The sequence below is a fragment of the Janthinobacterium tructae genome (genome assembly GCF_006517255.1).
GTDB classification, from domain to species: Bacteria; Pseudomonadota; Gammaproteobacteria; order Burkholderiales; family Burkholderiaceae_D; genus Janthinobacterium; species Janthinobacterium tructae.
Genome location: NZ_CP041185.1, coordinates 4,292,880 through 4,406,944 on the forward strand (window position 1 = coordinate 4,292,880; position 114,065 = coordinate 4,406,944).

The 114,065-nt window shown below is 62.8% G+C and carries 103 protein-coding genes and 2 tRNA genes (2 of these 105 cut by a window edge); 60 read left to right on the forward strand and 45 right to left on the reverse strand.

The features are described 5' to 3' along the window. Window positions 1-793: the final stretch of an FAD-dependent oxidoreductase gene (locus FJQ89_RS18775; protein ID WP_141171269.1), read on the forward strand. The gene continues 842 nt to the left of window position 1, outside the view; the window shows 793 of its 1,635 coding nt (coding positions 843-1,635); its start codon lies beyond the left edge, outside the window; it ends in the stop codon at window positions 791-793. 181 nt (window positions 794-974) lie between these two features. On the opposite strand, the gene mmsB is transcribed toward FJQ89_RS18775, so the two are convergent. The 4 genes from mmsB to FJQ89_RS18795 all read right to left on the reverse strand — a co-directional run bounded on the left by mmsB (window position 975) and on the right by FJQ89_RS18795 (window position 5,200). After that, window positions 975-2,201, reverse strand: coding sequence for a multiple monosaccharide ABC transporter permease (gene mmsB, locus FJQ89_RS18780; protein ID WP_141171270.1), 1,227 nt, complete (start codon window positions 2,199-2,201; stop codon window positions 975-977). Further along, window positions 2,191-3,732, reverse strand: a complete 1,542-nt coding sequence (gene mmsA / locus FJQ89_RS18785) for a multiple monosaccharide ABC transporter ATP-binding protein (protein WP_071079996.1) — start codon at window positions 3,730-3,732, stop codon at window positions 2,191-2,193. Before mmsA ends, mmsB begins: the two co-directional genes overlap by 11 nt. A gap of 113 nt (window positions 3,733-3,845) precedes the next feature. After that, complete coding sequence (chvE, locus tag FJQ89_RS18790; protein ID WP_226939565.1) at window positions 3,846-4,868, reverse strand: multiple monosaccharide ABC transporter substrate-binding protein; 1,023 nt, start codon at window positions 4,866-4,868, stop codon at window positions 3,846-3,848. 50 nt (window positions 4,869-4,918) lie between these two features. Beyond that, a complete protein-coding gene (locus FJQ89_RS18795) occupies window positions 4,919-5,200 on the reverse strand; it encodes a hypothetical protein (protein WP_141171271.1) in 282 nt (93 codons plus the stop codon). A gap of 98 nt (window positions 5,201-5,298) precedes the next feature. Here FJQ89_RS18795 and FJQ89_RS18800 point away from each other — a divergent pair, with 98 nt between their 5' ends. From FJQ89_RS18800 to gabD, 15 genes are all read left to right on the forward strand, one after another. Continuing rightward, window positions 5,299-6,459, forward strand: a complete 1,161-nt coding sequence (locus FJQ89_RS18800) for a fumarylacetoacetate hydrolase family protein (protein ID WP_141171272.1) — start codon at window positions 5,299-5,301, stop codon at window positions 6,457-6,459. A gap of 26 nt (window positions 6,460-6,485) precedes the next feature. Then, window positions 6,486-7,253: a D-xylose 1-dehydrogenase gene (xylB, locus tag FJQ89_RS18805; RefSeq protein ID WP_141171273.1), complete on the forward strand. Its 768-nt coding sequence runs from the start codon at window positions 6,486-6,488 to the stop codon at window positions 7,251-7,253. Then, window positions 7,250-9,046: an IlvD/Edd family dehydratase gene (locus FJQ89_RS18810; protein ID WP_141171274.1), complete on the forward strand. Its 1,797-nt coding sequence runs from the start codon at window positions 7,250-7,252 to the stop codon at window positions 9,044-9,046. Before xylB ends, FJQ89_RS18810 begins: the two co-directional genes overlap by 4 nt. A 152-nt stretch (window positions 9,047-9,198) precedes the next feature. Then, on the forward strand, window positions 9,199-10,173 hold the full coding sequence (gene xylF, locus FJQ89_RS18815) for a D-xylose ABC transporter substrate-binding protein (protein WP_099764341.1): 975 nt from the start codon (window positions 9,199-9,201) through the stop codon (window positions 10,171-10,173). Between the two features lie 165 nt (window positions 10,174-10,338). Continuing rightward, window positions 10,339-11,910, forward strand: coding sequence for a D-xylose ABC transporter ATP-binding protein (gene xylG / locus FJQ89_RS18820; RefSeq protein WP_141171275.1), 1,572 nt, complete (start codon window positions 10,339-10,341; stop codon window positions 11,908-11,910). Further along, on the forward strand, window positions 11,907-13,049 hold the full coding sequence (locus FJQ89_RS18825) for a sugar ABC transporter permease (RefSeq protein WP_141171276.1): 1,143 nt from the start codon (window positions 11,907-11,909) through the stop codon (window positions 13,047-13,049). Before xylG ends, FJQ89_RS18825 begins: the two co-directional genes overlap by 4 nt. Window positions 13,050-13,206: 157 nt before the next feature. After that, a complete protein-coding gene (locus FJQ89_RS18830; RefSeq protein ID WP_141171277.1) occupies window positions 13,207-14,388 on the forward strand; it encodes a XylR family transcriptional regulator in 1,182 nt (393 codons plus the stop codon). Beyond that, entirely contained in the window at window positions 14,385-15,161 is a 777-nt protein-coding gene (locus tag FJQ89_RS18835; protein WP_141171278.1) for an aldose epimerase family protein, read from the forward strand. The genes FJQ89_RS18830 and FJQ89_RS18835 overlap by 4 nt, the downstream gene beginning before the upstream one ends. A gap of 84 nt (window positions 15,162-15,245) precedes the next feature. Beyond that, complete coding sequence (locus FJQ89_RS18840) at window positions 15,246-16,259, forward strand: 2-dehydro-3-deoxygalactonokinase (protein WP_141171279.1); 1,014 nt, start codon at window positions 15,246-15,248, stop codon at window positions 16,257-16,259. Beyond that, on the forward strand, window positions 16,256-17,986 hold the full coding sequence (araD, locus tag FJQ89_RS18845; protein ID WP_141171280.1) for an L-arabinonate dehydratase: 1,731 nt from the start codon (window positions 16,256-16,258) through the stop codon (window positions 17,984-17,986). Before FJQ89_RS18840 ends, araD begins: the two co-directional genes overlap by 4 nt. A gap of 14 nt (window positions 17,987-18,000) precedes the next feature. After that, window positions 18,001-18,894, forward strand: a complete 894-nt coding sequence (locus tag FJQ89_RS18850) for an SMP-30/gluconolactonase/LRE family protein (RefSeq protein WP_141171281.1) — start codon at window positions 18,001-18,003, stop codon at window positions 18,892-18,894. Window positions 18,895-18,907: 13 nt separating this feature from the next. Beyond that, a complete protein-coding gene (locus FJQ89_RS18855; RefSeq protein ID WP_141171282.1) occupies window positions 18,908-19,561 on the forward strand; it encodes a bifunctional 2-keto-4-hydroxyglutarate aldolase/2-keto-3-deoxy-6-phosphogluconate aldolase in 654 nt (217 codons plus the stop codon). 137 nt (window positions 19,562-19,698) lie between these two features. Further along, complete coding sequence (locus FJQ89_RS18860) at window positions 19,699-20,121, forward strand: CoA-binding protein (protein ID WP_141171283.1); 423 nt, start codon at window positions 19,699-19,701, stop codon at window positions 20,119-20,121. Beyond that, window positions 20,118-20,960 carry a PPK2 family polyphosphate kinase gene (locus tag FJQ89_RS18865; RefSeq protein ID WP_141171284.1) on the forward strand — a complete coding sequence of 281 codons (843 nt, stop codon included), beginning with the start codon at window positions 20,118-20,120 and terminating at the stop codon, window positions 20,958-20,960. Before FJQ89_RS18860 ends, FJQ89_RS18865 begins: the two co-directional genes overlap by 4 nt. A gap of 92 nt (window positions 20,961-21,052) precedes the next feature. Continuing rightward, window positions 21,053-22,507 (forward strand): NADP-dependent succinate-semialdehyde dehydrogenase, encoded by a 1,455-nt coding sequence (gene gabD, locus FJQ89_RS18870; protein ID WP_099761128.1) that lies wholly within the window; start codon window positions 21,053-21,055, stop codon window positions 22,505-22,507. A gap of 6 nt (window positions 22,508-22,513) precedes the next feature. Here the strand turns inward: gabD and FJQ89_RS18875 are convergent, their stop codons facing one another. After that, complete coding sequence (locus FJQ89_RS18875; protein WP_141171285.1) at window positions 22,514-23,638, reverse strand: extracellular catalytic domain type 2 short-chain-length polyhydroxyalkanoate depolymerase; 1,125 nt, start codon at window positions 23,636-23,638, stop codon at window positions 22,514-22,516. Window positions 23,639-23,813: 175 nt separating this feature from the next. Here FJQ89_RS18875 and FJQ89_RS18880 point away from each other — a divergent pair, with 175 nt between their 5' ends. Next, complete coding sequence (locus FJQ89_RS18880) at window positions 23,814-24,407, forward strand: glutathione peroxidase (RefSeq protein ID WP_141171286.1); 594 nt, start codon at window positions 23,814-23,816, stop codon at window positions 24,405-24,407. A 115-nt stretch (window positions 24,408-24,522) separates the two neighbouring features. Next, on the forward strand, window positions 24,523-24,885 hold the full coding sequence (locus FJQ89_RS18885; RefSeq protein WP_141171287.1) for a DUF1428 domain-containing protein: 363 nt from the start codon (window positions 24,523-24,525) through the stop codon (window positions 24,883-24,885). Here FJQ89_RS18885 and pabB read toward each other — a convergent pair. The 3 genes from pabB to FJQ89_RS18900 form a co-directional block, all read right to left on the reverse strand. Continuing rightward, a complete protein-coding gene (pabB, locus tag FJQ89_RS18890) occupies window positions 24,878-26,710 on the reverse strand; it encodes an aminodeoxychorismate synthase component I (protein WP_141171288.1) in 1,833 nt (610 codons plus the stop codon). The two genes, FJQ89_RS18885 and pabB, sit on opposite strands and share 8 nt — an antisense overlap. Before the next feature lie 21 nt (window positions 26,711-26,731). Beyond that, complete coding sequence (slmA, locus tag FJQ89_RS18895) at window positions 26,732-27,307, reverse strand: nucleoid occlusion factor SlmA (RefSeq protein ID WP_141171289.1); 576 nt, start codon at window positions 27,305-27,307, stop codon at window positions 26,732-26,734. 101 nt (window positions 27,308-27,408) lie between these two features. Then, window positions 27,409-28,143: a pyrimidine 5'-nucleotidase gene (locus FJQ89_RS18900; protein WP_141171290.1), complete on the reverse strand. Its 735-nt coding sequence runs from the start codon at window positions 28,141-28,143 to the stop codon at window positions 27,409-27,411. 95 nt (window positions 28,144-28,238) lie between these two features. Here FJQ89_RS18900 and FJQ89_RS18905 point away from each other — a divergent pair, with 95 nt between their 5' ends. Then, on the forward strand, window positions 28,239-29,108 hold the full coding sequence (locus FJQ89_RS18905; RefSeq protein WP_243136125.1) for a TraB/GumN family protein: 870 nt from the start codon (window positions 28,239-28,241) through the stop codon (window positions 29,106-29,108). Between the two features lie 143 nt (window positions 29,109-29,251). Here the strand turns inward: FJQ89_RS18905 and FJQ89_RS18910 are convergent. Both FJQ89_RS18910 and argB read right to left on the reverse strand, forming a co-directional pair. After that, window positions 29,252-29,326: transfer RNA gene (locus FJQ89_RS18910), tRNA-Thr, on the reverse strand. 40 nt (window positions 29,327-29,366) lie between these two features. Beyond that, window positions 29,367-30,260 carry an acetylglutamate kinase gene (gene argB, locus FJQ89_RS18915; protein WP_010393729.1) on the reverse strand — a complete coding sequence of 298 codons (894 nt, stop codon included), beginning with the start codon at window positions 30,258-30,260 and terminating at the stop codon, window positions 29,367-29,369. A gap of 231 nt (window positions 30,261-30,491) precedes the next feature. On the opposite strand from argB, the gene FJQ89_RS18920 reads away from it, so the two are divergent. The 3 genes from FJQ89_RS18920 (at window position 30,492) to FJQ89_RS18930 (ending at window position 35,006) form a co-directional block, all read left to right on the forward strand. After that, window positions 30,492-30,689, forward strand: coding sequence for a cysteine-rich CWC family protein (locus tag FJQ89_RS18920; RefSeq protein ID WP_141171292.1), 198 nt, complete (start codon window positions 30,492-30,494; stop codon window positions 30,687-30,689). Between the two features lie 95 nt (window positions 30,690-30,784). Beyond that, on the forward strand, window positions 30,785-33,823 hold the full coding sequence (locus FJQ89_RS18925; protein ID WP_141171293.1) for a response regulator: 3,039 nt from the start codon (window positions 30,785-30,787) through the stop codon (window positions 33,821-33,823). A 31-nt stretch (window positions 33,824-33,854) separates the two neighbouring features. Next, the gene (locus FJQ89_RS18930; RefSeq protein ID WP_141171294.1) at window positions 33,855-35,006 is read left to right on the forward strand and encodes a response regulator; all 1,152 of its coding nucleotides are present in this window, start codon (window positions 33,855-33,857) and stop codon (window positions 35,004-35,006) included. Window positions 35,007-35,138: 132 nt separating this feature from the next. On the opposite strand, the gene FJQ89_RS18935 is transcribed toward FJQ89_RS18930, so the two are convergent. Both FJQ89_RS18935 and FJQ89_RS18940 read right to left on the reverse strand, forming a co-directional pair. Continuing rightward, on the reverse strand, window positions 35,139-36,410 hold the full coding sequence (locus tag FJQ89_RS18935; RefSeq protein ID WP_243136127.1) for an extracellular catalytic domain type 1 short-chain-length polyhydroxyalkanoate depolymerase: 1,272 nt from the start codon (window positions 36,408-36,410) through the stop codon (window positions 35,139-35,141). A gap of 54 nt (window positions 36,411-36,464) precedes the next feature. Continuing rightward, window positions 36,465-36,878 carry a CopG family transcriptional regulator gene (locus FJQ89_RS18940; RefSeq protein ID WP_034783786.1) on the reverse strand — a complete coding sequence of 138 codons (414 nt, stop codon included), beginning with the start codon at window positions 36,876-36,878 and terminating at the stop codon, window positions 36,465-36,467. A 277-nt stretch (window positions 36,879-37,155) separates the two neighbouring features. On the opposite strand from FJQ89_RS18940, the gene FJQ89_RS18945 reads away from it, so the two are divergent. From FJQ89_RS18945 to FJQ89_RS18955, 3 genes are all read left to right on the forward strand, one after another. Continuing rightward, window positions 37,156-37,389 carry a DUF1289 domain-containing protein gene (locus FJQ89_RS18945; RefSeq protein ID WP_070304433.1) on the forward strand — a complete coding sequence of 78 codons (234 nt, stop codon included), beginning with the start codon at window positions 37,156-37,158 and terminating at the stop codon, window positions 37,387-37,389. Between the two features lie 8 nt (window positions 37,390-37,397). Then, complete coding sequence (locus FJQ89_RS18950) at window positions 37,398-38,321, forward strand: MBL fold metallo-hydrolase (protein ID WP_141171295.1); 924 nt, start codon at window positions 37,398-37,400, stop codon at window positions 38,319-38,321. 99 nt (window positions 38,322-38,420) lie between these two features. After that, entirely contained in the window at window positions 38,421-39,374 is a 954-nt protein-coding gene (locus FJQ89_RS18955) for an NAD(P)H-dependent flavin oxidoreductase (RefSeq protein WP_141171296.1), read from the forward strand. A gap of 119 nt (window positions 39,375-39,493) precedes the next feature. Here the strand turns inward: FJQ89_RS18955 and FJQ89_RS18960 are convergent, their stop codons facing one another. From FJQ89_RS18960 to FJQ89_RS19000, 9 genes are all read right to left on the reverse strand, one after another. Beyond that, window positions 39,494-40,075, reverse strand: coding sequence for a hypoxanthine-guanine phosphoribosyltransferase (locus tag FJQ89_RS18960; RefSeq protein ID WP_141171297.1), 582 nt, complete (start codon window positions 40,073-40,075; stop codon window positions 39,494-39,496). 63 nt (window positions 40,076-40,138) lie between these two features. Then, window positions 40,139-41,395 carry a phenylacetate--CoA ligase family protein gene (locus tag FJQ89_RS18965; RefSeq protein ID WP_141171298.1) on the reverse strand — a complete coding sequence of 419 codons (1,257 nt, stop codon included), beginning with the start codon at window positions 41,393-41,395 and terminating at the stop codon, window positions 40,139-40,141. Continuing rightward, the gene (locus FJQ89_RS18970; protein WP_141171299.1) at window positions 41,392-41,751 is read right to left on the reverse strand and encodes an MmcQ/YjbR family DNA-binding protein; all 360 of its coding nucleotides are present in this window, start codon (window positions 41,749-41,751) and stop codon (window positions 41,392-41,394) included. The genes FJQ89_RS18965 and FJQ89_RS18970 overlap by 4 nt, the downstream gene beginning before the upstream one ends. A gap of 16 nt (window positions 41,752-41,767) precedes the next feature. Continuing rightward, window positions 41,768-42,604, reverse strand: coding sequence for an ABC transporter ATP-binding protein (locus tag FJQ89_RS18975; protein ID WP_141171300.1), 837 nt, complete (start codon window positions 42,602-42,604; stop codon window positions 41,768-41,770). A gap of 124 nt (window positions 42,605-42,728) precedes the next feature. After that, window positions 42,729-44,048 (reverse strand): ABC transporter substrate-binding protein, encoded by a 1,320-nt coding sequence (locus FJQ89_RS18980; RefSeq protein ID WP_141171301.1) that lies wholly within the window; start codon window positions 44,046-44,048, stop codon window positions 42,729-42,731. A 65-nt stretch (window positions 44,049-44,113) separates the two neighbouring features. After that, window positions 44,114-45,172, reverse strand: coding sequence for a branched-chain amino acid ABC transporter permease (locus FJQ89_RS18985; protein WP_034752817.1), 1,059 nt, complete (start codon window positions 45,170-45,172; stop codon window positions 44,114-44,116). Between the two features lie 78 nt (window positions 45,173-45,250). After that, window positions 45,251-46,147 carry a branched-chain amino acid ABC transporter permease gene (locus FJQ89_RS18990; RefSeq protein WP_170840586.1) on the reverse strand — a complete coding sequence of 299 codons (897 nt, stop codon included), beginning with the start codon at window positions 46,145-46,147 and terminating at the stop codon, window positions 45,251-45,253. Between the two features lie 23 nt (window positions 46,148-46,170). Then, complete coding sequence (locus FJQ89_RS18995) at window positions 46,171-46,986, reverse strand: ABC transporter ATP-binding protein (protein ID WP_029496076.1); 816 nt, start codon at window positions 46,984-46,986, stop codon at window positions 46,171-46,173. Between the two features lie 14 nt (window positions 46,987-47,000). Next, window positions 47,001-48,932 carry an AMP-binding protein gene (locus tag FJQ89_RS19000; RefSeq protein WP_141171302.1) on the reverse strand — a complete coding sequence of 644 codons (1,932 nt, stop codon included), beginning with the start codon at window positions 48,930-48,932 and terminating at the stop codon, window positions 47,001-47,003. A gap of 179 nt (window positions 48,933-49,111) precedes the next feature. Here FJQ89_RS19000 and FJQ89_RS19005 point away from each other — a divergent pair, with 179 nt between their 5' ends. Genes FJQ89_RS19005 through FJQ89_RS19035 form a run of 7 tightly spaced genes read left to right on the forward strand, consistent with a single transcriptional unit; the run spans window position 49,112 to window position 54,789 of the window. Next, the gene (locus FJQ89_RS19005) at window positions 49,112-49,810 is read left to right on the forward strand and encodes a Crp/Fnr family transcriptional regulator (RefSeq protein WP_071079960.1); all 699 of its coding nucleotides are present in this window, start codon (window positions 49,112-49,114) and stop codon (window positions 49,808-49,810) included. Then, entirely contained in the window at window positions 49,797-50,516 is a 720-nt protein-coding gene (locus tag FJQ89_RS19010; protein WP_141171303.1) for a hypothetical protein, read from the forward strand. The genes FJQ89_RS19005 and FJQ89_RS19010 overlap by 14 nt, the downstream gene beginning before the upstream one ends. Window positions 50,517-50,546: 30 nt before the next feature. Continuing rightward, window positions 50,547-52,370, forward strand: coding sequence for an aminopeptidase P family protein (locus tag FJQ89_RS19015; protein WP_141171304.1), 1,824 nt, complete (start codon window positions 50,547-50,549; stop codon window positions 52,368-52,370). Further along, complete coding sequence (locus tag FJQ89_RS19020; RefSeq protein ID WP_141171305.1) at window positions 52,370-52,618, forward strand: hypothetical protein; 249 nt, start codon at window positions 52,370-52,372, stop codon at window positions 52,616-52,618. Before FJQ89_RS19015 ends, FJQ89_RS19020 begins: the two co-directional genes overlap by 1 nt. After that, complete coding sequence (locus FJQ89_RS19025; protein ID WP_071079956.1) at window positions 52,619-53,359, forward strand: MgtC/SapB family protein; 741 nt, start codon at window positions 52,619-52,621, stop codon at window positions 53,357-53,359. Between the two features lie 5 nt (window positions 53,360-53,364). Then, the gene (locus FJQ89_RS19030) at window positions 53,365-53,952 is read left to right on the forward strand and encodes a DUF924 family protein (RefSeq protein WP_141171306.1); all 588 of its coding nucleotides are present in this window, start codon (window positions 53,365-53,367) and stop codon (window positions 53,950-53,952) included. A 9-nt stretch (window positions 53,953-53,961) separates the two neighbouring features. Beyond that, window positions 53,962-54,789, forward strand: a complete 828-nt coding sequence (locus FJQ89_RS19035; protein ID WP_141171307.1) for a Rossmann-like and DUF2520 domain-containing protein — start codon at window positions 53,962-53,964, stop codon at window positions 54,787-54,789. A gap of 1 nt (window position 54,790) precedes the next feature. Here FJQ89_RS19035 and FJQ89_RS19040 read toward each other — a convergent pair whose 3' ends face one another. Next, window positions 54,791-56,245, reverse strand: a complete 1,455-nt coding sequence (locus FJQ89_RS19040; RefSeq protein WP_141171308.1) for a sensor domain-containing diguanylate cyclase — start codon at window positions 56,243-56,245, stop codon at window positions 54,791-54,793. Between the two features lie 265 nt (window positions 56,246-56,510). Here FJQ89_RS19040 and FJQ89_RS19045 point away from each other — a divergent pair, with 265 nt between their 5' ends. Continuing rightward, window positions 56,511-56,873 (forward strand): hypothetical protein, encoded by a 363-nt coding sequence (locus FJQ89_RS19045; RefSeq protein ID WP_141171309.1) that lies wholly within the window; start codon window positions 56,511-56,513, stop codon window positions 56,871-56,873. Between the two features lie 129 nt (window positions 56,874-57,002). Here FJQ89_RS19045 and FJQ89_RS19050 read toward each other — a convergent pair whose 3' ends face one another. Next, window positions 57,003-57,584 carry a molybdopterin-dependent oxidoreductase gene (locus tag FJQ89_RS19050; RefSeq protein WP_141171310.1) on the reverse strand — a complete coding sequence of 194 codons (582 nt, stop codon included), beginning with the start codon at window positions 57,582-57,584 and terminating at the stop codon, window positions 57,003-57,005. A 234-nt stretch (window positions 57,585-57,818) separates the two neighbouring features. Between FJQ89_RS19050 and FJQ89_RS19055 the strand changes: the two genes are divergently transcribed. Continuing rightward, window positions 57,819-58,400 carry a porin family protein gene (locus tag FJQ89_RS19055; protein ID WP_141171311.1) on the forward strand — a complete coding sequence of 194 codons (582 nt, stop codon included), beginning with the start codon at window positions 57,819-57,821 and terminating at the stop codon, window positions 58,398-58,400. A gap of 72 nt (window positions 58,401-58,472) precedes the next feature. Here the strand turns inward: FJQ89_RS19055 and ettA are convergent, their stop codons facing one another. Continuing rightward, a complete protein-coding gene (gene ettA, locus FJQ89_RS19060) occupies window positions 58,473-60,143 on the reverse strand; it encodes an energy-dependent translational throttle protein EttA (RefSeq protein WP_071079949.1) in 1,671 nt (556 codons plus the stop codon). Between the two features lie 96 nt (window positions 60,144-60,239). Next, window positions 60,240-61,124 (reverse strand): EamA family transporter RarD, encoded by an 885-nt coding sequence (gene rarD, locus FJQ89_RS19065; protein WP_141171312.1) that lies wholly within the window; start codon window positions 61,122-61,124, stop codon window positions 60,240-60,242. A 238-nt stretch (window positions 61,125-61,362) separates the two neighbouring features. Here rarD and FJQ89_RS19070 point away from each other — a divergent pair, with 238 nt between their 5' ends. Together FJQ89_RS19070 and FJQ89_RS19075 are read left to right on the forward strand one after the other, a co-directional pair. Beyond that, window positions 61,363-63,240 (forward strand): potassium transporter Kup, encoded by a 1,878-nt coding sequence (locus FJQ89_RS19070; protein WP_141171313.1) that lies wholly within the window; start codon window positions 61,363-61,365, stop codon window positions 63,238-63,240. A 156-nt stretch (window positions 63,241-63,396) separates the two neighbouring features. Next, a complete protein-coding gene (locus tag FJQ89_RS19075) occupies window positions 63,397-63,858 on the forward strand; it encodes an FKBP-type peptidyl-prolyl cis-trans isomerase (RefSeq protein ID WP_141171314.1) in 462 nt (153 codons plus the stop codon). A 73-nt stretch (window positions 63,859-63,931) separates the two neighbouring features. Here the strand turns inward: FJQ89_RS19075 and FJQ89_RS19080 are convergent, their stop codons facing one another. The 3 genes from FJQ89_RS19080 to FJQ89_RS19090 all read right to left on the reverse strand — a co-directional run bounded on the left by FJQ89_RS19080 (window position 63,932) and on the right by FJQ89_RS19090 (window position 65,616). Next, window positions 63,932-64,603 (reverse strand): Dph6-related ATP pyrophosphatase, encoded by a 672-nt coding sequence (locus FJQ89_RS19080; RefSeq protein WP_141171315.1) that lies wholly within the window; start codon window positions 64,601-64,603, stop codon window positions 63,932-63,934. Continuing rightward, window positions 64,600-65,070 (reverse strand): GNAT family N-acetyltransferase, encoded by a 471-nt coding sequence (locus FJQ89_RS19085; RefSeq protein ID WP_141171316.1) that lies wholly within the window; start codon window positions 65,068-65,070, stop codon window positions 64,600-64,602. The genes FJQ89_RS19080 and FJQ89_RS19085 overlap by 4 nt, the downstream gene beginning before the upstream one ends. Window positions 65,071-65,190: 120 nt before the next feature. Further along, window positions 65,191-65,616, reverse strand: coding sequence for an organic hydroperoxide resistance protein (locus FJQ89_RS19090; RefSeq protein ID WP_035823589.1), 426 nt, complete (start codon window positions 65,614-65,616; stop codon window positions 65,191-65,193). Between the two features lie 285 nt (window positions 65,617-65,901). Between FJQ89_RS19090 and FJQ89_RS19095 the strand changes: the two genes are divergently transcribed. Then, window positions 65,902-67,167 (forward strand): histidine kinase, encoded by a 1,266-nt coding sequence (locus FJQ89_RS19095; RefSeq protein WP_141171317.1) that lies wholly within the window; start codon window positions 65,902-65,904, stop codon window positions 67,165-67,167. Beyond that, entirely contained in the window at window positions 67,154-67,936 is a 783-nt protein-coding gene (locus FJQ89_RS19100) for a LytR/AlgR family response regulator transcription factor (protein WP_141171318.1), read from the forward strand. Before FJQ89_RS19095 ends, FJQ89_RS19100 begins: the two co-directional genes overlap by 14 nt. 57 nt (window positions 67,937-67,993) lie before the next feature. Here FJQ89_RS19100 and FJQ89_RS19105 read toward each other — a convergent pair whose 3' ends face one another. From FJQ89_RS19105 to FJQ89_RS19135, 7 genes are all read right to left on the reverse strand, one after another. Then, window positions 67,994-69,037, reverse strand: a complete 1,044-nt coding sequence (locus FJQ89_RS19105) for a histone deacetylase family protein (protein WP_141171319.1) — start codon at window positions 69,035-69,037, stop codon at window positions 67,994-67,996. A 19-nt stretch (window positions 69,038-69,056) separates the two neighbouring features. Continuing rightward, window positions 69,057-70,658, reverse strand: coding sequence for a glutamate--cysteine ligase (gshA, locus tag FJQ89_RS19110; protein WP_141171320.1), 1,602 nt, complete (start codon window positions 70,656-70,658; stop codon window positions 69,057-69,059). 214 nt (window positions 70,659-70,872) lie between these two features. Beyond that, window positions 70,873-71,703, reverse strand: coding sequence for a peptide chain release factor N(5)-glutamine methyltransferase (gene prmC, locus FJQ89_RS19115; protein ID WP_141171321.1), 831 nt, complete (start codon window positions 71,701-71,703; stop codon window positions 70,873-70,875). An 11-nt stretch (window positions 71,704-71,714) separates the two neighbouring features. Further along, a complete protein-coding gene (locus FJQ89_RS19120) occupies window positions 71,715-72,185 on the reverse strand; it encodes a disulfide bond formation protein B (RefSeq protein ID WP_141171322.1) in 471 nt (156 codons plus the stop codon). Window positions 72,186-72,379: 194 nt separating this feature from the next. After that, window positions 72,380-73,456: a peptide chain release factor 1 gene (gene prfA / locus FJQ89_RS19125; RefSeq protein ID WP_141171323.1), complete on the reverse strand. Its 1,077-nt coding sequence runs from the start codon at window positions 73,454-73,456 to the stop codon at window positions 72,380-72,382. Between the two features lie 96 nt (window positions 73,457-73,552). After that, the gene (gene hemA / locus FJQ89_RS19130) at window positions 73,553-74,827 is read right to left on the reverse strand and encodes a glutamyl-tRNA reductase (RefSeq protein WP_116742911.1); all 1,275 of its coding nucleotides are present in this window, start codon (window positions 74,825-74,827) and stop codon (window positions 73,553-73,555) included. 92 nt (window positions 74,828-74,919) lie between these two features. After that, window positions 74,920-75,609, reverse strand: coding sequence for a response regulator transcription factor (locus FJQ89_RS19135; RefSeq protein WP_071079937.1), 690 nt, complete (start codon window positions 75,607-75,609; stop codon window positions 74,920-74,922). A gap of 169 nt (window positions 75,610-75,778) precedes the next feature. Between FJQ89_RS19135 and FJQ89_RS19140 the strand changes: the two genes are divergently transcribed. Further along, a complete protein-coding gene (locus tag FJQ89_RS19140; RefSeq protein ID WP_141171324.1) occupies window positions 75,779-76,282 on the forward strand; it encodes a hypothetical protein in 504 nt (167 codons plus the stop codon). Window positions 76,283-76,287: 5 nt separating this feature from the next. Here FJQ89_RS19140 and minE read toward each other — a convergent pair whose 3' ends face one another. From minE to metE, 4 genes are all read right to left on the reverse strand, one after another. Further along, window positions 76,288-76,539 carry a cell division topological specificity factor MinE gene (minE, locus tag FJQ89_RS19145; protein ID WP_071079935.1) on the reverse strand — a complete coding sequence of 84 codons (252 nt, stop codon included), beginning with the start codon at window positions 76,537-76,539 and terminating at the stop codon, window positions 76,288-76,290. 1 nt (window position 76,540) lies between these two features. After that, entirely contained in the window at window positions 76,541-77,356 is an 816-nt protein-coding gene (gene minD / locus FJQ89_RS19150; RefSeq protein WP_071079934.1) for a septum site-determining protein MinD, read from the reverse strand. A gap of 37 nt (window positions 77,357-77,393) precedes the next feature. Further along, a complete protein-coding gene (gene minC / locus FJQ89_RS19155) occupies window positions 77,394-78,131 on the reverse strand; it encodes a septum site-determining protein MinC (protein ID WP_099761089.1) in 738 nt (245 codons plus the stop codon). A gap of 224 nt (window positions 78,132-78,355) precedes the next feature. After that, window positions 78,356-80,671 carry a 5-methyltetrahydropteroyltriglutamate--homocysteine S-methyltransferase gene (metE, locus tag FJQ89_RS19160; RefSeq protein WP_141171325.1) on the reverse strand — a complete coding sequence of 772 codons (2,316 nt, stop codon included), beginning with the start codon at window positions 80,669-80,671 and terminating at the stop codon, window positions 78,356-78,358. A 118-nt stretch (window positions 80,672-80,789) separates the two neighbouring features. On the opposite strand from metE, the gene FJQ89_RS19165 reads away from it, so the two are divergent. From FJQ89_RS19165 to FJQ89_RS19185, 5 genes are all read left to right on the forward strand, one after another. Beyond that, complete coding sequence (locus FJQ89_RS19165) at window positions 80,790-81,698, forward strand: LysR family transcriptional regulator (RefSeq protein ID WP_116742914.1); 909 nt, start codon at window positions 80,790-80,792, stop codon at window positions 81,696-81,698. 129 nt (window positions 81,699-81,827) lie between these two features. Then, complete coding sequence (locus FJQ89_RS19170; RefSeq protein WP_141171326.1) at window positions 81,828-82,313, forward strand: phasin family protein; 486 nt, start codon at window positions 81,828-81,830, stop codon at window positions 82,311-82,313. A 212-nt stretch (window positions 82,314-82,525) separates the two neighbouring features. After that, a complete protein-coding gene (locus FJQ89_RS19175) occupies window positions 82,526-83,704 on the forward strand; it encodes an acetyl-CoA C-acetyltransferase (RefSeq protein ID WP_141171327.1) in 1,179 nt (392 codons plus the stop codon). A 212-nt stretch (window positions 83,705-83,916) separates the two neighbouring features. Further along, on the forward strand, window positions 83,917-84,657 hold the full coding sequence (gene phbB / locus FJQ89_RS19180; RefSeq protein ID WP_096233088.1) for an acetoacetyl-CoA reductase: 741 nt from the start codon (window positions 83,917-83,919) through the stop codon (window positions 84,655-84,657). Window positions 84,658-84,775: 118 nt separating this feature from the next. Further along, window positions 84,776-86,212: a tetratricopeptide repeat protein gene (locus FJQ89_RS19185; protein ID WP_141171328.1), complete on the forward strand. Its 1,437-nt coding sequence runs from the start codon at window positions 84,776-84,778 to the stop codon at window positions 86,210-86,212. Here the strand turns inward: FJQ89_RS19185 and FJQ89_RS19190 are convergent. Further along, window positions 86,149-86,769, reverse strand: a complete 621-nt coding sequence (locus tag FJQ89_RS19190) for a LysE family translocator (protein WP_243136129.1) — start codon at window positions 86,767-86,769, stop codon at window positions 86,149-86,151. The two genes, FJQ89_RS19185 and FJQ89_RS19190, sit on opposite strands and share 64 nt — an antisense overlap. A gap of 165 nt (window positions 86,770-86,934) precedes the next feature. Between FJQ89_RS19190 and FJQ89_RS19195 the strand changes: the two genes are divergently transcribed. The 4 genes from FJQ89_RS19195 to FJQ89_RS19210 all read left to right on the forward strand — a co-directional run bounded on the left by FJQ89_RS19195 (window position 86,935) and on the right by FJQ89_RS19210 (window position 89,501). Next, window positions 86,935-87,417 (forward strand): Lrp/AsnC family transcriptional regulator, encoded by a 483-nt coding sequence (locus FJQ89_RS19195; protein WP_034752896.1) that lies wholly within the window; start codon window positions 86,935-86,937, stop codon window positions 87,415-87,417. 76 nt (window positions 87,418-87,493) lie between these two features. Next, window positions 87,494-88,450 (forward strand): prolyl aminopeptidase, encoded by a 957-nt coding sequence (pip, locus tag FJQ89_RS19200; protein ID WP_141171329.1) that lies wholly within the window; start codon window positions 87,494-87,496, stop codon window positions 88,448-88,450. Window positions 88,451-88,562: 112 nt separating this feature from the next. Then, entirely contained in the window at window positions 88,563-89,003 is a 441-nt protein-coding gene (locus tag FJQ89_RS19205) for a DUF2721 domain-containing protein (protein ID WP_071079926.1), read from the forward strand. Window positions 89,004-89,045: 42 nt separating this feature from the next. Next, window positions 89,046-89,501 (forward strand): hypothetical protein, encoded by a 456-nt coding sequence (locus FJQ89_RS19210; protein ID WP_071079925.1) that lies wholly within the window; start codon window positions 89,046-89,048, stop codon window positions 89,499-89,501. Between the two features lies 1 nt (window position 89,502). Here the strand turns inward: FJQ89_RS19210 and FJQ89_RS19215 are convergent, their stop codons facing one another. Further along, on the reverse strand, window positions 89,503-90,084 hold the full coding sequence (locus FJQ89_RS19215) for an SRPBCC family protein (protein ID WP_243136131.1): 582 nt from the start codon (window positions 90,082-90,084) through the stop codon (window positions 89,503-89,505). Window positions 90,085-90,243: 159 nt separating this feature from the next. Between FJQ89_RS19215 and FJQ89_RS19220 the strand changes: the two genes are divergently transcribed. After that, window positions 90,244-92,289, forward strand: a complete 2,046-nt coding sequence (locus FJQ89_RS19220) for an NADPH-dependent 2,4-dienoyl-CoA reductase (RefSeq protein WP_141171330.1) — start codon at window positions 90,244-90,246, stop codon at window positions 92,287-92,289. Between the two features lie 62 nt (window positions 92,290-92,351). Here FJQ89_RS19220 and FJQ89_RS19225 read toward each other — a convergent pair whose 3' ends face one another. From FJQ89_RS19225 to FJQ89_RS19235, 3 genes are all read right to left on the reverse strand, one after another. Continuing rightward, on the reverse strand, window positions 92,352-94,064 hold the full coding sequence (locus tag FJQ89_RS19225) for a cation:proton antiporter domain-containing protein (RefSeq protein WP_141171331.1): 1,713 nt from the start codon (window positions 94,062-94,064) through the stop codon (window positions 92,352-92,354). 210 nt (window positions 94,065-94,274) lie between these two features. Next, entirely contained in the window at window positions 94,275-95,396 is a 1,122-nt protein-coding gene (locus FJQ89_RS19230; RefSeq protein ID WP_141171332.1) for a beta-ketoacyl-ACP synthase III, read from the reverse strand. Window positions 95,397-95,585: 189 nt separating this feature from the next. Beyond that, a complete protein-coding gene (locus FJQ89_RS19235; RefSeq protein ID WP_141171333.1) occupies window positions 95,586-97,040 on the reverse strand; it encodes a S41 family peptidase in 1,455 nt (484 codons plus the stop codon). Between the two features lie 369 nt (window positions 97,041-97,409). Here FJQ89_RS19235 and FJQ89_RS19240 point away from each other — a divergent pair, with 369 nt between their 5' ends. From FJQ89_RS19240 to FJQ89_RS19255, 4 genes are all read left to right on the forward strand, one after another. Continuing rightward, window positions 97,410-97,631, forward strand: coding sequence for a hypothetical protein (locus FJQ89_RS19240; RefSeq protein ID WP_141171334.1), 222 nt, complete (start codon window positions 97,410-97,412; stop codon window positions 97,629-97,631). Between the two features lie 219 nt (window positions 97,632-97,850). Beyond that, on the forward strand, window positions 97,851-99,944 hold the full coding sequence (locus FJQ89_RS19245) for a M13 family metallopeptidase (RefSeq protein WP_141171335.1): 2,094 nt from the start codon (window positions 97,851-97,853) through the stop codon (window positions 99,942-99,944). A gap of 282 nt (window positions 99,945-100,226) precedes the next feature. Beyond that, a complete protein-coding gene (locus FJQ89_RS19250) occupies window positions 100,227-102,302 on the forward strand; it encodes a M13 family metallopeptidase (protein ID WP_141171336.1) in 2,076 nt (691 codons plus the stop codon). A gap of 228 nt (window positions 102,303-102,530) precedes the next feature. Continuing rightward, window positions 102,531-104,435, forward strand: coding sequence for a methyl-accepting chemotaxis protein (locus tag FJQ89_RS19255; protein WP_141172891.1), 1,905 nt, complete (start codon window positions 102,531-102,533; stop codon window positions 104,433-104,435). Between the two features lie 114 nt (window positions 104,436-104,549). On the opposite strand, the gene FJQ89_RS19260 is transcribed toward FJQ89_RS19255, so the two are convergent. Then, window positions 104,550-105,113, reverse strand: a complete 564-nt coding sequence (locus FJQ89_RS19260) for a c-type cytochrome (RefSeq protein ID WP_141171337.1) — start codon at window positions 105,111-105,113, stop codon at window positions 104,550-104,552. Between the two features lie 199 nt (window positions 105,114-105,312). Between FJQ89_RS19260 and FJQ89_RS19265 the strand changes: the two genes are divergently transcribed. The 7 genes from FJQ89_RS19265 to araD1 all read left to right on the forward strand — a co-directional run. Next, a tRNA-Arg gene (locus tag FJQ89_RS19265) sits at window positions 105,313-105,388 on the forward strand. Between the two features lie 333 nt (window positions 105,389-105,721). Further along, window positions 105,722-108,379, forward strand: a complete 2,658-nt coding sequence (locus FJQ89_RS19270; RefSeq protein WP_141171338.1) for a TonB-dependent receptor — start codon at window positions 105,722-105,724, stop codon at window positions 108,377-108,379. 113 nt (window positions 108,380-108,492) lie between these two features. Next, the gene (locus FJQ89_RS19275; RefSeq protein WP_141171339.1) at window positions 108,493-109,845 is read left to right on the forward strand and encodes an MFS transporter; all 1,353 of its coding nucleotides are present in this window, start codon (window positions 108,493-108,495) and stop codon (window positions 109,843-109,845) included. A gap of 24 nt (window positions 109,846-109,869) precedes the next feature. Next, window positions 109,870-110,817: a glycoside hydrolase family 43 protein gene (locus FJQ89_RS19280; protein WP_141171340.1), complete on the forward strand. Its 948-nt coding sequence runs from the start codon at window positions 109,870-109,872 to the stop codon at window positions 110,815-110,817. Between the two features lie 18 nt (window positions 110,818-110,835). Continuing rightward, complete coding sequence (locus FJQ89_RS19285; RefSeq protein WP_141171341.1) at window positions 110,836-111,906, forward strand: aldose epimerase family protein; 1,071 nt, start codon at window positions 110,836-110,838, stop codon at window positions 111,904-111,906. A gap of 196 nt (window positions 111,907-112,102) precedes the next feature. Beyond that, the gene (locus FJQ89_RS19290; RefSeq protein ID WP_116742930.1) at window positions 112,103-113,845 is read left to right on the forward strand and encodes an IlvD/Edd family dehydratase; all 1,743 of its coding nucleotides are present in this window, start codon (window positions 112,103-112,105) and stop codon (window positions 113,843-113,845) included. A 12-nt stretch (window positions 113,846-113,857) separates the two neighbouring features. Beyond that, on the forward strand, window positions 113,858-114,065 hold the 5' portion of the coding sequence (gene araD1, locus FJQ89_RS19295) for an AraD1 family protein (RefSeq protein WP_141171342.1). 785 nt of this gene lie beyond the right edge of the window; 208 of the gene's 993 nt are visible here — the first part of the coding sequence; the start codon lies at window positions 113,858-113,860; its stop codon lies off the right edge, out of view.

Genomic DNA, 114,065 nt, shown 5'->3' on the forward strand with positions numbered 1-114,065 from the left:
GGCGGCGAATGCGGGCAATGGCGCCTGGCTGACCTGGCCCGGCGGCATGCAGCCAGTCGCCACGGCCATGGAGCAGGCCTCAGGCGTCAAACGTCATGCGGGCACGGTGGTTTCCGTGCAGACGACAGACCAGGGCGTGGAAGCGCTGTGCCTGGAACTGGTCGACGGCCAGCCACGCACCTACCTGGTCAAGGCACGCAAGGCCATCTGCGCCATGCCCTTGTATGTGGCGGCGCGCGTGGTGCCGGACATTGCCAGCTACGGCTTTGACGCGAAGCGCGATACGCCCGCGTATGCGCCATGGATGGTGGCGAACTTTTTACTGAAACGCTTTCCCGACGAACTGCCGCATGCACCACTGTGCTGGGATAACGTGGTGTACCAGGAACCGGGCCTCGGCTATGTCGTCTCGACCCACCAGGATATCCGCGTGCGTCCGCCCGAGAAAACCGTCTTCAGCGCCTACGTGGCGCTGTCCGACCGCACGCCGCAGCAAGCGCGCAAATGGCTCGATACGGCCACGCCCGAAGAATTGCTGGCGCTGGCCAGCGTCGACCTGAAAACGGCGTATGGACGCGATTTCGCCAGCTGCGTCGAGCGCGTCGACATTACCGTGCGCGGCCACGCCATGGCCGCACCGTTACCGGGATTTCGCAGCAATGCGGGCTTGAAGGCCTTGCGTGAACATGACGGTGCCATCCTGTTCGCGCATGCCGATCTGTCGGGCTTTTCCGTGTTCGAGGAAGCGGCGTGGTGGGGGGATAGGGCAGCGCGATTGGCGGCTAACGTCTGACATAAGCTACTGCGCGTCGCAATTTGCGGCCTGCGATGCTCACTGCCTCGGCGGCCCCATGCTAAAGCACAGCTGCGCTTCTTAGCCCCAACTTGCTGCCGCTCGCTACGCTTTTGTCCGACGTTATATATAAAAAGGCCGGCGCGAACGCCGGCCTGAGCCCCCTAAGGCTCGAACCGGTCTACTTGTTCTTGTTGATCACGTCGATGAACACGGCCGCCAGCAGCACCAGGCCCTTGATCACCTGCTGGTAATCGATGCCGATGCCCATGATGGACATGCCGTTGTTCATCACGCCCATGATGAAGGCGCCGATCACGGCTCCCATCACCTTGCCCACGCCGCCCGAGGCCGAGGCGCCGCCGATGAAGCAGGCGGCGATCACGTCCAGCTCGAAACCCGTGCCCGCCTTTGGCGTGGCCGTGTTCAGGCGCGCCGCGAAAATCAGGCCGGCCAGCGCGGCCAGCATGCCCATGTTGACGAAGGTGTAGAAACTGACCCGTTCCGTCTTGATGCCGGACAGGCGCGCCGCCTTCTCGTTGCCGCCGACGGCATACACGCGGCGGCCCAGCACGGTGCGGTTGGTGATGAAGGTGTAGGCGACGATCAGCAGCGACATCACGGCCAGCACGTTGGGAAAACCGCGGTACGACGCCAGCAGGTAGCTGAAATACACCATCACGGCGGCGAAGATGGCGTTTTTCAGCAGGAAGAAGGCGCGCGGCTCGTTTTCCATGCCGTGTTTCAGTTGCTTGGCGCGGCTGCGCAGCGAGGTGATGATCAGCGCCGCGGCGGCGATCACGCCCAGCAGCAGCGACAAGCCGCGCAGATTCTCTCCGCCGAACGGATCGGGCAGGAAGCCCGAGCTGAGCATCTGGAAGCCTTCCGGGAAGGGGCCAACCGACTGGCCTGCCAGCAGCGCCAGGGTCAGGCCCTTGAACACCAGCATGCCGGCCAGCGTGACGATAAACGACGGGATCTTGAAGAAGGCGACAAAATAGCCTTGCGCGCCGCCGATGACGGCGCCGGCCAGCAGGCAGACGATGCTGGCCGCGACAAAGTTCATCTGGTAGTTGACGATCAGGACGGCCGCCAGCGCGCCGACGAAGCCGACCACGGAGCCGACGGACAAATCGATATGGCCGGCCACGATGACCATCAGCATGCCCAGCGCCATGATGACGATGTAGCTGTTTTGCAGCACCAGGTTCGTCAGGTTCAGCGGCTGCATCAGGGTGCCATCGGTCATGTACTGGAAAAAGCCCATGATGACGATCAGGGAGAGCAGCATGCCGTAGTCGCGCATATTGTTCTTCAAGAAGCCGGCATAGCTTTTCGCTTGCGGCGCGGCCGCTGGCGCTGCTGCTGCTGCTGCTGCCGGCGCGCCCGCTGTCAATTTATTGTCCATTGTTTTCTCCGTGTGTAACGATCGCGCGCATGATGCGCTCCTGCGATGCTTCTGCCGCGCTCAGTTCTGCCGCGAAGCGGCCTTCGTTCATGACATAGATCCGGTCGCACATGCCCAGCAATTCCGGCATTTCCGAGGAAATCATGATGATGCATTTGCCTTCGGCGGCCAGCTCGCTGATGATGCTGTAGATCTCGTACTTGGCGCCCACGTCGATGCCGCGGCTCGGTTCATCGAGGATCAGGATGTCGGGGCGCGAAAACAGCCACTTCGCCAGCACCACTTTCTGCTGGTTGCCGCCGGACAGATTGACTACCTTCTGCGCCACGCTCGAGCAACGGGTCTTGAGCTTGCGGCGGAACTCCTCGGCCACGCCGAATTCACGCTGCTCGTCGATCACCATGTGCTTCGAAATCGCATCCAGGTTGGCCAGGCTGGTGTTCTTCTGGATGTCTTCCTCGAGGATCAGGCCCAGCCCCTTGCGGTCTTCCGTGACATACGCGAGGCCGTGGGCGATCGCCTTGCCGATGGTGCTGACGTCGATTTCCTGGCCATTCTTGAGCACCGTGCCGCTGATGCGCTGGCCGTAGGCGCGTCCGAAAATGCTCATCGCCAGTTCCGTGCGCCCGGAGCCCATCAAGCCGGCGATGCCGATGATTTCGCCTTTTTTGGCGTGCAGGTTGATGCCCTTGATGACGGGGCGGTCGGCATGTTCGGGATGGAAGACGCGCCAATCGCGCACCTCGAAAATGGTCGCGCCGATGCTGGGCGTACGCGGCGGATAGCGGTCGGCCATCTCGCGCCCGACCATTTTTTCGATGATGCGGTCTTCGCTGACGGGCTCGATGCGGCAGTCGAAACTGTCGACCGTGTTCCCATCGCGCAGCACCGTGATGGCATCGGCGACTCTTGAAATTTCATTGAGCTTGTGCGAGATCAGGATCGACGCGATGCCCTGGGCTTTCAGGCCCAGCAGCAGGTCGAGCAGGGCCGCGCTGTCGCTTTCGTTCAGGCTGGCCGTTGGCTCGTCGAGGATCAGCAGCTTGACGTCCTTGCACAGCGCCTTGGCGATTTCGATCAGCTGCTGCTTGCCTACGCCCAGGTTGGTGATCAGGGTGTCCGGGGACTCTTTCAGGCCGACTTTGTGCAGCAGTTCGCGCGTCTTCGTTTGCGCGTATTCCCAGTCGATGACGCCCATATGGGCAGGTTCGTTGCCGAGGAAGATATTCTCGGCGATCGACAGCTGGGGCACCAGCGCCAGTTCCTGGTGGATGATGATGATGCCGATTTCTTCGCTGTCCTTGATGCCGCGGAAGTGCCGCGTCTGGCCCAGGTAATCGATGTCGCCCGTATAGCTGCCATGGCCGTAGACACCGCTCAGCACTTTCATCAGGGTCGATTTGCCGGCGCCGTTTTCGCCGACGATGGCGTGGATCTCGCCGCTGCGTACCCGCAGGTTGACATTGTCGAGCGCCACGACGCCCGGGAATGTTTTGCGTATCCCGCGCATTTCCAGGATAGTGTTCGTCATATAACCTCTCTGGCACGGCCGCGCTGGTCGGCGCCGGTCGTGCGGCAGTCTTGTTCTTGATCGTGCATGAAGCGAAAGGCCCGGCAGCGCCGGGCCTTCAGTACCGTCGATGCTTATTTCACTTGCGCTTCCGTGTAGTAGCCGCTGCCGGTGACGAGCACCTGCTTCCAGTTCGCCTTGTCGACGGTGACGGGTTTGAGCAGATAGGACGGCACGACTTTTACGCCGTTGTTGTAGGTCTTGGTATCGTTGACGGTCGGTACCTTGCCCGACATCATGGCGTCGACCATGTTCGCCGTCACCTTGGCCAGTTCGCGCGTGTCCTTGAACACGGTCGACGCCTGTTCGCCGCGGATGATCGATTTCACCGACGGGATCTCCGCATCCTGGCCCGTGACGACGGGGAACGGTTGTTTCGGCGTGCCGTAGCCGACGCCCTTGAGCGAGGACAGGATGCCGATGCTCAAGCCGTCATACGGCGACAGCACGGCGTCGACACGCGCATTGCCGTAGTAGGCGCTGAGCAGGTTGTCCATGCGCGCCTGGGCCACGGCGCCATCCCAGCGCAGGGTGGCTACCTTTTCCATGCCCATCTGCTTCGAGCGCACCACCAGCTTGCCGCTGTCGATGTACGGTTTCAGCACCGACAGCGCGCCGTTGTAGAAGAAGTGCGCGTTGTTGTCGTCGGCCGAGCCACCGAACAGTTCGATATTGAACGGACCCTTGCCTTCCTTGAGTTTCAGCGCCGATTCGATATAGCCCGCTTGCAGCACGCCGACCTGGAAGTTGTCGAAGGTGGCGTAGTAATCGATGTTTTTCGTGCCGCGGATCAGACGGTCATACGAGATGACCTTGATGCCCTTGTCGGCCGCCTTTTGCAGCACGTTCGACAAGGTGGTGCCGTCGATGGCGGCGATCACCAGCACCTTGGCGCCCTTGGTGATCATGTTTTCCACCTGCGCCAGCTGGTTCGGGATATCGTCGTCGGCAAACTGCAAGTCCGTCTTGTAGCCGCGCTCCTTGAATACCTTGACCATGTTGTCGCCATCGGCGATCCAGCGCATGGACGACTTGGTCGGCATCGAGATGCCGATCGCGCCCTTGTCGGCGGCACTAGCCACAGGCATTACCGCCATGCCGGAGATGGCCAGCGCCAGGCTCGCGGTCAGCATTTTCATTGTTGTTTTCATTTCAGGTCTCCACCGTCTTCGATAGTTGAATGTGCCAGGGCCGTCGTCCCAGTGGGCGGGCTCCGTGCGGATGGCCGATTGCAGGCCACGGCTGATACTAGTTTGTCCATCCATCCCTCACCAATCACTTTTTTCGCATAGGCGATATCCAAAACGGTATCGATCAGCCAATTGATGCAATGCGCCATTGCGCCCGTTTCCGCCTGCTGACAGGGCGGAAACGGGGGCCGGGCGGCGGCTTTTTTTGGTGCGCTGCAATACCAATAATCATCATTCAATTTGGTGATTTTCGTAATTGCGGCGACACAGGGCGGCGCGCAGAATCGGTCCGGACTTGAAGACCGGCCATCCCGTCACGACCTTTTGAAAGCTTGCCATGCAGCCGATTTCCCCCGCTTCCCTGTTGCCCGCCGACCTGGCGCAGGCCCTCCTTATCGGCCGCATCTGGCGTGACGGACCCTGCGTCGTCGCCGTGCGCGGCGGCGAAGTGGTCGACCTCACGCAGACGGTAGCGACGGTGGCCGAGCTGTTCGAGCGCAGCGATGCGCTCGATATCGCCCGCCATGCGCCCGGTATCGCGCTCGGCTCCGTGCAGGCGCTACTGGCGCAGGCGCTGGCCGCACCGGCAGGTGAGCCGCTGCTGCTGGCGCCGTGCGACCTGCAGGCCGTCAAGGCCTGTGGCGTGACCTTCGCCGTCAGCCTGCTCGAACGGGTGATCGAAGAGCAGGCGGGCGGCGACGCGGCACGCGCCGCGAGCCTGCGCACTGCGCTGCAAACGACCCTGGGCGGCGACTTGTCGGCCCTGAAACCGGGCTCGGAGGCGGCGCAGCGCCTGAAACAGCAGCTGCAGCAGCGCGGCGCTTGGTCGCAATACATGGAAGTGGGCATTGGCCCCGATGCGGAAGTGTTTACCAAGGCGCAGCCGATGTCGTCGGTGGGCTGCGGCGCGCAGGTGGGCTTGCTGCCATCGTCCGCCTGGAACAACCCGGAGCCGGAGATCGTCCTGGCCGTCAACAGCCGCGGCGAGGTGCTGGGGGCGACCCTGGGCAACGACGTCAACCTGCGCGATATCGAAGGGCGCAGCGCCCTGTTGCTGGGCAAGGCCAAGGACAACAACGGCTCCTGCGCCATCGGCCCCTTCATCCGCCTGTTCGATGAACACTTCACGCTCGACTCCGTGCGCCAGGCCGAAGTGTCGCTGTTGATCGAAGGCGCGGACGACGGCTTTGTGCTCGAAGGCGCCAGCTTCATGCGCGAGATCAGCCGCGACCCGCTCGACCTGGTGCGCCAGACGGCGGGCCAGTACCACCAGTATCCGGACGGTTTCATGCTGTTCCTGGGCACCATGTTCTCACCCGTGAAGGACCGTGGCGCACAGGGCGGCGGCTTCACGCACCATCTGGGCGACCGCGTGACGATTGCCAGCGCCGCGCTGGGCGCGCTGGTCAACGACGTGCAGCGCTGCGATGCGATCCCTCCCTGGACGTTCGGCGTGCGCGCGCTGTACCGGAACCTGGCCCGTCGCGGTTTGCTTTGATTCCAATTTTTTAAAAGAGAGACACCATGCAGCATGCAACTTACCCCAGCCTGGCAGGTCAGCGCGTCATCATCACGGGCGGCGGCACCGGCATCGGCGTGGCCATCGTCGAGGCGTTCGCGCGCCAGGGCGCCCACGTCACCTTTCTCGACATCGCCCGCGAGGCGTCGCTGGTGCTGCAGGACAAGCTGGCGCACCTGCCGCAGCCACCCGTTTTCCGCTATTGCGACCTGACGGACCTGGCAGCCCTGGCCGCCACCTTCGCCGATATTGAACACAGCGCGGGCGCCACGGATATCCTTGTCAACAACGCCGCCAATGACGACCGCCACCAGTTGCAGGACGTCACGCCCGCGTACTGGGACGAGCGCATCGCCGTCAACCTGCGCCACCAGTATTTCTGCGCCCAGGCAGTGGCGCCGGCCATGCGGGCCAAGGGCAGCGGCGTGATCCTCAACCTGGGCTCGATTTCCTGGCACCTGGCGCAGGCGAACCTGTCGATCTACATGACGGCGAAAGCCGGCATCGAGGGTCTCACGCGCGGCCTGGCGCGCGACCTGGGCGTCGACGGCATCCGCGTCAACTGCATCATTCCCGGCGCCGTGCGTACGCCGCGCCAGGAGCGGCTGTGGCATACGCCGGAAGCGGAAGCGCTGATCCTGCAGGGACAATGCCTGCAGACGCGCGTGGAGCCGGAAGACGTGGCGGCGCTGGCGCTGTTCCTGGCGTCGGACAATGCGGCCAAGTGCGCCGGCCGCGAATACTATGTCGACGCAGGCTGGTACGGCGCATGAGCGACCTGAAAATTCCGCCATCGACCGCACCGCGCCGCTTCCGCTCGCAGGACTGGTTCGACAATCCCGAGCACATCGACATGACGGCGCTGTACCTCGAGCGCTTCATGAACTACGGCATTACGGCCGAGGAGCTGCGTTCAGGGCGGCCCATCATCGGCATTGCGCAAAGCGGCAGCGATATCAGTCCCTGCAACCGCATCCACCTGGAATTGGCGCAGCGCGTGCGCGACGGCATCCGCGACGCGGGCGGGATCCCGATGGAGTTCCCGCTGCACCCGATCTTCGAGAACTGCCGCCGTCCCACGGCCGCGCTGGACCGCAACCTCGCGTATCTGGGCCTGGTGGAAATCCTGCATGGCTACCCGATCGACGCCGTGGTGCTGACCACGGGCTGCGACAAGACCACGCCGGCCCAGCTGATGGCCGCCGCCACGGTGGACATTCCCGCCATCGTGCTGTCGGGCGGTCCCATGCTCGATGGCTGGATGGACGGCGAACTGGTCGGTTCCGGCGCGGCCATCTGGAAGGGCCGCCGCCAGCTGTCCGCCGGCTTGATCGACAACGACAAATTCCTGCAGATCGCCGCCGCCTCTGCGCCGTCGGCCGGCCACTGCAACACCATGGGCACGGCATCGACCATGAATGCGCTGGCCGAGGTGCTGGGCATGTCCCTGACGGGCTGTTCGGCCATCCCCGCGCCGTACCGCGAGCGGGGCCAGATCGCCTATGCCACGGGGCGCCGCATCGTCGAGCTGGCGCATGACGACGTGCGCCCGTCGAGCATCCTCACGCGCGAGGCCTTCCTGGACGCCATCATCGTCAACGCGGCCATCGGCGGCTCGACCAACGCGCAGCCGCATTTGATGGCCATGGCGCGTCACGCGGGCGTGGCATTGCACTCGAGCGACTGGATGGAACACGGTTACGACGTGCCGCTGCTGTTGAACATGCAGCCGGCCGGGAAGTATCTGGGCGAGCGCTTCCACCGCGCCGGCGGCGTGCCCGCCGTGATGTGGGAGCTGCAGCAGGCGGGCCTGCTGCATGCCGAGCGGCCCACCGTCACGGGCCAGAGCATGGCGCTAAACCTGGCGGGCCGTGAAAGCGCGGACCGCGAGATGATCCGCCCGTTTGCCGCGCCGCTGAAGGAAAAGGCCGGTTTCATGGCCTTGCAGGGCAATCTGTTCGACTTCGCCATCATGAAGACCAGCGTGATCTCGCCCGCTTTCCGCGAGCGCTACCTGTCGCGTCCCGGCAGCGAAGGCGTGTTCGAGGCGCGCGCCATCGTCTTTGACGGGTCAAACGACTACCACGCGCGCATCAACGACCCGGCCCTGGCGATCGACGACAGCTGCATGCTGGTCATGCGCGGCGCCGGCCCCGTGGGCTGGCCCGGTTCGGCCGAAGTGGTCAACATGCAGCCGCCCGATGCGCTGCTCAAGGCCGGCATTTTGAACCTGCCGACCCTGGGCGACGGGCGCCAGTCGGGCACCTCGGACAGCCCCTCGATCCTGAACGCGTCGCCGGAAAGCGCCGTGGGCGGCGGCCTGGCGCTGCTGCGCACGGGCGACATCATCCGCGTGGACTTGAACGCGGGCCGTTGCGACATGCTGGTCGAGGCACAGGAGCTGGCGCGCCGCGCGCAAGAACTGCCGCCGCCCGTCAACGACAGCGCCACGCCGTGGCAAGAGATCTACCGCGCCAGCGTGGGCCAGCTGGAAACGGGCGCCTGCATGGAGCTGGCGCTGAAATACCGCGCCGTGGGCCAGACCCTGCCACGCCATAACCATTAGCAGGCAGGTCGGGGTAGGTCGGGTTAGCGCTCTGCGCGTAACCCGACACCACCACAGACATAAAATTTTTCAGCAGCACCCGTAGTGAAAAAACGTTGTTAATAAAATCCACAAGGAGACACACAATGAACAAGATCATCAGTGCAGCCATCATGACCGCCATGCTGGCATTGAGCAGCAGCGCCGCCCTGGCTGATGCGAAAAACCCGAAGATCGGCTTTTCCATCGACGATTTGCGCGTGGAACGCTGGACGCGCGACCGCGATTTCTTCATCGCCGCCGCCGAAAAACAGGGCGCCAAGGTCTTCGTGCAGTCGGCCGACGCCAGCGAGCAGCGCCAGATTTCGCAGATCGAAAACCTGATTTCGCGCGGCGTGGACGTGCTGGTGATCGTGCCGTTCAATGCGACTGTGCTCAACAACACCGTCAAGGAGGCGAAAAAGGCCGGCATCAAGGTGCTGTCGTATGACCGATTGATCCTGAATGCCGATATCGACGCGTATATCTCGTTCGACAACGAGAAAGTGGGCGAGATGCAGGCCGAAGGCGTGACCAAGCTGCAGCCAAAGGGCAATTACTACCTGCTGGGCGGCTCGCCGACCGACAACAATGCCAAGATGCTGCGCGAAGGCCAGATGAAAGTACTCAAACCGTTCATCGACAAGGGCGACATCAAGATCGTCGGCCAGCAGTGGGTGAAGGACTGGAGCGCCACCGAAGCGCTGTCCATCGTGGAAAACGCGTTGACGGCCAACGGCAACAAGATCGACGCCATCGTCGCCTCGAACGACGGCACGGCCGGCGGCGCCATCCAGGCCCTGGCTGCGCAAAAGCTCGCTGGCAAGGTGCCCGTCTCGGGCCAGGATGCCGACCTGGCGGCGGTGAAACGGGTGATCGCCGGCACGCAGTCGATGACCGTCTACAAGCCGTTGAAAACCATCGCTTCGGAAGCGGCCAAGCTGGCCATCCAGCTGGCGCGCAATGAAAAGCCGGCCTACAACTCCAGCTATGACAACGGCCTGAAAAAGGTCAGCACGGTGCTGCTGAAACCAACGCCCCTGACCAAGGCGAATGTGAACATTCTCGTCGATGACGGCTTCTATACCAAGGCGCAGCTGGGTAATTAAGTCCCTCGAGAATATTGGACGTAGGTCGGATTAGCGTAGCGTAATCCGACATCCGCCGGCTCCGGAAAACGCTGGTGGTGGTGTCGGCTTACGCGCTGCGCGCTAAGCCGACCTACGCCGGTCTTCCAGCCTGTGGTTTTCCCTGTATCCGCAACGAGAGTGAGCATGTCCGACTATCTGCTTGAAATGAAAGGCATCGTCAAACAGTTTGGCGGTGTCCGCGCGCTTGACGGCATCGACCTGCAGGTGCGGGCCGGCGAGTGCATCGGCTTGTGCGGCGAGAATGGCGCCGGCAAGTCGACCCTGATGAAGGTGCTGTCCGGCGTCTATCCGCATGGCACCTGGGATGGCGAGATCCTGTGGGAGGGCCAGCCCCTGCGCGCGCAATCGATCCGCGACACGGAAGACGCGGGCATCATCATCATCCACCAGGAACTGATGCTGGTGCCGCAGCTGTCCGTGGCCGAGAATATCTTCATGGGACGCGAGCTCACCCTGCCCGGCGGGCGCATGCATTACGCGGCCATGTACAAGCGCGCCGACGAGCTGCTGCGCGAACTGAAAATTCCCGAACTGAACGTGGCGCAGCCCGTGATGAATTACGGCGGCGGCCACCAGCAGCTGGTGGAAATCGCCAAGGCGCTCAACAAGAATGCGCGCCTGCTGATTCTCGACGAACCGTCGTCGTCGCTGACGGCGTCGGAAATCGCCGTGCTGCTCGATATCCTGCGCGCCCTGAAAGCCAAGGGCGTCACCTGCATCTACATTTCGCACAAGCTCGATGAAGTGGCGGCCATCTGCGACACCATCGTCGTCATCCGCGACGGCAAGCATATCGCCACCACACCGATGGCGCAGATGAACGTCGAGCGCATCATCGCGCAGATGGTGGGCCGCGAAATGAGCCAGCTGTACCCGCAACGCGCGCAGCCGGCACCTATCGGCGAAGTGCTGTTCGAGGCGCGCCACGTGAGCTGCATCGATGCCGACAACCCGCAGCGCAAGCGCGTCGACGACGTGTCATTCAGCCTGCGCCGTGGCGAGATCCTCGGCATCGCCGGCCTGGTGGGGGCGGGGCGCACGGAGCTCGTCTCGGCGCTGTTCGGCGCCTACCAGGGGCCGTGCCAGGCCGAAGTGTGGCTTGATGGCCGCCGCATCGATACCAGCTCTCCGCAAAAGGCGATTGCCATGGGCCTGGCCATGGTGCCGGAAGACCGCAAGCATCACGGCATCGTGCCGGACCTGGACGTGGGGCAGAACATCACCCTGGCCGTGCTGGAGACATTCGCGCGCGCCACGCGCATCGATGGCGAGGCGGAATTGACGGCCGTGCGCGGCGAGATCGCCCAGCTGGAACTGAAGGCGGCCAGCCCGTCGCTGCCCATCACGAGCCTGTCGGGCGGCAACCAGCAAAAGGCCGTGCTGGCGAAGATGCTGCTGACGCGCCCGCGCGTGCTGATCCTCGACGAGCCCACGCGCGGCGTCGATGTGGGCGCCAAATATGAAATCTACAAATTGATGCTGGCGCTGGCCGACCGGGGCGTGGCCATCATCATGGTCTCGTCGGAACTGGCCGAAGTGCTGGGCGTGTCGGACCGCGTGCTGGTGATGGGCGAAGGCCGGTTGCGCGGCGACTTTATCAACGATGGCCTGAGCCAGGAAACCGTGCTGGCGGCGGCGCTGGACCAGCGTCCGGCGCCCGCCACCAACACCGCTAACAAGGAACCCGCAGCATGAAACCGCACAGTATCAAACAGCTGTTCACCCAATACAAGATGCTGGCCCTGCTGATCGCCGTAGCGCTGATCTGGGCCTTCTTTTCGTGGAAGACGCAGGGCAGTTTCCTCACGCCGCGCAACCTGTCGAACCTGCTGCGCCAGATGTCCGTCACCGGCATCCTCGCCTGCGGCATGGTGCTGGTGATTATCGCCGGCGAGATCGACCTGTCGATCGGCTCCCTGCTGGGGCTATTGGGCGGCATCGCCGCCGTGCTGGACGTGACGCAGCACTGGCCGCTGGCGCTGAACCTGGCGGCCGTACTCGGCTGCGGCCTGGTGATCGGCCTCTTGAATGGCTACCTGACGGCGTACCGGGGCATTCCGTCCTTCATCGTCGGCCTGGGCGGCATGCTTGCGTATCGCGGCGTCCTGCTGGGCATCACGGGCGGCATCACGATCGCGCCCGTCTCCGAGCCGATGGTCTACCTGGGGCAGGGTTACCTGCCCGCGGTGCCCGGCATCGTGCTGGGCGTCGGCCTGTTCCTGCTGGCCGCCTTCCTGACGTGGCGCGCGCGCGCCAGCCGCGCGCAGCATGGCTTGCCGCAGACGGCGCCCTGGGCCGACGGCTTGCGCCTGGCCGTCATCGGCGCCGTGCTGTACGCCTTCGTGCAAACCCTGAACGGCTATGAAGGCATCCCGCTGCCCGTGCTGTTGCTGCTGGCCTTGCTGGGACTGTTCAGCTACATCACCAGCCAGACCGTGTTCGGCCGCCGCATCTACGCCGTCGGCAGCAATATGGAGGCGACGCGTTTGTCCGGCATCAACGTGAAAGCCGTCAAGCTGTGGATCTTCGGTATCATGGGCCTGATGTGCGCGCTGGCGGGCCTGATCAACACGGGCCGCCTGGCGGCCGGTTCGCCCTCGGCCGGCACCTTCAGCGAACTCGATGCCATCGCCGCCTGCTTCATCGGCGGCACTTCGATGCGCGGCGGCTCGGGCACCGTGTACGGCGCCCTGATCGGCGCGCTGGTCATGGCCAGCCTCGATAACGGCATGTCCATGCTGGACGTGGACACTTACTGGCAGATGATCGTGAAAGGCAGTATCCTCACTCTCGCCGTGTGGGTCGATGTTAGCACGCGCGCGGGGCGTAGATAGCGGGGAACCTCGATAAACCTACTGCGCGTCCCACTATCGCCTCTGCGTTGCTCAGCGTACCTTCGTACGCTTGCGCTACTCAAGGCGATATTGGACCGCTCGCTACGGTTTTTCGAGGCCCCGAAAGGCCTAGCCGCCACATGGAGGAGACACCAGCATGAAGTTACCGACCGCGCACCGGATCGCGCTGCTGTTTAACGGCAATAAAATCTACGACCGCGACATCATCGCGGGCATCGCCGCCTACCTGAACACCACGCGCGTGTCGTGGGACCTGTTCCTGGAAGAGGATTTTCGCTGCCGCCTGCCCGGCATCGAGCGCTGGCAGGGCGACGGCATCATCGCCGATTTCGACGATCCCGCCGTCTGCGCGGCGCTGGCGCACAGCCGCCTGCCCGTGGTGGCCGTGGGCGGCTCGTATGCGCGCGCCGAGGATTACCCGGCTGGCATCCCGTACGTGGCGACCGATAATTTCAAGATCGTCAAGCTGGCCTACGAACACCTGGTGGAAGCGGGATTGAGCCGCTTTGCCTGTTTCAGCCTGCCCGAGGCCGATGTCAACCGCTGGGCGCAGGAGCGCGAAACGGCGTTTTGCGCGCTGATGGAGCGCGACCACATGCGCGCCGACGTGTATCGGGGCGTCGCCACCAGCGCGCCCTCGTGGGATGAAGCGGTGGAGCAGCAGATCGCCTGGCTCAACAGCCTGGAAAAACCCGTCGGCATCATCGCCGTCAGCGACGCGCGCGCGCGCCAGCTGCTGCAAGCCTGCATGCATGCGGGCATCGCCGTGCCGGAGCAAGTGGCCCTGATCGGCATCGACAACGACCCGCTGGCGCGCATGCTCACGCGCATTCCATTGAGTTCCGTGATCCAGGGCACCGAGGAAATGGGCCGCACCGCGGCGCATTTGCTGCACCAGATGTTGAATGGCGCGCGCCTGTCCGGCACGCGCATCCTGGTGCCGCCGGCCGGCCTGAACGTGCTTGCTTCCACGCGCCACCAGCCCTTCCAGCACCCGCAGGTGATGCAGGCGCGCCATTTCATCCGTCAGTACGCCTGCCAGGGCATCAAGACGGAGCAGGTAGCCGATTACGTGGGCGTGTCGCGTTCCTCGCTCGAAGCGCACTTCCGCCAGGAACTGGGGCGCAGCGTGCACGATGAAATCCTGCATTTCAAGCTCGATGCGGCCAAGACCCTGCTGGCGCGTGGGCCGGGGCAGGTGGCCGAGGTGGCAGTGCGTTGCGGCTTTACCACGGTGCAGTACATGCACGCCGTCTTCAAGCGCGAACTCGGCTGCACGCCGCGCGAATTCCAGCAGCGCAGCGGGCCACCGCCATGACGATTTTTACCTTGCACAATACGCGCGGCATGCGCGTGGCCATCGACGCGCACGATGCCAGCGTGCGGGCCTGGTGGGCACCCGACCGCTATGGCCGCCTGGCCGATGTGCTGGGCGCTGCGCCCCCTGCTGCGCGGTTGTCCACGGGTTGGCGGTGCGCGCCACCGGAGGACGGCCACTTGCTGCTGCACCTGGCGCACGACGGCCTGTCGGTGCGCCTGGCCTACCGGCTTGACGACGATGGCAGCTTGCACCTCGACTGCGCCGCCACGGCCGATACCATTTCCCGTTTCGCGCTTGCCGCGCCGCGCTTCAATTTGCAGGGAAGGGGGGCTGCCGTGGCCGACCATGTGCTGCGCCTGGCCGCCGACCATTATTGGCCTTGGCCAGGCCGCTGCGCCAGCGATGCTCTGCTCGATGTGGCGGGCAGCGCGTTTGACTTTCGCCAGCCGGCGCCGCTCGCATCGCGCCTGGCCTGGCCCGCGCTGGTGAACTTGCCGGGATTTGGGCATGACTTTTACTGGACCGGCAGCGGCCAGCTGCGCGAGGTGGCGCGGGTTGCCGATCCCGCGTCTGGCCGGGTCTTGCGTTTTTCCAGTAGCCAGGACAGCTGCCATCTGTCTTCCGATGCACGCTGTTTTTCCCTGCTGGCGCGGGGCGTGCAATTGCAGCCGGGACAGCTGATGCGCTTCACGCTAGCCTACCGTTTGGGCGTGCAGGATCTCGACGCGTTTGACATATCCGAACCGGTATCAATGATGTCAAATAAGTGATTGGTCAGATATGCGGGGCAGTTCTACCATGGGGTAGTTTTCCCCTCATTTATTTTTGTCCTGACCGACGCTGCGAACCTGCCCATGAACATACTCACCATCGATGCCGGCACCACCAATACGCGTACCTTGCTGTGGCGCGCAGGCGCTGTCGTCGCCCAGGCGCAGCTGGAAACGGGCGTGCGCAATACCGCCATCGATGGCCATAACGGCGCGCTGAAACAGGCGCTGCGCGACACCATCGCCAGCGTGCTGGCCAGTGCGGGCATCGCGCCATCCGAGGTGGACCTGGCGCTGGCCTCGGGCATGATCAGCTCGCCCATGGGGGTGCAGGAAGTGGCGCATGTGCCGGCGCCCGCCGGCCTGGCCCAGCTGGCGCAAGGCATGCAGGCGGTGGACTTGCCCGATGTGCTGGCGCAGCCCCTGTGGCTGATCCCCGGCGTGCGCAACCAGCATGGCGCCGTCGGCCTGCATAACGTCGAGGCGATGGACATGATGCGCGGCGAAGAGACGGAAGTCGTCGCGCTGCTCGAGCGCTTGCAATTGCGCGGTGCCGCGACCTTGATCATGCCCGGTTCGCATACCAAACTGATCAGCGTGGACGAGCAGCGCCGCATCCTCGGCTGCAGCACCACCATCGCGGGCGAGCTGCTGCAGGCGATCACGCAGCACACCCTGATCAAGCAATCGGTCGATGGCGGTTTTGCGCAAACCCTGGTGCCGAAAATGCTGCTGGCCGGCGCGGCCGCGGCGCAAAAAACGGGGCTGGCGCGCGCCTGCTTCAGCGTGCGCACCTTGGGCCAGTTCAGCGCTGTCGAATGCAATGAGCGGGCCAATTTCCTGATGGGGGCCGTCCTCAGCGGCGACTTGCTGGCGCTGCGCAACAGCACCGCCATCCAGATGCGGCCCGATACGCCGCTCGTCATTACCGGCAAGCCCATGCTGCGCCAGGCGCTCGGCTTGCTGATCGAAGAACACGGATTTTTTTATGGCAAGCGCATCATCGTCGACGACCAGCAGCAGGCAAATCTGGCCGGTCACGGTGCGCTGCTGATCGCCGCCGCGCGCGGCTTGATTTCCCGGCAGGAGACGGTATGAGTGACAACAAGAACAAGCGTCCCTTGCGTTCGCAAGCGTGGTTTGGCGGCGACGACAAGGACAGTTTTATTCACCGCAGCTGGATGAAGAACCAGGGCTATCCCGGTGACGCCTTCGATGGCCGTCCCGTCATCGGCATCTGCAATACCTGGTCCGAGCTGACGCCTTGCAATGGCCATTTCCGCGACCTGGCCGAGATGGTCAAGCGCGGCGTGCTCGAAGCGGGCGGCTTTCCCGTCGAATTTCCCGTCATGTCGCTGGGCGAGACGAATCTGCGGCCGACGGCCATGCTGTTCCGTAACCTGGCCAGCATGGATGTCGAGGAATCGATCCGCGCCAACCCGATCGATGGCGTGGTGCTGCTGACGGGCTGCGACAAGACCACCCCGGCGCTGCTGATGGGCGCGGCCAGCGTGGACTTGCCCACCATCGTGCTGTCGGGCGGCCCCATGCTGAACGGGAATTACCGCGGCAAACCGATCGGCTCGGGCACCGATGTGTGGAAGTTTTCCGAAGATGTGCGCGCCGGGCGCATGAGCTCAAACGAATTCAAGCAGGCCGAAGCGTGCATGTCGCGCTCCGCCGGCCACTGCATGACCATGGGCACGGCTTCCACCATGGCCAGCATGGTCGAGGCGCTGGGCGTGACCTTGCCCGGCAACGCCGCCATTCCCGCCGTCGATGCGCGCCGCAAGCTGCAGGCGCAACTGACGGGCCGGCGCATCGTCGACATGGTGCATGAAGACCTGAAACTGTCGCAGATCCTCACGCGCGACGCATTTGAAAACGCCATCATGGTCAACGGCGCCATCGGCGGCTCGACCAATGCCGTGATCCACCTGCTGGCAATCGCCGGGCGCATCGGCGTGGACATGCGCCTGGCCGACTGGGATCGCCTGGGCCGCGACATTCCCTGCCTGCTGAACCTGATGCCGTCGGGCCAGTACCTGATGGAGGATTTTTACTATGCGGGCGGCCTGCCCGTGATCATCCGCGACCTGCTGGGCAAATTGCATGGCGAAGCGCTCACCGTCACGGGTGCCAGCATGGCCGTCAACGTGGCCGAAGCGGAAAATTTCAATCCCGAGGTGATCACGCCGCTGGCGCAACCATTCAAGGACGAGGGCGGCATCGCCGTCCTGCAGGGCAACCTGGCCCCGCGCGGCGCCGTCATCAAGCCTTCGGCCGCTTCGCCGCAGCTGATGCAGCACCGTGGCCGTGCCGTCGTCTTCAACAGTATCGAGCACTATAAAAAAAGAATCGACGATCCCGCGCTTGATATCGATGCCAGTTGCGTGATGGTGCTGCAAAATTGCGGCCCGCAGGGCTATCCTGGCATGGCGGAAGTGGGCAATATGGGGCTGCCGAAAAAACTGCTGGAGCAGGGCGTGCGCGACATGGTGCGCATCTCGGATGCGCGCATGAGCGGCACGGCCTACGGCACGGTGGTGCTGCACGTGGCGCCGGAGGCGGCCGTGGGCGGGCCGCTGGCACTGGTGCGCGATGGCGACATGATTGAACTCGACGTGGCGGGACGGCGCTTGCACCTGGATGTCGACGAGGCCGAGCTGGCACGCCGGCGCGCAGAGTGGCGCGCACCCGAGCCGGCCATGAAGGGCGGCTACCAGTCCATGTACATCAGGCACGTGACGCAGGCCGACGAAGGCGCGGACCTGGACTTCCTCGTCGGTTGCCGTGGCTCGGCAGTACCACGCGAATCTCACTGAAAGAAGGAACAGACATGGGAACACGGGCCCAATTACTGGTCGATGCGCAGAATTTCCTGGGCGAGGGCGTGCGCTGGTGCGAACGCAGCGGCCGCGTTTTCTGGACGAATATCGAAGGCTGCCAGCTGCATGCGCTGGTGCTGGCGACGGGCGAACGCCAGAGCTGGGCCATGCCCGAGCGCCTGGCCTGCTTTGCGCTGACGCACAGCGACGACGTGCTGCTGTTGGGACTGGCCTCGCGCCTGGCGTGGTTTGACGCGCGTAGCGGGGCCGTCACGCCCTTGCACACGGTGGAGGGCGACTTGCCCATGACGCGCCTGAACGATGGCCGCTGCGACCGCCAGGGGCGCTTTGTCTTTGGCACGCTCGATGAGCGCCCCTGCCGCGATGCGATCGCCAGCTTTTACCGCCTCAACCTGGACTTGAGCCTGGAGCGCCTGCCGCTGCCGCCCATCGCCATCTCGAACAGTATCTGCTTCAGCATCGATGGCACGGCCATGTATTTTTGCGATTCGATGAAGAAGGCGATCTACCGCTGGGACGATTACCTGGGGGGCGACGCCAGCCGGGTGCGCGTGTTTGCCGTGCTCGATCCCGGCCCCGGCGCCGCCGACGGCGCGACCATCGATGCGCACGACCACTTGTGGAGCGCGCAATGGGGCGCGGGACGCGTATTGCGCTTCGCGCCGGATGGCGGCGTCGAGCGCGCGATCACCTTGCCCGTCTCGCAGCCCAGCTGCGTGAGCCTGGGTGGGCCGCACTACGACGAATTGTTCGTCACCACCGCTCAGGAGAGTTTGACACCGGCCCAGCTGGCGGGCGAACCGCTGGCCGGGGGATTGTTTCATGCGCGCCAGGTGGACGTGCGCGGTTTGCCGGAAGTGCGCTTTGGCGCCCTGCCGGCCTGACAGGAGAGAGCATATGCAAAAACATACGATTTTCGAGGGTATCCTTGCTCGGGGCATGGTCGGCATCGTGCGCGCCGGCTCGCCCGATGCGGCGCTGCAGATCGCCGAGGCGTGCATCGCCGGCGGCATCACGGCGCTGGAAGTGGCCTTCACCACGCCCGATACCCTGGGCGTACTGCGCACCCTGCGCGAACGCCATGGAGACGACGTGCTGCTGGGCGCGGGTACGGTGCTCGATACGGAGACGGCGCGCGCCGCCATCCTGGCCGGCGCCCAGTTCATCATTTCGCCCGGCGTGAACGTGGAAACGATCGCGCTGTGCCAGCGCTACCAGGTGCTGGCCATGCCGGGCGCGATGACGCCGACGGAGATCGTCACGGCCCTGCAGGCGGGCGCCGACATCGTCAAGGTCTTCCCCGCCGAGATGTTCGGCCCCGCCTACATCAAGGCCCTGCGCGCCCCCTTGCCGCAAGCGCCGTTGATGCCGACGGGCGGCGTGACGGTGGAGAACTTGCATGCATGGTTTGCCAGCGGCGCCGTGGCCGTGGGCATCGGCGGCAGCCTGAGTGGCCCGGGCGCCACGGGAGATTACGCGGCCGTGACGGCGCGTGCGCAGGCGTTCGTGGCGAAGATGGCGGCCGTGCGTTCTCAGAGTAAAAAACCGTAGCGAGCGGCAGTGAGTTGTGGCTGAGAAGCGGAGCTGTGCGAATGCACAGTGAGCATCGGAGGCCGCAAATCGCGTCGCGCAGTAGGTTTTTTCTGCTACGCTAGGCGTGCAATGTCGCACGCCCAACTACAGAAACCATGTCCAACATCGCCCGCATCTTGCAAGACAGCCGCATCATCGCCATCGTCGGCATGTCCGACAAGCCCGAACGCGCCAGCCATGAAGTGGCAGATTACCTGCTGCAGCATGGCTACCGCGTGTTGCCCGTCAATCCGGCCCTCGCCGGCAAGGAAGTGCTGGGCCAGCGCGCCTATGCCACCCTGACGCAGGCTGCCGCTGCCGTGGCGCCGGCGCGCATCGACATCGTCGACTGCTTCCGCAAGTCCGAGGATATCCTGCCCATCGCCGAGGAAACCATCGCCGTCAAGGCAGGCTGCTTGTGGCTGCAGCTCGATATCATCAACGAGCAGGCGGCGCAGCTGGCGCGGGCGGCTGGCCTGGACGTGGTGATGGACCACTGCACAAAAATTGAGCACCGCAAGCTGGCGGTGGCAGCATGAAGGCGCGCACGCAATTTCGCGCTGGCCAGGGCTTCGAGCTGAGCGAGGAATTCGCCGGCAAGCGCCTGCTGGGCGCCGCCACCAAGGCGGCCAACAAGAAGCTCACGCCTGCCCAGTGCAAGGCCCTGGACCGCGAGGAAACCGTGGCCCTGACGGCGCAGATCGCCGAGTGCCAGAGCATGCTGTATGCGCAGCACAAGAAAAAAGTGCTGCTGGTCCTGCAGGGCATGGATACCTCGGGCAAGGATGGCACTGTCAAGGCCATTTTCAGCAATATCAACCCGATGGGCATCCGCGCCGTGGCGTTCAAGGGCCCCACCGATATCGAACTGGCGCACGATTACCTGTGGCGCGTGCACCAGCACGTGCCCGTCAAGGGCGAGATCGCCATCTTCAACCGCAGCCACTACGAAGATGTGCTGATCACGCGCGTGCAGGACATGATCGACAAGGCCGAATGCCAGCGCCGCTACGCGCAGATCCGCGATTTCGAGCGCATGCTGAGCGAAACGGGCACCGTCATCCTGAAAGTCTTCCTGCATATCTCGAAGGACGAGCAACGTGGAAGGCTGCAGGAGCGGCTTGACGATCCCGACCGCCAGTGGAAGTTCGATCCCAACGATATCGCCCAGCGCAAGAAGTGGGATGGCTACCAGCGCGCCTATGAAACGGCGATCCGCGAGACCGATGCCGATCACGCGCCGTGGTACGTGGTGCCATCGAACTCCAAGACGCAGCGCAACCTGGTGGTCGCCTCGCTGCTGCTGGAAACGCTGCAGGGCATGAAGCTGGAGTACCCGGCGCCGGACCCGAAACTGTCGTCTTTCAAGGTCGAGTAGAGGCGAGGGCAATTCAGCGCTGCGCCTGCGGAATCGGCCGCGCTGTGGCATAGTATCCCTCGTCGATAATTCAAACCAGACCGGAGATCCATATGCTGCAGTTGAAAGATCCTACCTTGTTGCGTCACCAGGCTTACGTGAATGGAGCCTGGGCGGATGCCGATGGTGGCCAGACGATTAATGTGAGCAATCCCGCCACCGGCGAGCATATCGGCACGGTGCCACTGATGGGTGCAGCCGAGACGCGCCGCGCCATCGAGGCGGCCAATGCCGCCTGGCCTGCCTGGCGCAAGAAGACGGCCAAGGAACGCGCGGCCGTGCTGCGCCGCTGGCATGACCTGATCCTGGAAAACGCCGACGACCTGGCGCTGATCATGACCACCGAGCAGGGCAAGCCCTTGCCGGAAGCGAAGGGCGAAGTGCAGTTCGGCGCCTCGTTCATCGAGTGGTTTGCCGAAGAAGGCAAGCGCGTGGCGGGCGATACCCTGCAATCGCCGTGGCCGGACCGCCGCCTGGTCATCACCAAGGAGCCGATCGGCGTGTGCGCCGCCATCACGCCGTGGAACTTCCCCGCCGCCATGATCACGCGCAAAGTCGGCCCGGCCCTGGCCGCCGGCTGCCCGATGGTCTTGAAACCGGCCGAAGCGACGCCGTTTTCCGCGCTGGCGCTGGCCGTGCTGGCCGAGCGCGCGGGCGTGCCTGCGGGCGTGTTCAGCATCGTCACCGGTGCGCCGAAAGACATCGGCGGCGAAATGACCTCGAACCCCATCGTGCGCAAGCTGACGTTTACGGGCTCGACCCAGGTGGGCCGTTTGCTGGCCGAGCAATGCGCGCCGACGATCAAGAAACTCTCGCTGGAACTGGGCGGCAATGCGCCATTCATCGTCTTCGACGACGCCGACCTGGATGCGGCCGTGGAAGGCGCCATCGCCTCGAAATACCGCAACGCGGGCCAGACTTGCGTGTGCGCCAACCGCCTGTACGTGCAGGACAGCGTGTATGACGCGTTCGCCGAAAAACTGGTGGCCGCCGTGGCCAAGCTGAAGGTGGGCAATGGCATCGAGGCGGGCGTCACGCAAGGCCCGCTGATTGACGCCAAGGCCGTGGCCAAGGTGGAAGAGCATGTGGCCGATGCATTGGCCAAGGGCGGTCGCCTGCTGGCCGGCGGCAAGCGCCATGCGCTGGGCAATGGCTTCTTCGAGCCGACCATCATCGCCGACGTGACGAACGACATGCGCGTGGCCACCGAAGAAACCTTCGGCCCGCTGGCGCCGCTGTTCCGCTTCAAGACCGATGATGAAGTCATCGCCCTCGCGAACAACACGGAATTCGGCCTGGCCGCCTACTTCTATTCGCGCGACATCGGCCGCATCTGGCGCGTGGCCGAAGGCCTGGAAACGGGCATGGTCGGCGTCAATACGGGCCTGATCTCGAACGAGATCGCGCCCTTCGGCGGCGTCAAGCAATCGGGCTTGGGCCGTGAAGGGTCGACCTATGGTATCGAAGATTATTTAGTCATCAAGTACATCTGCATGGGCGGTATCTAAGGCAGCTTAACGTGAGCCGCGGCGCGCGGCAAGGCGGTCCAGCATGCCCTTGACCGCTTGCATCTGCGTGCCGCTCTTGCGGTAGAAATCCGGGTCGATCGGATTGATGCTGGTGTAGCCCCAGAAATCCCAGCAGCCTTTCGGGTTGTACGGGTAGACGGGGCTCGGTTCGGCTTGCGGATACAGCACGATGATCTTGTTGGCATCCGCCACCTGGTTGTAGCCGGTGCTGGTATAGAAGCGGTCGCCGATCGCCTGCGTCGTTTGCAAACAGCCGTGGAACACCACGTGCACGCGGCAGCTCTCGCTGTCGCAGGCTTTCGGGATGTAGGCGTAGCCCGTATTGTTCATGCTGGAGTACGCGCTCTGGATGAAGCTGCGCTGGTTGAATGCGATCAGCTTGCCCGTCAGGGTGGTCGACGACGGTTGCAGGTCCGGGTACAGGTGCTGCAGGATGTCGCGCGCCTGCACGAAGTCGCAGTCGTTGATGAAGGGGGACGCCGTCACGTCGCAGGCCTTGTCCTGGTTGTTGTCGGTGATGATGGCATGGCCCGCGCCGACCGTATCGACGAAGCGGATCTGCGCCGCCGGCGTGCCCGCCAGTTGATAGAATTTTCCCACCTGCTCCACCACCGGCCGCGTCACGGTCTGGTCTTTCGTTCCGCTGAACAGATATACGCGCTGGCGTTTCAGGTTGGCCGTGTCGTCGATGAGACGGGCGCGCGCAAAATCGTTCGCCGCGCGCAGCAATTCGCTGGCCACGGGCGGCGCCACCTGTGCACTGCCCGGATTCATGCAGGTGGTCAGGGCATTTGTCAGGTAGGGAATGTAGGGAAAGCGGCCCGGCTGGCCCGAGCAGAAATACGGGCCGCCGGCGATGATGCCGGCGCCGGCCACCGTGGCCGAGTAGGCGACGGCAAATTGCGCCGCCATGAAGCCGCCCGAGGACAGGCCCGATACGGTGGTCTGGCTCAGGTCAGCCTGGTAGGCGGGCAGGGCGGCGGCATCCTTGCTCGCGGCGGGCTTGACGGCTTTGGCGGCCGTGGCGGCGTGCGCGCCGCCAGGCGCCAGGATGAGCAGGCTGGCGGCCAGCAGGGTGGTGGTGAATGCGGTCAGGTGCGGGAAGGGCATGGTGACTCCACAAGGCAAGGGCAGGAAGGCCGAGCATAGGTAAAAAAACTGTGCGTTGGGCAAGTACTGCACTGTCGTTGATGTCGCTCAAGCTATCGCTGTTGTTGTGGCCCGCATGCGCGTGCGCGGCGTTTGACATAGAATGGTTTTTTTCCGTTCAACCATGGTGCCCCTCATGTCCAAGACCCTTGCCCAGCTGTTTGCACTGACTACCCTTGCCGCCGGCGCCAGCCTGGCCATGCCGGCCCATGCCGCCGACACCGCACCAGCTGCCGCCGCGCCAGCGGCCTGTCCCGCCATCCTCAAGCAGACCTTCAACCGCCTGCAGGATGAAGCGCCGCAAAACCTGTGCCAGTACGCGGGCAAGGTCGTGCTGGTGGTGAATACGGCCAGTTATTGTGGTTTTACCAATCAATATGAAGGTCTCGAAGCGCTGTACGCCAAGTACGGCAGCAAGGGCCTGGTGGTGCTGGGCTTTCCATCGAATGATTTCGGCAAGCAGGAGCCGGGCAACAGCAAGGAAATCGCCGATTTTTGCTATAACACCTATGGCGTGAAGTTCCCCATGTTCGCCAAATCGGTGGTTTCCGGTCCCTCGCCGAATCCGCTGTACGTGGACCTGATCAAGCAGACGGGCAAGACGCCGGCCTGGAATTTCCATAAATACCTGATCGATCGCCACGGTAAAGTGGTGGAAAGCTTCCCCAGCAAGGTGACGCCGGACGACAAGAAACTCGTTGGCGCGGTGGAAAAAGCGCTGGCGCTGTAAGTTGCCGACACACAAGCAGGCTTGATCGCCTGCTTTTTTTTAATGCTGCGCTTGTCGTCTTGGCATCATTGTCCTAAGCTGGTTGTTCGCGTTTGTCACAACAAAGGAGAACATCATGGCGTATGTCGATGGATTTGTGGTGCCCGTACCGAAAGCCAAGCTCGATGCCTACCTGGCCATGTCGCGTGCCTGCGGCGCCGTCTGGCGCGAATATGGCGCGCAGGAATTTCGCGAATGCGTGGGCGACGATGTCAAGCCAGGCAAGCTGACCTCGTTCCCGCAGGCCGTGGACTTGCAGGATGGCGAAGTGGTGGTGTTTTCCTGGATCGTGTTCGAATCGCGCGCCAAACGCGATGAAATCAACGACAAGGTCATGCAAGACCCGCGCCTGGCCGAGATGATGGATCCGGCCAAGCTGCCGTTCGATGGCAAGCGGATGATATACGGCGGCTACGAGATGCAAGTTGACATCAAGTAATCAGTTTTGCTGCCAACGCCCCGCGCAGCGCATTGCACACCACGATGGCTTCCGCTTGCGCCAGCATGGGACGCGTGATGACGGTTTCCTGCGCGTCCCAGGCGGGGTCGGCCAGCATGGCCGCGCGCTGCACGCCGGGCAGCAGGCCGCAGGACAGGGGCGGCGTGTGCCAGCGGTCATCCAGCTTCACGAAGACATTGCTGCGTCCACCCTCGGTCAGCTCGCCCCGTTCGTTAAAGAACAGCATGTCGAAGCCGCCTTGCGCCTCGGCCGCGCGCCAGGCTGCGTCGTAGCGCGCGCGCACGCTGCTCTTGTGGCGCAGGAACAGGTCGTCCGCTGTGGTGGCGTCGGGCGCCAGCATGACTGTTACGGTGTCCGGCAAGGTGCTGAGCGCACCGCTTTGCACTGTGAACCGGCCATCCTGGCGCAGCGCCAGGCGCAGGCGGAAGGGCGCATCGTCGGGGTGCGCCGCGCAGGCCGCCTGCAGTGCGGCGCGGGCGGCCTGCGCATCCCAGATAAAACCGAAGTAGGCGCAGGAGGCGGCCAGGCGCGCCAGATGGCGCTCCTGCTGGCGGCAGCCATCGTTGCGGCTGGCGTGCAGGGTTTCGAACAGTTCGAAGTCGTTCGTGAGGCCCGTGAGGAAGCGGGCCTTGAGCTGGCACTCCGCAAATTCATCGTGCGGGTCGCTGTCGAGCACGATGCCGGCGCCCACGCCCATTTCGCCGCGTCGCATGCCGCCAGGGCCAGCCGCTTGCAGGGCCAAGGTGCGGATCGGTACGGACATGCAGAAGTCGCCCACGGCGTGAGCGGCGCCGGCGGCTGGTGGATCGAACCAGCCGATGGCGCCCGTATAGATGCCGCGTGGTGCGGGTTCCAGTTCGGCGATGATTTCCATGGTGCGCCGTTTCGGCGCGCCCGTGATCGAGCCGCAGGGATACAAGGCCTGGAAGATGTCGGCCAGGCTGGCGTCGTCGCGCAGGCGCGCCTGCACGGTGGAGGTCATTTGCAGCACGCTGCTGTAGCGCGTCACCTGGAACAGGGCCGGTACCTTGACGGAGCCCGTGGCGGCGATGCGGCCGATGTCGTTGCGCAGCAGGTCGACGATCATTAGGTTTTCCGCGCGATTCTTCGGATCATTGGCCAGCGCCCTGGCGCGGTGCGCATTTTCTTCCACCTGTTCGGCAGGAGCGGCCGGCGCCGTGCCTTTCATGGGACGCGCCGTCAGCTCGCCTTGCGCATGGCGCACGAACAGCTCCGGCGACAGCGACAGCAGGGCGCCGCCATCGGGCAGCATCAGCAGCGCGCCATACGGCACGGGCTGACGCGCGCGCAGCCGCGCATACAGGGCCAGGGGCGAACCGAAGGCGTCGAAGCGCAAACGATAGGTGTAGTTGACCTGGTAGGTGTCGCCGGCAACGATGTAGTCGTGGATGCGCTGCAGCGCGCGTGTGAATTCGGCTTGATCCACATTTGCGTGGATAGCGGCCACGCCGGACGGCGCGGTATCCACGCGTGCGTCCAGCCACTGCTGCACCTCGTCTTGCGACAGCTGCGTGCAATGCTCAAAGACGAGCACTTGCGCCAGCGGCGGCGCGCCGGGGCCGGCCGCGCGCGGCGGCATGGCCAGCAAGTGCGCGCCCAACTCGTAGCTGCACACGCTGACGGCGTACTGGCCGCGTTCCAAGGCCCCTTGCAGCCCTTCGAGCAGGGCCGGCCACTGCTCCCCCTCGGTGCACCGCAAGACCGCCGCCAGGCCCGTGTACAGGCGCGAACCGGCGCCGGGTGTGCTGGCGTCGTCGAGCAGGGCGAAACAGTCGGTATGCATGGGGACAGCCGCGGTGGTGACTTACCCCAGCAGCATGGCGATTTGCAGCGCCGCGTCCTGGGATGGATTGATCTTGAAGCCGCTCTTGGCGTAGCGGTGCCAGCGTCCGATGACGAAGCCGACGATCAGGGTGGCGCGCGCTGCCACTTCGCTTTCCTTGCCATGGCCTTCGGCGGCAGCCACGCGCAAGGCCTGCTTGAGCGCCAGTTCCACGCGGTCGTAGAACTGGTTCATGCGCACTTGCAGGCGCTCGTCCTCATTCACCAGCGCATCGCCGATCAGCACGCGCGTCATGCCCGGATTGCTGATGGCGAAATTGAGCAGCATGCCGACGATGTCGCGCGTCTGCGTCATGCCGTCGCTGTGCTTTTCCGCGATCTGGTTGATCAGGCCGAAAACGCTCGACTCGATGAATTCGATCAGTCCTTCGAACATTTGCGCCTTGCTGGCGAAATGGCGGTACAGGGCCGCTTCCGACACGGCCAGTCTGGCCGCCAGTGCGGCAGTGGTGATCTTTTCGCCTTTCGGCTGCTCCAGCATTGCGGCGAGGGCCTGAAGAATTTGTAGCCTGCGTTGGCCCGGCGGTGTGCTTGCCATATTTTCTCTTGTCGTTAAAAAAAAGCTGTCTTGATGGGGCGTTCCGTCACCGCCGCTAGCGGTGTGGCTTCCGGCGTCAACCGGAAGCCCAGGAGTCCCCTTCAGCGCAGACGGTGAAGGCGGCGTGCCAAATGCCGGACAGATTTTACTTTGACATCGACGTAAGCGGGGCGATTTAACGCTCTGGGCAGCTTTGCCACGCCGATCGGATCGGCCATTTTCAGGTATTGCGTGACCCAGGCCGTGCGCAAGCCCAGTCTTTTTGCGCCCTTCAGGTTGGCCAGGGTGTCTTCCACCAGGATGCAGCGGCCAGGGCGGATCTGATGCTTGCGCATCAGTTTGCGCAGCATCAGGGTCGATGGCTTGGGCCGCAGCTGGCGGTGCACATGCATCGCCTCGATGGCGATATGCTGCGCAAAGTGCCGGTGCAGGCCCAGATGGCGCATCACGTCGCTCGAGTAGCGCAGCGGCGCGTTGGTGAGTAAAATTTTACGGCCAGGCAGGCGTTTTAGTAAAGCCCCCAGCCCCCGCTCGGCGCGTATCATGGCGCGCAAATCGTCGAACGCGTGCGTCTCGTGGAGGAAGTGCGCTGCCTGCACCTGATGATGCTTGACCATGCCCAGCAAGGTGGCGCCATAGCGGCGCCAGTAGGCCGCGCGCGCCGCATTGACGATGGCGTCGTCGGCCGGCGTCACACCGTCGCCCAGTACGCGGGCAATATACGTGTTCATATTGGCCGTGATGGTGGGGAAGATGGCGTGCGAGGCATTGTGCAGCGTGTTGTCGAGGTCAAACAGCCAGACCGGCGACGAGCGGTTAAGATGGGACACAGGCACAGGAGTCTTTAGGCAAGATGATAAGCAAGATGAAAAATTCAACAATCAGGAAAACCATGCGACGCCAGATTATAGTGATGTTTTGCGGATTATTCTTGCTGCCGTTGCCAGCGGCCTTCGCCGAAGTGCCGCCCGTGGCGCAAAACCGGGGCGCCCTGTTCAAGATCCAGGACGGGGGCCACTCCCTGTATTTGTTCGGCACGATCCACGTTGGCGCACCCGACTTTTATCCGCTCGAGCCGACGGTGACGCAGGCATTGGAAGGCGCCGGGGCACTGGCGCTGGAGATCGATCCCGGCGCCGACCCGCGCGCCGCCTTGGGCGCCGTGCTGAAATACGGCATGGAGGCGCCGGGCAGCCAAGTGCCGGCCGATTGCCGCCAGACCCTGGCGCCGCGTCTGGCGCCGTTGTTGAAAAAATACGGTATAGCGCCCGAAGCGGTGGCGCCGATGAAACCGTGGATGCTGGCCAGCATGCTGGCCATCGGCGAGTTTTCCACACTCGGCTACCGCTCCGACCTGGCGGTCGACAATTATCTGTCGCAGCAGGCCAGGGCGCGCAAGATCCCTGTGGTGGAACTCGAATCGATGGAAGGCCAGCTGGCGCTGTTTGGCGCCATGACGCCGCTCGACCAATGCCGCTTCCTGGAAGATGGCGTGGCCTCGATCGAGGACCAGGAACAAAGCCAGGAAGCGCGCGAGATCGCCAACGCCTGGCGCACGGCCGACGCGGCAGCCTTCGACAAGCTGGCCGCCAAAGCGGCGACAGACCCGTCGTTTTCCGCGCAGTTCGTGCAAAAAGTGCTGCTCGACGGCCGCAACCCGGCCCTGGCCGACGGCATCGCCAAACTGCTGGCGCGCGAAAAGCACAGCCTGGCCGCCATCGGCGTGCTGCACCTGGTCGGAACGAAAAGCGTGCCGGATTTATTGCGTCAAAGGGGCTTGAAGGTCGTGCGGGTGTATTGAAACGCGCAGTAGATGCGGGCTACAGATAGCAGAGCAGATGGAAAAGTGTTCAGGGCAAGGCGTCCTGACGAAGACAGTACGAATGTACGGCGAGGAAGGACAACGCCGCCATGGACATTTTTTCAGCTGCGGGGAGATATAGTTGGTGCCCTTGACGTGGATCGAACACGTGGCCTCTCCCTTACCAAGGGAGTGCTCTACCACTGAGCTACAAGGGCATAAAAAATCGGCGCTGGGTGAATTGCGCCGAATTATTTTTTAGTGCGAACGGATCATAGTACCAAAAGCCTGCTCGGTCAACACTTCCAGCAATAATGAGTGTTCGATGCGGCCATCGATGATGTGCACCGTGTTCACGCCCGACTTGGCGGCGTCGAGCGCGGACGAGATCTTCGGCAGCATGCCGCCCGAGATCGTGCCATCGGCGAACATCTCGTCGATTTCACGCGCGGACAGGTCGGTCACCAGGTTGCCCTGCTTGTCCTGGACGCCAGCGATGTTGGTCATCATGATCAGCTTTTCCGCTTTCAGGATTTCCGCGATCTTGCCGGCTACCACGTCGGCGTTGATGTTGTAAGCCTGGCCATCCTGGCCAAAACCGATAGGCGAAATGATGGGAATGAAGGCATCGTCCTGCAGTGCCTTGACGACGGCCGGGTTGATCGCATCGATCTCGCCGACAAAGCCGATGTCGAGGAATTCGCCCGGATGTTCGCGGTCCGGCATCTGCATCTTGCGCGCGCGGATCAAGCCGCCATCCTTGCCCGTCAGGCCGACAGCCTGGCCGCCGTAATGGTTGATCAGCATGACGATATCCTGCTGCACTTCGCCGCCCAGCACCCACTCCACCACTTCCATGGTTTCTTCATCGGTGATACGCATGCCTTGCACGAAGGTGCCTTGCTTGCCGATTTTTTTCAGCGCGTTGTCGATCTGCGGTCCGCCGCCGTGCACCACCACCGGGTTCATGCCGACCAGCTTGAGCAGGATGACGTCGCGCGCGAAGCCGTGCTTCAGGCGTTCGTCCGTCATGGCATTGCCACCGTATTTGATGACGATGGTCTTGCCATGGAAATTGCGAATGTAGGGAAGGGCCTCGGCCAGAATCTGCGCCTTGATTTGCGGCGACACCGCCGTCAAGTCGTCATTCATGTCCAGGTTCAAGTTAGCTAGTTGATTCATGGCGAGTCCGGAAAATAGATTTGTGCGATTTTACAGGGAAGAAGAAAATCCTGGAGGCATTATAGGGTGATCTTGTTGTATTTTCCCTGATGATCCTATAGTCTGGCCCGATATGTCCCCCAGCCAGCCTTTTTACTGCCAGTTACATCTGCGTCGCACCCCGGTGCAGCATGACACACACTTGCCAATTCAAACACAGCCATGAGCGTATGCACTCTCTGTGGCGCCACCTTCCAGTGTGGCCAGACTGACCCGCAGGCCAGCGGACCATGCTGGTGCGTGGCCCTGCCGCCGGCCATGCCCGTGCCCGGTAGCGTCGCCGTGGGCTGCTGGTGTCCCGCCTGCCTGCAACAGCGCATCGCCGCCGTGACGCCCCCGGCGGCAACGCCGGCCAGATAAACGCATCGGCGCGCTTTTTCCTTTGCAAAAGACCTTGCATATTGTAGGGGAATACGGTCAGACTTCGATTTTTAAGAATTTCTTATAGGAAAGTTATGCGCTTCAGGGATATCCGCATCGGCGTGCGCATTAATGCCGGTTATGCCATTTTGATCGTGCTGATGCTGGTCGTCATCGTCCTGGCCGGTAGCCGCATCTATGCCATCCGCGCCGAGACCGACGATATCCTGCAGCGCGACTGGGTCGCCGCCAAGGCCACCAGCAAGATCCATGGACTGGCGCGCGAGGCGGCCACGCGCATCGGCAGCTTGCCGAACCAGCATGAATTGGCACGGCGCCAGGCGAACCAGGCACGTCTGGAAGCGATCAAGCAAGGCATCGATGAACAGGTGCGCATCCTCGATGGTCTCGATGCGCGGCCGGAAGAACGGCGCCTGCTGGAACGGATGCATCTGGCACGCGCCGATTACTATGTTTCGCTCAAGACGATCTTCGAACTGGTCGAGCGCGGCGAGGATGCTGCCGCGGAGCTGGCCATGCAGACACAGACCCTGCCGGTGCTGGAAAAAGTGCTGCTGTATGTGGGCCAGCTCGATGACTTGCAACAGCAACTGATACGCGACAGCGCGGCCAGGATACGCAACGATATCGATACGTCGCTGATCCTGATGGGCGGTATCGGGCTGGCAGCCCTGTTGATCGGCCTGGCCTTTGCCTGGTCGGCGCGCTCGATCACGCGTCCGCTGGGCGAGGCGGTGGCGATCGCTACGCGCGTGGCCAAAGGCGACTTCAGTTCTGTCATCGAAGTGACGTCGCGCGATGAGACGGGCGAATTGCTGCAGGCGCTGAAAAACATGAGTACCAACCTGGCCGTCGAGCAGGATCTGCGCCATGCCGTCGAAGTGGCCGAGGATGCGACCAAGATGAAGTCGGACTTCCTGGCCAATATGTCGCATGAGATTCGCACGCCGATGAACGGCATCATCGGCATGACCCACCTGGCGCTGCAGACGGAGCTCACCTCGACCCAGCGCAATTACCTGGAAAAGGTAGAGTCGGCGTCGAAGAACCTGCTGGCCATCATCGACGACATCCTCGATTTCTCGAAGATCGAAGCGGGCAAGATGGCCTTTGAAAAAGTCGATTTTTTCCTTGAGGACGTGCTGGCGCAGATCGCCGACCTGTCCGTGATGCGTGCCCAGGACAAGGGGCTCGAACTGCTGTTCGACATCGCCCCCGACGTGCCGAACGCCTTGCAGGGCGATCCGCTGCGCCTGGGCCAGGTGCTGATCAACCTGACCAACAATGCCATCAAATTTACGGACAAGGGCGAGATCGTCGTCAGCATCCGCTTGCAGCAGCTGGAAGAACATGCGGCGGTGCTGCGTGTCGACGTGCGCGATACGGGCATCGGCCTGACGCCGCCCCAGCGCAGCAAATTGTTCCAGGCATTTACCCAGGCCGACACCTCCACCACGCGCCACCACGGCGGCACCGGCCTGGGGCTGACCATCAGCAAGCGCCTGGTGGAAATGATGGAAGGCGAAATTGACCTGGTCAGCGAAGCGGGCGTGGGCAGCACCTTTTTCTTCACGGCCCGCTTCGGCCTGGCCGCCGTGCCGCGCGACAGCCTGCCAGTGCCGCCGCAGTTCCAGGGCCTGCGCGTGCTGGTGGTCGATGATAACCCCAGCGCGCGTGAAATTTTCGTCAGCATGCTGACGGCGCTCGGTTTCGATGCGCGTGCCGTGTTTGGCGGCGTGCTGGCCATCGGCGCCGTGGCGCAGGCGCGCACCGAGGGGCGCCCTTACGGGCTGGTGCTGATGGACTGGAAAATGCCGGGCATGAACGGCCTCGATACGCTGGCCGGCATCCGTGCCGATGCCGCCGGCATCGATGTGGCGCCGGCCTGTATCATGGTCACGGCCTTCCATCGGGAAGCACTGCTGGAGGCGGCGCGCCAGCGGGAATTGCCGCTCGATGGCGTATTGAACAAGCCGGTCAGCGCCTCGACCCTGCTCGACCAGATATCGTTCGTGTTTGGCGGCGTGACAGGGCAGAGTCGCAAGACGCAGCGCCAGAGCAGCTACCGCGACGACGAACGCGCCCTGCGCGGCGCCTGGCTGCTGCTGGTGGAGGATAACGAGGTGAATCAGGAAGTGGCGCAGCATATTCTCAACGATGCCGGCATCCGTGTCGACATCGCGAGCAATGGCGCCATCGCGCTGGCGAAGATCGAGGAAAACGCCTATGACGGCGTGCTGATGGATTGCCAGATGCCGGTAATGGATGGCTACCAGGCCACGCGCAAGCTGCGCCAGGATCCCCGTTATTCGGATTTGCCCGTGATCGCCATGACGGCCAATGCCATGGTCGGCGACAAGGAAAAATGCCTGGACGCCGGCATGAACGATTTCATCGCCAAGCCGATCGACGTGGCGCAGCTGTTCGGTACCCTGGCGCGCTGGATCGCGCCGGCTGCGCCGCAGGAAATGACGGTGGTGGTGGCGCAGCCGGAAGCGGAGCTGCCCGTGATCGCCGGCCTGAAAATGGCGGAGGCCATGCGGCGCGTGGGCGGCAATGCCACTTTGATGCGAAAATTGCTGGATCGTTTTGTGGAAACCCAGTTCGATGCCATGCAGCGCATCGTCGCCGCCATCGAGAACAACCAGCTCGAGACGGCAATCCGGGAAGCGCATACCCTGAAGGGCCTGGCCGGCAATATCGGCGCCGGTGGCCTGGCCGACAGCGCGGCGCGGGTCGAGCATTTGCTCAGCCTGGGATCGCATGACGGCTTGCCGCAGGCGCTGGCGGCCTGCACCCTGGCGCTCGACGAACTGGTGCCGAAGATCGTGCTGGCCATGCAGTCGCGCAGCAATGTGCCCGAGCCGGGCAACGCCGTGGCGGCACCGGTGGACCGGGCATACCTGGAGGCGGGCTTGCGCGAACTGTCGCAACTGCTGCAGCAGGACGATGCGCAAGCCGTCAAGCATCTCGATGGCATCGGTCCCGTGCTGGTCGCGGCCGGGCAGGCGGAACATGCGCGCCAGCTGAAGCGCATGCTGGGACAATACGATTTCGAAGGTGCGCTGGCGCAGCTGGGCGAGGTGGCCGATGCGCTGGAGCTGACACTGTGACAAGGATAACTATGCAGAGCGAAGGACGGGCATGAGAGCGTCAGCAAGCAAGCCAACCATCCTGGTAGTCGACGACACGCCAGACAATATCGATCTGCTGCGCGCGGTGCTGGAAGACGATTACCGCACCAAGATCGCCGTCAATGGCGAGCGCGCCCTGAAGATCGCCGCCGGCGGCGACCAGCCCGATCTGATCCTGCTCGACATCATGATGCCGGGCATGAGTGGCTACGATGTGTGCCGCGCGCTGAAGGCCGATCCCGCCACGGCCGGCATCCCCGTGATTTTTGTGACCGCCATGAGCGAAGTGGCCGACGAGCAGCTGGGCCTGGCCCTGGGCGCCGTCGATTACATCACCAAGCCGATTTCGGCGCCCATCGTGCTGGCCCGTATCAAGACGCAGCTGGCGATGAAGCAGATGCAGGATTTTTTGCGCGACCAGAATCATTACCTGGAAACGGAAGTGGAGCGCCGGGTGCAGGAAGTGGCGGCGCTGCAGGACGTCACGATACACGCCATGGCTTCGCTGGCCGAGACGCGCGACAGCGAGACGGGCAACCATATCCGCCGCACCTCGCACTACCTGAAGGCGCTGGCCGAGAAAGTGCGCGACCTGCCGCGTTTCCGCGATTTTTTGACGGACAAGAATATCGAACTGCTGTTCAAGACGGCGCCGCTGCACGATATCGGCAAGGTGGGCATCCCCGACCATATTTTGCTCAAGCCGGGGCGTTTCGAGCCGCACGAAATGGCCATCATGAAGACGCACACCACCCTGGGGCGCGACGCCATCCTGGCGGCCGAGCACGAGCTGGGCATCGAGGTCGATTTCCTCAAGTACGCGAAAGAGATCGCCTACAGCCACCATGAAAAATGGGATGGCAGCGGTTACCCGCAAGGGCTGGCTGGCGAAGACATCCCGATTTCGGCGCGCCTGATGGCGCTGGCCGACGTGTATGACGCCCTGATCAGCCGACGCATCTACAAGCAGGGCATGGAGCATGCACAGGCCGTGCAGATTATCATCGAGGGGCGCGGTTCGCACTTTGACGCCGAGATCGTCGACGCCTTCCTGCAGATCCAGGACCAGTTCATCGCCATCTCCAGCCGCTATGCCGATGGCGTGTGCGAGATCGCCGACAAACAGCGGCAGATCGCGCCATACACCGAAAACATCAGCTGACGGTCTTGAAGAAGCGCAGCTGCTTTTTGCGACCGGCGGCTGGCGTCCGGGCCTTTACCGTCGGTCGCATGACTGTCGCTGCCGCCGGACCAGGCATGGCCGGCGCCGTGCATGCCACGTCCAGATCGGTGCTTAGCTGACGGTCTTGAAGAAGCGCAGCATCTCCCGGCTGGCGTCCGGGCCTTTTCCGTCCGTGTAACTGCCATTATTGCTGCCGCCGGACCAGGCATGGCCGGCGCCGTGGACGACCCAGTGTTCTCCCAACGGCGAGCCATCGGCCTGGCTGTGCGTGGTGCGCGTGTAGCGGTGGCCATTTGGCACGCTGCCGTCGATGGAAGCAGCCTTGGCCGCCTGGCCGCCCGCCTGGCTGCGCACACCCTGGGCAATCAGTTCATCGCCATTGCGCGGGTTGACGGTGGTGTCGCGGTCGCCATGGAAAACGATGATGGGTACGCCGCCGGCCGGTGCCTTGCGCTGGCCATTGGGCATGGCGCCGCCCTTCATGGCGGCCAGCGCCGACGGCAAGTCCTGCGCCGAGGCGAAGGGCAGGCCCGAATGCACGCCCACGGCGGCAAACAGGTCGGGGTACAAGGTGCCGACGATGACGGCCATGGCGCCACCTGCCGACAGGCCGGCGACGAACACTTCGCGTTCATTCACCGGGTAGTCGTCGATGACTTGCCGCGCGATGCCGGCGATCAGCGACGGTTCGCCCTGGTCGCGTTGCTGGTCGATGGCATTGAACCAGTTCCAGCAGCGCGAACTGTTGGCACCCTGCGTCTGCGCCGGATAGACGACAAAACATTCCTTTTCTTCGGCCAGCGCATTCATCTGCGTGCCGGCGGCGAAATCGTCGGGATTTTGCGTGCAGCCGTGCAGCATCACGATCAGCGGCATGGCCTGGCCGTGATAGCTGCTGGGGATATACAGTTTGTAGGAGCGCGTGCCCGCATGGTTGCGGTACACGCCGTCGATGAACTGCGCGCCAGCCGGCATCTGCGTCGGCGCGGCGGCCGGCGCGTTGAAACCGGGCGGATGAAAATTCGGCATCTCGAAACTGGGCATGTCGAAGCTGTGCTGGCCCAGGCCGGCGGGCACGCCCAGGCGCGCCATGAAATCCTGCGCGAATTCCTGCGCCGCCTGCGCGGGCGTGGGCGGCACCGCGTCAGCTTGCGGCGCCTCGGCCCGGGCCTGCGCAGGCGGTGGCGCCGGTGGTGGCGCCGGTGGTGGATTAATATCGCGCATCGGCTGCGCTGGCGGCGCTTGCGTGGCTGCCGCCGGCGGCGTCAGGCCGGCGGCAGACAGCGCCTGCTGGATCGCTTCGGTGGCGGCGGCGGGGCCGCTGCCCATCAGATTACGGGTCGCTGCGCGCATCTGCGCCAGCATGTTGAGAGGTAGTTTCATGACCATCCTTAACGGTGCCGCGCATCGGCCGGGTCATCGCCGCGAACCAATACGCTAGTGAATTCGCCCTGCGAGCGCCGTCTTGACGACGGTGCTGGCGTGCAGGGCACCTAATACGAAAATCGACTCGATGGTGGCCAGTGCCAGTTCCACGGAGACGTCGCTGGCGATGCTGGCCAGTCCCAGCACCTGGATTTGCAGGCGCTGGCCGGCTGCCTGGATCGCTTCCAGGTCGGCGCGCGAATAATGCTGCATGCCCAATACCAGGCTTTTACGGGCGACGGTTTGCTTCACCACGTCGGCGTGGATACCCAGCTGGTTGCGGATGGCAGTACGGATCAGATCCGTGCGGTTGGAATAAAATCCTTCCTGAACCAGCAAATCGATCTGCCCCAGGTCGATCAAGCCGAGGTTGATCGTGATTTTCTCGGATTCCCCAATTTTGGGCTTGCTGTCTTGCTTGGCCATATCTCTCCAAAAACTCCACGTGGCATCCAATTGCCATCTGTATGGATGGTAGTATAGTTGTGTAGTATCGCAAGTCAAGCAGGATCTGGCCTGATCGTGTTGTAGGACGGGCACCCGCAGAGTGAGAATGGCTGCAAAATAAATTTCCGGAAGATGCATTTTTGATCATGCTTTCACTTAAAAATATATTCACAAAAACATTGCATGCCGAGGCCATCGCCTCGCCAGCGCGGTTTCGCGGCATAATGCAAGCCTCCACGTTCACCGATGCCGCTCCATGATGGTCGCTACCCCACCTCCGCCAGCCGTTCCACTTCCCTTGCCGTCACCGGTGCCGTCGCCCTGTGTCAGCCTGTGCAAGATGAACCGCAACAGCGGCTTGTGCGAAGGCTGTTTGCGCACGCTCGACGAGATCATCGCCTGGAGCAAGGCTGACGACGATTTCAAGCGCGCCGTGTGGGCCGAATTGCCGGGACGCGAATCCCTGCTCGATTTCGAGCCCGACTACTGAGGAAGCCCATGCCGCGATCGCCAGCGCTGTTCCCCGATTCCATGCAGGTGTTCGAACGCGGCTGGCTGTCGTCGAACAACATCCTGTTCCAAGGCAAGGACGACACGGCCCTGATCGACAGCGGCTATGTCACGCATGCGCCGCAAACCCTGGCCTTGCTGCGCCATAGCTTGCAAGGGCGACCGCTGCACCGCTTGTTCAACACCCATCTGCACTCCGACCATTGCGGCGGCAACGCGCTGCTGCAAGCCGAATACGGCTGCCGTACGGCCATTCCCGTGTCGGAGGCGGACAAGGTGCGAGTATGGGATGTCGATGCCCTCAGCTACCAGGCCACGGGCCAGCAATGCCCGCGCTTCGGCTTTGACGCCACCGTCTCGCCCGGCGACACGTTGACCTTGGCCGACATGGCCTGGCAGGCGCTGGGCGCACCGGGACACGACCCGCACTCGCTGATTTTTTACTGTGCCGACGAGGGCATCCTCATTTCCGCCGACGCCCTGTGGGAAAACGGCTTTGGCGTGATCTTCCCGGAACTCGATGGCGGCTCCGGTTTTCTGGAAGCGCGCGCCACGCTGGACCTGATCGCCAGCCTGGACGTGCGCGTGGTGATTCCCGGCCACGGGCGGCCGTTCCAGGACGCTGCCGGCGCCCTGCAGCGCGCCTATTCGCGTCTCGACTACCTGTCGTCCGACCCCGTGCGCAATGCGCAGAATGCGGTGAAAGTGCTGCTGAAATTTTTGCTGCTGGAGCGTCAGCGCATCGCGCTCGCCGCAATACCGGCCTTGCTGCGCGGCATGCCCATCTTCGAAGAGGCCAACCGGCGCTTCCTGCGCCTGGAGGCGGCCGCGCTGGCCGAGTGGGCTGTGTCGCAGCTGGTGAGGGCTGCAGCGGCACGCGTCGAGGGTGAGTACTTGCTTAACGAGGGCTGAAACGGTCGGGTGATAAATTCAGCACGATCGTACTTTTTCTGCACTATAATCAACGTTCAGTGTGTTCCTCATCCCGATCAACTTTCCAGCGAGTCCGCCATGGCATTGCCTGTTGCGTTGCAAAACCTCTCCTTACCCGTTATCGCCTCGCCGATGTTCATCGCCAGCGGCCCGGCCCTCGTCGCGGCGCAGTGCAAGGCCGGCATCGTCGGTTCCTTCCCGGCCCTGAACGCGCGTCCCGCTGAATTGCTTGATACCTGGCTCACGGAGCTGCAGGCCGAACTGGCCGCCTTCCAGGCCGCCAATCCCGATAAAAAAGTGGGACCGATCGCCGTCAACCAGATCGTGCACCAGTCGAACGACCGCCTGGCGCATGATGTGGAAGTGTGCGTGAAACACCGCATTCCCATCATCATTTCCTCGCTACGCGCGCCACCCAAGGAAATGCTCGACGCTATCCACAGCTATGGCGGCATCGTGCTGCACGATGTGATCTCGATCCGCCACGCGAAAAAGGCGCTGGAGGCGGGCGTCGATGGCCTGATCCTGGTGGCCAGCGGCGCCGGCGGCCATGCGGGCACCCTGTCGCCGTTCGCGCTGGTGGGTGAAGTGCGCAAATTCTTTGACGGTCCGCTGGCGCTGTCCGGCTCCATCGCCACGGGCGACGCCGTGCTGGCCGCACAGGCCATGGGCGCCGACTTTGCCTATATCGGCTCGCGCTGGCTGGCGACCAAGGAATCGAACGTCAGCGACGGCTATCGCGATGCCATCGTGGATTCAAGCGCGGCGGACATCGTCTACACGAACCTGTTTACTGGCGTGCACGGCAATTATCTGAAAAAATCGATCGTCGCGGCCGGACTCGATCCGGAAGCCTTGCCCGAAGCGGACAAGAGTTCGATGAATTTTGGCTCCGGCAGCGCCAAGGCCTGGCGCGACATCTGGGGCGCGGGCCAAGGCGTGGGCTTGATGGATGATGTGCCAAGCGTGGAAGAGATGGTGGCGCGCCTGAAGGCCGAATACGATGCGGCGCGCGCGCGCCTGAAGCTGTAACGCTGGTGCTGCGGTGGTGGTGTCGGATTACGCTGCGCTAATCCGACCTACGTCCGACCTGCCGCGTCAACCATGGGTAGGTCGGATTAGCGCGCCGCGCGTAATCCGACAACACCACATCACTCCTGCTTCAAATCCTCGGGCTTGATGGCCCACAGCCCTGGCAGGTTGCGCCAGTAGCCGTACGCATCCATGCCGAAGCCGACGACGAAGCGGTTCGGGATCACCAGGCCGACGATGTCGGCCTGTACGGGCTTTTTCTTGCCGATGGCTTTGTCGGCAAACACAGCCAGGATGACTTCCGAGGCGCCCATGTCCAGCAAACGCTGCTTGACGTGCGCCAGGGTTTCGCCTTCGTCGAGAATATCGTCGAGCACGATGACGGTGCGGCCCGCCACGTTCGAACGGGGGATGACTTTCCACACCACTTCGCCACCCTTGTCGTCGTCGCCGTAGCGGCTCACATGGATGTAGTCGAATTCGAGCGGGAAGCTCAGTTGCGGCAGCAGGTTGCCCGTAAACACGACGGCGCCGCCCATCACGCCCAGCACCAGCGGGAACTCTTTCGAGTCCTCGGCGTTGAAGCGCGTGTTGAGCACATCGGCCATGCGCGTGATCGACGACTGCACGGTATCTTGGTCGAACAGCAGTTCCGCGTTCTTGATCAGGTCACGGGCACGGTTGTGATGAAATTCTTGCATGGACTCTTGCATGGCGATGAATGGGGCTGATGGTCAATGCGGGTATTATCCCGCAAATCGGCCTTATTTGTAATCGCGCATGTCGTCGATGACCTTGCCATCCTGCGCCAGGCTGCCCACGGCCACCAGCACCACGTCGCCGCGCAGCTTGGTCAGTTCGCGGATCGAGCCGATGATGGCTTCCACGCCGCTGGCGTCCGCCGGATCTTCGACTTCGCAATGCAAAGCCATCTCGTCGTTGGCCATGCGCCCGGACACCACCAGCCGCGCCTTCCTGATTTGCGGATGGCGGCGCGCGATGTCATGCACCTGCGACGGATGCACGAACATGGCGCGCACCTTGGTGGTCTGGTCCGCGCGCCCCATCCAGCCTTTGATGCGCGTATTCGTGCGGCCGCACGGCGAATCCTGCGCATTGACCAGTACGGCCGACAGGTCGCCCGTGGCGAAGCGGATCAGCGGATAGTCGGCATTGAAGACGGTGACGACGACTTCACCCACTTCGCCCGGTGCGACGGGAATGCCGCTGCCCGGATGGACGATTTCAAGCAGGACGTTTTCATCGACGACCATGCCCGGATTGAGCTTGCCATTGCTGGCCGTTTCATAGGCGATGCTGCCGATATCGGCCGAGGCATAGGTCTGGAACACGTGCGGCACGCCGTTCTCGGCAAACCAGCTGCGCAGGGATTCGGGCAAGGCTTCCGCGCCCATCAAGGCCTTGGTGACGCTGCTGATGTCGGCGCCCATTTCGCGCGCCTTCTCGATGATCAGTTTTAAAAATGACGGCGTGCCGATATACGTGTCGGGCTTCAGGTCGACCATCGCCTGCACCTGCATTTCCGTCTGCCCGATGCCAGCCGGGATGACGGTGCAGCCGATGCGTGCGGCGCCCCCTTCGACCATGAAGGCGGCCGGCGTGAAGTGATACGAAAAGCAGTTCTGCAGCAAGCCGCCGGCGCGCACGCCGGCCGCATACATGGGCCGCGCGAAGCGCCACCAGTCCGGGCCGCGGCCTTCCGGATCGAAGATGGGGCCGGGCGAGACAAAGACGCGCGACAGGGCGTTTTTCGGCGTCGTGTTCAAGCCGCCGAACGGCAGCGCGCCGTGCTGCAATTGCTTGAGGTCGGACTTGCGCGTCACGGGCAGCTGCGCCAGCGCGGCGCGGCTGGTGATGTCGGCCGCGTTGACGCCATCGAGAATGCGGGCCCAGCCCGGCGCCTGTTGCGCGCGCGCGATCAGCTGCGGCAGGCCGGCCATCAATTCGCGTTCGCGCGCTTCGGGGGCGCGTGCTTCCAGACTATCGAGCGTATCGGTCATGTTGCTGATTCTCCAATGTCACGTTGCATTTTTTTCGTCAGCCCCGCAACAATCAGGCTGTATGAGCGCTGCAGCAGGGCGGCCATTTCGTCATCGTCCAGCGCGTCGGGGCTGGCGACCAGCACCCATCTGGCCCGCGCCAGGTAGGGCGCCGGGCGAAAACCGGGACGGTCCGTCAATTCCAGGAAGCGCTCCGCATCGACCTTGAAGCTGATGCCGCGCGGGCTGTGGTCTTCCGCGCCGCACAGGGCGAACAGCTTGCCGCCGACGCAAAACGCCAGCACGTTGCTCCACTTGATGTCTTCTGTCGCGCCGGGAAAGCCGCGGCACACTTGCTTCGCCCGTTCCAGGTCCATGACGGCTGCTCCCGTGTCAGGCCAGCCAGCGCTTGCGGCGGCGGTAGAACTTCATGTCGCGGAAGCTCTTGCGCCCGGCGCTGGAGACGCCCAGATAAAACTCTTTGACGTCTTCATTGCTGGCCAGTTCCTGCGCTTGTCCTTCCATCACGACGCGGCCGTTTTCCAGGATGTAGCCGAAGTCGGCGTAGCGCAGCGCCACGTTGGTGTTCTGTTCGGCCAGCAGGAACGACACGTTTTCCTTGTGGTTCAGGTCCTTGACGATGCCGAAGATCTCTTCGACGATCTGCGGCGCGATGCCCATCGACGGTTCGTCCAGTAAAATCATCGATGGCTTGGCCATCAGCGCGCGGCCGATGGCGCACATCTGCTGCTCGCCGCCCGAGGTATAGCCAGCCTGGCTGCTGCGCCGCGTTTTCAGGCGCGGAAAGTAGTGGTAGACCTTCTCCAGCGCGTCTTTCAGTTCGCCGCGTGACAGGCTGCGCGTGTAGGCACCCGTCAGCAGGTTTTCCTCGATGGTGAGGTGGCCGAAACAGTGGCGCCCTTCCATCACTTGCGACAGGCCCCGCTTGACCAGCTCATTCGGCGTCAATTGATCCACGCGCTCGCCCTTGAACTGGACTTCGCCCTTGGTGACGTCGCCGCGTTCGCCGCGCAGCAGGGTCGAGATGGTTTTCAGGGTGGTCGACTTGCCGGCGCCGTTGGCGCCCAGCAGCGCCACGATCTTGCCCTGCGGCACTTGCAGCGACACGCCCTTCAGGACCAGGATCACGTGGTCGTAGATGACTTCGATATTGTTCACCGACAGGTAGGGCGGTGGGGTGTCTGGTGTTGGCGTGGCAGTGGGTGTCATGGCTGCTTCGTTTTCATGTGATGTTGGTGCTTGTCGGATTACGCTGCGCTAATCCGACCTACGATGTATCCAGGTAGGTCGGATTAGCGCAACGCGCGTAATCCGACACCACTTTGAGAGCCGCTTACTTCATGCACGCCGGCGTGATCTTCTTCTCTTCGGCGTACTTGCCGGACGATTCCTCGACGAGTTTACGCACCAGGGCCTTGTCGCCGACGATCCATTTCGGCGTGATGGCGGTCCACTTCTTGCCATCCCACTGCTGTACCTTCACGGCGCCCGAACCTTCATGGTCGTCGCAGCTGGTCTTCACTGTGGGGAACATGCCCAGCGCGCCGACGGCCTTCTGGCGCGCGTCGTCGACGTTCAGGTTTTCCAGGCCCCAGCGCATCTGCTCGCCCGTGACAGGCTTGCCCTTGCCGAATTTTTCCTGCGCCACGCGGATCGCTTCCACCCACAGGATGCCGGCGGTCACGCCGCGCATGTGGTAGACGGAGCCGACGCGCGACTGGTCGGACAGGTTACCCTTGCCGGACGCGTAGAGTTTCTTGCGGATGTCGTCCAGCACGGGGTAGTTGCCCGGCGTATTGAACGTCATCGCCGTGTAGCCCTTGGCCGCGTCGCCCGATGGAATCGTGTCTTCCTCGGAGCCGGCCCACCAGACGCCCAGCATTTTGTCGCGCGGGAAGCCGTTGCGCTGCGCCGTCTTGATGGCAACGGAGTTCATCACGCCCCAGCCCCACAGGATCACGTGGTCCGGCTTGGCCTGGCGGATTTGCAGCCATTGCGATTGCTGTTCGCTGCCTGGCGGCGCGACGGGAATTTTCACCAGTTCAAAGCCGTACTGTTTCGACAGCGCTTCGAGCACGGGCAGCGGCTCCTTGCCGAAGGCCGAATCGTGGTACAGGTGGACGATCTTTTTGCCTTTCAGCTTGTCCATGCCACCATCCTTGTCGCCCAGGTATTTGATCATGGCGGCGGCCTGGCTCCAGTAGCTGGAGATCAGCGGATACACATACGGGAAGACCTTGCCGTTGGCGGCGTCCGAGCGGCCGTAGCCGATCATCGTCATGGGGATCTTGTCCTGCGCCACGCGGTCCAGAATGCCGTAGGCGACGCCGGTGGAGAGGGTTTCGACCAGGGTGGCGCCGCCCTGCTTGGTTTTCAGGCGCTCATAGCATTCGACGCCGCGCGATGGGTTGTATTCGGTTTCGCATTCTTCCCAGCTGATCTTGACGCCATTCACGCCGCCGGCCTGGTTGACCAGGTTGAAGTAGTCGATGGCGCCGCCGTAGAAACCGGAGCCGCCGGCCGCGTAGGGACCCACGCGGTAGGACGGCAGGGCGATGTACTGTTCCTTGTCCTGGGCCTGGGCGCTGCCGGCCATGGTGAGTGCGGCACTGGCGATGGCGGCGGCCAGCATGAGCGATTTGATGTGTTTCATTGTGTGTCTCCTCTTGTTTTATTTGATTTCAAGTCAACCGACATCAGACTGCAAGGTACAAATTTCTAGTGCGGGAAAGGCCACAGGCGCAGTTTCTCTTTCGCGATTTGCCACAGTCTGGCCAGGCCGTGTGGTTCGACGATCAGGAAGAAGATGATCAGCGCGCCGAACACCATCAGTTCCAGGTTCGAGGCCACGCTGGTCGGTAATGCCAGGCCGTGCGCGATGGTGTTCAGGAAGACGGGCAGCAGCACGATGAATGCCGCGCCGAGGAAGGAACCCAGGATCGAACCGACGCCGCCGATGATGATCATGAACAGGATGCGGAAGGACAGGTCCAGGTTGTACGCTTCCGGCTCCACCGTGCCCAGGTAGGCATACGCATACAGGGCGCCGGCCACGCCGCAGTAGAACGAGCTGACGGCAAACGCCAGCAGCTTGGTGCGCATCAATCTGAAACCGATCACCTCGGCGGCCATGTCCATGTCGCGCACGGCCATCCACGAGCGGCCCACGTTCGAGCGGATCATGTTCTTGGCCAGCAGCGCCATGCCGGCGACGATGGCCAGCACCAGCAGGTATTTGCTTTGCGGCGTATCGAACTGGTAGCCGAGGATGGTCATTTTCTGTACCGTGATGACGCCCGAGGAGCTGTAGTTGGTCAGGTACGGGATCTTGGTCAGGCACCAGACGACGAAGAACTGCGTCGCCAGGGTGGAGGCGGCCAGGTAAAAGCCGCGGATGCGCAGGGAGGGCAGGCCGAAGGCGATGCCCACCATGGCCGCACACAGGCCACCGAGGATGAACGACACCAGCAGCGGCAGTCCTGGCAGGCGCGCCATGAAGTTATACGAGGCAAAGGCGCCCACGGCCATGAAGGCGGCCGTGCCCAGCGACAGCTGGCCTGCGTAACCGGTCAATATGTTCAGACCCAGCGCTGCCAGCGCGAAGATCAGGAAGGGAATCAGGATCGCCGACAGCATGTAGGGCGAGGCAAAATACGGTAGCAGGAAGACGGCGACAAGAAGCGTGGCCGTCAGCGCCAGGCGGTCCTGGCGGATCGGGAAAATCTGGTTGTCAGCCTGGTAGCTGGTCTTGAATTGTCCTGCTTCACGGTAAATCATGGCGTGTCCTTTACTGGCTGTTGGGGTGTTTGTCGGATTACGCCTTCGGCTAATCCGACCTACGATGCTCTTGGGGCCTTATATTCGCCGGATGATCTTCTCGCCGAACAGGCCTTCCGGGCGCACCAGCAGGAACAGCAGGGCCAGCACATACGGGAACCAGCCTTCGATGCCGCCGCCCACCATGGGGCCGAGGTAGACTTCGGCCAGCTTTTCCGAGGCGCCGATGATCAGGCCACCGACGATGGCGCCCGGCACGGAAGTAAAGCCGCCGAGTATCAGCACCGGCAGGGCTTTCAGGGCGATGAAGGTGAGGGCGAACTGCACGCCGTTGCGCGCGCCCCACAGCAAGCCGGCCACCATGGCCACCAGGCCCGCCACGCCCCATACCACGGCCCAGATGCGCTGCAGCGGGATGCCCACCGCCAGCGCCGCCTGGTGGTCGTCGGCGACGGCGCGCAGGGCGCGGCCCACCTTGGTTTTCGAAAACAGCAGGGCCAGGCAGATCACCAGCAGCGCGCAGATGCCGGCCGCCATCAGGTCGAACTGCGAGATGTTGATGTCGAAGCGGTCCATCAGGAACTGCATCGGTACGTCTTCGATGGGCAGGTCCAGCTTGTGCACTTGCGAGCCCCACATCAGCTGCGCCAGGCCTTCGATGAAAAAGGTCAGGCCGATGGTGGCCATGAACAGCGTGATTTCGGGCTGGTTGACGAGCGGGCGCAAGACCACCCTTTCAATCGCCATGCCCAGGGCTATCATGGTGAGCATCGTCAGCGGGATGGCCAGCCATAGCGACAGGCCGAACTTGTCCATGATGCCGACGCAGGTGAGGGCGGCGAAAAACACCATCGCTCCCTGCGCAAAATTGAACACGCCCGAGGCCTTGTAGATCAGGACAAAACCGATCGCCACCAGCGCGTACATGACGCCTGACAGCAGACCGCCGATCAGCACTTCAAAGAAAAAATTGATATTCATACGGTGTCCAATGCGTCTTAGTGGGCCACGCCGAGATAGGCGTTGATGACATCCTGGTTGCTGCGCACCTCGTCGGGCGTGCCGTCGCCGATCTTCTTGCCGTAGTCGAGTACCACCACGCGGTCGGAGATATCCATCACCACGCCCATGTCGTGCTCGATCAGCACGATGGTCGTGCCCAGCTGGTCGTTGACGTCGAGGATGAAGCGGCACATGTCCTGCTTTTCTTCCACGTTCATGCCGGCCATCGGTTCATCGAGCAGCAAAATTTCCGGTTCGGCCACCAGTGCGCGGCCCAGCTCCACGCGCTTTTGCAAGCCGTAGGGCAGGCGCCCCACGGGTGTCTTGCGGATGGCCTGGATTTCCAGGAAGTCGATGATCTCTTCGGCCTTCTTGCGGTGCTCGATTTCCTCGCGCCGCGCCGGGCCCCAGTACAGGGCTTGCAAGAGAAAATTCGACTTCATCTTCAGGTTGCGTCCCGTCATGATGTTGTCCAGCACCGTCATGCCTTTAAAAAGCGCGATGTTCTGGAAGGTGCGCGCAATGCCGGACTTGGCGGCTGCGTAGCAATCCATGCCGCGCCGGTGTTCGCCCCGGTAGATGATCTCGCCCTGCTGCGGGCGGTACACGCCATTGATGACGTTCAGCATCGAGCTCTTGCCGGCGCCATTCGGGCCGATGATGGCGCGAATTTCATGCTGTTTCACGTCAAACGAGATGTCGGTCAGCGCTTTCACGCCGCCGAACGACAGTGAGATGTTCTTCAGGTCGAGGATCACGGGGCCGGTCTTGCGGGCCGTGCCGAAATGGGCGTCGGGTTCGTTCATTTGCATCGTGCTGTGCTCCATCATGCGGCCAGGCCCTGGGGCCGATACGTTTTGCTGTCCCAGATCTGCAGGTCGGCGCTGGTCGAACCGGTGCGGCCATCCTCGAATTTCACCTGGGTCTCGATGTATTGCGTTGCCTTGCCCTCATACAGGGCGGAAATGAGCACCGCGTATTTTTCGGCGATGAATTTGCGGCGCACCTTGCGCGTGCGCGTCAGTTCGTCGTCATCCGGGTCGAGTTCCTTGTGCAGCACCAGGAAGCGGTGGATCTGCGTGCGGTCCATCAGTGGATCGGTCGCCAGTTCCGCGTTGACCTGCTCGATGCAGTCGCGGATCAAGCCGTAGGTTTCGGCGCGCGCCGCCAGGTCGGTGTAGCCGGCATACGCGATGCCGCGCCGCTCCGACCAGTTGCCCACCGCTTCGATATCGATGTTGATGAAGGCGCACACCTGGTCGCGCGCATGGCCGAAGGCCACCACTTCCTTGATGAAGGGGAAAAACTTGAGCTTGTTCTCGATGTAATTGGGCGCGAAGATGGCGCCGCACGTCAGCTTGCCGACATCGGCCGCGCGGTCGATGATTTTCAGGTGGCCTTCGCTGTCAAATACGCCCGCATCGCCCGTATGAAAGTAGCCGTCGGCATCGATCACTTCGGCGGTGGCATCGGGACGCTTGAAGTAGCCGCTCATGGTGGCCGGCGACTTCACCAGCACTTCGCCATTGGCCGCCAGTTTGACTTCCACGCCCGGTGCGGGCAGGCCCACGCTGTCGAACTTGATATTGCCGTCCGGCTGCAGACACACATAGGCGCAGGTTTCGGTGGAACCGTACAATTGCTTCAGATTGACGCCGATGGAACGGTAGAAGCGGAACAGGTCGGGGCCAATGGCGGCGCCGGCCGTGTAGGCGACGCGTACGCGCGACAGTCCCAGTACGTTTTTCAGGGGACCGTAGACCAGCAGCTCACCGAGCTTGTAGCTGAGGCGATCCGCCAGCGGCACGGGCTTGCCATCCAAAATCTGCGCGCCGCAGCGCTTGGCCACGTCCATGAAATGGCTGAACATGTGGCGCTTGATGCCGCTGGCGTCTTCCATGCGTATCATCACGCTGGTGAGCATGTTTTCGAACACGCGCGGCGGCGCAAAGTAGCAGGTGGGGCCGATTTCGCGCATGTCGATCATCACCGTGTCGCCCGATTCGGGGCAATTGACGGTGAAGCCGGCCACCATCGCCTGCGCCAGCGAAAACAGGCAGTCGCCCACCCATGCCATGGGCAGGTAGGACAGGATGTCTTCCTCGTCGGTGAGCTTGTCGAAGGCCACGCCGCCTTCGCCTGCCGCCAGCAGCGCCGTGTGGCTCTGGCACACGCCCTTCGGTTTACCCGTGGTGCCCGAGGTGTACAGGATGACGGCCGAGTCGCCGCCTTGGCCCGCTGCCACGGCAGCGTCGAAGAAGCCCGGATGCTCGCGGTCGTAGGCCCGGCCCAGCACCTGCAGGGCGGCAAAGGACATCAGCTCCGGCTGGCGGTAATGGCGCATGCCCCGTTCATCGTCGTAGGCGATGTGGGCGATGTGCGGATACAGCGCTTTCAGTTCGAGCAGCTTGTCGACCTGCTCCTGGTCTTCGACGATGGCGTAGCGGATTTCCGCATCCTGCAGCACATAGGCCATGTCGGCGGCCGGCGCGTCCTGATACAGTGGCACCGGCACGCCGCCCAGGCTTTGCGCTGCCAGCATGGCCCAGTACAGGCGGGGACGATTGTCGCCGATGATGGCCAGGTTCATGCCGCGCTGAAAGCCGATGGCAGCCAAGCCGCAGGCCAGCGCGCGCACCTCCTCGTTGACCTGGGACCAGGTCCAGGTTTGCCAGATACCCAGGTGTTTTTCGCGAAAGGCGGGCTTGTCGGATCGTACTGTCCCGTGTTGCAATAAGCGCCGCGGAAAAGTCGGCATCGTTGCTGTGGTAGTCGTTTGCACCAGTGTCTCCCTGTTGCTTGTCTCAGGCTCCACCTCGTTGGATGGCGCTCTGTGTTTTTATGTATAAGGCGTTTGTGCAATGATAGTAGCCTGCGTTAGTTTGCCGAGTTGTCTTTTCGGGGACATTTACCCACTTTTCGATGGTGCATCGCACAATGACCTACCCTGATATCAGTTTGAAGGATGCCGTGCGCGCGGCCAACTGGGCGCAGCTGCTCGATCCCGTGCAAATGGCCCGCGTCGAGGCGGACGTGTTTGAAACCTTCGTGCCGAAAGGCGGCTTTGTCTGCCGCAAGGGCGAGCCAGTGGACAACTGGATCGGCGTCATCAGCGGCATGGTCAAGATGAATAATTTTTCCGCTTCCGGCAAGGCCATGACCTTCATCGGCGTGCCGCCCGGCAGCTGGTTTGGCGAAGGCTCGCTGCTGAAAAGGGAAATCCGCAAATACGACACCATGGCGCTGCGCGACACGCGCGTGGCGCGCCTGCCCGGCGCCACCTTCCACTGGCTGCTGGAAACGAGTCTGCCATTTACGCGTTTCCTGCTGATGCAGCTCAATGAGCGCCTGGGCCAGTTCATCGGCATGGTGGAAAACGAGCGCCTGCTGGACCTGAACACGCGCGTGGCGCGCTGCCTGGCCTCGATGTTCAACTCGCACCTGTACCCTGGCGTCGATACGCTGGTGCAGCTGTCGCAGGAAGAGATCGGCCTGCTGTCGGGCTCTTCGCGGCAGCGCGCCAACCAGGCCTTGCAGGTGCTGGAAAAGAAAGGCTTGCTACGCCTCGATTATGGCGGCATCCGCGTGCTGGATCTGGAAGGCTTGCGCCGCTATGAGGCCGATGATGGCGAATGAGGTCTCGCTCGACGACGTGCGGCACCTGACGGAGCAGCACTATCAATCGTTCCTGCAGGCGCGCCTGGCTGGCGCCAAGGCGCTGGCCAGGCTCGATGCGGCCATGCTGGCACGCCATGCCCTGCTGCCCATGCCGATGACCCTGCGCGAACTGGCCCTGCTGCCGCAGCTGCGCGACGCCTCGCTGCTGGCGCTGGCCAGCTCGCCGCACAGCGCTCACTGGAGCCGCGACGACATCGGCGACACGGACCCCGCGCAGATGCTGGCCGACGACGCGGCGTATGCCGATTTTTCACGCCGTATCCTGGAAGAGGCGGCGCGCCACCTCGAAGCCATCCATGCCGGCCAGCTGCCGTATGTGGCCGATGCGGCCTTCGCCACGGCCGATACCGGCATCCTGGCGCGTGCCGCGCGGGTGGCGTCCTATCGCGATGACGGCTGGTTCGCGCCCGTCATCGCCACCTTGCTGCCGCAAGCGTGCGTGGCGCCCGGCACGGCCAAAAGCGCGCCGTCGCAATCGCTGTCCATGGCCCTGGGCCATGGGGTGGAAACCATCCCCACGCAGGCCGGCGTGCAAGCCCTGCGCACAGCGCTGGACCAGGTGCGCCACGCGGGCATCAGGAAAAAACTCGAACGCAACCTGAAGCCGGCGGAAAAGGCGTTGCGGGCGCGCAGTGCCTTGGCCGGGCTAATCGCGGTATCATAGGCGCTTCCCAGCACCGCTCTTTTCGGCCCCATGCAGACACCTGACCAATCCACTCCCGCCTCCCGTTTGTCGCAACTGCGCAGCGCCATGCGCGCGCAGCATATCGACGCCTGCATCGTGCCCTCGGCCGACCCGCACCTGTCCGAGTACCTGCCGGCGCGCTGGCAGGGCCGCGAGTGGCTGTCAGGCTTTACGGGATCGGTCGGCACCCTGGTCGTGACGCAGGATTTTGCCGGCGTGTGGACCGATGGCCGCTACTGGGAGCAGGCGGAAACGGAACTGGCCGGCAGCGGCATCGTCCTGAAGAAAATCCCGTCCGGCGCCAGCGTGCTGTATATCGACTGGCTGGGCGAGACCATGCAGCCGGGGCAGACGGTGGCCGTCGATGGCGCCGTACTGGGCCTGGCCAATGCGCGCCTGCTGCAGCAGGCGCTCGGTGCACAAGTCACTCTGCGCACCGATACCGATGTGCTGCAAGCCGTGTGGCCAGAGCGCCCGGCCATGCCCGCCGCGCCAGTGGTGGAACATGCGGCGGCGTATCCATCGCTGTCGCGTATTGAAAAACTGGCGTCCCTGCGCGCCAGCATGACGGCGCATGGCGCCAGCCACCACGTCATTTCCACCCTCGACGATATCGCTTACCTGTTCAACCTGCGCGGCGCCGACGTGAATTACAACCCCGTCTTCCTCGCGCATGCGCTGGTGGGGCCGGAGCGCGCCACCCTGTTCGTCGCCGACGGCAAGCTGCCCGCCGCCCTGCGCGCTACCCTGGAAAGCGAAGGCGTGGACGTGGCCGCGTATGACCGTACTGCGGCCGTGCTGGCCGCGCTGCCGGCTGGCGCCACCTTGCTGCTGGACCCGCGCCGCATCACGTTCGGCACGCGCCAGGCCGTGGCCGAGGGCGTGCGGGTGGTCGAATCGATCAATCCCACCACCCTGGCCAAGTCGCGCAAGACGCAGAGCGAAGCGGCGCACGTGCGCGCCGCCATGCAGCAGGATGGCGCCGCGCTGTGCGAATTTTTCAGCTGGCTTGATCGCACCCTGGCCGACCCGCAGCGCGCACCGCTGACGGAAATCGGCGTTGACGAACACCTGACGGCCGCGCGCGCCCGTCGCGCGCACTTTGTCAGCCCCAGTTTCGGCACCATCGCCGGCTTCAACGCGCACGGCGCGATCATGCATTACCACGCCCATGCGGGTAGCGAGGCCACCATCGAAGGCGACGGCTTGCTGCTGATCGATTCGGGCGGCCAGTATTTGGGCGGCACCACGGATATCACGCGCGTGGTCCCCGTTGGCACGATCACCGCCGAGCACAAGCGCGATTTCACGCTGGTCTTGCGCAGCATGATCGCACTGTCGCGCGCGCAGTTCCCGCGCGGCGTGAAGTCGCCCATGCTCGATGCGATTGCCCGCGCACCGCTGTGGGCCGAGGGCATCGACTTTGGCCATGGCACGGGCCACGGCGTGGGTTTTTTCCTGAACGTCCATGAAGGGCCGCAATCGATTTCCCAGTCGGCCATGCCGGAGCCGCAGACGGCCATGGAGGCGGGCATGATCACTTCCATCGAACCGGGCATTTATCGCCCTGGCCAGTGGGGCATCCGTATCGAGAATCTGGTATTGAACGTTCCCGCGGGGACGACGCAGTTCGGGGAATTCCTGCGTTTTGAAACCCTGACCCTGTGCCCGATCGATACGCGCTGCGTCGAGCGCTCGCTGTTGCGCGACGACGAGGCGGCCTGGCTCAACGATTACCACGCCACCGTGCGTGCGCGCCTTGCGCCGCTGTTGGCTGCGCCGGCCGATGCGCCTGCGCTGGCGTGGCTGGAACAGCGCACGGGAGCCATCTGATGCGTTCGACCCGCGCCACGTCCGCCATCGAGCGGCTCAAGGAACGCACCGGCCACCGCCTCTACACGATGGCGCGCACGGGCGATGAACTGTTTTTCCTGACCGAAGGCCCGGGCTTGCCGCCCCTGTGCCCGCCACTGGAACTCGATGCCTTTGTCGCCTTCGTGAATGGACTGGGGCCGCAAAAGGCGCGCCGCGTCAGCAAGCTCGATGTGGCGTTTGAAAAGCAGCTGATGAAAAAGCCCTAGATGCCGACCATCGACTTCCTGCGCGCGTATTGGTCGCCGGCCGAGCTGGCGACGAATGGCGTGATTCTGCTGAACCTGTTGGGCGCGTTGCTCCTGGGCTTGCTGGTGGGCTATGAGCGCTCGTATCACGGGCGCGCCGCCGGCATGCGCACGTATGGCCTGGTCTGCATGGCTTCGGCCGCGCTGACGGTGCTGGGCGGCTATCCGGAGTTCTGGTATGGCGGCCATGGCACCATCGTCGGCAGCGACCCCACGCGTATCATCCAGGGTATCGTCACGGGCGTGGGTTTCCTCGGCGCCGGCGTCATCATGCGCGAAGGCTTCAATATCAGCGGCTTGACGACGGCCGCCTCGATCTGGGCCTCGTCCGTGATCGGCATCATGGTCGGCATCGGCTTTTATCTGTCGGCCATGGGCCTGGCCTTCATGTGCGCGATGGCGATGATTTTTCTGTCAAAATTGGAGAACTGGCTGCCGTCGCGCCACGCAGTGGCCATCACCATGCGCTTCAAGCAAGGCTTTGTTCCGCGCGAAGATGCGCTGCGGCGCATGGCTGCCAAGCGCGGCTACGACATCGCCGGGGGCTCGCTGACCATCGGCAGCACCGACGGCATGCAGGAATGGCGCTTTGTCGCCATCGCGCATGGCAAGAACACGGGTGCCAGCCTGTCGGCCATGTCGGCCGAACTGGCCGCCTTCGAAGGCATCGCCGGCTTCCAGCTGTCGCACGCACGCAACTGAAAAGGATGGACATGGATGCACAGGCCCAAGACGTACTCGATTTCTGGTTCCTGCCGCTGGATAACCTTGACTACGGCCAGTCGCGCGTGGAATGGTTCCGCAAGGATGAGGCCTTCGACGCGCACATACGCGCGCGTTTTGGCGCGCTGATCGATGCCGCCATCGAGGGCGGCTTGCGCGCGTGGGAGGCCACGCCGCACGGCGCGCTGGCGCGCCTCATCGTGCTCGATCAGTTGACGCGCAATGTGTATCGGGGCACACCGCGCGCCTTTGCCGGCGACGCCCAGGCGCTGGCGCTGGCCGTCGCCTTGACGCAAGCGGGGCAGGACCGGCTGCTGCCACCGATGCTGCGCGCCTTCGCTTACCTGCCGTTCGAACATGCGGAAGACCTGGCCATGCAGGCGCGCGCCGTCGAATTGTTCCAGCTGCTGTCGCAGGCGCAGCCCGGCTTTGACGGCATGCTCGATTATGCGCAGCGGCACCAGGAAGTCATCGCCCGCTATGGCCGCTTCCCGCACCGTAACGCCATTCTCGGCCGGCCTTCCACGCCGGAAGAGGTGGAATTCCTGCGCCAGCCGGGATCGAGTTTTTAGAAAATCATCATGAATGTCACTTTGAATATCATCGGCGCCGGCCACGTGGGACGTGTGCTGGGCAGATTGTTCGCCGGCGTGGAAGGTGTCGCCGTGCAGGATGTGCTGACGCGCTCGATCGCCTCGGCGCAAGCGGCCGTCGATTTCATCGGCGCCGGCACGCCCGTCGCCAGCTATGCGGCGCTGCGCCACGCAGACGTCACCATGCTGGCCGTCTCCGACGACCAGATCGGCCCGGCCTGCGCGGCGCTGGTGGCCGAGGGACGCCAGGCGGGCGCCATCGTGTTTCACTGCAGCGGCGCGCTGGCGTCGAACGTGCTGCTGGCCGCCACGCAGGCCGGTGCGTCGGTGGCCAGCGCCCATCCGATCCGCAGCTTTGCCGACCCGCAGCAGGTGGCCGCCACCTTTGACGGCACGTTTTGCGGCGTCGAAGGCGATCCGCTGGCGCTGGCCTTCCTCACGCCGGCCTTGCATGCCATCGGCGCGCGCCCCGTGCCCATCGACCCGGCCGCCAAGACCCTGTATCACGCCGCTGCCGTGTTTGCCAGCAATTACCTGGTGACCGTGCTCGATGCCGCCCTGCGCGCCTACCAGGCAGCCGGCATTGCCGAGCCGGTGGCGCGCCAGCTGGCCCAGCCTTTGGTGACGGAAGCGGTGGCCAATGTGTTTCGCCTGGGCGCCGCGCCCGCACTGTCCGGCCCCATCGCACGGGGCGACTCGGCCACCGTGCAACGCCAGCAGCAGGCGGTGCAAAGCTGGGATGCCGCCACGGGGGAGTTGTACCGGGCGCTGGTGGCGCCCACGCAAGATCTGGCCAGGCGCAAGCACGGGGGATGAATCAGGCGGCGTGCACGCCGTTGCGTCCCTGCTGTTTCGCCTGGTACAGGGCGCTGTCGGCGCGTGAAAAGAAGGCTGACTCGCTTTCGTCGCGCCGGTATTCGGCCACGCCCAGGCTGATCGTCACCGGTAGCTGCGGCGAAGGCAGACCGAAATCGTGCTGCTCGACGGCGGCGCGCAGGTTTTCCGCCACGTCCATCGCCTGCGCCAGGCTGCAGTTATTCAGCAGCACCAGGTATTCCTCGCCGCCCCAGCGCGTGATGACGTCGCTTTCGCGCACGCTGGCGCGCGCCACGTCCGCCACGCCACGGATGACCTGGTCGCCCCACAGGTGGCCGTGGGTATCGTTGACGCGCTTGAAGAAATCGATGTCGAACAGGATGGCCGACATCGGTTGCGCCGTGCGTTTGGACAAGAGCATGGCGCGCTGGAACAGCAATTCCAGCGATTGGCGGTTCAGCAAGCCCGTCAGCGCATCCGTCGAGGCGATGCGTTCGATGCGGCGCTGGTAGCGGTTCACCGTCAACAGGGTCAGCAGCAATACCAGCAGGGTGACGCCAAAGCTGATGGCCAGATTCAGGATGAACACGCCCTGCAGCGACTTGACTTCGTCGCTGACATTCTGCTCGACCACCAGATACCAGCCCAGCTCGGGAATGAAACGCGAGTTGACGAGGATTTGCGCACGGCCCAGCTGGTACGACAGGTGCGTCGGTGCGCTCTGGTGGTTGATGATCTGCTCGGCAATGCTGCTCACGCCGGGCAAATTGCGGATGTTGCCGCGACCCTCGCGCATGGTCTTGCCCGCCAGTACCAGGGCGCCGGCACCGTCGACAAAGTAGATGTTGCGGTGGAAGCGCGCCTGGTAGCGGTCGATGATGTGGCTCATGGTGTCCAGGGTCAGGCCGATGCCCGTGGCGCCGATGAACTGGCCATCGTAATCATAAACGCGGTGGTTGATGAAGATGGTCATGCTGTCACGGTTGGCCATGTCGACGTCGACATTGGTTTCATAATCGGTGCTGTCCATGGCGCGCACGCGGTAGTACCAGATGTCGCGCGTCGCTTCCGGGCTGACGGATTTCAGCGTGCCTTCAGCATAATAATATTTGCTGCTCTTGTCCGAGACGAGAAAGCTGGTGATGGCGCCGTATTTCTTCTTGACCTCGGCCAGGTAGCGCACGATCTGCGCCGGGTTGCTTTCGCCAGCGAGTATCCAGTCACGCACGAAGGTATCGTGCGCCATCAGCGACGAGATGAAGACGGGGCGCAGCATGTCCTTCTGGATTTCCGAGTAAATGTTGTCGCCCGTCAAAGGCAAGGTCTGGTCGGCGATACCATGCTCGATGGCCTGGCGCGAGGCCAGGTAGCTGGCCAGGCTGGTGGCCATGAAGCCCGCCCCCAGGATCAGGGTCAGGAGGATGAGCAGGCGGTACTTGATCGACAGAAGGCGCATGGAGACGTGGAAGTGGCAGGCGGGAAGGCAATCTTTACGCAAGCCAAAAGTATGCAGCAGGCCGGGTATTGGCGCAATGATAACTGGCTTTATTGATAATTTGCGCTGGTATCCGCGACAAGATAACCACGACTTACCAAATAAAGGTGCCGATTTGTCGACAAAGATGCAAATTAGCAATAAGATTTGACGATGGGAATCAATGCGCACCGCCCCTGTCTTGCCGTCCGTTTCAGGCGCAGGACACCACGCGCAGGGAGTGAGTATGTTATTTTTAAAGAGTACGTCTGTCAGCAAGGCTTCCGGCATTTATGAGGTCGACATCGCCGCCAAACCACCGGGCAAGACCTTTGGCATTTTCCTCGCCACCGATCCCGATCATCCACCGCATGCCTTGCTGGGGCAATTGAAAGTGCTCGGCTACGAGAACATCTATAGTTCCCCCTACCTGCACAAGGATGGGGGCAAGGTGCTGGATTTGCATTTCCAGAAGGATGGCACGGATATCTTCAAGGGCTGGAAAACCGAGGAGTGCACACTCAACCTGGCGGCCATCACGGTCCTGTTCGAGGAGCACGGCATCGCCATCGCGCCAAGGGTTATGTCGATGGCGGAAGCCTACGCTTAAACGCCTGTCAAAACCTGCTGCGCGTCGTGGTTTGCAATCTGCGATGCTCACTGTACCTTCGTACAGTTGCGCTTCTCGACCGCAACTCACTGCCGCTCGCTACGGTTTTGTCTGGCGTTGCAAGTCAGCTCAGCCCGCCTCCACGCCGATGTGATACAGCGCCCACGGGCAGTTGGCGAACCGCTCGGCCAGGGGCAGTGCCGCCACGGCCGCGATGCGGTCGGCATCATGGATCGCCCATAGCGGCCCCAGTCCGCCCAGCGCCATCGCCTGCCCGTCGAGGTGGGTGGCGACCATAAAACGCTGCGCGCGCGCCTGTGCCACGGTCAGCGCCGCCGCATAGCCATCCACGGCGCGCAGCAGCAGGCGCACATCATCGTCCTCCGGGGCGCCCGCCGCCTTCAAGACATCGACCAGCAGCGGCCCGCGCAGGGCATGCGCCTTGCCGTCGTATTCCAGGGTGGGGTGGATGGTGCGCGCCGGCAAGTTCGTCAGCGCCGCAAAGTCGAAAGCCCGCGCCCGTTCAAAACTGATTTTCTGCTTGTGCATCATCTGGTCGCGCACGGCGTCGAACGGACCCCGGTTGGGTTTGGCGATGCTGCCCGTGATGGTCAGCAAGGCCGGACCGCGCAGGCCGGCAGGCGCCGCCCGGGCGATGGCGGGCAGGGCGCTGGCCGCCATGGCGGCGGCGAGAAACTGGCGTTTGTGCATGCACTTCTCCTGTTCGTCTGAACTTCCAATTGTGCTTAAGTCTATCTTAAGTTCGTTCAACGGTGCGCATTTTATGCTTATTGTCAGTTTGGAATGTCTGCTTACATCTTGTCACAGTTCTTACGGAATGGAGAAAGACGTAGCTTTTTTCGGCTGATATTGTGTAGTCATCGCACTTCGCTGAACTGCGAATCCAGGCACAAATCTACGAACATTCACTATTTGAGAGAGAACATGATGAAAAAGAAAATCCTGTTTGCAATGATCGCTTCCGTTACCGCATTCACCGGCATGAGCGCCGCGCACGCTGAAGGCGCCTATGTGGGTGCCGGCGTCACGGGCAACCGCTACAATTTTGATATTCCTGGCGCCACCAGCGCCGATAATCACAGCGGCTACAAGGCAGGCGCCAAGGTCTTCGCCGGTTACGATTTCGATAAAACCTGGGCGGTCGAGGGCGGTTACGCCGATTTCGGCAGCAAGGATTACAGCTATGTCACCAGCGCCGGCAACGGTTCCGTGAAAAGCGATTCGCACGGCTACTACCTGGCCGGCAAGGCCAGCATGCCGGTGAGCGAGAAAGTCGGCGTGTTCGGCAAGCTCGGTGTGGCCAAGGTCAAGAATAGCCTGAGCGGCACGGGTCTGTCGACCGGCATCAGCGGCAACGACAAGACGGGCGTGTACGCTTCCGTCGGCGCCCAGTACGCGCTCAACGAGAAAGTCTCGCTGACGGCGGAAGTGGAACACTTCGGCAAGAGCGCCGACCAGGGCCGCAAGGCCACGGGCCTCGCTTTAGGCGCACGCTACAATTTCTAATGACTTAGAAATGTGCTGAAAAAAAAGGCAGTTACCGCGAGGTAACTGCCTTTTTGCATTGCTGCACCCGATTTATACGGTGAGCGGTTTGTAGCGGATACGTTTTGGTTTCGCGCCTTCGTCACCGAGGCGTTTCTTCTTGTCGGCTTCGTATTCCTGATAGTTGCCGTCAAAGAAGGTGACCTGCGAATCGCCTTCGAATGCGAGGATATGCGTGGCGATACGGTCGAGGAACCAGCGATCATGCGAGATGACCATCACGCTGCCGGCAAACTCCAGCAAGGCGTCTTCCAGCGCGCGCAGGGTTTCCACGTCCAGATCGTTCGACGGTTCATCGAGCAGCAGGACGTTGCCGCCCATCAGCAGGGTTTTTGCCAGGTGCAGACGGCCACGTTCACCGCCGGACAGATTGCCGACGATTTTTTGCTGGTCGCCGCCCTTGAAGTTGAAGCGGCCCAGGTAGGCGCGCGACGGCATTTCGAAGCGGCCGACCGTCAACATGTCGGCGCCGCCGCACACGTCCTGGAAGACGGTCTTGCTGTCCGACAGCGAGTCGCCGCGATTCTGGTCGACGATGGACACGCGCGCCGTCTGGCCGATGGCCACTTCGCCGCTGTCCGGCTGTTCCTTGCCGGTAATCATCTTGAACAGGGTCGACTTACCGGCGCCGTTGGGGCCGATGATGCCGACGATGGCGCCTGGCGGTACGGTAAAACTCAGGTTATCGATCAGCAAACGGTCGCCGAACGCTTTCGACACGTTCTTGAACTCGATGACGTCATTGCCCAGGCGTTCGGCCACGGGAATGAAGATTTCCTGCGTTTCGTTGCGCTTCTGGTATTCGTGCTCGGACAGCTCGTTGAAGCGGGCCAGGCGGGCTTTCGACTTGGCCTGGCGCGCTTTCGGGTTCTGGCGCGACCATTCCAATTCCTTCTGCAGCGCCTTCTGGCGCGCCGATTCCGTCGATTCTTCCTGTTTCAGGCGGGCTTGCTTCTGCTCCAGCCAGGTCGAGTAGTTACCCTTCCATGGAATGCCGCTGCCGCGGTCCAGCTCCAGGATCCACTCGGCCGCGTTGTCGAGGAAGTAGCGGTCATGGGTGATGGCCACCACGGTGCCGGGGAAGCGCAGCAGGAATTGTTCCAGCCAGTCGACCGATTCCGCATCCAGATGGTTGGTCGGCTCGTCGAGCAGCAGCATGTCGGGCTTGGACAGCAACAGCTTGCACAGCGCCACGCGGCGCTTTTCACCGCCGGACAGCACGCCGATGCTGGCATCCCAGGGCGGCAGGCGCAGCGCGTCGGCGGCCATTTCCAGCTGCAAATTCAAATTGCCGCCGTCGGAAGTCGAGATGATCGCTTCCAGGCGTGCCTGCTCCGTGGCCAGGGCGTCGAAATCGGCGTCTTCCTCGGCATACGCGGCGTACACGGCTTCCAGTTTGGCTTGCGCTTCAAATACCTCGCCCAGGCCCGATTCGACTTCCTGGCGCACGGTTTTTTCCGGGTCCAGCTGCGGTTCCTGCGGCAGGTAGCCGATGTTCAGGCCCGGCATCGGCACGGCTTCGCCCTGGATGTCGGTGTCGATGCCGGCCATGATTTTCAGCAGGGTCGATTTGCCGGAGCCGTTCAGGCCCAGCACGCCGATCTTCGCGCCTGGGAAGAAGGAGAGGGAAATATCTTTCAGAATCTGGCGCTTGGGCGGGACGATTTTGCCCACGCGATTCATGGTGTAGACGTAATTTGCCATTAGAAATCTCGGGTGATATACAAAGACGGACAGGATACGGTAAACGCCCGCTTCCGGCCAGCGCTGCGCGCTGCGGAAACGGCCGCCAGGGCAAGACTAGCTGCTGGCGCGCGCCTTGCGGGCCGTCCACAGCCCTTCGGCCGCATACAGGCCCAGCGCCGTCCAGATGACCAGGAAGCCCAGCATGCGTTCGGGCGTGAACGATTCGTGGAAGACCCACACGCCGATCAGCAGCTGGCCCGTGGGGGCGATGTATTGTAATAAGCCCAGCACGGCCAGCGGCAGGCGGCGCGCGCCGGCGGCAAACAGCAGCAGGGGGATGGCCGTGATGGGGCCGGACGCCAGCAGCAGCGCGCGCGTGGCGGACGAGTCAGTATTGACGAAGCCGCTCTGGCCGTGCCAGGCCAGCCACAACATGTAGGCCAGCGCCAGCGGAAACAAAATCAAGGTTTCGAATGACAGGCCTTCCAGCGCACCGAGCGCGGCCGTCTTGCGCAGCAAGCCATAGCCGCCGAAGGTGGCCGCCAGCAGCAGGGCGATCCACGGCACTTGCCCCGCCTGCCAGGTGAGCCAGGCCACGCCGCAGGCGGCCAGGCCGATGGCCAGCCACTGCAGGCGGCGCAAGCGCTCGTGCAGCAGCATAAAGCCCAGCATGACATTGATCAGGGGCGTAATGAAGTAGCCGAGGCTGGCGTCGACTACGTGGCCGTTGTTGACAGCCCAGATATAGATGAACCAGTTGGCGGACAGCAAAAACGCACTGGCGCCGAAGCCGGCCACGACCCTGGGCTGCGCTTTCAGTCTGCCCAGCCAGCTCCACTGGCGGCGCACGGTCAGCACGATGCCTAGAAACAACAGCGACCAGACCATGCGGTGCGCCAGGATTTCCTGTGGTGCGATCTCGCCGATGGCATGGAAATACAGGGGAAACAAGCCCCAGCACAGGAAGGCGAGGGAGGCGTACAACATGCCTGGATTCATGATGAGGTTCGCTGGAGAGTAGACAGTCTGTCATTATGGCTGAAAACATCGGGGGCTGCCCGGCGCCGCTGGCGAGGCGTAGAATGGCAACAAATCAATGGCCGCAAGCCCGCGCAGCAAGGCGGAGCGGTACAAAACCACGACTTTGGGGCAGCTGCGGAACCATGCAAAAATACTCTTGCTATTTGCTAATACCTATCATATTGTGCGATGCAACAAAACAAAAACGGGTGCAATCTTGACGTCGGAACATAAAAAAAGCGGCCTGGTCGGCTTGACACTGGCTGCCGTCGGCATCGTCTATGGCGATATCGGCACCAGTCCGCTATACACCCTCAAAACGGTATTTGACCCGGCCCACGGCCTGTCTGTCACGCATAACAACCTGCTGGGTATCGTTTCGCTGATCTTCTGGGGCCTGACCCTGATCGTTTCGCTGAAATACGTGACCCTGGTGCTGCGTGCCGACAACCGCGGCGAGGGCGGCATCATGGCCTTGATGGCGCTGGTGCTGTCGTCCGTCAGCAAGTCGTCGCGCTGGCATGTGCCTCTGATGGTGATCGGCGTGTTTGGCGCCACCCTGTTCTATGGCGACAGCGTGATCACGCCGGCCATTTCGGTGCTGTCGGCGATCGAAGGTCTGGAAGTGGCCACGCCTGCCTTCAGCCCGTACGTGGTGTGGCTGACGATCGCCGTGCTGGTGGCGCTGTATTCGGTGCAGTCGCACGGTACGGCCGGCATCGGCCGTTTCTTTGCTCCCATCATGCTGATATGGTTTGTCGCGCTCGCCTGCATGGGCGTGCTCAACATCATCAAGTCGCCAGGCATCCTGGCCGCCGTCAATCCGCTGCACGCGGTAGCTTTCCTGCTCGACAATGGCCGCATCGCCTTCCTGTCGCTGGGCGCCGTGGTGCTGGCACTGACGGGCGCCGAGGCGCTGTACGCGGACATGGGCCACTTCGGCAAGAAGCCGATCCGCATGGCCTGGTTCCTGATCGCCTTTCCCGCGCTGGCGCTGAACTACCTGGGCCAAGGCGGCTTGCTGCTGGCGCACCCGGAAGCCATTTCCAATCCGTTCTACCAGCAGCTGGGCGCCTGGAGCGTCTATCCGCTGGTGATTTTGTCGACCATGGCCACCGTGATCGCTTCGCAGGCGACCATCTCCGGCACCTTCTCGATGACCAAGCAAGCCATCGCGCTGGGCTTTTTGCCGCGCATGCGCGTGCGCCACACGTCGGAAAGCGAAATCGGCCAGATTTACATTCCTGCCGTCAACTGGCTGCAGCTGGCCGTCGTGCTGCTGGCCGTCGTCGGTTTTGGCTCGTCGGAAAAGCTGGCCGCCGCTTACGGCATCGCCGTCACCGCCACCATGCTGGCCACCACGATCCTGACCTTCTTCGTCATCCGCTACCGCTGGAAGATGAATTTGCTGCTGTGCTGGGCCGCTACGGGCTTCTTCCTGTTCATCGATGTGAACCTGTTCGCGGCCAGTTCCCTGAAACTGTTCCACGGCGGCTGGTTCCCGCTGTTGCTGGGCGCCGTCCTGTTCATCATCATGCTGACCTGGAAACGGGGCCGCCAGCTGGTGTTCCAGAACCTGGAAAAGCACGCGATCCCGCTCAACGAATTCCTCTCGTCGCTGTTCATCGCGCCGCCGCTGCGCGTGCCCGGCACGGCCATCTTCCTGCGCGGCGAAACGGATGGCGTGCCGCATGCGCTGCTGCATAACCTGTTGCATAACAAGGTGCTGCATGAGCGCGTCATTTTCCTCACCGTCTTCATGCATGAAGAGCCGTGGGTGTTGCCATCCGAGCGCGTGCGCGTGGTGGAGCTGGGCCACCAGTGCTACCAGGTCAATGTGCATTACGGCTTCAAGGATGAACCGGATATTCCGGCGGCGCTGGTGCAATGCGCCGAGCAGGGACTCGATTTCGAGATGATGGAAACGTCGTTCTTCATCGCGCGCCAGACCATCATCTCGACGCCGGGGGCCGGCATGATGCCATGGCGCGAGCACCTGTTCGTCACCATGTCGCGCAATGCGCGCACGGCGGCCGACTACTATCAGATCCCGAGCAACCGGGTGATCGAACTGGGCACGCAGGTGGAAATCTAGATATCGTGGCTATTGTGGCAACGTTGTATCGATGCACCATTTAGCACCGGGCTTACGTCTGCTTACAAATGGACCCGGCGACACCTGTTAAACTCCAGCCCGTACCGGTCCGCACCGTACGGGCCCCAGTCACACACCAATATTTAAAGGGAAACCATGAAATCGGTATTTCAATTGATCGCCACGCTCGCTTGTGCCGTGGCCCTGACCGCCTGCGGCGCCGCCGCCAACACGGATAAGCCCGTCGTGCTCGACCCGAATACGCAAGTGAAAGAACTGGTCATTACCAATCCGGTGGTCGGCACCGGCACGGAGGCGGTAGCGGGCGATACCCTGAAAGTGCTTTACACGGGCTGGCTGTATGACGCAAGCAAGCCTGACAACAAGGGCAAGCAGTTCGATGCGAACCAGACAGGAGCCGGTTTTGACTTCGTTCTGGGCAGCGGCACGGTTATCGTGGGCTGGGACCGCGGCCTGGTCGGCATGAAGGTGGGCGGCACCCGTATCCTGTCCATTCCGTATACCCTGGGTTATGGCGAAAGGGGGGCGTCGTCGATTCCCGCCTACGCGGGCTTGCTGTTTGAAGTCAAGCTGATCGGCGTGGAGAAAAAGAAGTAGGCACGCGCAGGGCAGCCAATACCAAGGGCGATTCCACGGAATCGCCCTTTTTGCTTTGCGGGCCCTGTCTGCGTCAGGCTGGCACCAGTTCCTGGAAGTAATACGTGGCGCCACCCAGATCGGCCGGCGCGTCATATTGCAGCACCTGCGTGCGGCGCAGCGCCACCGGGGCGCTGAAGGCGGGGCCGTCGTAGACGAACGTGTGGAATTCGCCGTTTTCGCCGCAGGCGTCGACACCGGGCGGCAGGTCGGCCAAAAAGGCGGCGTCGAACTCGCGCCCGCAAAATTCACGTGGCAGGTGCTGGCCATTGATGCACACGACGATGGCCTTGAAGCCGGCGGCGAGAAATTCGTCGACCAGCGCGCGCCGCGCTTCGCCCCACAGGGGCAGATGGGCCGTCAGGCCGGCCGCGGCGCAGACTTTTTCTTCCCAGTCGCGGTGCGGCTGCAGGTCGATGTCGCCAAACAGGGCGTGCGCTATGCCCTCGTCTTTCGCTGCGCGCAACATGGCGATGAATTGTTCCTCGTAGCTGGCCCAGCTGGCGTGATAGCGCTGCAGGCGCGCCCCCAGGCTGGCCGCCTGCGCTTCGAGCAGCTCGGGCGGCACGCCGTGCGAACGCGATTTGCGGCCATCTTCATCCATGGCCGTGATCAGCAGCGGCACGCGCATGCCGGCGTTGCGCGCGCGCCACAGGGCCAGGCAGGAATCCTTGCCGCCGCTCCAGGAAATGAGGGCCGTCGTCATGCTGCCGCCTGCGCCGCGCGCAGCATGTCGACGTGCTGTATGCCGTCTTCGTCGTAGGGCGCGCTGACGGTGACAAAGCCGAATGACTGGTAGAAGCGCTCCAGGTAGTGCTGCGCACCGATGCGAATGGCGTGGCCAGGGTGCTGGCGTTCGGCGCGCTCGATGCCCTCAAGCAGCAACTGCTTGCCGGCGCCCGTGCTGCGCGCTTCGGGCGCCGTCAGCACGCGGCCCAGCGACATTTCCACGTATTTGGCGCCCGGCGCCAGCACGCGCAGGTAGGCGGCCAGCCGGCGCTGGCCATCGACCGTTTGCCAGCCCAGCAAGTGCATGGCTTGCTGGTCATGGCCATCGAGGTCCGGGTAAATGCACTGCTGTTCGATGACGAACACGCGCTGGCGCAAGGCCAGCACCTGGTACAAAGCGTGGGGGCCGAGTTCGTCGAACGTGTTCCATTGCCAGGCGATCATGCGTACTCCGAAAAAATCAGGAAAAGAGCGCCATTCTAAAGGCACACGTGAAAAAAAACCGCGCTGCCTTCATGGCAGTGCGGTTTTGATAGCGACGCGCAGCAGTTATGCCAGGTGCGCTCAGACGATCGTCAGGGTGACGTCGATGTTGCCGCGCGTGGCGTTCGAGTAAGGGCACACGATGTGGGCGGCGGCGACCAGCGCTTCGGCGGCGGCGCGCTCCATGCCCGGCAGCGAAATTTTCAGTTCCACTTCGATGCCGAAGCCCGTGTCGATGGCGCCGATGCCGACGTTGCCTTCGATGGACAGGTCTGCCGGCAAGGCGATCTTGTCGCGGCCACCGACGAATTTCATGGCGCCGATGAAGCAGGCCGAGTAGCCGGCGGCGAACAGTTGTTCCGGATTGGTGCCCACGGCACCATTGCCGCCCAGTTCTTTCGGCGTGGTCAGCTTGACGTCCAGCACATTGTCGGACGACACGGCACGGCCTTCGCGGCCTCCGGTGGCGGTGGCTTGTGCGCGGTACAGGACTTGTTTGATCGACATGGTGGTTTCCTTGAGTAAATTAAATAGTTAACGACTAAATAGTGTGCTACTTGTTTCATGGGCTAGCGCCCCAGGATGCCCGTCTGCAGAAGCGATTGCCGGCGTCCATGTGTTCAATATATATCGCGCGCTATTTAATTGCAAGCGATTTTATTTTCGGGCGACGTACATTGGTACTTTATTTTGATGCCTTTGTCGCCAGTATTGCCCTTCCATCGCATAATGGCCACCGTCGCCGGGGGCGATGGTTATGCTGGGCCCACTTCACACCCCAAGGAAAAAATCATGACTAGCCTCTTCTTTATCCTGCGCATCACCCTGGCCACGATGCTCACCTACATCATCGCCACGGCTATCCTGGTGGAGAATTTCCTGCGCTATATCTTCGGGCATACGGAAGGCTTTTTTGTCAGCGTCGGCGCGCTGCTGGCCGGCGCCGTCATCACGAATGCGTTTTCGCATGTGCGCCGCGTGCGCCTGATCGCCGGCGCCGTCAACCCCGGTACCCTGTCGAGCCGCCAGCGCCGCCAGATCGAGATCCCGTTCGAGGCGGGCGAGGCGTTCGACATGATCGACGCGGCCATCCGCGAATTGCCAGGCAGCGAAGTGGTCGAAAGCGCGCGCGACAGCCTGCAGGTGCAGGCTAGAGTGCGCCGCGCGGCGCCGTACACGCACACGGGCTTGCCCCGCATGCGCCTGCTGGGCTTCCTCGAGCCGCGGCCGAACCAGATCCTCGCCACCGTCACGCCGAATGGCGAGGCGGGCAGCGTGACCCTGATCTGCGAGCCGGCGCGCAATGCCTGGACCGACTGGTTCCTCGTCGACCATGGCAGCAACCTGGAAAACGCGGAAGCGGTGACGCGCGCGATCACGCGCCGGGTGGCGCAGCGGCGCCGCGGCGAGCAGGCCGAAGCGCGCCAGACGGTGACGGAAAAGGAACTCACTGTGGCCAAGCTGAGCCTGCTGCATGCGCAGGTCGAGCCGCACTTCCTGTACAACACGCTGGCCAGCGCGCAGCTGCTCACGCGCAGCGACCCCGTGCGCGCCGATGAAATGCTGGGCAACCTGATTCTGTATTTGCGCCATTCGCTGCCGCGCACGGAGCAAGCCATGTCGACCCTGGGCACGGAGCTGGAACGGGCGCGCGCCTACCTCGACATCCTGAAAATCCGTATGGGCGCACGCCTGAACCTGCAGATTGAGGTACCGCAATACCTGCGCCAGGTGGAACTGCCGCCGATGATGCTGCAAACCCTGGTGGAAAACGCCATCAAGCATGGCCTGGAGCCGAAGAGCGGCGGCGGCACCGTCTGGATCATGGCGCGCAGCGGCAATGGTACGGTGATCGTCACGGTGGCCGACGACGGCAAGGGTTTCAGCGACGACGGCGCCGGCACGGGCATTGGTTTACGCAATGTGCGCGAACGCCTGCGCCTGACCTACGGCAATGCCGCCGCGTTTGCCATTGTCGCCAATTTCCCCGATGGCGTGACGGCCACCATCACGGTGCCGGACAGCACGGCGCAGGGAGTGTCGTATGCATCAGCCTGAGATGAGCTGCGTCATCGCCGAAGATGAAACCCTGCTGCGCGATGCGCTGGTGGCCCTGCTGGCCGAAGAGTGGCCGGCACTGCGTATCGTCGCCGCCTGCGACGACGGCGGCACGGCGCTCGACGCCATCGCCACCCTGCGACCCGACGTCGCCTTCCTCGATATTCGCATGCCGGGGTTGACGGGGCTGGAAGTGGCCGCTGGCGCGCTCGACGCGAGTCCCGCCACCCAGGTGGTGTTCGTCACCGCCTACGACCAGTACGCGATCGATGCCTTCGACAAGGGCGCCGTCGATTACTTATTGAAACCCATCGCCCGCGAGCGCCTGCAAGCGACCTTGCAGCGCCTGCAGGCGCGGGCCGGCAAGGGAACGGTGGGCGACGGCGCGCTGGCTGGCTTGCTGCAGCAATTGAGCAGCGCCTTGCCGGCGGCGGCCAAGTCGCCGCCGCTGGTGTGGCTGACGGCCAGCAGCGGCAAGGATACGCGCCTGATCATGGTGGAAGACATCGCCTATTTTCAGTCCGATACCAAGTACACGGCCGTCATGACGGCGGACGGCGAGGCGCTGCTGCGCAAGCCGATCCGCGAACTGCTCGACGTGCTCGATCCGGCCATTTTCAAGCAGATCCACCGCTCCACCATCGTCAACATGAAGATGGTGGCGTCGGTCACGCGCGACGAAGTGGGACGCGGTGTGTTGCGCCTGAAAACGCGGCCGGAAACCCTGGCCGTGAGCCAGCCGTTCATGGCGCTGTTCCGGAATATGTAGGTCGGCTTAGCGGGGCCGCCGAGGCCCGCCAGGGCGTAAGCCGACAGCACCACCGCCTCATTCCGCCGTCTCGAAACCTTCGAGCACGTTCACCACATTGATGCCCAGTTCCTTCACCGCATAGCCTCCTTCGAGAATGAAGGCGGTGGGCAGGTTCAGATGCGCCAGGCGTTCGCCCACGCGCAGGTAGTCGCCGCTTTGCAGGGCGAAGTGCGACAGCGGGTCGCCGACGAAGGTGTCGACGCCGAGCGACACCACCAGCGCGTCGGGCGCGTACATCTTGATGCGCAGGCAAGCCGTTTCCAGCGCGGCGAACCAGCTGGCCGTGGTGCTGCCGGCCGGTAGCGGCAGGTTGACGTTGTAGCCGAGCCCGGCGCCGCTGCCCGTCTCATCGGCGTGGCCCAGGTAAAACGGGTATTCGCTGCGCGGGTCGGCGTGGATCGAGGCGAACAGCACGTCGTTGCGCGCATAAAAGATGCTTTGGGTGCCGTTGCCGTGGTGGTAGTCGATATCGAGGATGGCGACCTTGCTGGCGCCGTCGTCGAGCAGGTGCTGCGCGGCCAGGGCCGCGTTGTTCAGAAAACAGTAGCCGCCAAAGAAATCGCTGCCCGCATGGTGGCCCGGCGGGCGCGTCAGGGCGAACGTGGCGCGCTCGCCCAGGCGCAGCGCGTGCGCCGCGTTGACGGCGCAGTCGGCGCCCGTCTTGGCGGCCGTCCACGTACCGGCCGTCAGCGGCGTGCCATTGTCCATTGAATACAGGCCCAGCTTGGCCGTGAAGTCGTCCGGTTCGATATCGCTGCGCAAGGTGCGCACGGGCCACACCGATGGCAAGGCATCCTTGTTGGCATTGTCCGGGTCGAGCGCCAGCCAGTCGTGCCAGGCGTGGCGCAGGAAGTGCAGGTAACGGGGCGTGTGGATGCGCTCCAGCGACGTCAGCGGTACACCGTGCGGCGTGACGATGCGGCCCAGGTTGCGCCGCCCCAGTTCGGCCACCACCATGTCGGCCCGTTCGGGCGTCTCGAAGCAGGGCACCAGGGTGCCGCGAAACATTTCGAAGCGGCCCCGGTGCTGGCTGTGCAATTCATTGTAGAAGGTCAGCATCGGGGCGTTTTGTGCAAGGTCAGGTGTGCGAGCACAGGGTGCTGGCGCGGTAGGCGGCGACGAAATCGTCGAAGCTGCCGGCGGGCGCCGCTTCCATGGCGCGCTGCTCGGCCAGCGAGCTGGCGGCCATCGCGTCGAAATACGCGCTTTGTTCCTTGCTTGCTGGCTGCGCGCGGAAGTAGGCGGCGTGGCGCTCGCTCTGGCGCAGGCCGAAGGCGGCAAACGAGCCGCCGTTGGCGCGCAGCTCGGCCAATACCTTGGCCGATGGCGTCGTGTCCGGGTCGGCCAGCTTGGCTGCCTGCGCCGCCAGGCTGTCTGCGTGCGCCGTGCCACCGTGGCGCGCGTCGAGCAAGGCCGCCACGGGCGCGATACGCGCCAGCAATTGTTCGCCCCACGCCTGCAAGCTGATTTCCTCGCCATCGCGGTGCAGGGTCAGGCCCGGCGTGCGGCCTTCCTTGACGGTGCGGGCAAAATTGTGCGTGTAGCAGGCGCTTTGCTCGGCCGAGATGGGAGCGCTGTCGTCGAGCGCGCAGAACAGCAAAAACGCGTCGAGGAAGCGCCCCGTTTCCAGGCTGATGCCGACCGGTTCGAACGGGTCGACATCCATGCAGCGCACTTCGATGTATTGCACGCCGCGCAGGCACAGGGCCTGGATGGGGCGCTCGCCCGTGCGGATCACGCGCTTCGGGCGGATGGTCGAATAGTATTCATTTTCGATCTGCAGCACGTTGGTGGACAATTGAATCCACTCGCCATCCTTCTTCGTGCCCAGCGCCGCGTACGGCGGATACGGATCGTTGACGGCATGCGTGAGGGCGCTGACGTAGTCTTCCAGGCTGTTTTCGTGCGGGCGCAGGCCCGACTGGGCATCGTTCTGGTAGCCGAGGTCGCTCATGCGCAGGCTGGTGGCGTACGGCAGGAACAGGGTGTCGTCGGACAAGGTGTCGAGCTTGTGCGCGCGGCCGCGCAGGAAGCCGGCCGACAGCGCCGGCGAAGCGCCGAACAGGTACATCAGCAGCCAGCTGTAGCGGCGGAAATTGCGGATCGTCGCCAGATAGCTTTCCGACTGCACGTCTTTCGGCGAGGCAGCTGCCTGCGTCGGGCTGGCGCTGGTGTCCGGGTTGCTGGCGAGCACTTGCCACAGCTGTTCGTCGAGCGAATAGTTGTAATGGATGCCGGCGATGCATTGCATGGCCTTGCCGTAGCGTAAGGCCAGGCCGCGCCGGTAGACGTGCTTGAGCATGCCCATGTTCGAGCTGCCGTAGTTGGCGATCTCGATGTCCGCTTCGGGCGGCAACTGGCAGGGCATCGACTGGCTCCACAGCAACTCGTCACCGAGGCGGCTGTAGGCGTGGCGGTGCACGGTATCGAGCTTGTCGAGCGTGACGGCGATATCGCTTTCAGCCGGGGTGATGAATTCGAGCAGCGCTTCGGCGTAGTCGGTGGTGATTTCAGGGTGCGTCAGTGCCGAGCCCAGGGCGGCGGGGTGGGGCGTGGAAGCCAGATGGCCGGCAGGGTCGACGCGCAGGGTTTCACGCTCGATGCCGCGCAAGCCGCCCAGCAGCGCGCGGTTGGCATCTTCGGTCAGCAATGCCAGGCGGCGAGTCAACAGGTTGGGCAATTTGAGCTTCCTTTCTTGTGCAGCATATAAATAATTTGTGCTGAGATTAACCGAATTTTGGCAAATGCGTCGGCGCCGGCCCAAAAAACGCCGCGTCGCCAGCGTCCGCCCCGGGCAAGAGGGGCGGCGCTTCGGTCAGGAATGCGCTTGATATTTTAACAAACTGCGGAGCATCTGGCGCGTTGCAGGATCAAGTCCCGCGCACGTGGATGGGTCAGCCCAGGCGGGCGCCGCTGACGCGCTCGATGCCGGCCAGGTCGCGCCAGCTCTGTACTTTGCTGTAGCCGGCGTCGGCCAGCAAGCCGCGCACGGATGCCGCCTGGTCATAGCCGTGCTCCATCAGCAGCCAGGCGCCCGACGCCAGGTGGCGCGCGGCGCCGGAGACGATGGTGCGCAGGGCCGACAGGCCGTCCGCGTGGTCGGTCAGCGCACCGGCCGGCTCGAAGCGCAAATCGCCTTCGGCCAGGTGGCGGTCGCCGCTGGCGATGTAGGGGGGATTCGAGACGATCAGGTCGAATTTTTCCGTGCCCAGCGCTTCGAACCAGTCGCTGGCCATGAAGGTGATGTTGACGCCGTTGGCGCTGGCGTTGCGGCGCGCCACGGCCAGCGCCGTGCTGCTGACGTCCAGGGCCGTGACGACGGCGTCGGGCCGCGTGTACGCCAGCGCGACGGCGATGGCGCCGCTGCCCGTGCCCATGTCGAGCACCCGTCCGCCCGGTGGCAGGCGTTCGAGCGCCAGTTCCACCAGCACTTCCGTGTCGGGGCGGGGAATCAGCACAGCGTCGTTGACTTCGAATGGCAGGCCGAAGAATTCGCGTTGGCCGACGATGTAGGCGATCGGCTCGCCTTGCAGGCGGCGCGCCAGCAAGCCTGACAGGCGTTCGGTTTCATCGGAAGTGAGCACGCGCTCCGATTGCGTGATCAGCGAGACGCGCGACAAGCCCAGCGCGTGGCCCAGCAGGATGCGGTTGTCGAGCGGATCGAGCAGCGGACGGATTTGCAGCGCGCCGACAGTGCTGCCGGCGGGGATCAGTGTTTCTGGCATGGTGCTTTCAATTATTTCTGACGGCGCAGCAAGGTCCACAGCAGGCCGATGGCGAAGATGGCGAACCAGATGAACGCCCATTGCGGGATCGACAGGCCGAAAAACGGCTCGCCGGCGTTTTCGCAGGCGCCATACGATTCAAACATGAACGGCATGACTTGCGCCGTGAAGATCTTGTTCAGCGCCGTTTCCACGGGGTCGATGCCGCACGAGAAGCCGGGGTTGGCCAGTACGTACAAATGCTTGGCGCCCACGCCCATGCCGCCCAAGGCCGCCAATACACCGATGCCGGCGCCGATTTTCGGCCGCTTGGCGGCTGCGCCAGCCAGGCAGGCGATGCCGATGGCGAGGAACAGGTAGCGCTGGATCACGCACAGCGGGCACGGCGCCATGTTCATGGCATGCTGCAAATACATGGCCACGCCCAGCATCAGGAAACACAGGGCGGCGATCAACAGGAGGACGGTGCGTGAATTTTTCATGGGCGACACGGTGAGATGGATGGAATCGAGCTGGTCATTTTCGCACAAGGCCGGATTTTTATTGCTTAGCCGCTACTTAAAGCTGTCGGCTTACGCGCTGCGCGCCAAGCCGCCCTACAAATTGCGGCGTAGGTCTGCGTAGGTCTGCGTAGGTCGGCTTAGCGCAGCGTAAGCCGACACAACGGCGCCAGCGTTTAATCACCTAAAGCAGCCAGCAGTTCCGCCTGGTGCTCAGCCGCCAGCGCATTCGTCAAGTCCGTCAAATCCCCATCCATGATGAAGTCCAGCTTATACAAGGTCAGATTGATGCGGTGGTCCGTCAGGCGGCCCTGCGGGAAGTTATAAGTGCGGATGCGCTCGCTGCGGTCGCCCGAGCCGATCAGGCTCTTGCGCGTGGCCGCTTCCTTCGACTGCTGCTCGCGCAGCTGCACGTCCTTGATGCGCGCGGCCAGCACTTTCATCGCTTGCGCCTTGTTCTTGTGCTGGCTGCGGTCATCCTGGCACTCCACCACGATGCCGGTCGGCAAGTGGGTGATGCGTACGGCCGAATCGGTCTTGTTGATGTGCTGACCGCCCGCACCCGAGGCGCGGTAGGTGTCGATGCGCAGGTCGGCCGGGTTGATGTTGACGTCTTCCACTTCATCGGCTTCCGGCATCACCGCTACCGTGCAGGCGGACGTGTGGATGCGGCCCTGCGTTTCCGTGGCCGGCACGCGCTGCACGCGGTGGCCGCCCGACTCGAATTTCAGCTTGGAATATGCGCCATTGCCGACGATACGCACGATTACTTCGCGGTAGCCGCCCAGGTCGGAGTCGGACGACGACACCAGTTCCACCTGCCAGCGGTTGCGTTCGGCAAAGCGCGAGTACATGCGTAATAGATCACCGGCGAACAGCGCGGATTCATCGCCACCCGTGCCGGCACGAATTTCCAGGAAGATATTGCGCTCGTCGTTGACATCCTTCGGCAGCAGCATGGTTTGCAATTCGCGTTCCAGGCGCGCCATGGTGGCCTTCGCCGCCTCGATCTCTTCCTGCGCGAATTCCTTCATGTCCGGGTCGCCCAGCATCTCTTGCGCCGTGGCGATATCGTTGCCCGCTTCCTGGTAGGAATGGTACAGCGCCACCAGCGGGCCCAGTTCGGCATGCTCGCGCGTCATCTTGCGGTAGCTGTCCATGTTCGACGTGGCGTCCGGGTGCATCAACAGTTCGTCGAGTTCGACCAGGCGGTTCGCCAGTTGATCGAGTTTGCCCAGCATGGATGGTTTCATAGCGATTCGCGGTAAAAGAGTGTAGGGATGGTGCGGGTCCGGCACACCCGGCAGGCGGGCAGGGGTAGCCGCACGCGGGCGGCCAGCGGGGCTGCGCTAACGGCGGGGGCGGAACAGTTTCGGCAGCAGGGTGACCAGCTGCTTGCGCTCGTCGCCTTGCGCCTGGTGCAGCGCCTGCTGCGGGCCGTGCAGGAACTTGGCCGTCAAGCCTTTCGACAGCGCTTCGAGCACGGCGTCGATGTCGGCGCCCTTGGCCAGCATCTTGCGCGCCCGTTCCACTTCCATCAGGCGCAGCGCTTCGCTGTTTTCATGCAAATGCTGGATGACGGGCACCATGGCGCGGTCGTCGACCCAGCTCATGAACGATTGCACGCGCGTCTCGATGATGGTCTCGGCTTGCGCCACGGCCGCCTGGCGGCTTTCCAGACCCGTCTGCACGACCTTGCCCAGGTCGTCGACCGTGTACAGGAAGACGTCGTTCAGGCGGCCCACTTCCGATTCGATGTCGCGCGGCACGGCCAGGTCGACCATGAACATGGGTTTGTGGCGGCGCGCCTTGATGGCGCGCTCGACCAGGCCCAGGCCCAGCAGCGGTAACGATGACGCCGTGCACGAGATGACGATGTCGAACTGGTGCAGCATTTCTGGCAAGTCCGCCAGGCGGATCGCCTTGCCGTTGAAGCGGTGCGCCAGTTCCTCGCCCCGTTCCATGGTGCGGTTGGCAATCGTGATGCTTTTCGGGTTTTGCGCGGCAAAGTGTGTGGCGCACAATTCGATCATTTCGCCGGCGCCGATGAACAGTACGTTCTGTTCGGCGATCTTGTCGAAGATGCGCTGCGACAGGCGCACGGCGGCGGCCGCCATGGACACGCTGTGGGCGCCGATTTCCGTGCTGCTGCGCACTTCCTTGGCGACCGAAAAGCTGCGCTGGAACAACTGGTGCAGATACGTGCCCAGGCCGCCCGCCTCGTCGGCCGTGCGGATGGCATCCTTGATCTGCCCCAGGATCTGCGTTTCGCCCAGCACCATCGAATCGAGCCCGGAGGCGACGCGGAAGGTGTGGCGCACGGCATCGTGCTGCGGCAGCATATATAAGTGGGGGCGCAGCTCGCTGTAATTGAGCTGGTGATAATCGGCCAGGAAATGCGCGCCCGCGTCGAGCGGGTTCGGCACATGGCTGGCCGCATACAGCTCGGTGCGGTTGCAGGTCGAGAGAATGGCCGCTTCGTCGTTGTCGCGCAGGTCGATGCGCTGGAACCAGGTGCGCGCCGCCATCACCGCCGAACCCAGATGCTCAGGCGCAAACGCCAGCTGTTCGCGAAGCGACACTGGAGCGGTGGTATGGTTGAGGCCGACGGCGAGCAGTTGCATTTCAGGGCTGTTGGGAATTCTTATGCCGACATTATAACGCCTTGTGCCCGCTCTTTGAGCAGTTCGCCTGTTTTCGTCCGGATGCGTGGGCGTCACCCGCCCAGTTTTTCCAGGCGATAACCATAACTGTAGACGGGCACGAGGCGGTAGCCGTGTTCCGGTTTCAGCTGCAGCTTGTTGCGCACGCGCGAGACGTGGGTATCCATGGTGCGCGAGGGCAGGGCCGTGTCGCGCTGCCACACGGCTTCGTGGATGTAGGCGCGCGACAGGGGGCGGCCCATGTTGCGGAAAAACAGCAGCGCCAGGGCGAATTCCTTGTGCGTCACGTCCAGCACTTCGCCATCCTTCAGCAGGCGGCCGGGGCGGGTTTCAAACGTGTAATGACCAAATTGCAAATACTCGGCGCCATTCTGCGCCGGGTAGGCCACGCGCAGCAGCGCCTGGGTGCGCAAGGTCAGTTCGCTGCGCCGCAAGGGCTTGATCATGTAGTCGTCGGCACCGGCCGTCATGCCGGCCACCACATCGTCTTCGCCCGAGCTGTTGGTCATAAACAACACAGGCGCCTTCGGCGCCAGTTTTTCCCGGGCACGGCGCAGTACTTCCGCGCCATCCAGATCGCTCACATGCCAGTCGAGGATGAGCATGTCGCAACTGTCCTTGCGCAGTTGCCCCAGCATTTCCTTGCCACTCTGAAACTCGTGGCAAGCGTGGCCGGCGGCGGTGAGCACCTGGCAGATCAGTTCTGCCTGACTATGGTCGCTATCGAGTACGGCAATTCGCATAATGGGCTGGAGTGTGTAGCAACAAACAGACGGTCCGCTCTGCTTATCGTAATGTTAAGGAATGCTCAAGTGAAATATAACAGAGATTGCAACTGTGTCCAGTGAAATCGGTGGTCACATTCTTTACGTTACACTTGTTCATCTACCCCCTACTAGCGGAGAAACGCGCATGGCAGACAAGAGCAGTACCGATTGGACCCTGATACCGGCCAGTCGTGCCGAAATCGAGCAAGTGCGCGAGCGTTGCCGGCGCCTGGTGCAGCGGCGTGCCGTGATGTCGGCGGGCGCCTCGGCCATTCCCATTCCCGGCATCGACCTGATGTCCGATGTCGGCTTGTTTTCCATGCTGATCAACGATATCAACCACGAATTCGGCCTGACGCCCGAACAGATCGAGCGCCTCAACCCGCAGTTCAAGCTGATGGCCTACCGCGCGGCGGTGGGCATGGGTGGCATGCTGGTGGGGAAGCTGGTGTCGCGCGAACTGATCCTCCAGCTGCTCAAGCGCAGTGGTGTCAAGATTGCCACCAAGCAGGTGGCGCGCTTTGTGCCGTTCGCCGGGCAGGCGGTGGCGGCGGTCATCGGCTACGCCGTGTTCCGCCAGATCGGCAACCAGCACGTGAATGCCTGCGCCGCGGTGGCGCAGGAGTTGCTCACGGTCAGGCCGGAGTAAAGACCTTAAGCGTCCGGCAGCACCACGTTGACGTCGAGTACCTCCAGGTTGCCCTGGCGGTCCAGCGAGATCTTGATGTCGTCGGCATTGACCTTGGTGTACTTGGAAATGACGGCGATCAATTCCTTGTGCAGGGCGGGCAGGAAGTCCGGACCACCGCGGCCGCTGCGTTCGCGGGCGATGATGATCTGCAGGCGTTCCTTGGCGGCGGTCGCCGTCTTCGGCTTGGGGGGGAACAGGAAAGAAAGCAAGGCCATATCACTTCGCCCCAAAAATGCGCTGGAGTAATCCAGGCTTTTCATAGTTGGTAAAGCGCAACTCGACCTCTTCGCCGAGGAAACGCGAGACCACGTCTTCATAGGCTTGCGCCACGTCCGTGCCCTTGAAATGGATGGCCGGATTGCCCTGGTTCGAGGCGGCCAGCACTTGTTCCGATTCCGGAATGATGCCCACCAGCGGGATGCGCAGGATTTCCTGCACGTCCTGGTAGGACAGCATTTCATCCGATTCCACGCGTTTCGGCGAGTAACGGGTGATCAGCAAATGTTCCTTGACCGGCTCGCCGCCCGTCTGCGCGCGGCGCGACTTGGCTTGCAGGATGCCCAGGATGCGGTCCGAATCGCGCACCGACGACACTTCCGGGTTGGTGACGATGATGGCTTCGTCGGCAAACGTCAGCGCCATCAGCGCGCCATGCTCGATGCCGGCCGGGGAATCGCAGATGATGAACTCGAAACCCATGTTGATCAGGTCGTTCAACACGCGTTCCACGCCTTCTTCCGACAAGGCATCCTTGTCGCGCGTCTGCGACGCGGGCAGGATGAACAGGTTGTCGCAGTGCTTGTCCTTGATCAGGGCCTGGTTCAGCGTGGCTTCCTTGTTGATCACATTGATCAGGTCGTAGACGACGCGGCGCTCGCAACCCATGATCAGGTCGAGGTTGCGCAGACCCACGTCAAAATCGAGCACGGCTGTCTTGTGGCCGCGCAGGGCCAGGCCAGTGGAAAAACTGGCGCTAGAGGTCGTCTTGCCGACACCGCCCTTGCCGGACGTCACAACAATAATTCTTGCCACAAATAATCCTTTTCAGATATCTCTTGAATTGTGCAGCTTAAGAGCGGTTCACGGGAGTGACCGGATTGACAGAGTGTATATCGATTCTGTCTCCAGCCAAACGAATTTGCGCCGGTCCGCGTGCCATTTCCGCCGGGAAACCATCCTCGAACGTGCGGTAGACGCCGGCGATCGACACCAGTTCAGGCTCCATGGCCAGCGCGAAAATGCGCGCCTGGGCATTGCCCGAGGCGCCGGCCAGCGCGCGGCCATACAGCGAGGAATACACATGGATGCTGCCGTCGGCGATGATTTCGGCGCCATTGTTCACCACGGCTGTGATGATCAGGTCGCAGCCGCGCGCATAAATGCGCTGGCCCGCCCGCACGGGCGTGTCGATCACCATCACTTGCGCTTCGGCGCCCGCCTGGGCGGCCGCCGTGGGCGTATCCTTGGGCGGCGCATCGTCGCGCGTCTTGCCGCTATCGAGGCTCAAGCCTTGCGCCAGAATGGCGTCCTGCATCTCGGCTGGCGCATTGCGCACGGCCACGGCATTCAAGCGGTACTTTTTCAGCAGGGCCACCAGTGAAGCCCAATCGACGGGCATGCCGCCAGGCGGCAAGTCGGCCACGTCCAGCACGGCCAGGTCATCTTCGAAAAAGTCCGCCACGCCTCCCGTCATGTCGCGCAAGGCGGCATCGAGTGCCTGCGTATCGGCGCTATGCACAATGGCGGAAACGGCGACGACGGTGGAAATCTTGATTTCGATAGGCTTCTGCGACGGGCTTTTGGACATAAACATTTATCAAAGTGAAACTGCGGCAGGCCAGATGTTCCGTACGGCAACAATGGAAGCAGTAAATTTCTTGCATTCTACTGCAAAAAAATCAGCATCAGGGGCCTGGCGCGTGCTATTCCGCAGTGCAACACCTACTTCATGTCAAAAAAAATGGGCGGCGCCCCGGAAAACCGCTGCGCCGCCCTGAAAGCAGCCCTGCATGCGGCCTGGGTCGGCTTATGTCATGCAGCCGCGCGCATCTGCTGAGCCGCCGCGACCATATTTTTTAAAGCCGCTTCCGTTTCCGCCCAGCCCCGCGTCTTCAGGCCGCAGTCCGGGTTCACCCATAAATTGGCTGGCGGAATGACGGCGCTGGCTTTTTGCAGCAAGCGCACCATGTCGAGAGTCGAGGGGACGCGCGGCGAGTGGATGTCGTACACGCCGGGGCCGATTTCGTTCTGATACCGGAACTGGCCCAAGTCCGTCAGTAATTCCATGTCCGAGCGGCTCGTCTCTAAGGTGATGACGTCGGCATCCATGGCGGCGATCTGCGGCAGGATGTTGTTGAACTCGGCATAGCACATGTGCGTGTGGATCTGCGTCGCGTCGCTGACGACGGACGCGGCGATGCGGAAGGCGCGCGTGGCCCAGTCCAGGTAGGCGTCCCACTGGCCGCGGCGCAGCGGCAAGCCTTCGCGGATGGCCGGTTCGTCGATCTGGATGATGCCGATGCCGGCCGTTTCCAGGTCTTGTACCTCGTCGCGGATGGCCAGGGCCAGCTGCAGCGCCGTGCTGGCGCGCGGCTGGTCGTCGCGCACGAACGACCATTGCAAGAGCGTGACGGGGCCCGTCAGCATGCCCTTCATGGGTTTATGCGTCAGGCTTTGCGCGTGCACCGTCCAGGCCACCGTCATGGCGGCCGGGCGCTGCACATCGCCGTAGAGGACGGGCGGTTTCACACAGCGCGAGCCGTACGATTGCACCCAGCCCAGGCGCGTGAAGGCGAACCCGTCCAGTTGCTCGCCGAAGTATTCGACCATGTCGTTGCGTTCCGCTTCGCCATGCACCAGCACGTCCAGGCCCAGCGCTTCCTGCCGCGCCACGGCGTGGGCGATTTCGGCGCGCATCTGCTGTTCATACTCGACGCTGGCCAGTTCGCCCCGTTGACGGCTGGCGCGGGCGGCGCGGATGGCCGCCGTCTGCGGGAAGGAGCCGATGGTCGTCGTCGGGAAGTCGGGCAGCTGGAAACGCGCGCGCTGCACGGCCTGGCGCAGCGGGAAGCTGGAATCGCGGCGGTCGACGGTGGGCGTGAGCGCTTGCAGGCGCTGCGTGACCGAGGCACGCTGGACGCGGGGGCTGGCGCGCCGCCCGGCGATGGCCAGGCGGGAACTGGCCAATGCGGCCAGCGTGGCGGCGTCGGACTGGCCTTCGAGCGCGCCCTTGAGAACGGCGATTTCCGACAGTTTTTCCGTGGCAAACGCCAGCCAGCTCTTGATTTCCCCGTCGAGCTCCGTTTCCGCTTCCAGGCTGAACGGCACGTGCAGCAGCGAGCACGACGGCGCCAGCCATAGCTGGCCGTTGCGCCTCGCTGCCAGCGGCTGCAGCACGGCCAGGGCCGCGTCGAGGTCGGTGCGCCAGATATTGCGCCCGTCGACGATGCCGATCGACAAGACTTTATGCTCGGGCAACCAGTCCGTCACGCTGATCAATTCATGCGGCGCGCGGATGCCGTCCACGTGCAGGCCGGCCACGGGCAGGCGGCAGGTCAGGCTGAGGTTTTCTTCCAGCGGCGAGAAATATGTGGCCAGCAAGATATTCACGCCCACCTGGTTCAGCTGCCAGTAGGTGCTCTCAACAGCGCTGCGCCAGGCGTTGGGCAAGTCCAGGCCCAAAATCGGTTCATCGAGCTGCACCCACGTCACGCCTTGCTGTTTCAGGCGGTCGAGCAGGGCGCCGTACACGGGCAGCAATTGTTCCAGCAGGGCCAGACGCTCGAAGCCCGGCGTCTTTTCCTTGCCCAGCCAGAGGAAGGTGAGGGGGCCGATCAGGGCCGCCTTGACCTGGTGGCCCAGTGCCTGCGCCTCGGCCACTTCCGCCAGCAGGCGCTCGCCAGCCAGCGAAAACTGCGTCTGCGGCGACAATTCGGGCACCAGGTAGTGGTAATTGGTGTCAAACCACTTGCTCATTTCCAGCGCGGCAGTGCCTGCGGCGTGTGCATGGCCGCAGTCCGCGTGTTGCGCCTGCGTTGCTTCACCGCGCGCCATCGTGAAATAGCGCGCCAGTGGCGATTGCTCCGGCGTAAAGTTGAAACGCGCCGGTTCGCAGCCCAGCAGCTGGATATGGCTGGCCACCTGGTCATACAAGGCGAAGTCGCCCACGGTGACGTAATCGAGCCCGGCATCGCGTTGCAAGGCCCAGTGGCGCGCACGCAATTGCTGGCCCGTCGCTTCCAGGGCCGCCTCGGACACCTCGCCACGCCAGTGGCGTTCCAGTGCCAGTTTCAGTTCACGCGCGGCGCCGATACGGGGAAAGCCAAGGATGTGGGTACGAATGGTCATGATGTCATCGAGATTTAATGTGAGTGCGCTAGAGTGTGCGGCAACTTGGTCTATAATCAAAACGAAACATTTTGCCGAATAACATGAAAATAATTCACGCACATCCCCCCATTTCCCGATGCTAGAAATTCGCCACCTGCGCACCCTGAGTGCCTTGCGTTCGTCCGGCAGCCTGGTGCGCGCCGCGCAGCTGCTCAATTTGACCCAGTCGGCGCTGTCGCACCAGATCCGCTTGCTCGAAGAGCGCTACAAGGCGCCCCTGTTCGAGCGCAAGTCGATGCCGATCGCGTTTACGGCCACGGGCAGCCGGCTGCTGGAGCTGGCCGACAAGCTGCTGCCCGAGATCGAGCTGGCCGAGCGCGACGTGGCGCGCCTGTCGCAAGGCGACAAGGGGCAGCTGCGCGTGGCGCTCGAATGCCATACCTGCTTCGACTGGCTGATGCCGGTGATGGATGCGTTCCGCCAGCGCTGGCCGGAAGTGGAGATCGACCTGGTATCGGGCTTTCACAGCGAACCGGCGGACTTGCTGCGCTCGGGCGAGGCCGATCTCGTGATCGGCTCGCCATATGGCCCCGATTTCACCGTGTTTCCCCTGTTCCGCTTTGAAATGCTGGTGGTGATGGCGCAGAAGCACCGGCTGCAGGCGCAGCGCCGGCTGGTGGCGGCTGACTTTACGGGCGAGACCCTGATCACCTATCCCGTGCCGGAAGAGCGCATCGACCTGATCCGCGAAGTGCTGCGGCCTGCCGGCATCGAGTTTGAGCGCCGCACGGCGGAACTGACGGTGGCCGTGCTGCAACTGGTGGCGAGCCGGCGCGGTATCGCCGCCTTGCCGAACTGGGCCATCAAGAATTATGTCGATTACGATTATGTGGTGGCGCGCCCGGTGGGCGAGCACGGCCTGTGGAGCGACTTGTACGTGTCCGTGCCGCAGCAGTTACAGGACAAGGCGTATGTGCGCGATTTCGTCAGCGTGATACGCGAGCAGTGTGCGGCCTCGCTCGACGGTATCAAGTTGTTGTCCTGATTAGTGTTGTATTGGAAACAAACCAACAGGAAAGCTTGATAAATATCAAGGTTTAGCAATGAACCACCGCTTACAGTTGAGCACTGTGCGGCGCAACATGGCGCTGCCTACTCTTTGGGGAGGAACACGATGTTTTCATTTTCCGAGCAATGGGCACTCGCCGGCAAGGCCGTGGTGGAAGCACAATGGATCAGCGCGCAAGCGTATGCCCAGGCCGCCGTCGACAGCGGCGCCAGCGTGCTGGATTTGCAGCTCGACGCGGCCCGCGCGGCGCTGGCGGCCGCTACGGTGGCGGGCAATCAGCTGCTGTCCGTGAAGGATACGCAAGCGCTGCTGGAACTGTCGCGCACGCAGTCGCAACTGGCCATTGAACGCATCGGTGCATATGGCCGCCAGGCAAAGGATATTGCTCAAGAAACCCAGGAGAAATTCGACACTGTGACAAAGGGTGAGTTTGCTGCATCGCGTCAAAAATTTGGCGAGCTGTTGCAGGTGGTAAAGCAAACGCCCGTGCCCCTGATTATTCCCTTCAATAATTTTCTAAAAACCACTTTCAGCGGCGCCGATGAAGGGTATGATAAAAATAAAAACACGCGTCCCGCTCGTCAAGCGTAGGCGCGTTGCGGCCCGGCAGCGGCTATCCGCCGCGCCAGGCCGCCCGCCGCCACCGCAGGGCAGGCCGCCATCGCTGCCGCCTGCGGTGTGGCGCTGGAACTGTGGCGTATGCCACGCTAGAATGAAACACAGCTTGCTGTGTCTTCCCGGATTCATTGGATTGTATTCGCACCTTCACTTTGGCCCTCGTGGCCTGCATATCGGAGAAATAAATGGATGATGTCGTAATCGTGGCCGCCGGCCGTACCGCAGTCGGCAAATTCGGTGGCAGTCTGGCCAAGATTCCTGCGTCCGAACTGGGCGCGCATGTAATCAAGGGCTTGCTGGCACAAACCGGCATTGACCCGAACCTGATCGGCGAAGCGATCCTGGGCCAGGTGCTGACGGCTGCCGTCGGCCAGAACGCCGCGCGCCAGGCTGTCATCAAGGCTGGCCTGCCCAGCTCCATCCCGGCATTCACCATCAACAAGGTATGCGGCAGCGGCCTGAAGGCCACGCACCTGGCGGCGCAAGCGATCAAATGCGGCGATGCCAACATCATCATCGCCGGCGGCCAGGAAAACATGAGCGCCTCGCCACACGCGATGAACGGCTCGCGCGACGGTTTCCGCATGGGCGACTTCAAGATGGTCGACACCATGATCGTCGACGGCCTGTGGGACGTGTACAACCAGTACCACATGGGCATCACGGCGGAAAATGTCGCCAAGAAATACGAAGTGACGCGCGCCGAGCAGGATGAGTTCGCGCTGCAGTCGCAACTGAAGGCGGAAGCGGCGCAAAAAGCGGGCAAGTTCAAGGATGAAATCCTGCCGCTGGAAATCGCCAACAAAAAAGGCACCGTGGTCTTCGACAGCGACGAATACATCAAGCCGGGCTCGACCCTGGAATCGCTGACCGGCCTGCGCCCTGCGTTCGCCAAGGACGGTACCGTCACCGCCGGCAATGCTTCCGGCCTGAACGATGGCGCCGCCGGCGTCATCATGATGTCCGCTGCGCAAGCGAAAGAACTGGGCTTGAAGCCGCTGGCACGCATCAAGGCCTACGCCTCGTCGGGCCTGGACCCGGCCGTCATGGGCATGGGCCCTGTCTCCGCTTCGCGTCTGTGCCTGAAAAAAGCCGGCTGGACGCATGAAGAGCTGGACTTGATGGAAATCAATGAAGCGTTTGCCGCGCAAGCGATTGCCGTCAACAAGGAAATGGGCTGGGATACCAGCAAGATCAACGTGAACGGCGGCGCGATTGCCATCGGCCATCCGATCGGCGCGTCCGGCGCGCGCATCCTGGTAACCCTGATCCACGAAATGATACGCCGCGACGCCAAGAAAGGCCTGGCCGCATTGTGCATCGGCGGCGGCATGGGTGTCGCTCTAGCGATCGAACGCGACTAAGTAGCTGGCACCGCCCCCAAGCTACTGCGCGGCGCGCTTTGCGGCCTGCGATGCTCACCGTGTTGAAACACGGTTGCGCTTCTTAGCCACAAATCATCGCCGCTCGCTACGCTTGGGTACGGTGCGGTTTGCCGCCGTGATGCAACGGTTGTGGACTGCCTTACCTAATTAATTAACTTTTTAGCAACAGAACGACACTGAGGGGATGAAAAATGGCAAGAGTTGCATTGGTAACCGGCGGCATGGGTGGTCTGGGCGAAGCGGTGTGTTTCAAACTGGCGGCGCTCGGTTATCGCGTGGTCACGACCTATTCTCCAGGCAATCAGAAGGTCGCGGACTGGCTGGCGACGACCAAGGACATGGGCTATGACTTCAAGGCGTATCCGTGCGACGTGGCCGACTATGATTCGGCCGCCGCCTGCGTGGCTGCCGTGGAAAAGGACATCGGTCCTGTCGACGTGCTGGTGAATAACGCCGGCATCACGCGCGACATGACGTTCAAGAAGATGGACAAGCCGAACTGGGATGCCGTGATGGGCACCAACCTCGACTCGGTTTTCAACATGACCAAGCCTGTCTGCGACGGCATGGTGGAACGCGGCTGGGGCCGCATCATCAATATCTCGTCCGTGAACGGCCAGAAGGGTGCCTTCGGCCAGACCAACTATTCGGCCGCGAAAGCCGGCATGCACGGTTTCACCAAGTCGCTGGCGCTGGAAGTGGCGCGCAAGAACGTCACCGTCAACACCATTTCGCCAGGCTACATCGGCACCAAGATGGTCATGGCAATTCCACAGGAAGTGCTCGACAGCAAAATCATCCCGCAAATTCCGATGGCGCGCCTGGGCAAGCCGGAAGAAGTGGCCGGTCTGGTGGCCTACCTGGCTTCTGATGAAGCCGCGTTCGTCACGGGCGCCAACATCTCGATCAACGGCGGCCAGCACATGTCGTAATCGTTGTTGAGGTAAAACCGAGAGACAGCTGCGGCTGTCTTTTTTTATGCTTGCGAGCAAAACAAGGGGAGTGCGGGATTTGCCTTAGAATCAGCATTTCTTCATCGCATCATTCTCCATGACCCTTGTTCCTGCCTTGCGCCGCGCGAGTGTGGCCGTCACCCTTTTCCTGGGCGCCAGCGCGGCCCAGGCCAGCGTCGCGTTCCACGTCACGGTGACTACCGAGCGCGTCAACAAGCCCGGCGTGAAAACCAGCCTGCCCGCGCGCGATACGCAGGACAGCGATGTCGTGCTGGGCGAACATTTCATCAGCGTGCGCGACGGCCATACCTTGTCCGTGCTCGATTTTGCCACGCGCCGCCGCTACATGATCGATACGGCGGCGTCCACCTACGACACGTATTCGCTGTTCGACGTGGCGGGTTCTCGCGCCGCCGAGCTGCACCACCGGCAGGGGATCGCCGGCATGTTGAAGGTGAGCGGCCTTGAACAGCACGCAACGCCGCCCGTGTATGAGGAACAAGCTTTGTCGGTGCTGGACAACAAGCGGCGAGGACCCTTGCTGCCACAAGTGCTCGACGGCGCCGTACTGTGGTCGCTCGATGAGCAACCCCTGCTGCGCCTGGATATTGCCGGCAGCCCCGTCAGCGGCGACGATGCCGCGGCGTTTGCCCAGTATGTGCGTTACACCTGGGGCGGCCACCCGCTGGTATTGAAAATGCTGGCCGACGGCAAGCGCATTCCAGCCGCATTCACCTTGCATCACCAGCAGATTGCTGGCAAAGTCGCGCGCCATTTCCGTATCAGTGCCATGACGGCGGGCGCGCCCGCCACGTATTCCCTGGCCGCCTACCGGCCCCGCCCGCTGGCGGCCGATGCGCCGGCGCTCGAACGCGTGCTGGCGCAGGCGGCGCGGTTGCCGCCGCTGGGACCGCAGGCCCACCCTGCGCTGCGGGCCGAAGCAGAGCGCCTGTTTGCGGCAGAAAAGCCCTTCGAGGCTTTTTTGAGCATGCTGGAAGATCATTTTTCCACGGGGGCGCTGGTCGACAAACTATCGCCGCAGCAGCAACTGGCGATGCAGGCGTGCCAGCCCATCCATGACTTGACGCGGGCACTGCTGGCCAAGGAAAAGGAAGGCATTCAGGCCGCGCTGGCCACCGTGCAGGGCTTGCGCCAGCAGCACGGCCTGGAGCAGCCGGTACTGGCTTTGTTTGAGGGAAATCTGCGCGCCAAGCTGGGGCAACGGCAGGCAGCGATGGCCTTGTATCTGCAAGTACTGCAGGCCAAGCCGCACATGGCGGCCGCGTACCAGGACCTGGGCGACGCGCTATACGCGCAATTCGATGCGCCGAACGCCTGGCGCAGCTGGGATGCGGGCCGGGCCATGGCGCCATCGCTACGGCAATTTCGCAAGGTCAACGATTTGGAGCGCAGCCTGTTGCACGACTACCCCGCCTTTTTTGCCGGCGGGGCGACGCTTGCGCCTGACGTTCAGCCCAGCACCAGCCGCCCGGCCAGCAGCACGAAGACGGTGGGCAGCACGAACTTGCCGTAAGGCGAAGGTTTACCGCGCAGGCGGCGCGCCAGGCGCGCGGCCAGCACGGCGTACAGGGCATCGAACAGCAAGCCCACCAGCACCAGGACCGTGCCCAGGCGCAGGTATTGCATGCCAACGTGCTCGCTGCCGGTGACGAATTGCGGCAGGAACATGCTGCAAAACAGCAGTGCCTTCGGATTGAGCAGATTCGTCAGGAAGCCGCGCACCAGGCTGGCGCGGGCGCCGTGCGCCGTGGCGGGGGCGGCTTCTTCCTGTGCCGTGCTTGTCGACAGGGCCGACTGCAGCAGGCGCAGTGCCAGGTACAGCAGATACGCGGCGCCCGCCCATTTGACCCACTGCAAGGCTTGCGGATGCGTGACCATCAATGCCGCCAGGCCCGCGCCCGACAGCGCCACGTGCACGGCGCGCGCGCCGGCGATGCCCAGCGCCGTCACCAGCGCCGTGGCCACGCCGCGCGCGGCGCCCGTCGCCAGCACCAGCGCCATGTCGGGGCCGGGTAATAAAAAGGCGCCGGTCAGTGCCAGCAGGTACATCAGGAAGGTAGAATCGGACATGGCGCAGCTCGGTTACAGGCAAAAAGTAAGGGCGGGAGCAACGGCAGTTTGCCGCATGCTCGCCGGGTCCCATTATGTTCTTGTCGCGATGAAATGTGCTTGCTTTTCCTGCCCTGCATGCCCTAGTATTCGGGTAGATTCCACTCCTATAAAAACAAAAAATAGATGAAAATTTCAGAAGTTAGCCTCGACGCCACCGATTTACAGATACTCAGGCTGTTGCAGGATGAAGGAAGGCTGTCCAACGCGCGCCTGGCCGAGCGCTTGAAGCTCAGTGAAACCCCCGTCTGGCGCCGCCTGCGCCGCCTGGAAGAGGAAGGCTTTATTACCGGCTACCAGGCTTTGCTCAACCGCAAGAAACTGGGCATCGGCCTGGTGGCATTTGTACGGGTCGTGTTTGCCAACCATGGCGGCGAGCAGCCGTCGCAGTTCGAGCAAGCGATCGCGACGATTCCCGAGATATTGTCGTGCCACAATGTGGCGGGCGAAGCCGATTATTTCCTGCAAGTGGTGGCGCGCGACCTGGAAGCGTATGGCGAATTTGTTTCGACGGTGTTGCGCCGCCTGCCCGGCGTGGCGGAAATCCAGTCCAGCCTGTCGATGCGCGAAATCAAGTCGTCGAACCGCCTGCCCTTGCTGCTGGCCTGAGGCGCCGGGGGCACACTATAATTGGGACAGTTGCCAGGAATCGTGCCTGGCGCCTGAAGCCATTCTAAGGACCGCCATGCCAGACTCCCTGTCGCCCCTGTTTCCCGCCCTGACGCCGAACCGGCACGGCATGCTGGCGGTCGATGACATCCATACCATTTACTGGGAAGAGTGCGGCAATCCCGACGGTATTCCCGTGCTGTTCCTGCATGGCGGCCCGGGCGCGGGTCTGTCGCCGCAGCACCGCCGTTTCTTCGATCCGCAGCGCTACCGCGTGATCCTGTTCGACCAGCGCGGCGCCGGCAAGTCCACGCCGCTGGGTGAATGGCGCAACAACACGACGCAGCTGCTGATCGACGATATCGAAGTGCTGCGCGCCCAGTTCGGCATCGATCAATGGCTGGTGTTTGGCGGCTCCTGGGGCTCGACCCTGGCGCTGGCGTATGGCCAGGCGCATCCGGCGGCTTGCCTCGGCTTCGTGCTGCGCGGCATCTTTTTGTGCACGCAGGCGGAAATCGACTGGTTCATCGAAGGCGTACGCTGGTTCTATCCGGAACTATACGCAGAATTTGCCGCGCCGATTCCGCCAGAGGAGCGCGGTGACTTGCTGGCAGCCTACGTGCAACGCATCCTCAGCAGCGACCCCGCCGTGTACTGGCCTGCCGCGCGCGCCTGGAGCCGCTTCGAGGGCCGCCGCGTGTACCTGATGCCACAGCCGGAAGATGCGCCGAACGATGCGCTGGACCTGGGCGTGGGCAGGCTCGAATCGCATTACATGGCCAATCTCGGTTTCTTCGAGGAAGACCAGCTGATCCGCAACATGGGGCGCATCGCGCACTTGCCGGCCGTCATCGTGCAGGGACGCTACGACGCCATCTGCCCGCCGCTGTCGGCCTACCGCCTGCAGCAGGCCTGGCCCGGCGCGCAGCTGGAGATGATACCGGACGCCGGTCATGGCGCGCTCGAGCATGGCATCGCTTCGGCGCTGGTGCGTGCCACCGAGCGCTTCGTCCCGGGGCGCGGCTTTGCATGACATTTCAACACGCCGGTTGGCAAAGCGGCCAGCCGGCGTGCGCCACCTGCTACACTAGCGCCTGTGCCGCCGCCTTCCGCGGGCGGCAGTGCGACCTTACCTTTTTTTACCCATGAACATACAGATCGGCGACATCGGCCATATCATCCAGCTGGCGATTGCGCCGGTTTTCCTGCTGACCGGCATCGGCACCATGCTGGTCGTGCTGACCAACCGCCTGGGCCGCATCATCGATCGCACGCGCGTGCTGGAAGACCGGCTCGACATCGGTTACAACGATTTCTATATGGATGAGTTAGATACGCTTTATACGCGTACCCATCTGATCAATTATTCGATCTCGCTGAGCACGGCCTGCGGTTTCTTTGTCTGCATCATCATCGCCATGCTGTTTCTGGGCGATATCATGAACCTGACGCTGGATAAGTACATCGCCGTGTTCTTCGTGCTGGCCGTGATCTGCCTGATCGGTTGCTTCACCTATCTGCTGCGCGAGATTTACCTGGCCGCCACCGCCCAGCGCATCCGGCGCCATATCCGCCCGCCCCGTTAAGCGGCGCGCCGGTTTACCCTACTATTGAAGAACGAGTCAAGCATGCACGATTACAAACGTCCCCCCACCCTGCACCGCTACGGCCAGCGCAGCGAACTCGAGCTGGCGCTGAGCCTGGGCCAGTTCCGCCTGATGCCGGCGGGCAATTGCCTGACCCTCAGCTTTTCGCAAGTGTGGGACAAGCACCTGTTCGACCTGTTCGCCCCGGCTGACGCCTGTTTGATCATCCATAACACGGAAGAATTCGGCGAACGCCTGCACCGCGCCGTGCAGCGCACCTTGCCCAGCTGGGCCGGCATCGACGGCGTCGTCGAATACGGCCAGCGCGCGGCCCTGGGCGCCGCTTTCACCAAGACGCGCGCCGAAGCGCCGGAGCAGGAATGGCTGTTCGCCTGGCGCTCGATGCAGCCGCAGGCCAGCCTGAACCCCGTCACGGTCAAACTGGGCAGTCTGGAAAACTTCGCGGAAATCCGCGACCGCGACACGTATCTGGCTTGATTTAGCCTGCCTTTTCCGCGTGCTGGCTGTCGATGCGGGCCAGCACGGCCGCCATCATGCGCTCGATATCGCCGCGTATCATGGTCGTGCCCAGCATGCCGGGCACATAGAAGCCCGGCATCAGCCGGCTGGAAAAGACGATGCGCGTGCCGCCCGTCTCGGGGATGGGGTACAAATTCCAGCGCGATTCGTAATGCCGCATGTCGCCGGAGATCAGGGCGATGTCGATGGAGGTCAACGGCGTCTCCGTGGCCCGCACCACCAGGTGGATGGCGTGGTTCATGAACAGGAAGCGCGCCATGCCCTGCTGCTCGATGATGACTTCATTGCCGTTGCGCGACAGTACGCGGCAGGAGCTGAGGTCGGGCACGAATTCATGCATGCGCTCGTACGTCGTCAAGGTTTTCCACACGGACGCCGGCGGCGCCTGCACGCTGCCGCTGGCATCGACTTCATACATGCGCTGCCCGTCGACCTCGATGCGCTTGACCTCGACCTTCAGCTTGTCCAGGCGTATCGCCTGTGCCAGCGCGGTCGCGGGGACGGCGCACAGCATCAGCAGGCAGAGGAAGAGTCGCTTCATGCCACCTAGCCTACGGGAAACTAGCGCCCGGCACAAGCTGTACCCGTCGCCGGCGGGCGCGTCCGGCGATTTAGAACTCCTGGTCTAGAGAAAGTCGCTGCGCTGGCCAGCAATGCTTGTTACCGTACGGCCTGCATACCACCATCTATCGGACCGACCATGACTGCCTATCCCCATCTGCTGGCCCCGCTCGACCTGGGTTTTACCTCTTTGCGCAACCGCGTCATCATGGGATCCATGCATACGGGCCTGGAAGACCGCTTCTATCATTATGGCAAGCTGGCCGCGTTTTACCGCGAACGGGCGCGCGGTGGCGTGGGGCTGATCGTCACTGGCGGCATCTCGCCGAACCGCCAGGGCTGGCTGCTGCCGTTCGGCGGTACCTTGAATTTCCTCGGCGACGTGCCGAATCACCGCAAGGTGACGCGCGCCGTGCACGAGGAGGGCGGCAAGATCGTCATGCAGATCCTGCATGCGGGCCGCTATGGCTATCAGCCGTTCGTCGTCTCGGCATCGGCCAAAAAATCGCCGATCTCGCCGTTCCGCCCGCGTCCCTTGAGCGAGCGGGGCATCGAGCGCACCATCTGCGACTACGTGCGCTGCGCGCGCCTGGCGCAAAAGGCCGGCTATGACGGCATCGAAGTGATGGGCAGCGAAGGCTATTTATTGAACCAGTTCCTCTGCGCGCGCACGAATCTGCGCCAGGACCGCTGGGGCGGCACGATCGAGAACCGCATGCGCCTGCCCGTGGAGATCGTGCGCCGCATCCGCGCCGCCGTCGGCCCCAACTTCATCATCATGTACCGCCATTCCCTGCTCGACCTGGTCGAGGGTGGCAACACCTGGGACGATGTGGTGACGGTGGCCAAGGCGCTGGAGCAGGCTGGCGTGACCATTCTCAATACGGGCTTCGGCTGGCATGAGGCAAGGGTGCCCACCATCGTCACCTCAGTGCCGCGCGCCGCCTTTGCCAGCGTGGCGGGCCGCTTGCGCCGCGAAGTCACCATTCCCGTGGTGGCCTCGAACCGCATCAACATGCCGCACGAAGCGAACGCCATCCTGGAGCGCGGTGACTGCGACCTGGTGTCGATGGCACGCCCTTTCCTGGCCGACCCTGACTTTGTCGCCAAGGCCGCTTCAGGCCGCGCCGACGAAATCAATACCTGCATCGGCTGCAACCAGGCCTGTCTCGACCACACCTTTGCCAACAAGCGCGCCAGCTGCCTGGTCAACCCGCGCGCCTGCCATGAAACGGAACTCGTGTACGCGAAAAAGGCCGTGCCGCGCCGGGTGGCCGTCGTCGGCGCCGGGCCGGCCGGCCTGTCGGCTGCCTGCGTGGCCGCCGAATGCGGGCACACAGTGACCCTGTTCGACAGCAGCGACAGCGTGGGCGGCCAGTTCAAGGTGGCCATGCAGATACCGGGCAAGGAAGAATTTACGGAAACCATCCGCTACTTTGCCCGCCGGCTGGCGCTGCTGGAAGTCAAGCTGCGCCTGGGGCAGCGCGTGACGCGCGAGCAATTGCTGGCCGGCGGCTATGACGACGTCATCGTCGCCACCGGCATCAAGGTGCGCCTGCCGGCCATTCCCGGCATCGAGCACCCGAAAGTGCTGTCATATCTGGACGTGCTGCAAGCCAAGAAACCCGTCGGCGCACGCGTGGCCATCATCGGCGCGGGCGGCATCGGCTTCGACGTGGGAGAGTATTTGCTGCACGACCCGGCGCACCCGCTGCCGCAATCCGTGGCGACGTGGGCGGGCGAGTGGGGGGTGGACTTGAATGCAGCGAGCGGCGGCGGCCTGGTGCCGCCCGTGGCGCCTGCGCCCGTGCGGCAGATTTTCCTGTTGCAGCGCAAGACGTCGAAAGTGGGCGCGGGCCTGGGCAAGACCTCGGGCTGGGTACACCGCGCGGCGCTGGCGAGAAACGGCGTGGCGATGCTGGCCGGCGTGAGCTATGACAAGATCGACGCGCAGGGCTTGCACATCACCGTGGGCGGCGAGCAGCGCCTGCTGGCGGTGGACAACGTGGTCATCTGCGCAGGCCAGGACAGCTTGACGGAACTCATGCCGCCCGTCGACAAGGAGGGCAAGCCCTTACAGGCGGGCGGCCCGCGCTTCCATAAAATCGGCGGCGCCGCGCTGGCGGCGGAACTCGATGCCAAGCGGGCCATACGGGAAGGGGCGGAGCTGGCCGCCAGCCTGTAAAAAGAAAGCCTGCCGGCTGGGAAGCGGGCAGGCTTGGCTTGCAGGACGGAAAGGGTGCTGGCTTAATGCCCGCCATGCCCCTTGCTGGCCGTCTCAAAACTCTGCAGCACGTGCTCGGCCATGCCATTCGCCAGTTCGTGCTCGCCAATGAAGACCTTGCCCGCGTTTTCCGCGCGCAGCAATTCCGCCTCTTCCTCGCTGTGCGTGCGCACCACCGTCAGGATGGCGGGGTTCAGCGCGCGCGCCGTCTCGATCATGGCGCGCACGTGGAAGGTGTCGGGCGTGGCGATGACGAGCATGGTGGCGTGCGTGATGTGCGCCTGGATTAATACCGCCGGTTCGCCCGCATTGCCGGCCACTGCCGGAATGCCCTGCTTGCGCAGCTGGTCGACGATTTCGCGGTTTTCCTCGGCCACGACAAAATGAATGCCACGCTCCATCAGGGCGGCGGCGATGCGCCGGCCCACGCGGCCATAGCCGACCAGCACGATCTGTCCCGACAGCTTTTCCTGCGGCACCGTCATCGGCAGCTCGGCCAGCGGGTCGGTGGTGCGTTCGAACTTGCGCGCAAAATCGCTGTTGCCGATCACGCGCAGCAGCGGCTTGGCCATGCTGAACACCAGCGGATTGAGGGCGATCGACAGGATGGCGCCGGCCAGGATCAGGCTTTGCCCTTCCTGCGGCATCAGGCCCAGGGAGAGGCCCAGGGCCGCCAGGATGAACGAGAATTCACCGATCTGCGCCAGGCTGGCCGAGACGATGATGGCGGTTTTTGGCGGATAGCGCAGGGCCATCACCAGCAAAAAGGCGGCGATCGACTTGCCGAAGATAATGATGGCGCACACGGCCAGCACCTGCAGCGGCTTGTCGATGAGGATATTCGGCTCGAACAGCATGCCGACGGAAACGAAGAACAGCACGGCAAACGCGTCGCGCAGGGGCAGCGACTCTTCCGCGGCGCGATGACTGAGTTCGGATTCGCGCAGCACCATGCCGGCGAAGAAGGCGCCCAGCGCGAACGACACGCCGAACAGTTTGGTGGAGGCGTAGGCGATGCCGACGGCGGCGGCGATCACGCACAGGGTAAACAGTTCGCGCGAACCGGTGCGCGCCACTTGCCACAAAATCCACGGGAACAGCTTGCGGCCCACCACCAGCATGAAGACGATGAAACCGGCTACTTGCCCCAGCGTCACGGCCAGGGTTTGCCACAGGCTGGTGGCCTCGGCATCCGGCGCGACCTTGCCACCGAGCACACCGGCGAACGCCGGCAGCAGCACCAGCACCAGCACGGTGACGAGGTCTTCCACCACCAGCCAGCCGACGGCGATGCGGCCATTGAGCGAGTCGAGGATGCCCCGTTCTTCCAGCGCGCGCAGCAGCACCACGGTACTGGCCACGGACAGGGCCAGGCCAAAGACCAGTCCGCCACCGAGGGTCCAGCCCCACCAGTGGGCCAGGCCCATGCCCATCGCCGTGGCGACGCCGATCTGCAGGACGGCGCCAGGTAGCGCAATCTTGCGCACGTCCCACAAATCGTCGATGGAAAAGTGCAGGCCGACACCAAACATCATCAGCATCACCCCGATCTCCGCCAATTGCCCGGCTATTTCCGCATTCGCCACAAAACCGGGCGTAGCCGGTCCGATGATGATGCCGGCAGCCAGATAGCCGACCAATGCCGGCAGTTTCAGACGCGCGGCGATGAAGCCGAAGATGAGGCCGAACCCGAGGGCGGCGGCGATGGTGGTGATCAGACTGATGTCATGGGGCATGCGTGGTGGGTTCCTTATGGCGACGTGCGGATGGAAAAAGAGGGTGTTCAGCGATTGAGTATAAACGCAACAAAGCTGCGGCTGGAATTTTCCTGCCGCTTTTTTTACAAAAAATTTGCGCTAAATCTTCGTCCAGATGGCCACGAACGCATGCTATCCACTGCGATCTGCGTCCAATTGAGGCAATCAGGCGCAGATCGCTCCCAACGCTTACACCTTGCGCACGACCACGCAGCCGATGGAATAGCCGGCGCCGAACGAGCAGATGACGCCCGTGGCGCCCGCCGCCATGTCATCCTGATAGGTATGGAAGGCGATGATGGAACCGGCCGACGAGGTGTTGGCGTAGGTATCGAGGATCACGGGCGCTTCGTTGGCTTCGGCGTCGCGGCCCAGGATCAGGCGCGCGATCAGCAGGTTCATGTTCAGGTTGGCCTGGTGCAGCCAGTAGCGGGAGACTTGCGCCACTTCCACGCCGGCCTTGGCCAGGGTCGCCTTGATCATCTCGGCCGCCATCGGGCACACTTCCTTGAAGACCTTGCGGCCTTGCTGGCGGAACAATTTGTCGGCCTTGCCTACGCCGGACTCGTCAAAACGGTTGAGGAAGCCGAAATTGTTGCGGATGGCGTTAGAGAAGCGTGTTTTGAGTTCCGTGCCGATGATCTCGAACTGGTGCGTAGAGACGGCCGTGTCCTTGGCTTCGACGATGATGGCGGTGCAGGCGTCGCCGAAAATGAAATGGCTGTCGCGGTCGCGCCAGTTCAGGTGGCCGCTGGTGATTTCGGGATTCAACACCAGTACGGCGCGTGCCTGGCCGCTTTGCACGGCGGCGACCGCTTGCTGGATGCCGAAGGTGGCGGACGAACACGCCACGTTCATGTCAAAACCATACCCGTCGATGCCCAGCGCATCCTGCACTTCCACCGCCATGGCGGGATAGGCGCGCTGCATATTGCTGCACGCCACCAGCACCATGTCGATGTCGGCCGGCGTGCGGCCGGCGCGCGCCAAGGCGTCACGCGCGGCGGCGACCGCCATTTCCGCCTGCAAGGACAGTTCGTCATCGCCCCGTTCCGGGATGCGCGAGACCATGCGCGCCGGATCGAGGATGCCTTCCTTTTCCATCACGAAGCGCGACTTGATGCCGGACGCCTTTTCGATGAAGGCCACGCTCGACAGCTCCAGCGCCGTCACCGTGCCTGCGGCGATCGCGTCGGCGTTGTCGGCATTGAACTTTTCCGCGTAAGCATTGAAGCAGATGACCAGCTCTTCGTTGGAGATCGAAAATGGCGGCGTGTACAGTCCGGTACCGCTGATGACGACTTGTTTCATGGTTAAACTTTCAAATTTGGCAATCGGCGCGCTGCCGATAAGTGAAGCAAATTTTACACAAACGGGCTCGACTGTAGAGAGTTTCGTGTTGCGCGACAGGGGGAAGTGTGGCGGAAGATTGATTTTTGTCGCGTGGACCGGTTATCGGGGGGGGCATGGCGCCCCCCTCTGTGCTGCTGGCGCTGCTGCTTACTTCTTCTGTTCTTTCTTGACGTCGGCCTGCACCACCAGCGGTTCTGCCTTGGCCAGCTGCACCGGTAAACCCTTCAGATGGTTCAGTGCCTGGTGCAATTGAAAATCGTCCTTGCTGCCAAATTCCAGCGGCTTGCGGGTCTTTTCCAGGGCGATGATGCGCAATTGCTCTTCCATCTCGTCGTTGACGGGGGCGGCCTTGGCGCCGTTGTTGGCACTACCTTGGTCGCGGTCGTTGCTCAGATGCTTGGTCAGATCCGCTTCGCGGATGCGCAAGCCGTTGAGGCCGTCGCCATCCGCATTTTCATCGACCAGCAGGTCGGGCACGATGCCCTTGGCCTGGATCGAGCGGCCGTTCGGCGTGTAGTAGCGGGCCGTTGTCAGCTTGACGGCCGTGTCGGCCGTCAGCTGGCGGATGGTTTGCACGGAACCCTTGCCGAAGGTTGGCGTGCCGATGATGGTGGCGCGCTTGTAATCCTGCAGGGCACCGGCGACGATTTCCGAGGCCGAGGCCGAGCCCGTGTTGACCAGCACCACCAGCGGCACTTTTTTGATAGCGGCCGGCAATTTCGCCAGCGCATCGCCTTCCGCACGGAAGGTATAGTATTCGGCGCGACCATAGAACACCTGTTTCGAGTCCGGCAGCTGGCCGTTGGTCGAGACGATGGCCGCGTCCTTCGGCAGGAAGGCGGCCGAGACGCCGATGGCGCCCTGCAGCACGCCGCCCGGATCGTTGCGCAGGTCCAGCACCATGCCCTTGATGTGCGGGTTTTGCTGATACAGGGCCGTGATCTGCGCAGCCATGTCGTCGACGGTCGGTTCCTGGAATTGCGATACGCGCAGCCAGGCGTAGCCCGGCTCGACCATCTTCGCCTTGACGCTCTTTTGATGGATTTCTTCGCGCGTGATGGTGAAGGCCAGCGGCTGCGGTTCATCCTTGCGGGCAATGGTCAGCGATACCTTGGTGCCTGGTTCGCCGCGCATGCGCTTGACGCTGTCGTCCAGGCTGACGCCTTTCACGGGCTGGCCATCGAGGCGGGTAATCAAATCGCCGGCCTTGATGCCGGCGCGATAGGCGGGTGAATCCTCGATGGGCGAGACGATCTTGATGTAGCCGTCTTCGCTCAGGCCAATTTCTATGCCCAGGCCGACGAACTTGCCTTCGGAACCTTCGCGCAGCTCGGCGTAGGCTTTCTTGTCGAGGTAGGCGGAATGGGGGTCGAGCGAGGCGACCATGCCGGAAATGGCGTCTTCCAGCAGTTTCTTGTCTTCCACCGGCTCGACGTAATCGGACTTGATCAGGCCAAACACATCGGCCAGCTGGCGCAGCTCTTCCAGCGGCAGGGGCGGCTCGACGGTCTTTTGCGCCATGGCCGAAAATTGCAGCGACACGGCGACGCCGGCCACCACGCCCAGGCCAATCAAGCCGGTATTTTTGAGTTTGCCCATCATTGCACCTTTGCAGCTAGCGTGTCTTGCACAAGCGCCAGTCCCCGTGGAGCGGCGCTTTCCTGAAAGTATAGACCTGAATCTCTGCCGGCGTGGGCCGGCCGTGGAAAAAGCGTGCCTGGGCCCAGTCTACGCGCGAAAGCGGGGCTGTCAGCTTGCCATATGTTGCGGTTTTGTATGCGATGTATAGTTACTCTTGAGGGGAGTAAGCATTTGTAAGAGTCGAAAAAAAGCGTGTGCGGCGGCCCTATAGTGGACTCGCATTCTCGACCCGAAGTGGTTTTGCCTGCGTCTGCGGACGCAGGCTTTTTTTTATCCGCGGGCTCAGGCTCATTTAGACTGGAGCTTCTTCCTTCCCAGCAGATAAAAAAAATGTTAACTGATTTACAGGCACGTATCTCGCTCAAAGCGCTGATTGAGAAGTATCTGAGGGGGCGCGATCCGGATGCCGGCCTGCTGATCGACATCGTTCAAGATCCGTCACGGCAAGTGCCGATTAGAGGTGTGCTCGACGATATCAGGCAGTTCAACAACACGCAGTTCACGCAACAGGAGCTGGCGCTGATCGACGAGCTGCTGTATCTGTATGGATAAACGGTTCATACGCTGTTCCAGCCCACGCCATGCTCGCCGGACTGGACAATGAAAGCCCCCTAGCCTAGCCGAACTGAGCGGCGATTCCCGGACAGTCGGGGGGCAAGGATGGCCAAATGGCATGCTCGCGTGCTACATTCCTGCAGCGCCTGGCGCGGCGGGCTATCCGCCCGCAGCTATCTGCCCGGTCTTTTTTGACATGCCCCATAAGGACAATCCGTGAATCGCTATCTCTTGAGCAGTCTGACCCTGACCCTGCTGGCTGCGTTTGCCCATGCCGCCGAACCCGTATCCGCCGCATCCTCCGTGGCCGCACCGACCGTGGCACCCAGTGTCCCACCTTCCGCACCTGCCGCCGCTGGTGTCGTCTCCGGCATCGACGTGCAGTACATCGACCCCGCCGTGCGCGTGCAGGACGATTTCTTTACCCATTTGAACGGCAAATGGCTGGCCACGGCCGAGATTCCCGCCGACAAGTCGAGCTGGGGTTCGTTCGCCAAGCTGCGCGATGACACGACGCCACAGTTGCGCGGCATCATCGAAGCCACGCAGCAGGACAAGCACAAGAAGGCCGGTTCCGAAGCGCAGAAAATCGGCGACCTGTACGCCAGCTACATGGATGAAGCCCGCCTCGACGCGCTGGGCGTGAAGCCGCTGGCCGGCGAACTGAACCGCATCCGCTCGCTGCGCGACAAGAAGGGCGTGCCTGCCCTGATCGCCCACCTGAGCCAGACGGGTGTGTCGACCCCGTATGCCGTGTATGTGGGCCAGGATGCGCGTGCCTCCACCAAATACGCCGCGTATGTGAGCCAAAGCGGCCTGGGCATGCCCGACCGCGACTACTACCTGGAAGCCAAGCAAGCTGGCGTGAAAGAAAAATACCAGGCGCACGTGGAAAAAATGCTGGCCATGGCCGGCGACAAGAACGCCGCCGCGCACGCCAAGGCGGTAGTGGCCCTGGAAACATCGCTGGCCGAAGTGCAATGGACCAAGGTCGAGAACCGCGACCCCGTGAAACGCTACAACAAGACCGACATCAACAAGCTCAATGACCTGACCCCCGGCTACGACCTGAAGTCCGGCCTGGCTGCCCTGGGCATCGCCAACAAGGTCGATTATGTCATCGTCAACCAGCCGAGCTACCTGGCCGGTTACAACAAGGTGCTCGCTAGCACCGACCTGGACACCCTGAAAGCGTATTTCGAATGGCAGTTGCTGCGCAGCTATGCCAGCTACCTGTCGAAAAATTTCGTCGACGAAAGCTTTGCCTTCTACGGCACGGTACTCAGTGGCGTGACGCAGAACCAGCCGCGCTGGAAGCGTGGCGTGGGCGCCGTCGAAGGCGTGCTGGGCGAAGCCGTCGGCAAACTGTATGTCGCGCAATATTTCCCTGCAGAGCGCAAGGCGCACATGCAGGAACTGGTGAAAAACGTGCTGGCCGCCTACAAGGACAGCATCGACACGCTGGACTGGATGAGCCCGGAAACCAAGAAAGAAGCGCAAGCCAAGCTGGCCAAGTTCACGCCGAAGATCGCCTATCCGAACAAATGGCGCGATTACACGAAGCTGCAAATCGTCCAGGGCGACCTGGTGGGCAACATGATGCGCGCCGCCAACTTTGGTTCCGCGCGCCAGGTGGCCAAGCTGGGCAAACCGATCGACCGCGAAGAGTGGGGCATGACGCCGCAGACGGTGAACGCCTATTACAGCTCGACGATGAATGAAATCGTCTTCCCCGCGTCCATCCTGCAGCCGCCGTTCTTCGACGCCAATGCGGACGACGCCGTCAACTATGGCGCCATCGGCGCCGTCATCGGCCATGAAATCAGCCACGGTTTCGACGACAAGGGCAGCCAGTCCGATGGCGACGGCAACCTGCGCGACTGGTGGACCCCGGCCGACCGCAAGAACTTCGCCGCCAAGGCCGATGCGCTGACCAAGCAGTACGATGGCTACAGCCCATTGCCGGGCTACAACGTCAACGGCGCGCTGACCCTGGGCGAGAACATCGCCGACAACTCGGGCGTGGCGATCGCGTACAAGGCCTATAAAATCTCGCTGGGCGGCAAGCCGGCGCCCGTGCTCGATGGCTTGACGGGCGACCAGCGCTTCTACATGGGCTTTGGCCAGGTGTGGCGCAGCAAGATGCGCGAAGCGCAGCAAATCGTGCAGATCAAGACCGATCCGCATTCGCCGGGCCAGTACCGCGCGAATGGCACCATGGTCAACCAGCCTGGCTTCTATGAAGCGTTTGGCGTGAAACCGGGCGACAAGATGTATGTGGCGCCGGAAAACCGCGTGATTATCTGGTAAACGTCATTTAGCCAGGTAGGTCGGATTAGCGCGCAAGCGCGTAATCCGACGATACAGCCTGTGCCAACAATGTTGTCGGCTTACGCCCTCCAGGCTAAGCCGACCTACGTCATGTAAACGTTATCTTGTCACAACAAAAAAGACCACCTCGCGTGGTCTTTTTTACATTCTGGCCAAAGTTCTTTCTGTCATTTCAGCCGGTATGCTACAGTCAAAAACCGGGCCAGAAGCCCTGGGCCTTCTGACCCTTATATTCCACACAATATAATATAGAGGACAACCGTGAATCGTTATTTGTTAAGTGCATTGACCCTGAGTTTGCTGGCCGGCGTGTCCGGCATGGCTGGCGCCGCTGATTCTGCCAAGAAAGCCGCTGCTGCTCCCGCCACGGCCGTCGCCGCTGCCGCGCTGACGTCCGGCATCGCCGTCGAATACGTCGACCCTGCCGTGCGCGCGCAGGACGACCTGTTCCAGCACCTGAATGGCAAATGGCTGGCGGAAACCGTGATTCCTGCCGACAAGTCGAGCTGGGGCAGCTTTGCCAAGCTGGCCGACGATACGCAAACGCAGCTGCGTGGCATCGTCGAAGGCGCCAGCGCCGACAAGGCCCGCGCGGCCGGCTCGAACGCCCAGAAAATCGGTGATTTTTATAACAGCTTCATGGATGAAGCCAAGCTGGAAAGCCTGGGCCTGACGCCCTTGAACGCGGAGCTGGCGAAGATTGCCGCACTGCAGGACAAGGCGGAATTGCCGGCCGTGATCGCCCACTTCAGCAAGCTGGGCGTGACCTCGCCGTACGATTTCGGTATCCATCAGGACGCCAAGGATTCCACCAAATACGTGGCCGACATCGTGCAAAGCGGCCTGGGCTTGCCTGACCGCGATTACTACCTGGAAGCAGGCAAGGCCGATACGCGCGCCAAATACCTGGCCCACGTGGAAAAAATGCTCAGCCTGGCCGGCGATGCGAATGCTGCCGCGAATGCGAAAGCCATTGTGGCGCTGGAAACGGATCTGGCCAAGGCGCAATGGAGCAATGTGCAGAACCGCGACCCCGTCAAGACCTACAACAAGGTCGAGCTGGCGAAGCTGGCCGCCATGGCGCCAGGCTATGACTGGGCCCGCTACCTGAAGGACACGGGCATCGCCGGCAAGGTCAACTACGTGATCGTCAGCCAGCCCAGCTACTTGAAAGGCTTTGCCGAGATCGCCAACAAGACGCCGCTGGAGACATGGAAAGCGTACTTCCAGTGGCACTTGCTGCACGCCAACGCCGGTTACCTGCCGAAAGCGTATGTCGATGAAAACTTTGCCTTCTATGGCACCACCCTGACGGGCGTGACGGAAATGCGTCCGCGCTGGAAGCGTGGCGTGGGCGCCGTCGAAGGCGCGCTGGGCGAAGCCGTGGGCCAGTTGTACGTTGAGCAATATTTCCCGGCCGAGCGCAAGGTGCGCATGGAAGCGCTGGTGAAAAACCTGATGACGGCCTACAAGCAAAGCATCGACAAGCTCGACTGGATGAGCCCTGTCACCAAGAAACAGGCGCAGATCAAGCTGGCCAAGTTCACCACCAAGATCGGCTACCCGAACAAATGGCGCGATTACTCGGGCCTGACGGTGGCGCCGGACGACCTGGTTGGCAACATCCAGCGTTCGCACTTGCTCAACTACAACCGCGAATTGAACAAGCTGGGCCAGCCTATCGACCGCGACGAGTGGGGCATGACGCCACAGACCGTAAACGCCTATTACAACCCGGAACTGAACGAAATCGTCTTCCCGGCCGCCATCCTGCAAGCGCCGTTCTTCGACGCCAAGGCGGACGACGCCGTTAACTATGGCGCCATCGGCGGCGTGATCGGCCATGAAATCAGCCACGGTTTCGATGACCAGGGCGCCCAGTACGACGGCGACGGCAACCTGCGCGACTGGTGGACCAAGGCCGACCATAAAAACTTCGCCAAGAAAACCAAGCAGCTGGTGGCGCAGTACAACAGCTTCAGCCCCGTCCCTGGCCATTTCGTCAACGGCGAACTGACCCTGGGCGAGAACATCGCCGACAATTCCGGCGTGGCGATCGCCTATAAAGCGTACAAATTGTCGCTGAATGGCAAGCAAGCCCCCGTCATCGACGGTTTCACGGGCGAGCAGCGTTTCTATGCGGGCTTTGCCCAGGTCTGGCGCATGAAGATGCGTGAAGCGCAGCAACTGGTCTTGCTGAAAACGGACCCGCACTCGCCAGGCCAGTTCCGCGCCAACGGCACCATGCGCAACCAGCCCGGCTTCTACCAGGCCTTCGACGTGAAACCGGGCGACAAGATGTATTTGCCACCGAAAGACCGCGTCATCATGTGGTAAACCATTTTTTCGGCTGGACAGAAATATGGTAGCAATGCCGCCCGGTTCGCGCCGGGCGGCATTTTTTTTGCTTGCTTGCCAGCCGTATACCGCGAAGTGTTGCGTGCGTCGCCGGTGATTTTCCTTGCTCGTTGACAACGAAGTTTGAAGCGCCTATATCTGGATGAAAACAATAATAGACCTGTATAACGCCCCGTGTGTCATCAAAAAGGAAACATTGTGAGAGACATATTTCGCACGAGCCAAGCCCGTTTTATCACCCTGTTCAGTCTTGTTTTTGTGGTGTTGCTGGTCATGACCCTGGCCGTCATCCATTTTTTCGTCACGCCGGATTTGAAACGCACCGAGGGCATGGTGGTCGGTTTTGACGTCAGCAAAATTTCCACCAGGATTACCGAGCAGTTGCGACAGGTGGAGGCGCAGCAGCGCAGCATCACCCAGACGGTGGCGCTGATGGACAGCGCGGCGATCGATGTCCTGCTGCCGGGACTGGTCGACCAGTATTCCGACCCGAATGTGTTTGGCGGCGGCATCTGGCCACTGCCGAAAAAGCGCGATCCCGAGCGCGACAAGTTCAGCACCTTTTTCGCCCGCGATGCGTCCAACAAACTGGTCGTCAACACCCACTGGAACTCGCCGGAGTCGTTGAAGTACTTCGAGCAGAGCTGGTATCTGGGCGGGCTCAAGTCTGCCAAGGGCCATTGCGACTGGGCCAAGGCCTACAAGGACGACGCCAGTGCGCAGCCGCGCACCAACTGCGCCATGCCGATCTACAAGGACAACGAGTTGTACGGCGTTTCCACCATCGATGTCACGCTGGGCTTTTTCAACCGCCTGGTGGCCGACATGGAGAAAACGATCCACGGCCAGATCCTGATCGTCGAACGCGACGGCAAGATCATCAGCAACAGTACGTATATCAAGGACGAGATCGTACTCAAGAAAGTCGAGGATCTGGCGTCCAGTTCGCCGATGGTGGCGGAAATCGGCCGCCTGCTGCCCAAGCTCGATGCGCAGGGCGTGGCCGAATCGGAGTATCGCAGCGACGGCACGCACCACACGCTGTTTCTGAAGGCGATACCGGGCAGTCCGTGGGTGCTGGCGACCGGTTTGCCGACCAGCCAGCTGACCGAGCAAAGCGACCGCATCTTGAGCAAGCTGGGCATGGTGCAGATCCCCATCGCCCTGCTGCTGCTGGCCATGTTCATCGGCAGCGTCCGCCTGTTCATGGGACGCCTGGGCGTACTCAAGAGCAATATCGATGCGCTGTCGGCCGGCGACGCCGACCTGACGCGGCGCCTGCCGGGCGGCGGCGGCAGCGAGTTCAACGATGTGGCCGGCAGCTTCAACGCCTTCATCGAGCGGCTGCAGCAGATGATGCGCGAAATCGGCACCAGCACGGCGTCGATCGCGCTCGCTTCGCGAGAAATCGCCAGCGGCAACCAGGATCTGTCGGCACGCACCGAAAGCCAGGCCAGCGCGCTCGAGCAGACCGCCGCGTCGATGGAAGAGTTGACCGGCACCGTCAGGCAGAACGTCAGCAGCGGCCAGGAGGCCAACCGGCTGGCGCTGGACGCCTCGAAGGTGGCGGCGCGGGGCGGCGCGGTGGTGACGCAGGTGGTCGAGACGATGGGCGCGATCGAACACTCGTCGAAGAAAATCGCCGACATTATCAGCGTCATCGACGGGATCGCGTTCCAGACCAACATCCTGGCGTTGAACGCGGCCGTCGAGGCGGCCCGGGCCGGCGAACAGGGCCGCGGCTTTGCCGTGGTGGCGTCCGAGGTGCGCAACCTGGCGCACCGCTCGGCTACGGCGGCCAAGGAGATCGGCGCGCTGATCGTTGAATCGGTGCACAACGTCAACGCCGGTACCAAGCTGGTCGACCAGGCTGGCGCCACCATGCACGAGATCGTCGCCGGCACCGACAAGGTTGCCAACATCATCGGCGAGATCCTGCTGGCCAGCCAGGAGCAGGAAACGGGCATCGGCCAGGTCAACCAGGCCATCGTTCAGCTCGACGACACCACCCAGCAAAATGCCGCGCTGGTGGAGCAGGCGGCAGCGGCAGCCCATTCGATGCAGGAGCAGACGGCCAAGCTCGAACAGATCATCGGCGCATTCAAGCTGTAGCGCGCCGCGCACGGACATTAAAAAGCCGCCCGGTTCAGTTTGAACCGGGCGGCTTTTTCACATCTGAAGCAACCCTGGGGCCGCTTCAACGCGCCGCCTGAAGCGGCATCGCGCTTATTTCGTGGCTTCTTGCGCTGGTGCGCCAGCGCCGTCAGCGGCTGCGGCCGGTGCCGGCACTTCCGGTTCCTTGAACTTGCCGCCCGAAGCGTTGGCAATGTAGACGACGGCGCGCGCCACTTCTACATCGTCGAGGTCGGGATTGCCGCCCTTGGCCGGCATCGCGCGCAAGCCTTCGATGGCGTGTTTCAGGACCGTATCGTAGCCCTGGGCCAGACGGGCCGACCAGCTGCCCGCATCGCCAAACTTCGGTGCTCCGGCCACGCCGGCGCCATGGCAAGCCACGCAGGTCGCCGTGTACACGGCTTCGCCGCTTTGCAGCACCTTCGGACCGCTGGCATCCTTGAAGGTAAAGCCGGCGTTGGCGACGGGGCTCAGGCGCTCGGCAATGGCTTCCGGCGACTGGCTTTCCGTGCCGGCGCCTGTCAGTTTTTGCGCCGTGACGAACTGCACCAGCAGGATGATGCCGATGACGGTGACGAGGAAGAAGCCAGCTACGGCGGCAAGCAATTGCTTAGGCGTTTTGATCGCTGATTGTTGTTCGTTATGTGCGTCGCTCATGATGTCCTTAGTCCAGATTTGAAACTGATGGCCGTGTAAGGTAGCATTTTTACATGCTTGGATGTAAACCTTTGTGAAACCCACAATTATAGGCACAAAAATTGAGCAGCGACATGCAATTGCCAGCGATACGACAGTTTCCGTAGACGTAGGTAAAGAAAAACGGTATCCTTCGCATCACTTCAGAAATTCCCCCTACGCGGCTGTAGCTCAGTGGATAGAGTATTGGCCTCCGAAGCCAAGGGTCGTGGGTTCGATCCCCGCCAGCCGCACCAGACAAATCAAGACTCCGTGTTATCCAGCCGGCATTGCCATGCGGCTGCATGCTGTATCCCCCACTATTACTTCAGCAAGCCTGGCAAGGCCTGTATCGCTGCTTGCCAGCTTGCCGGGGATGCCATGTGCGCAGTCCTCCCGGAAACACCCCTGACGCCCCTGCCGTTGTCGCTTTGCACCCGCCAAAGTTGCCCAGCCACCGATATCAAAATTGATATCGAAACACTGGAAAAATTGATTGGAGAGATTATCGTCCAGCCCCTAAGATAAACGCCGAGCATGCGCACGACATGCAAGCGGTACAACAATATCAATACAATATCTGGAGATTCATGATGCGCCACGCCACCGGTCCGCTCGCGGCCACTTCCCCTCGTCCATTCACTTTGAAGGCAGCCGTTGCGGCATTGGCCGGTATCGGCCTGCTGAGCACGGCTTCGGTCTGGGCGCAGGAGGCCGTGGTGGCCGATGCCAGTGCCGAGCCTGCGGCGGAAGTGTCTGTCGTGACCGTCAGCGGCGTGCGCCGCTCGGCGCAAAACTCGCAGCAGATCAAGATGCGCTCGGACCAGGTCATCGATTCCATCGTGGCCGACGACATCGGCAAATTCCCTGACAACAACGTGGCCGAAACCCTGGCGCGCATTTCCGGCATCCAGATCCGCCGCGATTCGGGCGAAGCGAGCGCCGTCATGATCCGTGGCTTGCGCGATGTCACGACCCTGCTCAATGGCCGCGAACTGTTCACCACCACGGGCCGCTACGTCAACCTGGCCGACATTCCCGCCACCATGCTGCAGCGCGTGGACGTGTACAAGTCGCAGGGCGCGGACCAGGTCGAAGGCGGCGTGGCCGGCATCATCGACGTGCGCACGAATCGCCCGTTCGACTTCAAGGAATTTACCGCCAGCGTCAACACACGCGCCGTCTACAGCGACAAGTCGAAAGCCACCGACCCGAACATCAGCGGCATGCTGTCGAATCGCTGGAAGACGGGCATCGGCGAAGTGGGCGCGCTGCTGGGTTTGTCGCAGCAGCAGCACCGTTACCATGAAGAACGCGCGTTCAGTACGGCACCCGTGGATAAAAGTTTCCTGTCGCCGGGCTTGACGGGGCCGGACCAGGTGGGCTTGCTGCCGATCAAGGGCGACCGCCGCCGCAGCACCGCCAATGCCGTGCTGCAGTGGCGTCCGAACGCCGACGTCGAGCTGTACGCTGAAGGCATGGCCACGCGTTTCCTGCTCGATGCCGAATCCGATTACTTCGTCGGCTTGCCATGGTGGGGCACGCCCGTCTCGGCCACCAAGATTGCCGGCAGCAACCAGCTGCAAACGCTGACCTCCAAAAACGTCAACACCATCATGTCGACGCAGGCGAACAAGAACCAGACGAAGACGCATCAGTTTGCCGTCGGCGGCTTATGGGATATCAATCCGGAATGGCGTTTTACGTCGGAAGTGGCCAGCACCAAAAGCAGCTATACCTGGCGCAACCCGATTCTCGATGCGATCACCGTCGTGCCGAACGCCAGCATCAATACCAACCGGAACGGCACCTTGCACGTCGACTACACGGGCATCGATCTGCAAGACCCGTCGAACTACTATCTGAAGGGCTTTTTCGACCGCTATGGCCGGGATCAAGGCAGCTCGAACGATGTGCGCGCCGACCTGGCGTACACGCCGAGTGCCGGCGGCTTCTTCAAGGAAATCAGCGTCGGCCTGCGCGGCGTGAAGCGCGAAGCCGAATCGATCAAGAGCTTCGAGGGCAATGCGGAAGCACCGGACGTGTCCGGCGCGGCGTTTCCGTTCAGCCGCCAGAGCGTGACGTCGATTCCCGGTTTGAATTGCCTGTCGGAACCGATGTCCAGCGGCGGTCCCGACTATGGCTTGAAGCAGTGGTACACGCCGTGCGCCAGCTTCCTGCTCAATAACACGGGTACGGTGCGCCAAGCCGTCACGGGCAGCAGCGCGGCGCGGGCCATGGACCCTGGCTCCTTCTTCAAGGATACGGAAAAGACGTATTCCATCTATACCAAGGCGAAGATCGCCTTCAAGCTGGGCGCCTACCCCGTCGACGGCACTCTGGGCGTGCGCGTCGTGCGCACCGAGCAAAGCCTGCAAGGTAATACTTCCGAGGATGGCGTGTACACGCCCGTCATCAGCGACACGGCCAGCACCGACGTGCTGCCCAGCGTAGCCCTGAAAATCAAGCTGCGCGCCGACCTGGTCGGCCGCTTCGCCGCGGGCCGCACCATCAGCCGCCCCGGCTTTGCACAGCTGAACCCGGGCGTGGCCCTGGTCAACTCGACGGAAACGGTGAAGGCGACGGGCGCGGGCGGCAATCCGAATTTGAAACCGGTGACGGGCGACAATGTCGACGCCGCACTGGAATGGTATTTCGCGCCGGCTGGTTCCGTGACGGCTACCGTGTTCCACCATAAGTTCGACGGCTATATCCAGCAACGCATTGCCAGCGAAACCATCGCCGGCAAGACCTATGACGTGGACCGCCCGTACAACACGGCCGCCGGCAAGCTGCAGGGCCTGGAAATTGGCTACCAGCAGTTTTATGACGGCTTGCCGGGTATGTTGAGCGGCCTGGGCTTGCAGGCGAACGGCACCTACATGAGCGGCAGCACCGACGACGAGACGGGCAGCCATGCCATCACGGGCGTGTCGCGCTATGCCTACAACCTGGTCGTGCTGTACGAAAAAGATGCGTGGTCGGGCCGCCTGGCTTACAACTGGCGCTCGAAATTCATCGACAGCTACAAGCAGGGCGGCCCCGGCCTGGACTTGAAAGTGGCGCCGACGGCCCAGCTTGACGGTTCGCTGTCATACAAGATCAACGAGCAGTTCACCGTGACCCTCGACGGGAATAACTTGCTCGACACCAAGTTCAAGGATTACTGGAACGAGCCGGGCGTGTATCCGCGCGATACGCGCCGCTATGACCGCACGGTAGGCTTATCCCTGCGCTGGAAAATGTAAGTTGGTCGCACAGTAAACATCAAGGGCGTTGCCAAGGTTTCGGCCGGCAGCGCCCCTTGCGTTGCAGTTGGGCAGTCAGACACGATTCATCATCAAAAGAATGGACGGAAAGCATGGAGACGCAAAAATTATCCACCGTTGAAAAGGTCGGCTTCGGCGCGGGCGACATGGCGCTCAATGTCGTCATCTCGTCGATGATGCTGATCATCACCTTTTTCTATACCGATATCTATGGCTTGAAAACCACGGACCTGGCCCTGCTGTTCGTGGCCGTCAAAGTGGTGGGCGCCATCGCCGACCTCGTCATGGGGCAGATTACCGACCGCTACAGCTTTGCTTCGGGCCGCTACCGCCCGTATCTGCTGTGGCTGGCCGTGCCGTTCGGCGTCAGCGTGTTTTTTGTGTTCACCACGCCGGAATGGGGCTATGACGCCAAATTGATCTGGGCGTATTCGACGTATATCCTGATGACCATCATGACGGCCGGCGTGGGCATCCCCTACATCTCGCTGATCAGCGGCCTGACCAGCGATCCGCACGAGCGCCTGTCGGCCAATGGCTACCGCCTGTTCTTTGCCAAGATCGGCGCCTTCATGGTGACCATCGTCGTGCCGATCCTGTCGCAGCGCTGGGGCGGCGGCAACCCGGCCGTCGGCTACCAGGCGGCCATGGCCGTGATGGCGGTGATGGGCGTGGCCCTGTTCCTGTTCTGCTATTTCACCACTACCGAGCGCGTCGTGCACGTGGTGGAAAAACAGTCGTTGCTGGAACAATTGAAGGTGCTGCTGCAGAACGACCAGTGGCTGGTGCTGTGCGGCGTGTGCGTCACGGGCACGGTCGGCTACGTGGTGCGCGGCTCCGTCGCCATTTATTATGCGAAGTACTATCTGGGTGGCAGCACGGAAACGGTGGCCGCCTTTCTGACCACGGGCGTGGTGGCGGCCATCCTGGCCATGATCGCCTCGACCTGGATCACCAAGTTTTATTGCAAGGTCAAGCTGTTTCGCTACTCGCAAATCGGCGTCGCGCTGATCAGCCTGGCGATCTACTTTTTTGTGACGCCGAGCGACACCGTGATGGCCTTCGCCCTGTATTTCCTGCTGTCCTTTGTGGTGGATTTGCACGCGCCCGTGTTCTGGTCGGCGATTGCCGAAACCATCGATTATGGTCAAGTCAAGACGGGCAAGCGCGTCTCCGGTTTCGCCTTTGGCGGCATCTCCGTCTGCCAGAAAGCGGGCATGGCCGTGGCGGGCTTTTTGGTCGGCATGCTGCTGTCGTACTTCGACTACCAGCCCAACCATGAGCAAACGCAATTCGCCCTGAACGGCATCGCCCTGATGCTGTCGATCATCCCCGGCTTTTTTCACTTGCTGATGGGCCTGCTGATGTTCAAGTACCGCATCAGCGATGACTATTACCGTGGCGTAAAAGTGGAAATGCACAAGCGTGGCTTTGTCGCCGCGTAAGAATAACTGAATGGAGCAAGCAACATGGAAGACGTCTTGAAACCGCTGATCGAACAACGCGCCGACCCGCATATCTACCGCCACAGCGACGGTTACTATTACTTTACGGCGTCCGTGCCCCAGTACGACCGCATCGAGCTGCGCCGCGCCGACAGCATCGCCGGCCTGGCCGGCGCGCCAGCGGTCGACGTGTGGCACAAGCCGGAAACGGGGCCGTACAGCGAGCTGGTGTGGGCGCCCGAGCTGCACTTCAACCAGGGCGCCTGGTATGTGTATTTCGCCGCCGCACCGAGCCGCGAAATCAAAGGTAAATTGTTCCAGCACCGCATGTATGCGATCCGCAATACCAGCGCCAATCCACTCGAAGGCGAGTGGGAATTCATGGGGCCGATCGACACGGGCATCGACACCTTCTGCCTGGACGCCACCACTTTTACGCACAATGGCGTGCTGTACTACCTGTGGGCGCAGAAAGATGTGGCCATCGAGGGCAATTCCAACCTGTACCTCGCGCCGATGGCCACGCCATGGCAGCTGGCCGGTCCGCCCGTGATGCTGAGCAAACCCGAATTCGATTGGGAAATTCGCGGCTTCTGGGTCAACGAGGGGCCGTCCGTGCTGAAGCGCAACGGCAAGATTTTCATCAGCTATTCGGCCAGTGCCACCGATGAAAACTACGCCATGGGCTTGCTATGGGCCAACGAGTCCGCCGACTTGCTCGATCCGGCGGCGTGGACGAAGTCGCCCGAGCCCGTGTTTGCCACCTGCTACGAGCACGGCATCTACGGCCCTGGCCACAACAGCTTTACCACGGCCGAGGATGGCGACGGTGTGTTGCTGGTGTACCATGCCCGCACCTACACGGAAATCGTCGGCGACCCGCTGTGGAACCCGGATCGCCACACGTTTGTCAAACCGCTGCGCTGGGATGCGCAAGGCATGCCCGTGTTTGGCCGCTCATCGACCCTGTAACATTCCGGACCCGACGCCATGACCCCAGTTGATACTGTTTCAGTGACGCAAGCGCCGTTCGGCATCCTGCCCGACGGCCAGCCCGTGACGGTCTTTACCCTGACGAACCGCCAGGGCATGCAAGTGAAGGTGCTCGACTTTGGCGCCATCATCAGCGCAATCCACGTGCCCGACCGCGACGGCACTTTTGCCGACGTGGTGCTGGGTTTCGAGCGCATCGAGCCCTACCTGGCCAATAGCGCTTTCCTGGGCGCCGTCATCGGCCGCTTTGGCAACCGTATCGCGCAGGGGCGTTTTAGTCTGGATGGCAAGGATTACCAGTTGGCCGTCAACAATGCGCCGAATCACCTGCATGGCGGCAATCAGGGCTTTCACCAGGTCATGTGGCAGGCCGCGCCGTTCACGAAGGATGACGCCGTGGGCATCACGTTCACGCGCAGCAGCCCGGACGGCGAAGATGGCTACCCGGGCAAGCTCGACGTGACGCTGACCTATGAACTGGACGACGACAACGCGCTGAGCCTGCGCTACCACGCCGTGACGGACCAGGCCACACCCGTCAACCTGACCAACCACAGCTATTTCAACCTGGCGGGGCAGGGCAGTATCCTTGGCCACGAGGTAACGATCAACGCGGACCGCTATCTGCCCGTCGATGCGGGATCGATACCCACGGGCGAACTGGCGGACGTGACCGGCACGCCGTTCGACTTGCGCCAGAGTACCGTCATCGGCGACAGCATCGATGTGCCGCATGAACAGCTGCGCATCGGGCGCGGTTACGACCATAACTTTGTGCTCAATCATCAGGCGGAGCAAGGGCTGAAGCTGGCCGCCAGCGTGCGCGATCCCCTCTCGGGGCGGGTGATGCAGGTGTACACGCAGGAGCCCGGTGTGCAGTTTTATTCGGGCAATTTCCTCGACGGCAGCCAGCACGGCAAGCTGCGCGCCCACAGTTACCGTGGCGCGCTGTGTCTGGAAACCCAGCATTTCCCGGATTCGCCGAACCAGTCCCACTTTCCGAACACCATCTTGCGCCCGGGCCAGGTGTATCAGACGCAAACCGTGTACCGCTTTTCCACCGAGTAAGCACTGCAGCCAAAACAGCCCACGCCCTGCCGCCATGCGCCCGCAGGGCGTTTTCATTACGGCATTGCCATATCGTTTTCGATATCGGAACGCATTAAAAATTGATTGGAAAGGCATGGCAGGATTCTTTAGTATTCCAACATCGCTGCCCGGGCCGACGACCTTAGATCCGGCATGGCACAACCAGGAGAATGGCATGTCTGAGACAAAAAAGAAGGTGGCCCTGCGCTCGGCCGAGTGGTTCGGCTCGCAGGACAAGAATGGCTTCATGTACCGCAGCTGGATGAAAAACCAGGGCATCCCTGACCACGAATTTCACGGCAAACCCATCATCGGCATCTGCAATACCTGGTCCGAACTGACCCCTTGCAATGCACATTTCCGCCAGCTGGCCGAACACGTCAAGCGCGGCATTCTGGAAGCGGGCGGTTTCCCCGTGGAATTTCCCGTCTTCTCGAACGGCGAATCGAATCTGCGCCCCACCGCCATGCTGACGCGCAACCTGGCCTCGATGGACGTGGAAGAATCGATCCGCGGCAACCCGATGGACGCCGTCGTGCTGCTGGTCGGCTGCGACAAGACCACGCCAGCGCTGCTGATGGGCGCTGCCAGTGTCGACATTCCCACCATCGTCGTCAGCGGCGGCCCCATGCTGAACGGCAAACTCAACGGCAAGGACATCGGTTCCGGCACCGCCGTGTGGCAGTTGCACGAGCAGATGAAGGCCGGTTCCATCACCTTGCACCAGTTCATGTCGGCCGAATCGGGCATGTCGCGCTCGGCCGGTACCTGCAACACCATGGGCACGGCCTCGACGATGGCCAGCATGGCCGAAGCGCTGGGCACCTCGTTGCCGCACAACGCGGCCATCCCGGCCGTCGATTCGCGCCGCTACGTGCTGGCGCACATGTCGGGCATCCGCATCGTTGAAATGGTGCATGAAGACCTGCGCCTGTCGAAAGTGCTGACGCGCGAGGCGTTTGAAAACGCCATCAAGGTCAACGCGGCCATCGGCGGCTCCACCAATGCCGTGATCCACCTGAAGGCGATTGCCGGACGCATCGGCGTGCCGCTGGAGCTGGAAGACTGGACCAAGGTCGGCCGTGGCACGCCGACCATCGTCGACTTGCTGCCGTCGGGCCGTTTCCTGATGGAAGAGTTTTACTACGCGGGCGGCTTGCCGGCCGTGATACGTCGCCTGGGCGAGGGCGATTTGTTGCCGCACAAGAATGCGCTGACCGTCAACGGCAAATCGATCTGGGACAACTGCGTCGAAGCGCCGATCTACAACGATGAAGTGGTGCGCACCCTGGACAACCCGCTGCTGGCCGATGGCGGCATTTGCGTGTTGCGCGGCAACCTGGCGCCACGCGGCGCCGTCTTGAAACCGTCGGCCGCCTCGCCGCATCTGATGCAGCACCGGGGCAAGGCCGTCGTCTTCGAAGACTTTGAACATTACAAATCGCGCATCCTTGATCCGGACCTCGATGTCGATGCCGACTCCGTGCTGGTCATGAAAAATTGCGGCCCGAAAGGCTATCCGGGCATGGCCGAAGTGGGCAACATGGGCTTGCCGCCGAAACTGCTGGCGCAAGGCATCACCGACATGGTGCGCATCTCGGATGCGCGCATGAGCGGCACCGCCTACGGCACCGTCGTGCTGCACGTGGCGCCGGAAGCCATGGCCGGTGGACCGCTGGGCATTGTGCGCGATGGCGACATGATCGCCCTCGATTGCCACGCCGGCAGCCTGAACATCGACATCAGCGACGCGGAAATCGCGGAGCGCCTGGCGAAGCGCGAGCTGGGCAGCGCGCCCGGGCCGAAGAGCGGCTACCAGCAGCTGTACATCGAACACGTGTTGCAGGCCGACGAAGGCTGCGATTTCGACTTCCTGGTCGGCAATCGCGGTTCCGCCGTGCCGCGCCACTCACATTAAGCGGAGACAATTATGCTGTTGCTGCAATTTATGAATGAACATGGCGGCCGCCTCGTCGGCCTGCTGCAAGATGACTTCATCCGCGTCATCGAAGGCTACAACACGACGTATGCGCTGGCGCAAGACGCCATCCGCAAGAAGGTCAGCCTGGCCGAGCTGGTCAACGCCACCGTCGGCAACACCACGCATGTCTATGCGGACGTGGCCGCTGCCGGGCGTG

Bases quoted from the DNA above. Each gene is read 5' to 3' on its own strand.
- mmsB (WP_141171270.1), bottom strand. From the start codon at position 2,201: ATGGACAATAAATTGACAGCGGGCGCGCCGGCAGCAGCAGCAGCAGCA.
- mmsA (WP_071079996.1), bottom strand. From the start codon at position 3,732: ATGACGAACACTATCCTGGAAATGCGCGGGATACGCAAAACATTCCCG.
- chvE (WP_226939565.1), bottom strand. From the start codon at position 4,868: ATGGCGGTAATGCCTGTGGCTAGTGCCGCCGACAAGGGCGCGATCGGC.
- FJQ89_RS18800 (WP_141171272.1), top strand. From the start codon at position 5,299: ATGCAGCCGATTTCCCCCGCTTCCCTGTTGCCCGCCGACCTGGCGCAG.
- xylB (WP_141171273.1), top strand. From the start codon at position 6,486: ATGCAGCATGCAACTTACCCCAGCCTGGCAGGTCAGCGCGTCATCATC.
- FJQ89_RS18810 (WP_141171274.1), top strand. From the start codon at position 7,250: ATGAGCGACCTGAAAATTCCGCCATCGACCGCACCGCGCCGCTTCCGC.
- xylF (WP_099764341.1), top strand. From the start codon at position 9,199: ATGACCGCCATGCTGGCATTGAGCAGCAGCGCCGCCCTGGCTGATGCG.
- xylG (WP_141171275.1), top strand. From the start codon at position 10,339: ATGTCCGACTATCTGCTTGAAATGAAAGGCATCGTCAAACAGTTTGGC.
- FJQ89_RS18825 (WP_141171276.1), top strand. From the start codon at position 11,907: ATGAAACCGCACAGTATCAAACAGCTGTTCACCCAATACAAGATGCTG.
- FJQ89_RS18830 (WP_141171277.1), top strand. From the start codon at position 13,207: ATGAAGTTACCGACCGCGCACCGGATCGCGCTGCTGTTTAACGGCAAT.
- FJQ89_RS18835 (WP_141171278.1), top strand. From the start codon at position 14,385: ATGACGATTTTTACCTTGCACAATACGCGCGGCATGCGCGTGGCCATC.
- FJQ89_RS18840 (WP_141171279.1), top strand. From the start codon at position 15,246: ATGAACATACTCACCATCGATGCCGGCACCACCAATACGCGTACCTTG.
- araD (WP_141171280.1), top strand. From the start codon at position 16,256: ATGAGTGACAACAAGAACAAGCGTCCCTTGCGTTCGCAAGCGTGGTTT.
- FJQ89_RS18850 (WP_141171281.1), top strand. From the start codon at position 18,001: ATGGGAACACGGGCCCAATTACTGGTCGATGCGCAGAATTTCCTGGGC.
- FJQ89_RS18855 (WP_141171282.1), top strand. From the start codon at position 18,908: ATGCAAAAACATACGATTTTCGAGGGTATCCTTGCTCGGGGCATGGTC.
- FJQ89_RS18860 (WP_141171283.1), top strand. From the start codon at position 19,699: ATGTCCAACATCGCCCGCATCTTGCAAGACAGCCGCATCATCGCCATC.
- FJQ89_RS18865 (WP_141171284.1), top strand. From the start codon at position 20,118: ATGAAGGCGCGCACGCAATTTCGCGCTGGCCAGGGCTTCGAGCTGAGC.
- gabD (WP_099761128.1), top strand. From the start codon at position 21,053: ATGCTGCAGTTGAAAGATCCTACCTTGTTGCGTCACCAGGCTTACGTG.
- FJQ89_RS18875 (WP_141171285.1), bottom strand. From the start codon at position 23,638: ATGCCCTTCCCGCACCTGACCGCATTCACCACCACCCTGCTGGCCGCC.
- FJQ89_RS18880 (WP_141171286.1), top strand. From the start codon at position 23,814: ATGTCCAAGACCCTTGCCCAGCTGTTTGCACTGACTACCCTTGCCGCC.
- FJQ89_RS18885 (WP_141171287.1), top strand. From the start codon at position 24,523: ATGGCGTATGTCGATGGATTTGTGGTGCCCGTACCGAAAGCCAAGCTC.
- pabB (WP_141171288.1), bottom strand. From the start codon at position 26,710: ATGCATACCGACTGTTTCGCCCTGCTCGACGACGCCAGCACACCCGGC.
- slmA (WP_141171289.1), bottom strand. From the start codon at position 27,307: ATGGCAAGCACACCGCCGGGCCAACGCAGGCTACAAATTCTTCAGGCC.
- argB (WP_010393729.1), bottom strand. From the start codon at position 30,260: ATGAATGACGACTTGACGGCGGTGTCGCCGCAAATCAAGGCGCAGATT.
- FJQ89_RS18920 (WP_141171292.1), top strand. From the start codon at position 30,492: ATGAGCGTATGCACTCTCTGTGGCGCCACCTTCCAGTGTGGCCAGACT.
- FJQ89_RS18925 (WP_141171293.1), top strand. From the start codon at position 30,785: ATGCGCTTCAGGGATATCCGCATCGGCGTGCGCATTAATGCCGGTTAT.
- FJQ89_RS18930 (WP_141171294.1), top strand. From the start codon at position 33,855: ATGAGAGCGTCAGCAAGCAAGCCAACCATCCTGGTAGTCGACGACACG.
- FJQ89_RS18935 (WP_243136127.1), bottom strand. From the start codon at position 36,410: ATGAAACTACCTCTCAACATGCTGGCGCAGATGCGCGCAGCGACCCGT.
- FJQ89_RS18940 (WP_034783786.1), bottom strand. From the start codon at position 36,878: ATGGCCAAGCAAGACAGCAAGCCCAAAATTGGGGAATCCGAGAAAATC.
- FJQ89_RS18945 (WP_070304433.1), top strand. From the start codon at position 37,156: ATGATGGTCGCTACCCCACCTCCGCCAGCCGTTCCACTTCCCTTGCCG.
- FJQ89_RS18950 (WP_141171295.1), top strand. From the start codon at position 37,398: ATGCCGCGATCGCCAGCGCTGTTCCCCGATTCCATGCAGGTGTTCGAA.
- FJQ89_RS18955 (WP_141171296.1), top strand. From the start codon at position 38,421: ATGGCATTGCCTGTTGCGTTGCAAAACCTCTCCTTACCCGTTATCGCC.
- FJQ89_RS18960 (WP_141171297.1), bottom strand. From the start codon at position 40,075: ATGCAAGAATTTCATCACAACCGTGCCCGTGACCTGATCAAGAACGCG.
- FJQ89_RS18965 (WP_141171298.1), bottom strand. From the start codon at position 41,395: ATGACCGATACGCTCGATAGTCTGGAAGCACGCGCCCCCGAAGCGCGC.
- FJQ89_RS18970 (WP_141171299.1), bottom strand. From the start codon at position 41,751: ATGGACCTGGAACGGGCGAAGCAAGTGTGCCGCGGCTTTCCCGGCGCG.
- FJQ89_RS18975 (WP_141171300.1), bottom strand. From the start codon at position 42,604: ATGACACCCACTGCCACGCCAACACCAGACACCCCACCGCCCTACCTG.
- FJQ89_RS18980 (WP_141171301.1), bottom strand. From the start codon at position 44,048: ATGAAACACATCAAATCGCTCATGCTGGCCGCCGCCATCGCCAGTGCC.
- FJQ89_RS18985 (WP_034752817.1), bottom strand. From the start codon at position 45,172: ATGATTTACCGTGAAGCAGGACAATTCAAGACCAGCTACCAGGCTGAC.
- FJQ89_RS18995 (WP_029496076.1), bottom strand. From the start codon at position 46,986: ATGCAAATGAACGAACCCGACGCCCATTTCGGCACGGCCCGCAAGACC.
- FJQ89_RS19000 (WP_141171302.1), bottom strand. From the start codon at position 48,932: ATGCCGACTTTTCCGCGGCGCTTATTGCAACACGGGACAGTACGATCC.
- FJQ89_RS19005 (WP_071079960.1), top strand. From the start codon at position 49,112: ATGACCTACCCTGATATCAGTTTGAAGGATGCCGTGCGCGCGGCCAAC.
- FJQ89_RS19010 (WP_141171303.1), top strand. From the start codon at position 49,797: ATGATGGCGAATGAGGTCTCGCTCGACGACGTGCGGCACCTGACGGAG.
- FJQ89_RS19015 (WP_141171304.1), top strand. From the start codon at position 50,547: ATGCAGACACCTGACCAATCCACTCCCGCCTCCCGTTTGTCGCAACTG.
- FJQ89_RS19020 (WP_141171305.1), top strand. From the start codon at position 52,370: ATGCGTTCGACCCGCGCCACGTCCGCCATCGAGCGGCTCAAGGAACGC.
- FJQ89_RS19025 (WP_071079956.1), top strand. From the start codon at position 52,619: ATGCCGACCATCGACTTCCTGCGCGCGTATTGGTCGCCGGCCGAGCTG.
- FJQ89_RS19030 (WP_141171306.1), top strand. From the start codon at position 53,365: ATGGACATGGATGCACAGGCCCAAGACGTACTCGATTTCTGGTTCCTG.
- FJQ89_RS19035 (WP_141171307.1), top strand. From the start codon at position 53,962: ATGAATGTCACTTTGAATATCATCGGCGCCGGCCACGTGGGACGTGTG.
- FJQ89_RS19040 (WP_141171308.1), bottom strand. From the start codon at position 56,245: ATGCGCCTTCTGTCGATCAAGTACCGCCTGCTCATCCTCCTGACCCTG.
- FJQ89_RS19045 (WP_141171309.1), top strand. From the start codon at position 56,511: ATGTTATTTTTAAAGAGTACGTCTGTCAGCAAGGCTTCCGGCATTTAT.
- FJQ89_RS19050 (WP_141171310.1), bottom strand. From the start codon at position 57,584: ATGCACAAACGCCAGTTTCTCGCCGCCGCCATGGCGGCCAGCGCCCTG.
- FJQ89_RS19055 (WP_141171311.1), top strand. From the start codon at position 57,819: ATGATGAAAAAGAAAATCCTGTTTGCAATGATCGCTTCCGTTACCGCA.
- ettA (WP_071079949.1), bottom strand. From the start codon at position 60,143: ATGGCAAATTACGTCTACACCATGAATCGCGTGGGCAAAATCGTCCCG.
- rarD (WP_141171312.1), bottom strand. From the start codon at position 61,124: ATGAATCCAGGCATGTTGTACGCCTCCCTCGCCTTCCTGTGCTGGGGC.
- FJQ89_RS19075 (WP_141171314.1), top strand. From the start codon at position 63,397: ATGAAATCGGTATTTCAATTGATCGCCACGCTCGCTTGTGCCGTGGCC.
- FJQ89_RS19080 (WP_141171315.1), bottom strand. From the start codon at position 64,603: ATGACGACGGCCCTCATTTCCTGGAGCGGCGGCAAGGATTCCTGCCTG.
- FJQ89_RS19085 (WP_141171316.1), bottom strand. From the start codon at position 65,070: ATGATCGCCTGGCAATGGAACACGTTCGACGAACTCGGCCCCCACGCT.
- FJQ89_RS19090 (WP_035823589.1), bottom strand. From the start codon at position 65,616: ATGTCGATCAAACAAGTCCTGTACCGCGCACAAGCCACCGCCACCGGA.
- FJQ89_RS19095 (WP_141171317.1), top strand. From the start codon at position 65,902: ATGACTAGCCTCTTCTTTATCCTGCGCATCACCCTGGCCACGATGCTC.
- FJQ89_RS19100 (WP_141171318.1), top strand. From the start codon at position 67,154: ATGCATCAGCCTGAGATGAGCTGCGTCATCGCCGAAGATGAAACCCTG.
- FJQ89_RS19105 (WP_141171319.1), bottom strand. From the start codon at position 69,037: ATGCTGACCTTCTACAATGAATTGCACAGCCAGCACCGGGGCCGCTTC.
- prmC (WP_141171321.1), bottom strand. From the start codon at position 71,703: ATGCCAGAAACACTGATCCCCGCCGGCAGCACTGTCGGCGCGCTGCAA.
- FJQ89_RS19120 (WP_141171322.1), bottom strand. From the start codon at position 72,185: ATGAAAAATTCACGCACCGTCCTCCTGTTGATCGCCGCCCTGTGTTTC.
- prfA (WP_141171323.1), bottom strand. From the start codon at position 73,456: ATGAAACCATCCATGCTGGGCAAACTCGATCAACTGGCGAACCGCCTG.
- hemA (WP_116742911.1), bottom strand. From the start codon at position 74,827: ATGCAACTGCTCGCCGTCGGCCTCAACCATACCACCGCTCCAGTGTCG.
- FJQ89_RS19135 (WP_071079937.1), bottom strand. From the start codon at position 75,609: ATGCGAATTGCCGTACTCGATAGCGACCATAGTCAGGCAGAACTGATC.
- FJQ89_RS19140 (WP_141171324.1), top strand. From the start codon at position 75,779: ATGGCAGACAAGAGCAGTACCGATTGGACCCTGATACCGGCCAGTCGT.
- minE (WP_071079935.1), bottom strand. From the start codon at position 76,539: ATGGCCTTGCTTTCTTTCCTGTTCCCCCCCAAGCCGAAGACGGCGACC.
- minC (WP_099761089.1), bottom strand. From the start codon at position 78,131: ATGTCCAAAAGCCCGTCGCAGAAGCCTATCGAAATCAAGATTTCCACC.
- metE (WP_141171325.1), bottom strand. From the start codon at position 80,671: ATGACCATTCGTACCCACATCCTTGGCTTTCCCCGTATCGGCGCCGCG.
- FJQ89_RS19165 (WP_116742914.1), top strand. From the start codon at position 80,790: ATGCTAGAAATTCGCCACCTGCGCACCCTGAGTGCCTTGCGTTCGTCC.
- FJQ89_RS19170 (WP_141171326.1), top strand. From the start codon at position 81,828: ATGTTTTCATTTTCCGAGCAATGGGCACTCGCCGGCAAGGCCGTGGTG.
- FJQ89_RS19175 (WP_141171327.1), top strand. From the start codon at position 82,526: ATGGATGATGTCGTAATCGTGGCCGCCGGCCGTACCGCAGTCGGCAAA.
- phbB (WP_096233088.1), top strand. From the start codon at position 83,917: ATGGCAAGAGTTGCATTGGTAACCGGCGGCATGGGTGGTCTGGGCGAA.
- FJQ89_RS19185 (WP_141171328.1), top strand. From the start codon at position 84,776: ATGACCCTTGTTCCTGCCTTGCGCCGCGCGAGTGTGGCCGTCACCCTT.
- FJQ89_RS19190 (WP_243136129.1), bottom strand. From the start codon at position 86,769: ATGTCCGATTCTACCTTCCTGATGTACCTGCTGGCACTGACCGGCGCC.
- FJQ89_RS19195 (WP_034752896.1), top strand. From the start codon at position 86,935: ATGAAAATTTCAGAAGTTAGCCTCGACGCCACCGATTTACAGATACTC.
- pip (WP_141171329.1), top strand. From the start codon at position 87,494: ATGCCAGACTCCCTGTCGCCCCTGTTTCCCGCCCTGACGCCGAACCGG.
- FJQ89_RS19205 (WP_071079926.1), top strand. From the start codon at position 88,563: ATGAACATACAGATCGGCGACATCGGCCATATCATCCAGCTGGCGATT.
- FJQ89_RS19210 (WP_071079925.1), top strand. From the start codon at position 89,046: ATGCACGATTACAAACGTCCCCCCACCCTGCACCGCTACGGCCAGCGC.
- FJQ89_RS19215 (WP_243136131.1), bottom strand. From the start codon at position 90,084: ATGAAGCGACTCTTCCTCTGCCTGCTGATGCTGTGCGCCGTCCCCGCG.
- FJQ89_RS19220 (WP_141171330.1), top strand. From the start codon at position 90,244: ATGACTGCCTATCCCCATCTGCTGGCCCCGCTCGACCTGGGTTTTACC.
- FJQ89_RS19225 (WP_141171331.1), bottom strand. From the start codon at position 94,064: ATGCCCCATGACATCAGTCTGATCACCACCATCGCCGCCGCCCTCGGG.
- FJQ89_RS19230 (WP_141171332.1), bottom strand. From the start codon at position 95,396: ATGAAACAAGTCGTCATCAGCGGTACCGGACTGTACACGCCGCCATTT.
- FJQ89_RS19235 (WP_141171333.1), bottom strand. From the start codon at position 97,040: ATGATGGGCAAACTCAAAAATACCGGCTTGATTGGCCTGGGCGTGGTG.
- FJQ89_RS19240 (WP_141171334.1), top strand. From the start codon at position 97,410: ATGTTAACTGATTTACAGGCACGTATCTCGCTCAAAGCGCTGATTGAG.
- FJQ89_RS19260 (WP_141171337.1), bottom strand. From the start codon at position 105,113: ATGAGCGACGCACATAACGAACAACAATCAGCGATCAAAACGCCTAAG.
- FJQ89_RS19270 (WP_141171338.1), top strand. From the start codon at position 105,722: ATGATGCGCCACGCCACCGGTCCGCTCGCGGCCACTTCCCCTCGTCCA.
- FJQ89_RS19275 (WP_141171339.1), top strand. From the start codon at position 108,493: ATGGAGACGCAAAAATTATCCACCGTTGAAAAGGTCGGCTTCGGCGCG.
- FJQ89_RS19280 (WP_141171340.1), top strand. From the start codon at position 109,870: ATGGAAGACGTCTTGAAACCGCTGATCGAACAACGCGCCGACCCGCAT.
- FJQ89_RS19285 (WP_141171341.1), top strand. From the start codon at position 110,836: ATGACCCCAGTTGATACTGTTTCAGTGACGCAAGCGCCGTTCGGCATC.
- FJQ89_RS19290 (WP_116742930.1), top strand. From the start codon at position 112,103: ATGTCTGAGACAAAAAAGAAGGTGGCCCTGCGCTCGGCCGAGTGGTTC.